This is a genomic window from Mycobacterium sp. NGS63, assembly GCF_059812295.1.
In genome coordinates this window covers 554447-663803 of record NZ_JCALCJ010000003.1, presented here as the reverse complement: position 1 = coordinate 663803, position 109357 = coordinate 554447, and the positions used below count along the sequence as shown (strand labels likewise).

Annotated in this window: 117 protein-coding genes and 1 riboswitch (2 of these 118 cut by a window edge); of the genes, 56 read left to right on the top strand and 61 right to left on the bottom strand. The window is 66.9% G+C overall.

The features are described 5' to 3' along the window. A protein-coding gene (locus tag AC5Y4Z_RS10240) for a citrate synthase 2 (protein ID WP_499963195.1) crosses the window boundary here: on the top strand, positions 1–824 show its 3' portion. The gene continues 298 nt to the left of window position 1, outside the view; only the last 824 of its 1122 coding nucleotides appear in the window; its start codon lies off the left edge, out of view; its stop codon occupies positions 822–824. A 131-nt stretch (positions 825–955) separates the two neighbouring features. After that, the gene (locus tag AC5Y4Z_RS10235) at positions 956–1414 is read left to right on the top strand and encodes a VOC family protein (RefSeq protein WP_499963193.1); all 459 of its coding nucleotides are present in this window, start codon (positions 956–958) and stop codon (positions 1412–1414) included. Here the strand turns inward: AC5Y4Z_RS10235 and AC5Y4Z_RS10230 are convergent. After that, the gene (locus tag AC5Y4Z_RS10230) at positions 1411–3108 is read right to left on the bottom strand and encodes an FAD-dependent oxidoreductase (protein ID WP_499963191.1); all 1698 of its coding nucleotides are present in this window, start codon (positions 3106–3108) and stop codon (positions 1411–1413) included. The genes AC5Y4Z_RS10235 and AC5Y4Z_RS10230 overlap by 4 nt on opposite strands. Before the next feature lie 16 nt (positions 3109–3124). After that, positions 3125–4150 carry an AurF N-oxygenase family protein gene (locus AC5Y4Z_RS10225; RefSeq protein ID WP_499963189.1) on the bottom strand — a complete coding sequence of 342 codons (1026 nt, stop codon included), beginning with the start codon at positions 4148–4150 and terminating at the stop codon, positions 3125–3127. A 189-nt stretch (positions 4151–4339) separates the two neighbouring features. On the opposite strand from AC5Y4Z_RS10225, the gene serC reads away from it, so the two are divergent. Beyond that, a complete protein-coding gene (gene serC / locus AC5Y4Z_RS10220; protein WP_499963187.1) occupies positions 4340–5458 on the top strand; it encodes a phosphoserine transaminase in 1119 nt (372 codons plus the stop codon). 107 nt (positions 5459–5565) lie between these two features. Continuing rightward, the gene (gene sepH / locus AC5Y4Z_RS10215; protein WP_499963185.1) at positions 5566–6336 is read left to right on the top strand and encodes a septation protein SepH; all 771 of its coding nucleotides are present in this window, start codon (positions 5566–5568) and stop codon (positions 6334–6336) included. Here sepH and AC5Y4Z_RS10210 read toward each other — a convergent pair. Genes AC5Y4Z_RS10210 through AC5Y4Z_RS10200 form a run of 3 tightly spaced genes read right to left on the bottom strand, consistent with a single transcriptional unit; the run spans position 6333 to position 7875 of the window. After that, positions 6333–6617 carry a DUF2537 domain-containing protein gene (locus AC5Y4Z_RS10210; protein WP_499963183.1) on the bottom strand — a complete coding sequence of 95 codons (285 nt, stop codon included), beginning with the start codon at positions 6615–6617 and terminating at the stop codon, positions 6333–6335. The genes sepH and AC5Y4Z_RS10210 overlap by 4 nt on opposite strands. After that, positions 6614–7447, bottom strand: a complete 834-nt coding sequence (locus AC5Y4Z_RS10205; RefSeq protein ID WP_499963180.1) for a TrmH family RNA methyltransferase — start codon at positions 7445–7447, stop codon at positions 6614–6616. Before AC5Y4Z_RS10205 ends, AC5Y4Z_RS10210 begins: the two co-directional genes overlap by 4 nt. Next, the gene (locus tag AC5Y4Z_RS10200; protein WP_499963178.1) at positions 7444–7875 is read right to left on the bottom strand and encodes an Rv0880 family HTH-type transcriptional regulator; all 432 of its coding nucleotides are present in this window, start codon (positions 7873–7875) and stop codon (positions 7444–7446) included. The genes AC5Y4Z_RS10205 and AC5Y4Z_RS10200 overlap by 4 nt, the downstream gene beginning before the upstream one ends. Before the next feature lie 122 nt (positions 7876–7997). Here AC5Y4Z_RS10200 and AC5Y4Z_RS10195 point away from each other — a divergent pair, with 122 nt between their 5' ends. Then, entirely contained in the window at positions 7998–8273 is a 276-nt protein-coding gene (locus tag AC5Y4Z_RS10195) for a DUF2530 domain-containing protein (RefSeq protein WP_499963176.1), read from the top strand. 22 nt (positions 8274–8295) lie between these two features. Further along, complete coding sequence (locus AC5Y4Z_RS10190) at positions 8296–8751, top strand: SRPBCC family protein (RefSeq protein WP_499963172.1); 456 nt, start codon at positions 8296–8298, stop codon at positions 8749–8751. On the opposite strand, the gene AC5Y4Z_RS10185 is transcribed toward AC5Y4Z_RS10190, so the two are convergent. Beyond that, the gene (locus AC5Y4Z_RS10185; RefSeq protein ID WP_499963170.1) at positions 8748–9578 is read right to left on the bottom strand and encodes a DUF3027 domain-containing protein; all 831 of its coding nucleotides are present in this window, start codon (positions 9576–9578) and stop codon (positions 8748–8750) included. The genes AC5Y4Z_RS10190 and AC5Y4Z_RS10185 overlap by 4 nt on opposite strands. Positions 9579–9762: 184 nt before the next feature. On the opposite strand from AC5Y4Z_RS10185, the gene AC5Y4Z_RS10180 reads away from it, so the two are divergent. The 3 genes from AC5Y4Z_RS10180 to AC5Y4Z_RS10170 all read left to right on the top strand — a co-directional run bounded on the left by AC5Y4Z_RS10180 (position 9763) and on the right by AC5Y4Z_RS10170 (position 12931). Further along, positions 9763–11463: an MFS transporter gene (locus AC5Y4Z_RS10180; protein WP_499963168.1), complete on the top strand. Its 1701-nt coding sequence runs from the start codon at positions 9763–9765 to the stop codon at positions 11461–11463. Then, positions 11460–11963 (top strand): DUF2771 domain-containing protein, encoded by a 504-nt coding sequence (locus tag AC5Y4Z_RS10175; protein WP_499963166.1) that lies wholly within the window; start codon positions 11460–11462, stop codon positions 11961–11963. Before AC5Y4Z_RS10180 ends, AC5Y4Z_RS10175 begins: the two co-directional genes overlap by 4 nt. Positions 11964–12064: 101 nt before the next feature. Then, the gene (locus tag AC5Y4Z_RS10170) at positions 12065–12931 is read left to right on the top strand and encodes an endonuclease domain-containing protein (protein WP_499963164.1); all 867 of its coding nucleotides are present in this window, start codon (positions 12065–12067) and stop codon (positions 12929–12931) included. Positions 12932–13003: 72 nt separating this feature from the next. On the opposite strand, the gene AC5Y4Z_RS10165 is transcribed toward AC5Y4Z_RS10170, so the two are convergent. From AC5Y4Z_RS10165 to AC5Y4Z_RS10155, 3 genes are all read right to left on the bottom strand, one after another. Beyond that, complete coding sequence (locus AC5Y4Z_RS10165) at positions 13004–13999, bottom strand: glutathione S-transferase family protein (protein ID WP_499963162.1); 996 nt, start codon at positions 13997–13999, stop codon at positions 13004–13006. A gap of 14 nt (positions 14000–14013) precedes the next feature. Beyond that, positions 14014–15942 (bottom strand): acyl-CoA dehydrogenase family protein, encoded by a 1929-nt coding sequence (locus AC5Y4Z_RS10160; protein WP_499963160.1) that lies wholly within the window; start codon positions 15940–15942, stop codon positions 14014–14016. 114 nt (positions 15943–16056) lie between these two features. Next, entirely contained in the window at positions 16057–16464 is a 408-nt protein-coding gene (locus tag AC5Y4Z_RS10155) for a cold-shock protein (RefSeq protein WP_499963158.1), read from the bottom strand. 150 nt (positions 16465–16614) lie between these two features. Between AC5Y4Z_RS10155 and AC5Y4Z_RS10150 the strand changes: the two genes are divergently transcribed. From AC5Y4Z_RS10150 to AC5Y4Z_RS10135, 4 genes are all read left to right on the top strand, one after another. After that, entirely contained in the window at positions 16615–17019 is a 405-nt protein-coding gene (locus tag AC5Y4Z_RS10150) for a YccF domain-containing protein (RefSeq protein WP_499963156.1), read from the top strand. Next, on the top strand, positions 17016–18104 hold the full coding sequence (moaA, locus tag AC5Y4Z_RS10145; protein ID WP_499963153.1) for a GTP 3',8-cyclase MoaA: 1089 nt from the start codon (positions 17016–17018) through the stop codon (positions 18102–18104). Before AC5Y4Z_RS10150 ends, moaA begins: the two co-directional genes overlap by 4 nt. Before the next feature lie 4 nt (positions 18105–18108). After that, on the top strand, positions 18109–18387 hold the full coding sequence (locus AC5Y4Z_RS10140; RefSeq protein WP_499963151.1) for a MoaD/ThiS family protein: 279 nt from the start codon (positions 18109–18111) through the stop codon (positions 18385–18387). Positions 18388–18591: 204 nt separating this feature from the next. Continuing rightward, positions 18592–18804, top strand: a riboswitch (cyclic di-AMP (ydaO/yuaA leader). A 13-nt stretch (positions 18805–18817) separates the two neighbouring features. Further along, a complete protein-coding gene (locus tag AC5Y4Z_RS10135; protein ID WP_499963149.1) occupies positions 18818–19630 on the top strand; it encodes a transglycosylase family protein in 813 nt (270 codons plus the stop codon). A 13-nt stretch (positions 19631–19643) separates the two neighbouring features. Here the strand turns inward: AC5Y4Z_RS10135 and AC5Y4Z_RS10130 are convergent, their stop codons facing one another. The 4 genes from AC5Y4Z_RS10130 to AC5Y4Z_RS10115 are packed head-to-tail and all read right to left on the bottom strand — an operon-like array spanning position 19644 to position 21285. Continuing rightward, the gene (locus tag AC5Y4Z_RS10130) at positions 19644–20069 is read right to left on the bottom strand and encodes a molybdenum cofactor biosynthesis protein MoaE (protein ID WP_499963147.1); all 426 of its coding nucleotides are present in this window, start codon (positions 20067–20069) and stop codon (positions 19644–19646) included. Continuing rightward, positions 20066–20548, bottom strand: a complete 483-nt coding sequence (locus tag AC5Y4Z_RS10125; protein WP_499963145.1) for a MogA/MoaB family molybdenum cofactor biosynthesis protein — start codon at positions 20546–20548, stop codon at positions 20066–20068. The genes AC5Y4Z_RS10130 and AC5Y4Z_RS10125 overlap by 4 nt, the downstream gene beginning before the upstream one ends. Beyond that, entirely contained in the window at positions 20545–21075 is a 531-nt protein-coding gene (moaC, locus tag AC5Y4Z_RS10120; RefSeq protein WP_499963143.1) for a cyclic pyranopterin monophosphate synthase MoaC, read from the bottom strand. The genes AC5Y4Z_RS10125 and moaC overlap by 4 nt, the downstream gene beginning before the upstream one ends. A gap of 9 nt (positions 21076–21084) precedes the next feature. Continuing rightward, positions 21085–21285, bottom strand: a complete 201-nt coding sequence (locus AC5Y4Z_RS10115) for a hypothetical protein (RefSeq protein ID WP_174320979.1) — start codon at positions 21283–21285, stop codon at positions 21085–21087. Positions 21286–21379: 94 nt separating this feature from the next. On the opposite strand from AC5Y4Z_RS10115, the gene AC5Y4Z_RS10110 reads away from it, so the two are divergent. Both AC5Y4Z_RS10110 and AC5Y4Z_RS10105 read left to right on the top strand, forming a co-directional pair. Then, complete coding sequence (locus AC5Y4Z_RS10110) at positions 21380–23632, top strand: helicase-associated domain-containing protein (protein WP_499963141.1); 2253 nt, start codon at positions 21380–21382, stop codon at positions 23630–23632. 151 nt (positions 23633–23783) lie between these two features. Next, positions 23784–25433 carry a DNA repair helicase XPB gene (locus tag AC5Y4Z_RS10105; protein ID WP_499963138.1) on the top strand — a complete coding sequence of 550 codons (1650 nt, stop codon included), beginning with the start codon at positions 23784–23786 and terminating at the stop codon, positions 25431–25433. 39 nt (positions 25434–25472) lie between these two features. On the opposite strand, the gene AC5Y4Z_RS10100 is transcribed toward AC5Y4Z_RS10105, so the two are convergent. The 3 genes from AC5Y4Z_RS10100 to AC5Y4Z_RS10090 all read right to left on the bottom strand — a co-directional run bounded on the left by AC5Y4Z_RS10100 (position 25473) and on the right by AC5Y4Z_RS10090 (position 28156). Next, a complete protein-coding gene (locus AC5Y4Z_RS10100) occupies positions 25473–26378 on the bottom strand; it encodes a type IV toxin-antitoxin system AbiEi family antitoxin (protein ID WP_499963135.1) in 906 nt (301 codons plus the stop codon). 150 nt (positions 26379–26528) lie between these two features. Beyond that, positions 26529–27674, bottom strand: coding sequence for a thiolase family protein (locus AC5Y4Z_RS10095; RefSeq protein ID WP_499963133.1), 1146 nt, complete (start codon positions 27672–27674; stop codon positions 26529–26531). 68 nt (positions 27675–27742) lie between these two features. Further along, positions 27743–28156 carry a Zn-ribbon domain-containing OB-fold protein gene (locus AC5Y4Z_RS10090; protein ID WP_499963131.1) on the bottom strand — a complete coding sequence of 138 codons (414 nt, stop codon included), beginning with the start codon at positions 28154–28156 and terminating at the stop codon, positions 27743–27745. A 178-nt stretch (positions 28157–28334) separates the two neighbouring features. Here AC5Y4Z_RS10090 and AC5Y4Z_RS10085 point away from each other — a divergent pair, with 178 nt between their 5' ends. Further along, complete coding sequence (locus tag AC5Y4Z_RS10085; protein WP_499963129.1) at positions 28335–28628, top strand: putative quinol monooxygenase; 294 nt, start codon at positions 28335–28337, stop codon at positions 28626–28628. Here AC5Y4Z_RS10085 and AC5Y4Z_RS10080 read toward each other — a convergent pair. Both AC5Y4Z_RS10080 and AC5Y4Z_RS10075 read right to left on the bottom strand, forming a co-directional pair. Next, the gene (locus tag AC5Y4Z_RS10080; protein ID WP_499963126.1) at positions 28625–29608 is read right to left on the bottom strand and encodes an LLM class F420-dependent oxidoreductase; all 984 of its coding nucleotides are present in this window, start codon (positions 29606–29608) and stop codon (positions 28625–28627) included. The genes AC5Y4Z_RS10085 and AC5Y4Z_RS10080 overlap by 4 nt on opposite strands. Positions 29609–29619: 11 nt before the next feature. Further along, a complete protein-coding gene (locus tag AC5Y4Z_RS10075) occupies positions 29620–30186 on the bottom strand; it encodes a TetR/AcrR family transcriptional regulator (protein ID WP_499963124.1) in 567 nt (188 codons plus the stop codon). An 80-nt stretch (positions 30187–30266) separates the two neighbouring features. On the opposite strand from AC5Y4Z_RS10075, the gene AC5Y4Z_RS10070 reads away from it, so the two are divergent. Genes AC5Y4Z_RS10070 through AC5Y4Z_RS10060 form a run of 3 tightly spaced genes read left to right on the top strand, consistent with a single transcriptional unit; the run spans position 30267 to position 32996 of the window. Then, positions 30267–31475 (top strand): FAD-dependent monooxygenase, encoded by a 1209-nt coding sequence (locus AC5Y4Z_RS10070; protein ID WP_499963122.1) that lies wholly within the window; start codon positions 30267–30269, stop codon positions 31473–31475. Between the two features lie 34 nt (positions 31476–31509). Continuing rightward, a complete protein-coding gene (locus AC5Y4Z_RS10065) occupies positions 31510–32373 on the top strand; it encodes an LLM class F420-dependent oxidoreductase (RefSeq protein WP_499963120.1) in 864 nt (287 codons plus the stop codon). 23 nt (positions 32374–32396) lie between these two features. Then, positions 32397–32996, top strand: a complete 600-nt coding sequence (locus AC5Y4Z_RS10060) for a class I SAM-dependent methyltransferase (RefSeq protein ID WP_499963118.1) — start codon at positions 32397–32399, stop codon at positions 32994–32996. Between the two features lie 67 nt (positions 32997–33063). Here AC5Y4Z_RS10060 and AC5Y4Z_RS10055 read toward each other — a convergent pair whose 3' ends face one another. Continuing rightward, complete coding sequence (locus AC5Y4Z_RS10055) at positions 33064–35208, bottom strand: 3-hydroxyacyl-CoA dehydrogenase NAD-binding domain-containing protein (RefSeq protein ID WP_499963116.1); 2145 nt, start codon at positions 35206–35208, stop codon at positions 33064–33066. A gap of 4 nt (positions 35209–35212) precedes the next feature. Next, positions 35213–36424, bottom strand: coding sequence for an acetyl-CoA C-acetyltransferase (locus tag AC5Y4Z_RS10050; RefSeq protein ID WP_499963114.1), 1212 nt, complete (start codon positions 36422–36424; stop codon positions 35213–35215). Between the two features lie 177 nt (positions 36425–36601). On the opposite strand from AC5Y4Z_RS10050, the gene AC5Y4Z_RS10045 reads away from it, so the two are divergent. Next, a complete protein-coding gene (locus AC5Y4Z_RS10045) occupies positions 36602–37792 on the top strand; it encodes a pyridoxal phosphate-dependent aminotransferase (protein WP_499963112.1) in 1191 nt (396 codons plus the stop codon). Here the strand turns inward: AC5Y4Z_RS10045 and AC5Y4Z_RS10040 are convergent. Genes AC5Y4Z_RS10040 through AC5Y4Z_RS10025 form a run of 4 tightly spaced genes read right to left on the bottom strand, consistent with a single transcriptional unit; the run spans position 37785 to position 40320 of the window. Beyond that, positions 37785–38228 (bottom strand): SRPBCC family protein, encoded by a 444-nt coding sequence (locus AC5Y4Z_RS10040; protein WP_499963110.1) that lies wholly within the window; start codon positions 38226–38228, stop codon positions 37785–37787. The two genes, AC5Y4Z_RS10045 and AC5Y4Z_RS10040, sit on opposite strands and share 8 nt — an antisense overlap. Positions 38229–38277: 49 nt before the next feature. Beyond that, positions 38278–38733, bottom strand: coding sequence for an SRPBCC family protein (locus tag AC5Y4Z_RS10035; RefSeq protein WP_499963108.1), 456 nt, complete (start codon positions 38731–38733; stop codon positions 38278–38280). A 59-nt stretch (positions 38734–38792) separates the two neighbouring features. After that, on the bottom strand, positions 38793–39872 hold the full coding sequence (locus tag AC5Y4Z_RS10030) for a CaiB/BaiF CoA transferase family protein (RefSeq protein ID WP_499963106.1): 1080 nt from the start codon (positions 39870–39872) through the stop codon (positions 38793–38795). A 4-nt stretch (positions 39873–39876) separates the two neighbouring features. Next, on the bottom strand, positions 39877–40320 hold the full coding sequence (locus AC5Y4Z_RS10025; protein ID WP_499963104.1) for an SRPBCC family protein: 444 nt from the start codon (positions 40318–40320) through the stop codon (positions 39877–39879). Positions 40321–40356: 36 nt separating this feature from the next. Here AC5Y4Z_RS10025 and AC5Y4Z_RS10020 point away from each other — a divergent pair, with 36 nt between their 5' ends. After that, the gene (locus AC5Y4Z_RS10020) at positions 40357–42060 is read left to right on the top strand and encodes an alpha-keto acid decarboxylase family protein (protein ID WP_499963345.1); all 1704 of its coding nucleotides are present in this window, start codon (positions 40357–40359) and stop codon (positions 42058–42060) included. Between the two features lie 7 nt (positions 42061–42067). On the opposite strand, the gene AC5Y4Z_RS10015 is transcribed toward AC5Y4Z_RS10020, so the two are convergent. From AC5Y4Z_RS10015 to AC5Y4Z_RS10000, 4 genes are all read right to left on the bottom strand, one after another. Next, the gene (locus tag AC5Y4Z_RS10015; RefSeq protein ID WP_499963102.1) at positions 42068–42691 is read right to left on the bottom strand and encodes a fatty-acid--CoA ligase; all 624 of its coding nucleotides are present in this window, start codon (positions 42689–42691) and stop codon (positions 42068–42070) included. Beyond that, on the bottom strand, positions 42688–44100 hold the full coding sequence (locus AC5Y4Z_RS10010; RefSeq protein WP_499963100.1) for a FadD3 family acyl-CoA ligase: 1413 nt from the start codon (positions 44098–44100) through the stop codon (positions 42688–42690). The genes AC5Y4Z_RS10015 and AC5Y4Z_RS10010 overlap by 4 nt, the downstream gene beginning before the upstream one ends. Before the next feature lie 32 nt (positions 44101–44132). Beyond that, positions 44133–45323 (bottom strand): amidohydrolase family protein, encoded by a 1191-nt coding sequence (locus AC5Y4Z_RS10005; RefSeq protein WP_499963097.1) that lies wholly within the window; start codon positions 45321–45323, stop codon positions 44133–44135. Positions 45324–45421: 98 nt separating this feature from the next. Next, positions 45422–45841, bottom strand: coding sequence for a lipoprotein LpqH (locus tag AC5Y4Z_RS10000; protein WP_499963095.1), 420 nt, complete (start codon positions 45839–45841; stop codon positions 45422–45424). A 108-nt stretch (positions 45842–45949) separates the two neighbouring features. Between AC5Y4Z_RS10000 and AC5Y4Z_RS09995 the strand changes: the two genes are divergently transcribed. Together AC5Y4Z_RS09995 and AC5Y4Z_RS09990 are read left to right on the top strand one after the other, a co-directional pair. Then, positions 45950–46714, top strand: coding sequence for an enoyl-CoA hydratase/isomerase family protein (locus AC5Y4Z_RS09995; protein ID WP_499963093.1), 765 nt, complete (start codon positions 45950–45952; stop codon positions 46712–46714). Further along, positions 46711–47151, top strand: coding sequence for an Rv2576c family protein (locus AC5Y4Z_RS09990; RefSeq protein ID WP_499963091.1), 441 nt, complete (start codon positions 46711–46713; stop codon positions 47149–47151). Before AC5Y4Z_RS09995 ends, AC5Y4Z_RS09990 begins: the two co-directional genes overlap by 4 nt. On the opposite strand, the gene AC5Y4Z_RS09985 is transcribed toward AC5Y4Z_RS09990, so the two are convergent. Further along, on the bottom strand, positions 47067–47777 hold the full coding sequence (locus AC5Y4Z_RS09985; protein ID WP_499963342.1) for a TetR/AcrR family transcriptional regulator: 711 nt from the start codon (positions 47775–47777) through the stop codon (positions 47067–47069). The genes AC5Y4Z_RS09990 and AC5Y4Z_RS09985 overlap by 85 nt on opposite strands. A gap of 195 nt (positions 47778–47972) precedes the next feature. Between AC5Y4Z_RS09985 and AC5Y4Z_RS09980 the strand changes: the two genes are divergently transcribed. Further along, positions 47973–49268: a cytochrome P450 gene (locus AC5Y4Z_RS09980; protein WP_499963089.1), complete on the top strand. Its 1296-nt coding sequence runs from the start codon at positions 47973–47975 to the stop codon at positions 49266–49268. Position 49269: 1 nt separating this feature from the next. On the opposite strand, the gene AC5Y4Z_RS09975 is transcribed toward AC5Y4Z_RS09980, so the two are convergent. Genes AC5Y4Z_RS09975 through AC5Y4Z_RS09960 form a run of 4 tightly spaced genes read right to left on the bottom strand, consistent with a single transcriptional unit; the run spans position 49270 to position 51726 of the window. Further along, positions 49270–49563, bottom strand: a complete 294-nt coding sequence (locus tag AC5Y4Z_RS09975; RefSeq protein ID WP_499963340.1) for a cytochrome C oxidase subunit IV family protein — start codon at positions 49561–49563, stop codon at positions 49270–49272. Continuing rightward, positions 49563–50135 (bottom strand): cytochrome c oxidase subunit 3 family protein, encoded by a 573-nt coding sequence (locus tag AC5Y4Z_RS09970; RefSeq protein ID WP_499963087.1) that lies wholly within the window; start codon positions 50133–50135, stop codon positions 49563–49565. Before AC5Y4Z_RS09970 ends, AC5Y4Z_RS09975 begins: the two co-directional genes overlap by 1 nt. Further along, positions 50132–50944: a hypothetical protein gene (locus AC5Y4Z_RS09965; protein WP_499963085.1), complete on the bottom strand. Its 813-nt coding sequence runs from the start codon at positions 50942–50944 to the stop codon at positions 50132–50134. The genes AC5Y4Z_RS09970 and AC5Y4Z_RS09965 overlap by 4 nt, the downstream gene beginning before the upstream one ends. Beyond that, complete coding sequence (locus AC5Y4Z_RS09960) at positions 50941–51726, bottom strand: hypothetical protein (RefSeq protein WP_499963083.1); 786 nt, start codon at positions 51724–51726, stop codon at positions 50941–50943. Before AC5Y4Z_RS09960 ends, AC5Y4Z_RS09965 begins: the two co-directional genes overlap by 4 nt. A gap of 102 nt (positions 51727–51828) precedes the next feature. Here AC5Y4Z_RS09960 and AC5Y4Z_RS09955 point away from each other — a divergent pair, with 102 nt between their 5' ends. Then, on the top strand, positions 51829–52431 hold the full coding sequence (locus tag AC5Y4Z_RS09955) for a TetR/AcrR family transcriptional regulator (RefSeq protein ID WP_499963081.1): 603 nt from the start codon (positions 51829–51831) through the stop codon (positions 52429–52431). Positions 52432–52436: 5 nt separating this feature from the next. On the opposite strand, the gene AC5Y4Z_RS09950 is transcribed toward AC5Y4Z_RS09955, so the two are convergent. Together AC5Y4Z_RS09950 and AC5Y4Z_RS09945 are read right to left on the bottom strand one after the other, a co-directional pair. Further along, entirely contained in the window at positions 52437–52826 is a 390-nt protein-coding gene (locus AC5Y4Z_RS09950; RefSeq protein WP_499963338.1) for a hypothetical protein, read from the bottom strand. Between the two features lie 121 nt (positions 52827–52947). Continuing rightward, positions 52948–53208, bottom strand: a complete 261-nt coding sequence (locus tag AC5Y4Z_RS09945; protein WP_499963336.1) for a hypothetical protein — start codon at positions 53206–53208, stop codon at positions 52948–52950. Between the two features lie 349 nt (positions 53209–53557). Here AC5Y4Z_RS09945 and AC5Y4Z_RS09940 point away from each other — a divergent pair, with 349 nt between their 5' ends. The 3 genes from AC5Y4Z_RS09940 (at position 53558) to AC5Y4Z_RS09930 (ending at position 55664) form a co-directional block, all read left to right on the top strand. Then, positions 53558–54373, top strand: coding sequence for an Rv1363c family protein (locus AC5Y4Z_RS09940; RefSeq protein WP_499963078.1), 816 nt, complete (start codon positions 53558–53560; stop codon positions 54371–54373). Next, positions 54370–55011, top strand: a complete 642-nt coding sequence (locus tag AC5Y4Z_RS09935; protein ID WP_499963076.1) for an Rv1363c family protein — start codon at positions 54370–54372, stop codon at positions 55009–55011. The genes AC5Y4Z_RS09940 and AC5Y4Z_RS09935 overlap by 4 nt, the downstream gene beginning before the upstream one ends. 131 nt (positions 55012–55142) lie before the next feature. Beyond that, complete coding sequence (locus AC5Y4Z_RS09930; protein WP_499963074.1) at positions 55143–55664, top strand: Rv2253/PknI dimerization domain-containing protein; 522 nt, start codon at positions 55143–55145, stop codon at positions 55662–55664. 69 nt (positions 55665–55733) lie between these two features. Here the strand turns inward: AC5Y4Z_RS09930 and AC5Y4Z_RS09925 are convergent, their stop codons facing one another. From AC5Y4Z_RS09925 to AC5Y4Z_RS09885, 9 genes are all read right to left on the bottom strand, one after another. Next, on the bottom strand, positions 55734–57503 hold the full coding sequence (locus tag AC5Y4Z_RS09925) for an MCE family protein (protein WP_499963071.1): 1770 nt from the start codon (positions 57501–57503) through the stop codon (positions 55734–55736). Further along, positions 57504–58799: an MCE family protein gene (locus AC5Y4Z_RS09920; RefSeq protein ID WP_499963069.1), complete on the bottom strand. Its 1296-nt coding sequence runs from the start codon at positions 58797–58799 to the stop codon at positions 57504–57506. Beyond that, entirely contained in the window at positions 58796–60208 is a 1413-nt protein-coding gene (locus AC5Y4Z_RS09915) for an MCE family protein (protein WP_499963067.1), read from the bottom strand. Before AC5Y4Z_RS09915 ends, AC5Y4Z_RS09920 begins: the two co-directional genes overlap by 4 nt. A gap of 17 nt (positions 60209–60225) precedes the next feature. Further along, a complete protein-coding gene (locus tag AC5Y4Z_RS09910) occupies positions 60226–61344 on the bottom strand; it encodes an MCE family protein (RefSeq protein ID WP_499963334.1) in 1119 nt (372 codons plus the stop codon). Continuing rightward, positions 61344–62366 (bottom strand): MCE family protein, encoded by a 1023-nt coding sequence (locus AC5Y4Z_RS09905; protein WP_499963065.1) that lies wholly within the window; start codon positions 62364–62366, stop codon positions 61344–61346. Before AC5Y4Z_RS09905 ends, AC5Y4Z_RS09910 begins: the two co-directional genes overlap by 1 nt. Continuing rightward, the gene (locus AC5Y4Z_RS09900) at positions 62363–63541 is read right to left on the bottom strand and encodes an MCE family protein (RefSeq protein ID WP_499963063.1); all 1179 of its coding nucleotides are present in this window, start codon (positions 63539–63541) and stop codon (positions 62363–62365) included. Before AC5Y4Z_RS09900 ends, AC5Y4Z_RS09905 begins: the two co-directional genes overlap by 4 nt. Before the next feature lie 142 nt (positions 63542–63683). Continuing rightward, positions 63684–64529 (bottom strand): MlaE family ABC transporter permease, encoded by an 846-nt coding sequence (locus AC5Y4Z_RS09895; RefSeq protein WP_499963332.1) that lies wholly within the window; start codon positions 64527–64529, stop codon positions 63684–63686. 22 nt (positions 64530–64551) lie between these two features. After that, positions 64552–65367, bottom strand: coding sequence for an MlaE family ABC transporter permease (locus AC5Y4Z_RS09890; protein WP_499963062.1), 816 nt, complete (start codon positions 65365–65367; stop codon positions 64552–64554). A gap of 361 nt (positions 65368–65728) precedes the next feature. Next, positions 65729–66934, bottom strand: a complete 1206-nt coding sequence (locus tag AC5Y4Z_RS09885) for a CaiB/BaiF CoA transferase family protein (protein ID WP_499963059.1) — start codon at positions 66932–66934, stop codon at positions 65729–65731. Between the two features lie 296 nt (positions 66935–67230). On the opposite strand from AC5Y4Z_RS09885, the gene AC5Y4Z_RS09880 reads away from it, so the two are divergent. From AC5Y4Z_RS09880 to AC5Y4Z_RS09850, 7 genes are all read left to right on the top strand, one after another. Further along, positions 67231–67932 carry an SDR family NAD(P)-dependent oxidoreductase gene (locus AC5Y4Z_RS09880; protein WP_499963057.1) on the top strand — a complete coding sequence of 234 codons (702 nt, stop codon included), beginning with the start codon at positions 67231–67233 and terminating at the stop codon, positions 67930–67932. Positions 67933–67947: 15 nt separating this feature from the next. Then, positions 67948–68148: a ferredoxin gene (locus tag AC5Y4Z_RS09875; protein WP_499963055.1), complete on the top strand. Its 201-nt coding sequence runs from the start codon at positions 67948–67950 to the stop codon at positions 68146–68148. Positions 68149–68162: 14 nt separating this feature from the next. After that, entirely contained in the window at positions 68163–69527 is a 1365-nt protein-coding gene (locus tag AC5Y4Z_RS09870) for a cytochrome P450 (protein WP_499963053.1), read from the top strand. 77 nt (positions 69528–69604) lie between these two features. Then, complete coding sequence (locus AC5Y4Z_RS09865) at positions 69605–70048, top strand: hypothetical protein (protein ID WP_499963051.1); 444 nt, start codon at positions 69605–69607, stop codon at positions 70046–70048. A 52-nt stretch (positions 70049–70100) separates the two neighbouring features. Further along, positions 70101–70967 (top strand): Rv1363c family protein, encoded by an 867-nt coding sequence (locus tag AC5Y4Z_RS09860; protein ID WP_499963049.1) that lies wholly within the window; start codon positions 70101–70103, stop codon positions 70965–70967. Then, entirely contained in the window at positions 70964–71536 is a 573-nt protein-coding gene (locus AC5Y4Z_RS09855) for a hypothetical protein (protein ID WP_499963047.1), read from the top strand. The genes AC5Y4Z_RS09860 and AC5Y4Z_RS09855 overlap by 4 nt, the downstream gene beginning before the upstream one ends. A 133-nt stretch (positions 71537–71669) precedes the next feature. After that, complete coding sequence (locus AC5Y4Z_RS09850) at positions 71670–73100, top strand: alpha/beta hydrolase (RefSeq protein ID WP_499963045.1); 1431 nt, start codon at positions 71670–71672, stop codon at positions 73098–73100. A 24-nt stretch (positions 73101–73124) separates the two neighbouring features. Here AC5Y4Z_RS09850 and AC5Y4Z_RS09845 read toward each other — a convergent pair whose 3' ends face one another. The 8 genes from AC5Y4Z_RS09845 to AC5Y4Z_RS09810 all read right to left on the bottom strand — a co-directional run bounded on the left by AC5Y4Z_RS09845 (position 73125) and on the right by AC5Y4Z_RS09810 (position 81733). After that, complete coding sequence (locus tag AC5Y4Z_RS09845; RefSeq protein WP_499963043.1) at positions 73125–74300, bottom strand: acyl-CoA dehydrogenase family protein; 1176 nt, start codon at positions 74298–74300, stop codon at positions 73125–73127. Next, positions 74284–75282: an acyl-CoA dehydrogenase family protein gene (locus AC5Y4Z_RS09840; protein WP_499963041.1), complete on the bottom strand. Its 999-nt coding sequence runs from the start codon at positions 75280–75282 to the stop codon at positions 74284–74286. The genes AC5Y4Z_RS09845 and AC5Y4Z_RS09840 overlap by 17 nt, the downstream gene beginning before the upstream one ends. A gap of 76 nt (positions 75283–75358) precedes the next feature. Next, a complete protein-coding gene (locus tag AC5Y4Z_RS09835; protein ID WP_499963039.1) occupies positions 75359–76012 on the bottom strand; it encodes a nitroreductase family protein in 654 nt (217 codons plus the stop codon). 93 nt (positions 76013–76105) lie between these two features. After that, a complete protein-coding gene (locus AC5Y4Z_RS09830) occupies positions 76106–77254 on the bottom strand; it encodes an acyl-CoA dehydrogenase family protein (protein ID WP_499963037.1) in 1149 nt (382 codons plus the stop codon). Between the two features lie 10 nt (positions 77255–77264). After that, complete coding sequence (locus AC5Y4Z_RS09825) at positions 77265–78020, bottom strand: SDR family NAD(P)-dependent oxidoreductase (RefSeq protein ID WP_499963035.1); 756 nt, start codon at positions 78018–78020, stop codon at positions 77265–77267. A gap of 10 nt (positions 78021–78030) precedes the next feature. Next, on the bottom strand, positions 78031–78948 hold the full coding sequence (locus AC5Y4Z_RS09820; RefSeq protein ID WP_499963033.1) for an SDR family NAD(P)-dependent oxidoreductase: 918 nt from the start codon (positions 78946–78948) through the stop codon (positions 78031–78033). Positions 78949–78951: 3 nt separating this feature from the next. Continuing rightward, positions 78952–80511: an aldehyde dehydrogenase family protein gene (locus AC5Y4Z_RS09815; protein ID WP_499963031.1), complete on the bottom strand. Its 1560-nt coding sequence runs from the start codon at positions 80509–80511 to the stop codon at positions 78952–78954. Further along, positions 80441–81733 (bottom strand): aromatic ring-hydroxylating oxygenase subunit alpha, encoded by a 1293-nt coding sequence (locus tag AC5Y4Z_RS09810; protein WP_499963029.1) that lies wholly within the window; start codon positions 81731–81733, stop codon positions 80441–80443. Before AC5Y4Z_RS09810 ends, AC5Y4Z_RS09815 begins: the two co-directional genes overlap by 71 nt. 155 nt (positions 81734–81888) lie before the next feature. Here AC5Y4Z_RS09810 and AC5Y4Z_RS09805 point away from each other — a divergent pair, with 155 nt between their 5' ends. Beyond that, a complete protein-coding gene (locus AC5Y4Z_RS09805; protein WP_499963027.1) occupies positions 81889–82572 on the top strand; it encodes a hypothetical protein in 684 nt (227 codons plus the stop codon). Here the strand turns inward: AC5Y4Z_RS09805 and AC5Y4Z_RS09800 are convergent. Genes AC5Y4Z_RS09800 through AC5Y4Z_RS09780 form a run of 5 tightly spaced genes read right to left on the bottom strand, consistent with a single transcriptional unit; the run spans position 82462 to position 87297 of the window. After that, complete coding sequence (locus AC5Y4Z_RS09800; RefSeq protein ID WP_499963025.1) at positions 82462–83358, bottom strand: NAD(P)-dependent oxidoreductase; 897 nt, start codon at positions 83356–83358, stop codon at positions 82462–82464. The genes AC5Y4Z_RS09805 and AC5Y4Z_RS09800 overlap by 111 nt on opposite strands. A gap of 6 nt (positions 83359–83364) precedes the next feature. Beyond that, positions 83365–83745: a 4-carboxymuconolactone decarboxylase gene (pcaC, locus tag AC5Y4Z_RS09795; RefSeq protein ID WP_499963023.1), complete on the bottom strand. Its 381-nt coding sequence runs from the start codon at positions 83743–83745 to the stop codon at positions 83365–83367. Positions 83746–83758: 13 nt separating this feature from the next. Next, entirely contained in the window at positions 83759–84565 is an 807-nt protein-coding gene (locus tag AC5Y4Z_RS09790) for a TauD/TfdA dioxygenase family protein (RefSeq protein ID WP_499963021.1), read from the bottom strand. After that, positions 84558–85847, bottom strand: coding sequence for a cytochrome P450 (locus tag AC5Y4Z_RS09785; RefSeq protein WP_499963019.1), 1290 nt, complete (start codon positions 85845–85847; stop codon positions 84558–84560). Before AC5Y4Z_RS09785 ends, AC5Y4Z_RS09790 begins: the two co-directional genes overlap by 8 nt. A 25-nt stretch (positions 85848–85872) precedes the next feature. Next, a complete protein-coding gene (locus tag AC5Y4Z_RS09780; RefSeq protein ID WP_499963018.1) occupies positions 85873–87297 on the bottom strand; it encodes an aldehyde dehydrogenase family protein in 1425 nt (474 codons plus the stop codon). Between the two features lie 266 nt (positions 87298–87563). Here AC5Y4Z_RS09780 and lipY point away from each other — a divergent pair, with 266 nt between their 5' ends. From lipY to AC5Y4Z_RS09755, 5 genes are all read left to right on the top strand, one after another. After that, positions 87564–89198, top strand: a complete 1635-nt coding sequence (lipY, locus tag AC5Y4Z_RS09775) for a triacylglycerol lipase LipY (protein ID WP_499963017.1) — start codon at positions 87564–87566, stop codon at positions 89196–89198. Between the two features lie 65 nt (positions 89199–89263). Next, entirely contained in the window at positions 89264–89893 is a 630-nt protein-coding gene (locus AC5Y4Z_RS09770; protein ID WP_499963015.1) for a TetR/AcrR family transcriptional regulator, read from the top strand. Positions 89894–89899: 6 nt separating this feature from the next. Beyond that, positions 89900–90637: an alpha/beta fold hydrolase gene (locus tag AC5Y4Z_RS09765; RefSeq protein ID WP_499963013.1), complete on the top strand. Its 738-nt coding sequence runs from the start codon at positions 89900–89902 to the stop codon at positions 90635–90637. A gap of 95 nt (positions 90638–90732) precedes the next feature. Further along, positions 90733–91359, top strand: coding sequence for a TetR/AcrR family transcriptional regulator (locus tag AC5Y4Z_RS09760; RefSeq protein WP_499963011.1), 627 nt, complete (start codon positions 90733–90735; stop codon positions 91357–91359). A 78-nt stretch (positions 91360–91437) separates the two neighbouring features. Beyond that, on the top strand, positions 91438–91836 hold the full coding sequence (locus tag AC5Y4Z_RS09755) for a hypothetical protein (protein ID WP_499963009.1): 399 nt from the start codon (positions 91438–91440) through the stop codon (positions 91834–91836). A gap of 13 nt (positions 91837–91849) precedes the next feature. Here AC5Y4Z_RS09755 and AC5Y4Z_RS09750 read toward each other — a convergent pair whose 3' ends face one another. From AC5Y4Z_RS09750 to AC5Y4Z_RS09740, 3 genes are all read right to left on the bottom strand, one after another. Further along, on the bottom strand, positions 91850–92209 hold the full coding sequence (locus AC5Y4Z_RS09750; protein WP_499963330.1) for a DUF732 domain-containing protein: 360 nt from the start codon (positions 92207–92209) through the stop codon (positions 91850–91852). A 13-nt stretch (positions 92210–92222) separates the two neighbouring features. Beyond that, positions 92223–92444, bottom strand: coding sequence for a hypothetical protein (locus tag AC5Y4Z_RS09745; protein ID WP_499963007.1), 222 nt, complete (start codon positions 92442–92444; stop codon positions 92223–92225). A gap of 239 nt (positions 92445–92683) precedes the next feature. Next, entirely contained in the window at positions 92684–93253 is a 570-nt protein-coding gene (locus AC5Y4Z_RS09740) for a redoxin family protein (RefSeq protein WP_499963005.1), read from the bottom strand. 164 nt (positions 93254–93417) lie between these two features. Here AC5Y4Z_RS09740 and AC5Y4Z_RS09735 point away from each other — a divergent pair, with 164 nt between their 5' ends. From AC5Y4Z_RS09735 to AC5Y4Z_RS09700, 8 genes are all read left to right on the top strand, one after another. After that, positions 93418–94641 carry an MCE family protein gene (locus AC5Y4Z_RS09735; protein WP_499963003.1) on the top strand — a complete coding sequence of 408 codons (1224 nt, stop codon included), beginning with the start codon at positions 93418–93420 and terminating at the stop codon, positions 94639–94641. After that, the gene (locus tag AC5Y4Z_RS09730) at positions 94638–95657 is read left to right on the top strand and encodes an MCE family protein (RefSeq protein ID WP_499963001.1); all 1020 of its coding nucleotides are present in this window, start codon (positions 94638–94640) and stop codon (positions 95655–95657) included. The genes AC5Y4Z_RS09735 and AC5Y4Z_RS09730 overlap by 4 nt, the downstream gene beginning before the upstream one ends. After that, positions 95658–96752 (top strand): MCE family protein, encoded by a 1095-nt coding sequence (locus AC5Y4Z_RS09725; protein WP_499962999.1) that lies wholly within the window; start codon positions 95658–95660, stop codon positions 96750–96752. Further along, positions 96749–98020 carry an MCE family protein gene (locus tag AC5Y4Z_RS09720; protein WP_499962998.1) on the top strand — a complete coding sequence of 424 codons (1272 nt, stop codon included), beginning with the start codon at positions 96749–96751 and terminating at the stop codon, positions 98018–98020. The genes AC5Y4Z_RS09725 and AC5Y4Z_RS09720 overlap by 4 nt, the downstream gene beginning before the upstream one ends. A gap of 29 nt (positions 98021–98049) precedes the next feature. Beyond that, entirely contained in the window at positions 98050–99249 is a 1200-nt protein-coding gene (locus AC5Y4Z_RS09715; protein WP_499962997.1) for an MCE family protein, read from the top strand. Next, positions 99249–100901, top strand: a complete 1653-nt coding sequence (locus AC5Y4Z_RS09710) for an MCE family protein (protein ID WP_499962995.1) — start codon at positions 99249–99251, stop codon at positions 100899–100901. Before AC5Y4Z_RS09715 ends, AC5Y4Z_RS09710 begins: the two co-directional genes overlap by 1 nt. 128 nt (positions 100902–101029) lie before the next feature. Then, positions 101030–101767, top strand: coding sequence for an Rv1363c family protein (locus AC5Y4Z_RS09705; RefSeq protein ID WP_499963327.1), 738 nt, complete (start codon positions 101030–101032; stop codon positions 101765–101767). 77 nt (positions 101768–101844) lie between these two features. Further along, positions 101845–102309: a twin-arginine translocation pathway signal gene (locus tag AC5Y4Z_RS09700; RefSeq protein ID WP_499962993.1), complete on the top strand. Its 465-nt coding sequence runs from the start codon at positions 101845–101847 to the stop codon at positions 102307–102309. Here AC5Y4Z_RS09700 and AC5Y4Z_RS09695 read toward each other — a convergent pair. Continuing rightward, positions 102306–102995 (bottom strand): DUF427 domain-containing protein, encoded by a 690-nt coding sequence (locus tag AC5Y4Z_RS09695; RefSeq protein ID WP_499962991.1) that lies wholly within the window; start codon positions 102993–102995, stop codon positions 102306–102308. The genes AC5Y4Z_RS09700 and AC5Y4Z_RS09695 overlap by 4 nt on opposite strands. 124 nt (positions 102996–103119) lie before the next feature. Between AC5Y4Z_RS09695 and AC5Y4Z_RS09690 the strand changes: the two genes are divergently transcribed. From AC5Y4Z_RS09690 to AC5Y4Z_RS09660, 7 genes are all read left to right on the top strand, one after another. Further along, positions 103120–103734, top strand: coding sequence for a TetR family transcriptional regulator (locus tag AC5Y4Z_RS09690; protein WP_499962989.1), 615 nt, complete (start codon positions 103120–103122; stop codon positions 103732–103734). A 175-nt stretch (positions 103735–103909) separates the two neighbouring features. Next, the gene (locus tag AC5Y4Z_RS09685; protein ID WP_499962987.1) at positions 103910–105442 is read left to right on the top strand and encodes a nitric oxide reductase activation protein NorD; all 1533 of its coding nucleotides are present in this window, start codon (positions 103910–103912) and stop codon (positions 105440–105442) included. A 22-nt stretch (positions 105443–105464) separates the two neighbouring features. Beyond that, entirely contained in the window at positions 105465–106253 is a 789-nt protein-coding gene (locus AC5Y4Z_RS09680; protein ID WP_499962985.1) for a CbbQ/NirQ/NorQ/GpvN family protein, read from the top strand. Between the two features lie 159 nt (positions 106254–106412). Beyond that, positions 106413–107153 (top strand): hypothetical protein, encoded by a 741-nt coding sequence (locus AC5Y4Z_RS09675; RefSeq protein ID WP_499962983.1) that lies wholly within the window; start codon positions 106413–106415, stop codon positions 107151–107153. A gap of 11 nt (positions 107154–107164) precedes the next feature. Further along, positions 107165–107629 (top strand): hypothetical protein, encoded by a 465-nt coding sequence (locus AC5Y4Z_RS09670; protein WP_499962981.1) that lies wholly within the window; start codon positions 107165–107167, stop codon positions 107627–107629. Positions 107630–107783: 154 nt separating this feature from the next. Next, positions 107784–109127, top strand: a complete 1344-nt coding sequence (locus AC5Y4Z_RS09665; protein ID WP_499962979.1) for a hypothetical protein — start codon at positions 107784–107786, stop codon at positions 109125–109127. Then, a protein-coding gene (locus AC5Y4Z_RS09660) for an acyl-CoA reductase (RefSeq protein ID WP_499963325.1) crosses the window boundary here: on the top strand, positions 109124–109357 show its beginning. It continues 1167 nt past the right edge of the window; only the first 234 of its 1401 coding nucleotides appear in the window; the start codon lies at positions 109124–109126; the stop codon falls past the right edge of the window. The genes AC5Y4Z_RS09665 and AC5Y4Z_RS09660 overlap by 4 nt, the downstream gene beginning before the upstream one ends.

Sequence of the window (109357 nt, the reverse complement as noted above, 5' to 3'; positions counted from 1 at the left end):
TGCTGGACACCGACGACAGCACCGCCCGCGATCAGCTGGCCCGCGCCTCGGTGATGGCCCTGTCTTATGTCGCCCAGTCGGCGCGCGGCATCTATCAGCCGGCCGTGCCGCAGCGGGTCATCGACGAATGTTCCACCGTCACAGCGCGTTTCATGACCCGCTGGCAGGGCGAGCCGGACCCCAGGCACGTCGAGGCCATCGACGCCTACTGGGTGTCGGCCGCCGAGCACGGCATGAACGCCTCGACGTTCACCGCGCGGGTGATCGCCTCGACCGGCGCGGACGTCGCGGCGTCGCTGTCGGGGGCGATCGGGGCGATGAGTGGGCCGCTGCACGGTGGCGCACCGGCCCGGGTGCTGCCGATGCTCGAGGAGGTCGAGCGCACCGGCGATGCCCGCGGCCTGGTCAAGTCGATCCTGGACCGCGGCGACAAGCTGATGGGCTTCGGCCACCGCGTGTACCGCGCCGAGGACCCGCGGGCGCGCGTGCTGCGCGCGGCCGCCGAACGGCTGGGGGCCCCGCGCCACGAGGTTGCGGTCGCGCTGGAGCAGGCCGCGCTGGCCGAACTGCGCGAGCGCCGCCCGGACCGGGCCATCGAGACCAACGTCGAGTTCTGGGCCGCGGTCATCCTCGACTTCGCCCGCGTCCCGGCCAACATGATGCCGGCCATGTTCACCTGTGGCCGCACCGCGGGCTGGTGCGCGCACATCCTCGAGCAGAAGCGGCTGGGCAAACTGGTCCGCCCGTCGGCGATCTACGTGGGCCCGGGCCCGCGCAGCCCGGAGGCCGTCGAGGGCTGGGATCGGGTCCTCACCAGCGCCTGAGTCGGCATTGCGTTTGGTTGTCGGTGCCCCGCGGTTGACTGGCCCCGCGCGATGACTTTTCGTCGTGCGCGCGGTCAATACCGATGAGCCCGGGCCACGACCGGTCCGGGGCAACCAGCAAGGAGACCAGCATGGCCATCAACGTCGAACCCGCACTGTCCCCGCACCTCGTCGTCGACGACGCCGCCGCCGCGATCGACTTCTACGTCAAGGCCTTTGGGGCCGTCGAGCTGGGCCGGGTGCCCGGGCCCGACGGGAAGTTGATCCACGCCGCGCTGCGCATCAACGGTTTCACCGTGATGCTCAACGACGATTTTCCCGAGACGTGTGGCGGCAAGTCGACGACGCCCAAGTCCCTGGGCGGAACCCCGGTCACCATCCACCTGACGGTCACCGACGTCGACGCCAAGTTCCAGCAGGCGCTCGACGCGGGCGCCACCGTGGTGGGCCCGTTGGCCGACCAGTTCTGGGGAGACCGTTACGGCGTGGTCGCCGACCCGTTCGGCCACCACTGGTCGCTGGGGCAGCCGGTGCGCGAGGTCAGCATGGAGGAGCTCCAGGCCGCGATGGCCGGGCAGACCAGCGGTTAGCCGCGCAGCCGGTCCAGTAGCCGGCGCCGCGGCCGCGGCGCCGGCGGGGCGGCGGCCGCGGCGGCGAGCATGTCTGCGACGTCGGTGAATTTGTTGCGCGGGCGTCCGCCGTGGTCGCCGTGGGCGCCGCGCTCGATTTCGGCGGCGTCGATCGCGCGCCACCCCTCGGAGTCGACGGCATCGGGCTGGCGCGCATGCACCAGGTCGGCCAGCGCGGCCGGCTTGGCCACCGGGTCGGTCAGGCGCCCGGCGTTGAAATCGGCCACCACGGCCTGGACGGTCTCGAACGAGCAGGATTTGTTGGTGCCGATGAATCCCGTCGGGCCACGCTTGATCCATCCCGCGACGTACGCGCCGGGCACCGGCCGGCCGGTGGCGGGGTCGACGACGCGACCGCGCTCGTTGGGGACGACCGCCGCCGACTCGTCGAAGGGCAGGTCGCGAATCGTTTTGCCGCGGTAGCCGATCGACGTCAGCACCAGGCCCGCCTCGAGCCGGTGCGCCTCGCCGGTGCCGGTGACCGAGAACTCCACGCCGGTGGCGCGTCGCTCACCCAAGACGCGCTCGGGGGTGAGCTGGTAAGCGAACCGGACGCGCGGGCGCGACGCCGGCGCCGCTCCGTCGCCCAGCTTGCTCAAGATCTCCAGCTTGGACTTGGTCAGCGAGTCGGACACGTCAGCCAGGTCGCTGACCACGCGCCGGTGGTCAGCGGCGTCGAGCACGACCTCGGATGCGCCGGTGAGCCCGATCAATTCGGGCAGGGTGAACGCCGAATGCGCCGGCCCGCGGCGGGCGGCGATCACCACTTCGCGCACCGCCGAGCGGCGGAACGCCGCGAGCGCATGGTCGGCGATGTCGGTGCGGGCCAGGTCGTCGGGGTCCGCGGTGAGGACCCGGGCCACGTCGAGGGCGACGTTGCCGTTGCCGATGATGACAGCGCGCTCGTGGCTGAGATCGACTGGCAGGTCGGTGAAGTCGGGATGACCGTTGATCCACGCGACCAGCTCGGTGGCGGTTCCGGTGCCCGGCAGGCCCATGCCGTCGATGTCGAGCCGGCGGTCATCCGGGGCGCCCACCGCGTACAGGACGGCGTGATGGTGGGCCAGCAGATCGGCGTGGCTGAGGTGCTTGCCGATCTCGACGTTGAGGTAGAACCGGAAATGGCGATGACGCGAGACCCGGTCGAAAAGCCGGGTCACCCGCTTGGTGTTCTGGTGATCGGGAGCCACCCCGGCGCGCACCAATCCATAAGGCGTGGGCAGCTTCTCGAAGACGTTGACCCGCACCCCGTGTTGGGTCAGCAGTTCGTCGGCAGCGTACATGGCCGCCGGCCCGGACCCGACGATGGCCACCGTCAACGGCCGGCGGCGGAGGCGCACCTCGGCGGCGGGAATCACCGGGGCCAGCTTCGACGTGGGCGGCAGCTTCACGTCGGCGGGCCGCTCCGGATAGAACGACGCGTTGATCTCGACGAACGGCAGCTGCTTGGGATCCAGCCGGGTGTCCGGCGCGATCGCGCCGACCGGGCACGCGCTCACACACGCGCCGCAGTCCACGCAGGCCACGGGATCGATGTAGAGCATCTCCGACGTCGCGAAGCCCGGCTCGTCGGGCGTCGGGTGAATGCAGTTCACCGGGCACGCGAAAACACAGGACCCGTCGTTGCAACACGACTGGGTAATAACGTGCGGCATATGACCCCGAAAAGCCCTACGCGGCCGGAACGGGGGCCAGATGCTGGCGCTGGGGCTCGCTGCGATACCGCGACGGCTTGCCGTTGATCTTGCAGACCCGCCACATCAACCGCGCCGAACGCGTCTCCATCAGGCCGGTGTCGTAAGCCAGCATCCGCACGTCGCCGAACATGTCGCTGAGCCACTTACGCGATTCCGGCGACCGGAAGAACAGCTCCTTCTTCACCTCGCGCGGGATGTCGAACTCCTGCCAGAACGCCTTGGGCGGCACCACAATTGCGCGACACAGCGCCTTCATCGTCAACGGCAGGTACAGCGCGGTCCAGAAGCGCTGCCGCTTGGTCAGTTCCGGCACCCGCTTGCGCAGGAACTCGTGGGCGAACGAGATGTGGCGGGCTTCCTCGGCCACGTGGATGGCCATCACCCGCTCCATGATCGGGTGCAGCGACTTCCCTTCGCGCAGAACGTTTTTCTGCGTGTGGTCGATGGGCTCCTCACCGGCGAGCACGCCGATGAAGAACGCCACCGGCAGTGGGCCGGCAACCAGCGGAACCAGCGGCGAGAGCCACTTGAGCATGCGCGGCATGCCCGGCACATCGGCACCGATGCGGTTGACCATCTCCTGGAACATCATGGTGTGGTTGCATTCTTCGACCGACTCGTGCAGGCAGTACCGGTACTCGGGCGAACCGTTGGGCACCCAGAACGTGTAGTTCATCAGGCCCCGGATCAGGATCGACTCGAAGTGCAAACCCACCTTGGCCACGTTGGCCTGGCGCCACATGCCGATCTTGATCTTGCGTTCCTCGGACTGGGCCTGATACCAGGGATGCCGACCCAGTGGGTCGGTCTGCGGCAGAATCCACCGGGGGTCGTTCTCGGTGACGGCGAATTCCGGTGATTCCCAGTCGATATCGGTGTAGGGATTGAAGTTACGCCGCACCGACCCCTCGGACAGTGTGGCAAGCATGTCGACGTACTCGGCGTCGTCGCGCACCTCCATGTTGCGGCGCCAACGCCGAACCATTCGCGTCCTGGCCATACAAAAGCCCTCCCCAACGAGGTTTACATTTGGATGTGCTATGTCTAGACAGTACCGCAGGTACCGGATATTTTCCAGAGCTGCCCGAGCCACTGTGGCCTGACCGGTGGTCACTCGATCGGTGTGGCGCGGCTCACAGCCCGGCCCGCGGCGTCGGGGCCCCGCGGCCTCCTCACTAGGCTGGTGGATATGGCTGACCAGCTCGAGATTCCCGCCGACATCAAACCCCGCGACGGCCGCTTCGGGTCCGGTCCCTCCAAGGTCCGGCCCGAGCAGCTCAAGGCGCTGACCACCACCGCCGCGCCGTTGTTCGGCACCTCGCACCGCCAAGCGCCCGTCAAGGACCTGGTCGGCCGGGTGCGGTCGGGGGTGACCGAGCTGTTCTCGGTGCCCGACGGTTACGAGGTCATCCTGGGCAACGGCGGCGCGACGGCGTTCTGGGACGCCGCGGCGTTCGGGCTGATCGACAAGCGGTCGCTGCACCTTTCCTATGGCGAGTTCAGCTCCAAGTTCGCCTCCGCGGTCGCCAAGAATCCGTTCGTCGGCGACCCCATCGTCATCAAGTCGGACCCGGGCACGGCCCCCGAGCCGCAGGCCGACCCGTCGGTCGATGCGATCGCGTGGGCGCACAACGAGACGTCGACGGGGGTCGCGGTGCCGATTCGCCGGCCCGCCGACTCGGGTGACGCGCTGGTGCTGATCGACGCGACCTCGGGCGCCGGCGGTCTGCCCGTGGACATCACCCAGACGGACGCGTACTACTTCTCGCCCCAGAAGAACTTCGCCGGCGACGGCGGGTTGTGGCTGGCGATCATGAGCCCGGCCGCGCTGGCCCGCGTCGAGTCGATCGCCGCGTCCGGTCGCTGGGTTCCCGACTTCTTGTCGCTGCCGATCGCGGTGGAGAACAGCGTGAAGAACCAGACCTACAACACCCCGGCGATCGGCACCCTGGCGCTGATGGCCGAGCAGCTGGACTGGCTGCTGGGCAACGGCGGGCTCGACTGGGCGGTCAAGCGCACGGCGGACTCGTCGCAGCGGCTGTACACCTGGGCCCAGGAGCGGCCGTACACCACGCCGTTCGTCGCCGATCCGGCGTTGCGGTCTCAGGTGGTGGGCACGATCGACTTCGCCGACGACGTCAATGCTGCAGTAGTCGCGGCCACCTTACGGGCCAACGGCATCGTCGACACCGAGCCGTACCGCAAGCTGGGGCGCAACCAGCTGCGGGTCGCGATGTTCCCCGCGGTCGAGCCCGAGGACGTCAGCGCCCTCACCCAGTGCGTCGACTGGGTGGTCGAGCGGCTGTAACGGCAAAATCCGCCCGCGTGTCAGCGCGGGTTACCGGCGTTAGCTGCACTAGAGTGCGCACCAGACGGGTCCGTCGCTGAACGGCACGGAGCCTGCGAGGAGAAGCCATGCGGGAACTCAAAGTGGTCGGTCTCGACGACAAGGGCGAATACATCATCTGCGAGGGTGATGACCCCGCAGAGCGGTTCAAGCTGGTGGCCGACGAGCGACTCCGCGCCGCCGTGCGCGCCGAATCGGCACCGCCGGAACAACCGCAGCTCGACATCGAAGTAGTGAACCTGTTGAGCCCGAAGGAAATTCAGGCCCGCATCCGTGCCGGCGCGTCCGTCGAACAGGTCGCCGCGGCCTCCGGCTCCGACGTCGCCCGCATCCGCCGATTCGCCAATCCGGTGTTGCTGGAACGTTTCCGTGCGGCGGAGCTGGCAACGGCCGCGCACCCGGTGCTGGCCGACGGCCCGTCGGTGCTGACCCTGCTGGAGACGGTCAGCGGCGCCCTGGTGGCGCGCGGCCTCGACCACGAGCGGCTCAGCTGGGACGCCTGGCGCAACGAAGACAACCGCTGGACGGTGCAGCTGGCGTGGAAGGCCGGGCGCTCCGACAACGTCGCGCATTTCTGCTTCACCCCGGGCGCCCACGGCGGGACAGTCACCGCGGTCGACGACCCGGCCCACGAGCTGATCGACCCGGACTTCGAGCGTCCGCTGCGGCCGCTCGCGCGGGTGGCCCACCTCGAGTTCGAAGTGGACGCGAAGCCCGAGGCCCCCGCACCGGCGCCCCAGCCGGCGGCCGAGCAGCCGGTGCACACCCGGCGCGGCAAGCCGGTCATTCCGGCCTGGGAGGACGTGCTGCTCGGCGTGCGCTCGAGCGGGCAGCGCTAGTAGTTTCCCGACAGCATCAGCGTCAGCAGCGCCACCCAGGCGCCGGCGACCCCGACGGCGGCACCCAGCACGAACCAGCGCAGCACCAGGGTGCGCCGCCAGCCCCACAGCGTCGGCGCCAGCCCGCCCGCCGCCACGACGTTGAGGCCTACGGCCAGCAGCGGATGCACCCGGATCAGCCCCAGACTGAGCACGACGACGGCGACCCCGATCACCGCGGCGACGAACGCGGAGACCGTCAAACCCGTTGCCCAGGGCCGGGAATCGCGCTCGTCGGTCACGGCGAAAGCCTGACCCGCTCGTAGAACGCCAGCGCCGCCGCGGTCGCGACGTTGAGCGAATCGGTGTCGCGCGACATCGGGATGCGCACCCGCACATCGCTGAGTCGCAGGGTGGGCGCCGTCAACCCGGGACCCTCGGCGCCCACCAGCACCGCGACGCGTTCGTCGGTCAAGCCGGCCATCACCTCGGCCAGCGGGCACGCGTCGCGCCGCGGCGTCATCGCCAGCAGCCGAAAACCGTTGTCCCTCAACAGCTTAAGGTCCCTGGGCCAGCTGGCCGCTCGCGCGTAGGGCACCAGCAGCGCGTGGCCCATGGACACCCGGACGGCGCGGCGGTACAGCGGGTCGGCGCAGCCGCTGCCGAACACCACCGCGTCCACGCCCAGCCCCGCCGCGTTGCGGAAGATCGAGCCCAGGTTCTCGTGGTCGTTCACGCCTTCGAGCACCGCGACCGTGCGGGCGCCGTCGATGACCTCGGCGACGCCGGGTTCCGGCACCCGCCGCGCGGCGGCCAGCACGCCACGATTGAGGTGGAAGCCGACCACCTCGGCCATCACCTCCGCGGTCGCCCGGTAGAACGGCGCGGCCGCCCCGGCCAGATCGTTCTTGAGTTCGGTGAGCCTGCGGTCGGTGCCCAGCAGGGCGTGCGGGGTGAAGCGCGACGCCAGCATGCGCTGTACCACCAGCACGCCTTCGGCGATCACCAGCCCTTTGCCCGTGGGCAGGTCGGGGCGGCGATCGACGCTGTTGAGGTCGCGGAAATCGTCGAGGCGGGGATCGTCGGGATCGGTGACGTCCTGAATGTCCGGAATGCCTGAGCCGTCGCTCACGGGCTTTCGTCGACCAGAGCCAGCATCAGATCGGCGGCCTCGCGCAGGGTGTCGCGTTGGTCGCCGCCCAGGGTCGCCAGCCGCTTGGCCAACCACTCCTGCCGGGCGCGGCGGTTCGCCTTGACCAGCTCGGCGCCCGACTCGGACACCGACACCAGGACCTGCCGGCCGTCGACGGGGTGCGGCGTGCGGTCGACGAGACCCATCTCGGCCAGCGAGGCGATCACCCGGGTCATCGACGGGGGTCGTACGCGCTCCCGAATCGCCAGCGCGCCCGGGGTCATGGCGCCTTCGTTGACGAGGGTTGCCAGGGCCGACAGCTGGGACAGCGACACCGGCGAAGACGGGTTGCGAAACCGCAGTTGGCGGGCCAGCCGCATGACAGCCAGCGACAAGTCGCTGGCCAGCCGGGCGTCGCTGTCAGGCATGGCGCGAGGTTACACGTAACCCCGGAAACGCGGGACCCGAAGCGGCCAACGACACGCTTCGAACCGTTGCCCGCGCTCGGGCGGATGCCGGCGCGCATCGTCACCGCGTTATGTTGATCGCGATGTCTGTCGAACCCGGCCCGAGTCGCGAGGCGCCGCCGCTGCCGCCGGCGCTGCTCGAGGTGTGGCCCGTCGTTGTGGTCGGCTTCGTGGGCTGGGCGATCGCCGTGGCCGTCGCGTTTCTCGTGCCCGCGCTGCAGAGTTGGCGGCCGGTGACGCTGGGCGGACTGGGCGTCGGGCTGGTCGGCACGAGCATCTTCGTGCTGCAGCTCGCCGCCGCCCGTCGCGGCGCCCGCGGGGCGCAGACCGGCCTGGAAAACTACCTCGACCGCGACTGAATTCGCCGACCCGGGAGGAACAATGGCCGCTCCGCTGCTGCAGACGCAAGTCGACATCGACGCACCGGCGTCGAAGGTCTGGGCACTGATCTCGGACTTTCGGCGGATGCCCCAGTGGAGCCCGCAGTGTCGCTGGATGCGGCCCTTCGGCCCGCTGCGCCCGGGCACCCGCACCCTTAACCTCAACCGCCGCAAGCGCATGTTCTGGCCCACCACGTGCACGGTGGTCGAGGTCGTCCCCGAGCGGCGACTCGCGTTCCGGGTCGACGCGAACGGCACCATTTGGAGCTACGAGCTCGAGCCCAACGGCCAGGGCACGCGGCTGATCGAGAGCCGCCACGCCGAGAACGGCGTCAGCGCGGTCTCCAGCCTGACGGTCAACGCCTTCATGGGCGGGACCACGAACTTCGAACGCGAATTGCTCGAGGGCATGAACACCTCGCTGGCACGGATCAAGGCCGCCGCCGAAAGCGGCTAGTCCGCCGAGTCCGGTTCGGCTGGCTCCGGCGGTTCGGGCGCCGGTTTCTCCGCGACGTCGAGCACCCCGTCGTCGTAGGGCTCATACATGGGCGAGCCGGTGCCCGGCGGCGCCGGGGTGTCCGAGTGGGCACCGCAGCCGTACTGGTTGTCGACGACGTGCCCGTCGGCCGACAGCTCGTTACCGCACACCCCGAACATCGCGCCCAGCGATCCGGCCAGCGGCAGGAAAAAACCGCAGTCGCGGCACACGCGCTTGGTCGAACGGGCCATCGCCGATTCGGGGCCGTAGTCGCCGGTGTGCCATCGTTCGGCCGCATCGGCGCGGCCCCAGACGCCCATCACCCAGCGCCGGCCGAAGCCGACCTCGGCGGCGGTCTCGTCGACCTGCGGGTCGCCGCTGGCGGCGTAGCCGGGCACCAATCGGGGGTCGTCGGCCGCGGGCGCCAGCAGGTCCCCGGGGCTCAGGTCCCCCGGCCGCACCCGCTGGTCCCAGGGCACCCATTCGGGCGCCAGCAACGCCGTCGGCCCGGGGACCAGGACGACTTCGCTGATCGTCGCGTGGTCGGCGCCGGGGTAGGCGGCGACGACGGCGGCCCACTGCCAGCCCTGGTAGCCGGGCAGGTGCGCGAGGAACCGGTGGGTGGCGGCGTTGGGGTCCTCCTGGCTGACGCCCAGGTAGTCCCCGACGGCCTCCGCGCCGGCGAACTCCTCGACGGCGGCCCGGGCCAGGTCGGCGGCGCCCGTGAGCACCGCCGCCAACTCCTCGGGCCACTCGGCCACGGTCGTCGCGGCAGCCTCGGTCGACCCGTCGGTGGGTCCGGTCACGCTGTCCCCTCTCTTCGTGGCGATCGCAAGCCCGGCGCTGCCGGGCGCTGCGGGTCGCCACCATCGACCATCGTGGCGATCGCAAGCCGGGCGCCGCGGGTCGCCACCATGGACCAAGTGCGTCTCCAATAGTAGGTTGGCGAGCCACGCCCTGTTGCCTGCCGCCATAAGACAGAATTGATTCGTGTCTGGACGGCGGCGTGATGACCGGGGTCGGGTTGCCTCCAACCCGGGCCGCCGGACGCGCCCGGACGCCAAGGGATCGGCCAGCCAGCACCCCGGCATGGCCAACTACCCGGCCGACGGCCCCGACCGTCGCAGGCCGCGTCCCCGGCCCACCACGCCGAGCGCCAACCGCTATCTCCCCCCGCTGGGCGAGCGCCCGGAGCCGGAGCGCACCCGCGGCGAGCCGCCGCGCGCCACCGCCTCCAGCGAACGCATCACCGTCACCCGCGCCGCGGCGATGCGCAGCCGCGAAATGGGTTCCCGCATGTACTGGATGGTGCAGCGCGCCGCCACCGCCGACGGCGCCGACAAGTCCGGCCTGACGGCGCTGACCTGGCCCACCGTGGCCAACTTCGCGGTCGACTCCGCGATGGCCGTCGCGCTGGCCAACACCTTGTTCTTCGCGGCGGCCAGCGGCGAAAGCAAATCCAAAGTGGCGCTGTACCTGTTGATCACGATCGCGCCGTTCGCGGTGATCGCGCCGCTGATCGGTCCGGCGCTGGACCGGCTGCAGCACGGCCGCCGCGTCGCGCTGGCGCTGTCGTTCGCGTTGCGCACCGCGTTGGCCTTGCTGCTGATCATGAACTACGACGGCGCCACGGGCAGCTTCCCGTCGATGGTGCTCTATCCGTGCGCGCTGGCGATGATGGTGTTCTCCAAGTCGTTCAGCGTGCTGCGCAGCGCGGTGACCCCGCGGGTGATGCCGCCCAGCATCGACCTGGTGCGGGTCAATTCGCGGCTGACGGTGTTCGGCCTGCTGGGCGGCACGATCGCCGGCGGCGCCATCGCCGGCGGCGTCGAGTTCGTGTGCACCCACCTGTTCAAGCTGCCCGGGGCGTTGTTCGTCGTCGTCGCCGTCACGATCGCCGGCGCCTTGCTGTCCATGCGGATCCCGCGCTGGGTCGAGGTGACCGCGGGCGAGGTGCCGGCCACCCTGAGCTACCGACGGGACAGCGGCCAACCGCCGCGAAGCTGGCCCGAAGCGGCCAAAAAGCCCGGCTCCACGATTCGACAACCGTTGGGCCGCAACATCATCACCTCGCTGTGGGGCAATTGCACCATCAAGGTGATGGTCGGCTTCCTGTTCTTGTACCCGGCCTTCGTCGCCAAGGCGCACGACGCCAACGGCTGGGTTCAGCTGGGCATGCTGGGCATGATCGGCGCCGCGGCCGCGATCGGCAACTTCGCCGGCAACTTCACCAGCGCGCGCCTGAAGTTGGGCAGGCCGGCCGTGCTGGTGGTGCGGTGCACGGTGGCGGTGTGCGCCGTCGCGCTGGCGGCGTCGGTGGCGGGCAACCTGCTGGTGGCCGCGATCGCCACCCTGATCACCTCGGGGTCCAGCGCGATCGCCAAGGCCTCGCTGGACGCCTCCCTGCAACACGACCTGCCCGAGGAGTCGCGGGCCTCGGGATTCGGGCGCTCGGAGTCGACGCTGCAGCTGGCGTGGGTACTCGGCGGCGCGCTGGGCGTCCTGGTGTACACGGAGCTGTGGGTGGGCTTCACCGCGGTCACCGCCCTGCTCATCCTCGGCCTGGCCCAGACCCTGGTCAGCTTCCGCGGCGACTCGCTGATCCCCGGCCTCGGCGGCAACCGGCCCGTCATGGTCGAGCAGGAGGGCATGCGCCGCGGCGCCGGCAGGCCGGCGGCGGTGCCGGAGTGAAACGCGGCGTGGTCGCGCTCGTCGCGGCCGTGGTGGCGGTCGCGTGCGTCGCGGCCGGGGTCGGGGCGTGGCTGCTCGTGCGGCGGCCCGGCCCGCAGCGGCCAGAGATCAGCGCCTATTCGCACGGGCACCTGATCCGGGTGGGGCCGTACCAGTACTGCGACGTGCTCAACCTCAACGACTGCCAGACGCCGCAGACGCAGGGCGAGCTGCCGTTCAATGCGCGCTACCCGGTACAACTTTCGGTTCCCGACGCCATCGCGCGCGCGCCCTGGCGGCTGCTGCAGCTGTATGAGGACCCCGCCAGCACCGCCGAAACCATATTCCGGCCGGGCAGCCGGCGCGCGGTCACCATTCCGTCGCTGGACCCGCAGCGCGGGAAGCTGACCGGGATCGTCGTGCAGTTGTTGACGTTGGTGGTCGACGCCAGCCAGCCGAACGACGTCCCGACGGTCCGCCCCTACCCGCATGCCGAATGGTCGGTGCGCCTGACCTCGTGACCTCGCCGCCGAACGTCGAGTTGTTGCGCCGAACGGGTTGATTGTGCACAACAACTCGACGTTGGGCAGAACATGTCGGTCCGGACCGGCACCTTGAGCGCATGGAAATCCTGGACTGGCCATTCAGAGGTACCGACGCCCTTGCCGCCGGGGTTGTCACCCGGCACGGGTTGCGGACCGATTTCGAGATGGTCCATCGCAACGTCTACATCCGCCGCGGCCAGAAGTTGACCCCTGTTACCCGGGCGGTAGCCGCCTGGTTGTGGTCCGGACGGACGGCTACGGCGGCTGGCCTTTCCGCTGCGGCCTTGCACCGGACGGCGTGGATCGACGACTGGCTGCCCGCCGAGCTGAACCGGCCCGGCCGCGACAAAGCGCGCGGCATCATTTTGCACAGCGACATCCTCGAGGACGACGAAACGTGTGTGCGTGACGGGATCCGCATGACCACACCGGCCCGCACGGCGTTCGACCTGGGCAGGCGAAAGGGCTTGACCACCGCGGTGATTCGGCTGGACGCAGTCATGCACGCGACCGATGTGAAGACAGCTGACGTCGAGCTGCTCATCGACCGGCATCGAGGTGCACGCGGGTTGGTTCAGTTGCGACGGGTCTTGCACCTGGCCGACGGGGGCTCGGAATCACCGTATGAGACGCGGACGCGGCTGGTCCTCGTCGGCGCCGAATTGCCACGGCCCGAGACCCAGATCGAGGTGCTCAATGAGTGGGGCGCCGTCATGGCGCGCATCGACATGGGGTGGGAGGAGTGGAAAGTCGGCGTCGAATTCGACGGGGCTCAGCACTGGACCGATCCCCTGCAGCGCACCCGGGACATCGATCGGCTGGCCGACCTCGAAGCTCGGGGCTGGGCGATCATCCGGGTCAGCGCCGACCTGCTGCGATACCGACCCCACGTCGTCGTGGCGCGCGTCCGTCGGGCCTTACAGGCGGCGGGCTGCCCGCTGTGACCCCGTCGAGCGTCGAGTTGTTGCGCCACAACGGGTGTTTGCCCGCAACAACTCGACGTTGGGCGCAAAGGCTCAGCCGACGGGCACCCGCTCGCCCTCAATCGGGGGGCCGGGCGGAGTTCCGTCCCCGAATGGCCTGCCGCCCAACGCTTCCCGTCCGTGCGGTGTCAGCCAGCCGGACAGGTCCGGGCCCTTGGGCACGATGCGCGTCGGGTTGATGTCGGCGTGCACGATGTAGTAGTGCTGCTTGATCTGGACGAAGTCGATGGTGTCGCCGAAGCCCGGCGTCTGGAACAGGTCGCGCGCGTAGGCCCACAGCACCGGCATCTCGGACAGCTTGCTCCGATTGCATTTGAAGTGGCCGTGGTAGACCGGGTCGAAGCGGGCCAGGGTGGTGAACAGTCGCACGTCGGCCTCGGTGATGGTGTCGCCCACCAGGTATCGCCGGCCGGCCAGCCGATCGCTCACCCAATCCAGCGCGGTGAACAGCCGGTCGTACGCCGCTTCGTAGGCCTCCTGCGTGCCGGCGAATCCGCAACGGTACACGCCGTTGTTGATCTCGGTGTAGATCCTCTTGCTCACCTCGTCGATCTCGGCCCGCAGCGGTTCGGGGTACAGCTGCGGGGCGCCGTCGCGGTGGTAGGCGGCCCACTCGGTGGACAGGTCCAGGGTCATCTGCGCGAAATCGTTGGTGACCACCGCGCCGGTCGGCACGTCGACGATCGCCGGGACCGTGATGCCCTTGGGATAGTCCGGGAAGCGCTTGAAGTAGGCGTCCTGCAGCCGTGGGATCTTCAGCACCGGGTCGACGCCGCCGGGGTCGAGGTCGAACGTCCAGCTGCGCTCGTCGTGGGTGGGGCCGCAAAACCCTATGGAGAGAACGCTTTCCAGGCCCAGCAACCGGCGGACGATGATCGCGCGGTTGGCCCACGGGCACGCGCGGGCCACGACGAGGCGATACCGGCCCGGTTCCACGGGATAGCCGTCGCGCCCGTCGGCGGTGATCCGGGTGGCGATGTAGTTGGTGTCGCGGGTGAATTCTCCCGCGCCGGCGACGTAAGTGGCCATGTCCGCACCCGCCCCTACGAGTTCAGGAACCGCCGGGCCAGGTTCGGCTCGGTCGACTCCCCCGGTTCCCAATGCGCGATCCACGGGCCGGTGCCCTCGGACTGGTCGACGATCCCCTCCTCCAGCCAGCTGTAGCGGCCCTCCAGCACGTCGCGGGTCAGCCGGACGTCGACGCTGTCGCTGTTGGCCCACAGCGCCTGGAACAGGCCCTCGACCCGCAGGGTGGCTTGTCGGCAGAACGCGTCGGCCAGTTCGTATGCCTGTCGACCGACGGCCGCGTCGGCGGCCCGCAGACCCTCGGCGCGCACGCATGCCGCCGACATCGCGAACAGCTCGGCGCCGATGTCGACGATGCGTCCCAGGAAGCCTTGTCGCTGTTCGAGTTTGGCCTGCCAGCGCGCCATCCCGTAGAAGGTGTTGCGGGCCAGCTTGCGGGTGGAGCGTTCGACGAACCGCAGGTGCGACGCCAGCTGGCCGAACTCGCTGTACGCCCTGGGCCGCTGGCCTTCCCCGAATACCAACTGCGGCAACCACTTTGCATAGAACCCGCTCGCCCCGACGGCCGCGGCCGCCTTCTGCCGCAAACCCGTGTCCGGCTTGGCCAGGTCACCGGCCGCGGCCAGGTGGGCGTCGACGGCCTCCCGCGCGATGAGCAGCCGCATGATCTCGCTCGACCCCTCGAAGATGCGGTTGATCCGCAGGTCGCGCGCCACCTGCTCGGTGGGCACCGCCCGCTCCCCGCGCGCGGCCAGAGATTCCGCGGTCTCGTAGCCCCGCCCACCGCGGATCTGCAACAGCTCGTCGACGACGACGCAGGCCATCTCGCTGGACCACAGCTTGGCCAGCGCCGCCTCGATCCTGATGTCGTTGCGGCCCTCGTCGGCCATCTGAGCCGACAGCTCGAGCACCGAATCCAGCGCGTATGTGGTGGCGGCGATGAACGAGACCTTGTGCGCCACCGCTTCGTGTTCGGCGAGCGGCTTGCCCCATTGCACCCGTTCACCCGACCACTCGCGGGCGATCTTCAGCGCCCACTTCGCCGATCCGGTCGCGCTGGCGGGGATCGACAGCCGCCCGGCGTTGAGCGTGGTCAGCGCGATCTTGAGGCCATCGCCCTCCCGGCCGACCAGGTTTTCGGCGGGCACCCGCACCCGATGCAGCCTGGTCACGCCGTTCTCGATGCCGCGCAACCCCATGAACTTGTTGCGCCGCTCCACGGTGATCCCGGGCGAATCGGCCTCGACGACGAATGCGCTGATGCCGCCGCGATGCCCCTCGCCCTTGGGCACCCGGGCCATCACCACCAGCAGTTCGGCCACCACGCCGTTGGTGGTCCACAACTTCACGCCCTCGAGCTCGTAGGCGGCGCCGTCCTCGACCGGCGTGGCCGTCGAGGCCAGCCGCGCGGGGTCGGAGCCCACGTCGGGCTCGGTGAGCAAAAACGCCGAGATCGCGCCGGCGGCGCAGCGCGGCAAGAACTTTCGCTTTTGTTCGTCGCTGCCGGCGAGTTTAAGCGGCTCGGGTACGCCGATCGACTGATGGGCCGACAACAGCGCGCCCAGGCTGGGGTGGACCGACGCGACCATCACCAGCGCCCGGTTGTAGGCGACTTGCGACATGCCCAGCCCGCCGTATTCGGTGGGGATCTTCATGCCGAAGCAGCCCAGCTCGGCCAGTCCCTTCACGTATTCCTCGGGAATCAGCGCCTCGCGCTCGATGGCGCTGCCGTCGACGGTGGCGAGGAACTCCCGCAGCCTGTCGAGGAAGGCGCGGGTGCGCGCCTCGTCGGCCTCGGCCGGTTTGGGGAAGGGGTGGATGAGTTCGAGCGGGAAATGACCGAGGAACAGCTCCTTGGCGAATGACGGTTTGTCCCAACCGGTTTCGCGGGATTCCTCGGCGAGAGCCCGCGCTTGCTCCTCGGTGACCTGCGCTTGCTGTGCCATCGCCGCCTCCCTCGCTAACGATTCACATCGAGGCCTTGAATACCCGGTGCCCTAGCCGCATAGTACGGCGAATCGCAGCAAAAATGACCGGTGGTCGGAGACGCGTCCGCGCAGTTAGGAGTCGAGCTCCCGGGCGACCGCCTTGACCACCTCGGATACCCGGCGGGCGGTCTTGCGGTCGGGGTAGCGGCCCTTGCGCAACTCGGGCTGCACGGCGCTCTCCAGCAGCGTGATCATGTCCTCGACCATGCCGTGCAGCTCGTCGGGGCTGTGCTTGTGCTCGGCGGGCACCTCGCGGCGCGTCTTGGCCAGGCTGGGTGGCGGATCGATCAGCTTGAGACTCAACGCCTGCGGACCGCGCCGCCCGGACGCGACGCCGAATTCCACTCGCTGCCCGGACTTGAGCCCCTCGACCCCGGCGGGTAACGCCGACGAGCGGACGTAAACGTCCTCGCCGTCCTCCTGCGACAGGAAGCCGAACCCCTTTTCGGCGTCGTACCACTTAACCTTGCCGGTCGGCACTGGTCTCACCTGCTTGTCTGATGGATCACTAGGATAGGCAACGCAAGAAGCGTCCCGCCTGCGCAGGACGCATGTTGAATCCTGATCCTACTCGGATGCCCGCCCGACGAGCACCCCCGTTACTCGTTACTCGGTATCCTGGGAGAAGATATGCGCCTGATCCTGAACGTAATTTGGCTGGTGTTCGGCGGCCTGTGGATGGCCGCCGGATACCTGCTGGCGGCGCTCGTCAGTTTCCTGCTCATCGTCACCATCCCGTTCGGCTTCGCATCGCTGCGCATCGCCTCGTACGCGCTGTGGCCCTTCGGCCGCACGATCGTCGACAAGCCGACCTCCGGAACCGGTGCCCTGATCGGAAACGTCATCTGGGTGCTGCTGTTTGGGCTGTGGCTGGCGATCGGCCACGTGGTGAGCGCGGCGGCGATGGCGGTCACGATCATCGGCATCCCGCTCGCGCTGGCGAACCTGAAACTGATCCCGGTATCGCTGATGCCGCTGGGCAAGGAGATCGTCCCCGTCGGCTCGTCGACCCGATCCGCGCCGGTGGCCGCATGACACTGACCGCTCTGGGCCTACCGACGGTCCCCGGCCGCTCCGACGGCGCCGGCGCTTCGGAGGCGCCGACGATGCCGACCACGGGGCCGCTGCTGGACACCTACGGCCGGGTCGCCACCGACCTGCGGGTGTCGCTGACCGATCGCTGCAACCTGCGGTGCACCTATTGCATGCCGGCCGAAGGCCTGGACTGGCTGCCGGGCGGGCAACTGCTGCGGCCCGACGAACTCGCCCGGCTGCTGCACATCGCCGTCACCCGCCTCGGGATCACCAGCGTGCGGTTCACCGGGGGTGAGCCCTTGTTGTCCCGGCACCTCGAGGAGGTGGTCGCGGCCGCGGCCGCGCTGCGGCCCCGGCCCGAGATCTCACTGACCACCAACGGCGTCGGGCTGGCGCGACGGGCCGCCCCGCTCGTGGCGGCGGGCCTGGACCGGGTCAACGTGTCGATGGACACCGTGGACAACGAGCACTTCGCGGCCATCACCCGTCGCGACCGGCTCGCCGAAGTAATGGACGGGTTGGTGGCCGCCAAGGAGGCGGGGCTGACCCCGGTCAAGGTCAACGCCGTGCTGGATCCGGCGACCGGCCGCGAGGATGTCGTCGGCCTGTTGCGGTTCTGCCTCGAGCACGGCTATCAGTTGCGGGTCATCGAGCAGATGCCGCTGGACGCTGGGCATGCGTGGCGCCGCGGTGCCGCACTGACGGCCGACGACGTGCTGGCGGCGCTGCGCCCGCACTTCCGGCTGCGGCCCGACCCGGCACCGCGCGGTTCGGCGCCGGCCGAGCTCTGGCTGGTCGACACGGGCCCGGGCACGCCGAGCGGAAAATTCGGTGTCATCGCGTCGGTGTCGCACGCGTTCTGCTCGTCGTGCGATCGCACCCGTCTCACCGCCGACGGCCAGATCCGCAGCTGCCTGTTCTCCACCGAGGAGACCGACCTGCGCGGCCTGCTGCGCGGCGGCGCCGGCGACGACGCGATCGAGGCGGCGTGGCGCGTCGCAATGTGGGGCAAGCCCGCCGGACACGGCATCAACGACCCCAACTTCATCCAGCCCACCCGCCCGATGAGCGCGATCGGTGGTTAGGCCGATGGGTCAGCCCCCCGTCGCAGCGGAGGGAATCCAGGTGACCGTCCGCTACTTCGCCGCCGCGCGCGCCGCCGCCGGAACCGAATCCGAGACGCTGGTGGTGCGTCCCGGCACCACGGTGGCCGAGCTCGTCGAGCGGCTCGGGGTTCAGGGTTCCCGCCTCGCCACGGTGTTGAGCCGATGCTCCTATCTGTGCGACGGGATCGCCGTGCGCGACGAGACCACCGCGTTACGGTCCGGTGACACGATCGATGTTCTTCCGCCCTTCGCCGGCGGCTGAAACTGTGAAATAGCTCACGTAACGAAACGATAACGACACAGTCACGCCCGGATCTCGGGCGCTATGACCTGCGCAAATCCCTAGCGTTCCTGGGCTTTTCGAAGATGACCGGACGCGAAACGCCGGGTTACGCAGGACGTGACGAGACCAACAGAACCCGCTAGCGTCTCCGGAGGTTCGCCAAGCTCCCTATGGCGTTCCTCCCTCACCTAGGCGCCGAGCTCCATCCAGTAGGCGAGGGAAACCGTAACTGGATGGAGACGGGGGACCCACCGGTCCACCGTGATCGGATCGGGGCCGTTCGCGGCCCCTTGGGGTGAAGCCGGCGTCGGCTCCATGCGGAGCGCGGCGGCGGCCGGGTAGCCTCTCCAACCCGAACCCGACAGCTGACCTCGCAGGCGCGTTACGAGAGAGGAACATTTCGGCGCGTATGAGTGGACGGCATCGCAAGCCCACGACTTCCAGCATCAGCGTCGCCAAGATCGCCTTTACGGGGGCGGTTCTTGGTGGCGGCAGCATCGCCCTGGCCGGTCAGGCCGCCGCGGCCACGGACGGCGAATGGGATCAGGTAGCCCGTTGCGAGTCCGGCGGCAATTGGGGCATCAACACCGGCAACGGGTACCACGGCGGCGTGCAGTTCAGCTCGAGCACCTGGGCCTCGCACGGCGGTGGCGAATACGCCCCGTCGGCCGAACTGGCCACCCGGGAACAGCAGATCGCCGTCGCCGAGCGGGTGCTCGCCACCCAGGGCCGCGGCGCCTGGCCCGTGTGTGGCGGTCCGCTGTCGGGCCCCACTCCGCGCGAGGTCCCCGCGCCCGCCCCGGCGGGCATGGACGCCCCGCTGGACGCGCCCTGGCTGAACGGGGGGCCGCTCGCTCCCCCGCCGCCGGCCGACGCGCCGCCGCCGGACGCTCCCCCGCCGCCTCCGCCACCGCCGGCCGACCCCGCACCACCGGTGCTGCTGACGTCCTACGGCCAACCGGCGCCTCCCGCCGACGCGCCGCCGCCGGCGCCGCCCGCGGACGTTCCGCCCCCGGCGGATGTGCCCCCGGCCCCTCCGGCGGACCTGGCGCCCCCGGCTGAGGCCCTGCCGCCCGCTCCCCCGGCCGAGGCCCCGCCGCCCGCGGACCCCGCGCCGCGGCAGGTCTCTAATGTCGGCTACACCCAGCAGCTTTGGGCAGCGATCCAGGGCTCCAACATCCACGGAAACGACGCGCTGGACGCCCTGGCGCAGCCGTCGTAGTACGCCCGGCCTGTTAGGCCGAGCCCACCCATTCTTCGGTTCCGTCGTCGAAGAACTGGTGCTTCCACACCGGTAGCCGCGCCTTGATGGTGTCGACCAGCTTGGCGCACGTGTCGAACGCCGCGCGGCGGTGGTCGGCGGCGACGGCGGCCACCAGCGCCGCCTCCCCGATGTGCAGCGCGCCGACCCGGTGGCTGGCCGCGACGGCGCGCACGCCGTCGGCCTCGTCGGCGACCTCGGCCACCACCTGGGCCAGGACGTCGGCGGCTGACGGGTGCGCGGAATACTCCAGCCGCACCACCCGGCGGCCGGCGTCGTGGTCGCGAATCATGCCGACGAACCCGACGATGGCGCCGGCCGACTGATGGCCCACCAGCTCCTCGTGCTCCGCCAAAACGATCGGCTGTTCGGTCATGGCGGCGCGCAGGACGCGCGTCATCGCTGGTGATCCCCGCCGGCGAGCTGGTCGAGCGCGTGGTCGAGCACGTCGGCGAGCACCCCGAGCCCGTCGCGGACGCCCCCGGGCGAACCCGGCAGATTAATGACCAGCGTCCGGCCGGCCACGCCGCAGACGCCGCGCGACAGCACCGACGTCGGTACCTTCGGCAGCCCGGAGCGGCGGATGGCGTCGGCCAGCCCCGGGATCATGTAGTCCAGCACCGCCACGGTCTGGTCGGGGGTGCCGTCGGTGGGCGAGATGCCGGTGCCACCCGAGGTGAGGATCAGGTCGACCTCGGCGTTCAGCGCGCCACGCAGGGCCTGGCCGACCGCGCCGCCGTCGGCCACCACCTCGGTCTGTACGGGCGAAAACCCGCGCTGCTCAAGCCATTCCGCGATGATCGGCCCGCAGCGGTCCTCGTACACGCCGGTCGACGCGCGGGTCGAGGCGATGATCACTCGTGCGGATCGCGCGCTCATGACCGCTCCCAATCTCCGGTTTTGCCGCCCTGCTTGCGAAGTACCCGAATGTCGTCGATGCGGGCAGCCGGGTCGACGGCTTTGATCATGTCGTAGAGCGTGAGCCCCGCGACGGAAACAGCGGTCAGCGCCTCCATCTCCACGCCGGTGCGGTCGGTGCTGCGCACGGTCGCGGTGATCTCGATATCGGACTCGCCGACGGCGAAGTCGACATCGACCCCGGTGAGCGCGAGTTGATGACACAGCGGGACGAGGTCGCTGGTGCGCTTTGCCGCGAGAATGCCCGCCACCCGCGCGGTGGCCAGCGCGTCGCCCTTGGGCAGGCCCCCGGAGGAGATCAGCGCCACCACCTCCGACGAGGTGCGCAAGGCGCCGGCGGCGACGGCCGTGCGCCGGGTGGCACCCTTGTCCGTAACGTCGACCATGTGGGCCGCGCCTCGCTCATCCAGGTGCGAGAGCGTCCCCGGCCGGGATTGGTGCGACTGGGAAGTCGCAGGCGGCTTGGCTGCCTCTGAGGCCCTAGCCATCCGGACGACCTAGCGGTTGACGACCGTAACCGGGTGGAGATAGGGCAGGTCGGTGGACGGCAGGGGGAACACCAGTTCCCCGAAGGGTGACAACGCACCCGTTCGATCCGTCACCAGTTCGCTCACGGCGTGGTCGTCCGGGTCCGTCGTCGGCCAGCCGTTGTCGACGTACTTGGTCTTGCGCGCCTTGCCTTCAGCAGTGTCAGCCACGCGGTCCATTCTGACAGGTCGCCCGGGCGCACGCGGCGCAAGGCCGCCGTGACCGTGGCCTTTGCGGTCGCCGCCTGCTTTACGCTGGTCAGCGATGACCGACAACACCCCGGATATCCCGCTGGGGTCCTGGCTGGCCGACCTGCCCGACGAGCGGCTGATCCGACTGCTGGAACTCCGGCCGGACCTCGCGCAGCCCCCGCCCGGCAGCATCGCCGCGCTGGCCGCGCGTGCCCAGGCGCGCCAGTCGGTCAAGGCCGCCACCGACGATCTCGACTTCCTGCGGCTGGCGGTGCTCGACGCGCTGCTGGTGCTGCAGGCCGATTCCGCCCCCGTGCCCACCGCCAAGCTGCTCGCGCTCATCGGTGACCGCGCCCCCGAGGCCGGCGTGGTCGGCGCCCTGGACGCCCTCCGGGAGCGCGCCCTGGTCTGGGGCGAGGCCGCGGTCCGGGTGGCCGCCGATGCCGGCACGGCGCTGCCGTGGCATCCCGGACAGGTCACGTTGGAGGACAGCTCCCGCACGGGCGAGGAGATCTCCGCTCTCATCGACGGTCTCGACGACGCGCAGCTCGACGTGCTGGACAAACTGCTCGAGGGCTCGCCGATGGGCCGCACCCGCGACGCCGCGCCCGGCGCGCCGGCGGATCGCCCGGTGCCGCGGTTGCTGGCGATGGGCCTGCTGCGACGCGTCGATGCCGAGACGGTGATCCTGCCCCGCCACGTGGGGCAGGTGCTGCGCGGCGAGGACCCCGGCCCCATGCGCCTGACCGCCCCCGACCCGGTCGTGTCGACCACCACCGCCGCCGATGTCGACGCGGTCGCGGCGGGGGCCGTCATCGATTTGCTTCGCGAGATGGACGTGCTGCTCCAAACCCTTGGCGCCGCACCGGTTTCCGAGCTGCGCAGCGGCGGGCTGGGGATTCGCGACGTCAAGCGCCTGGCGAAGGCGACCGGTGTCGAGGAGCCGCGGCTGGGACTGATCCTCGAGGTCGCCGCCGCGGCCGGATTGATCGCCAGCGGCATGCCCGACCCGCAGCCCGCGTATGGCGAGGGACCGTACTGGGCGCCGACGCAGGCCACCGAGCGGTTCTCCGCGCTGTCCCCCGCCGAGCGCTGGCACCTGCTGGCCGACACCTGGCTCGACCTGCCGGTCCGGCCGGCACTGATCGGCACCCGCAGCCCTGACGCCAAACCGTATGGCGCCCTTACCGATTCGCTGTACTCGACGGCCGCACCGCTGGATCGCCGACTGCTGCTCAACATGCTCGCCGAGCTGCCGCCCGGCGCCGGCGTCGACGCGGTCACGGCCTCCGCGGCGCTGATCTGGCGGCGGCCGCGCTGGGCCAGGCGGCTGCAGCCGCAACCCGTGGCCGACCTGCTGGCCGAAAGCCACGCGCTGGGCCTGGTGGGTCGCGGGGCGATCAGCACGCCGGGGCGGGAGCTGCTGGACCACGCCGGCGACCCGGACACCGCGGTGCAGGCGATGGCACGGGCGATGCCCGCCCCCATCGACCACTTTCTGGTGCAGGCCGACCTGACCGTGGTGGTGCCCGGTCCGCTGGAACGTGACCTCGCCGAGGACCTCGCCACCGTCGCCACCGTCGAATCGGCCGGCACGGCGATGGTGTACCGCATCAGCGAGCAGTCGATCCGCCACGCGCTCGACATCGGCAAGACCCGCGACTGGATGCACGAGCTGTTCGCCAAGCACTCGAAAACCCCGGTGCCGCAAGGCCTCACCTACCTCATCGACGACGTCGCCCGCCGGCACGGCCAACTCCGGATCGGCATGGCGGCGTCGTTCGTGCGCTGTGAGGACCCGGCGCTGCTGGCCCAGGCGGTGGCGGCCGTCGACGAGCTGCAGTTGCGCGCCCTGGCGCCGACGGTGGCGGTGTCGCCGGCACCGATCGCCGAGGTGCTCGTCGCGTTGCGCGGCGCGGGCTTCGCCCCGGCGGCCGAGGATTCCTCCGGTTCCATCGTCGACGTCCGTCCGCGCGGTGCCCGGGTGCCCACCCCGCAGCAGCGCCGGCCATACCGCCCACTGCCGCGGCCGACCAGCGAGACGCTGAACGCCGTCGTGTCCGTGCTGCGCAAGGTGACCTCCGCGCCGTTCGGGAACATCCGCGTCGACCCGGCGGTCACGATGTCGCTGTTGCAGCGCGCGGCCAGGGACCAGGACACGCTGGTGATCGGCTACCTCGACGCCGCGGGCGTAGCCACTCAGCGGGTGGTGTCACCGGTCACGATCCGGGGCGGGCAGCTGGTGGCCTGGGATTCGGCGTCCGGGCGGATGCGTGACTTCGCCATCCACCGCATCACGTCGGTGGTGTCGGCCGAGTCCGGATAATGGGCTCATGCGCGCCGACGACGATGCAGTGGGGGTACTCCCCAACTTCGCGGGGACCCCACCCGCTTGCGGGGGACGCGTAGCGCGATGTGGGGGTACTCCCCAACTTCGCGGGGACCCACCCGCTTGCGGGGGAGAGGAGTGGCGCTAGATGTCCGACGGACCGTTGATCGTGCAGTCCGACAAGACGGTGCTGCTCGAGGTCGATCACGAACTGGCCGGCGCCGCCCGCGCCGCCATCGCGCCGTTCGCCGAGCTGGAACGCGCGCCCGAGCACGTGCACACCTACCGGGTCACGCCGCTGGCGCTGTGGAACGCGCGCGCCGCGGGCCACGACGCCGAGCAGGTCGTCGACGCGCTGGTGTCGTTCTCGCGCTACGCGGTGCCCCAGCCGCTGCTGGTGGACATCGTCGACACGATGGCCCGCTACGGGCGACTGCAGCTGGTCAAACACCCCGCGCACGGCCTGACGCTGGTGAGCCTGGATCGGGCGGTGCTCGAGGAGGTGCTGCGCAACAAGAAGATCGCGCCGATGCTGGGCGCGCGCATCGACGACGACACCGTGGTCGTCCACCCCAGCGAGCGGGGCCGGGTCAAGCAGATGCTGCTCAAGATCGGCTGGCCCGCCGAGGATCTCGCCGGTTATGTCGACGGCGAGGCGCACCCGATCAGCCTGGAGCAGGACGGCTGGCACCTGCGCGACTACCAGCAGCTGGCCGCGGACTCGTTCTGGTCGGGCGGCTCGGGGGTCGTGGTGCTCCCGTGCGGCGCCGGCAAGACGCTGGTCGGCGCGGCCGCGATGGCGAAAGCCGGTGCGACGACGCTGATCCTGGTCACCAACATCGTCGCCGCCCGGCAATGGAAACGCGAGCTGGTCGCGCGCACCTCGCTGACCGAGGACGAGATCGGCGAATACTCCGGCGAGCGCAAGGAGATTCGTCCGGTCACCATCTCGACGTACCAGATGATCACCCGTCGCACCAAGGGCGAATACCGGCACCTGGAGCTGTTCGACAGCCGCGACTGGGGGCTGATCATCTACGACGAGGTGCACCTGCTGCCGGCGCCGGTGTTTCGGATGACCGCAGACCTGCAGTCCAAGCGGCGTCTCGGCCTGACCGCCACGTTGATCCGCGAGGACGGCCGCGAGGGCGACGTGTTCTCCCTGATCGGCCCGAAGCGCTACGACGCGCCGTGGAAGGACATCGAGGCGCAGGGCTGGATCGCGCCGGCGGAGTGCGTCGAGGTGCGCGTCACCATGACCGACAACGAGCGGATGATGTACGCCACCGCCGAACCCGAGGAGCGCTACCGGCTGTGCTCGACGGTGCACACCAAAATCGCTGTGGTCAAGTCGATCCTGGACAAGCACCCCGGCGAGCAGACCCTGGTGATCGGCGCCTACCTCGACCAGCTCGACGAGCTGGGCACCGAACTGGACGCCCCGGTGATCCAGGGGTCCACCCGAACCAAGGAACGCGAAGCGTTGTTCGATGCCTTCCGCCGCGGTGAGGTGTCCACCCTGGTCGTGTCCAAGGTCGCCAACTTCTCCATCGACCTGCCGGAAGCCTCTGTGGCGGTGCAGGTTTCGGGCACATTCGGTTCGCGCCAGGAGGAGGCCCAGCGGCTGGGCCGGTTGCTGCGGCCCAAGTCCGACGGCGGCGGCGCCATCTTCTATTCCGTGGTGGCCCGCGACAGCCTGGACGCCGAGTACGCCGCGCACCGTCAGCGCTTCCTGGCCGAGCAGGGCTACGGCTACATCATCCGCGACGCGGACGACCTACTGGGCCCGGCTATTTAGCGCGAGCTACCATCCAGCGCGAGCAGACGCAAAAGCCCCTCAAAACTGCCGTTTTGAGGGGCTTTTGCGTCTGCTCGCGCCACTCAACAGGTGGGTGTTGATGCGGTCTACCAGGCCGGCCGGATCGCGCCGTATGTCGTCGACGGTCATTGGGATGCTGGTCCAGCCGCATTCCTGCAGCCGGGCGATCTTCAGCCTGTCATGCAGCAGGGCCTCTCGGCTCAGGTGCCACTCGAGGCTGTCGTACTCGGCGACGAGCATCGCGTCCGGCCAGGCGAAGTCGACGCGCCAGACCCTGCCGTAGCGGCCAACGATGCTGTATTGGAGCTCCGGCATGGGCACTCGGTAGTCGATGAACACCAGTCGCGCCTCACTCTCCATCGGCGACTCGGCGAGACTGTTGGCGTGGCCGATCAATTCCCGGACCTTGACGATGCCCCGGCGGCCTCGGTGTTCGCGGATTGCCTCGAGCAATTCGCCTGTCGTACAAGCGCCAAGGTGTAGTGCGGCATCGAGCGTCGCCAAGGCGCGCGGTCGCCGCAACGTCCTCGCGACTTCGATGGCCGTCCATGCGGGTGCCGTCGCAAGTCGCCCTTCCACCCGCCGCAGCGGAGCGCCGATTCGTTGATGCACCATGAGACCCGAGGACGGTCGCATCCGAACACCTGGGTCAAGAATGTGCACCCGGGATGTGGTCTCGGTGTCGAAGCCGTACAACGCCGCGGCGGTACCCATGCAGGCGACAATCGGCTGATCGGCCACCAGATCCAGTGCGGCAAGTTGGCCCAGCACGTCCGGTTGACTCACTGCGTAGACCCCATGGCGTACCCGAATTAGTCTGCCCGCCTTGATGAATCCGGCAAGCTGCTTACGGGTGATCACGGCCAAGAGCGCGGCAGTGGTCGCTAGGCCGCCCTGCGACCGCAGCACGCTTTCGATGTCCACGGCCCGCCACGATGCGCGCCGGTCCCGCAAGACGGTAGTCAGCCGCGTCCGACATGGGGACAAGCGCGCAACTGTGCATGGCTGAGCAGACGCAAAAGCCCCTCAAAACTGCTGTTTTGAGGGGCTTTTGCGTCTGCTCGCGGTAACTACCTACAGCGACAGGATCGTGGCCGACGCGGTGCCGGGCGCCCCGTACACCTGCGCCAGGCCGACGCGCGGGTTGCCGGGCACCTGCCGCTCGCCCGCCTCGCCGCGCAGCTGGCGCACCAGCTCGTGCATCTGCCGCAGGCCCGACGCGCCGATCGGTTCGCCGTTGGCGATCAGCCCGCCGTCGGTGTTGACCGGCATCGAGCCGTGGATCTCGGTGGCGCCGTCGGCCAGCAGCTTCTCCTGCTCCCCGTCGGCGCACAGGCCGGTCTCGGCCATGTGGATGACCTCGTTGCCGGCGTCGGTGTCCTGCAGCTGTGCGACGTCGACGTCCTCCGGCCCGATGCCCGCCGCCTCGTAGGCCGCCTTGGACGCATACACCGTCGGCGAAACGTCCTCGTCCAGTGGGGCGAACGTGGCATGCACCTCGTAGGCGCCGTACGTGCGAGTGCGGATCTCGCACGCCCGCACGTAGACCGGCTTATCGGTGTAGCGGTGCGCGATGTCGGCGCGGCACATCACCACGGCCGCGGCGCCCTCGTCGGGCGCGCAGAACATGTACTGCGTCAGCGGGTAATTGAGCACGTTCGAGTTGAGGATCTCTTCGACCGAGATCTCCTTGCGCCGGAAGGCATTCGGATTCAGCGCACCGTTGCGGAAGTTCTTGTTGGCTACCCGCGCCAATGTCTCCTGGGAGATGTTGTGGTCGTGCAGGTACTTGTTGGCCTTCATCCCGAAGAACTTGGTGGTGACGAACTGCCCGTTCTGCGCGTACCACTGCGGCAGCGCGAGCTTGGCGGGGTCGTCGGTGAACGCGCCCCGCGGGTGCTTGTCCAGCCCGATGGCGATGCCGATGTCGTACTTGCCCAGCCGGATCGTGTCGGCGGTCTGCTGGATGGCGCTGGCGGCGGTGGCGCAGGCGTTGAACACGTTGGTGAACGTGATGCCGGTCAGCCCGACCAGGCGGGTCACCGCGTCGGGGTTGGACACCTCGTGGCTGCCGCCGAAGCCGAACTGGATGTCCTTCCAGTCCACGCCGGCGTCGGTCAGGGCGGCCTGGATGGCCTCGGCCCCCATCTGCATCGCGGTCTTCTCGAACCGGCCGAACGGGTGCAGGCCCACGCCGATGATGGCGACGTCGTTAGTCATCTCAACCTCCTACTTGGGTAGCTGGTGGCGATCCGCTTCACCCGGCTCCGCCGCGCTCGCGATCGCCACTAGACCGGCCGGAAAGCGAATGTCATGACCTCGGCGCCCTCGTCGTCGGTGGTGAGCGGCACCATGGTCAGCTCGACCTCCTGACCGAACCGCAGCTTGGCCGGGTTGTTCTCGGTCAGCCGGCCCTCGACCCGGATGACGTCGTCCAGCTGGACCAGGCCCACGCCGAACGGCACGAAGTCCTTGCCGGCCGGGCCGGCATAGGGGGCGCCCGGCGGGAAGCCCTGGGTGGTCCAGGCCACCAGGGTTCCGCGGCGCGGCAACAGCACCGCGGTCATCTCGCCGCCGCTGCAGCGCGGGCACCACTGCTGCACCGGGAACGTGGTGGCACCGCAGTTGCCGCAGCGACTCCCGATCAGCTGGGGGTTCTCGTCGGGCCAGGTGGAGATTTCGGGGGCGAGTGCCTTCTGCATAGGGGATCCTCCAGCGATCGTCCGCGGTCCGCGACAAAACAACGCGCTCCCTGAAAGGTACAACAGCATTCGACAAAAGTGGAAATCTCGTTCTCGCTGCCCGCGACCCGCCCCTGCGCCCCGCCCGCCGGGTATGTGAGGCTGAGGAGCGACCCCGCCGCCGAGCAAGGAGACCACGATGCCAGTCACGGTGATACTCGAGCTCAGATTCAAACCCGACGAGGTCGCCGCGGGCCGCGAGGTGATGGGCCGCGCGCTGCAGGACACCCGCGCCTTCGACGGAAACCTGCGCACCGACGTGCTCGTCGACGAGGCCGACGAAGCGCACTGGATCATCTACGAACTGTGGGACACCGTCGAACACGACGAGGCCTATCGCGCCTATCGGGCCGGCGAGGGAAAGCTCACGCAGCTGCCTCCCCTGCTGGCCGCGCCTCCCGTCAAGACGCGCTACGCCACCACCGACATCTAGCTCAGTGCCGGAATGACCTCGCGTTCGAACAACTCGATGCCCGAACGGTCATAGGCGGCCTCGGGGAAATAGCAGATCGCGTACTCGCACCCGAGGTCGCGAATCTTGATCAGCCGCTCCACCACCTGCTCGGTCGTGCCCGTTGCCGAGTCCGGTAGGCCGGTCGTCATCGAATCCGCCAGCGTCTCAGGCACATAACCGGCCAGCCGGTCGCGGACCCGCTGCAGCCGGTCTTTGACGTCGGCCTCGGACGGGGCGACGACGGCGGTGAAATTGGCCGAGCGCACGATCGCGCCGAAGTCGGTGCCCACGTCGCGGCAATGCTGTGCCAGCACCTCCGATTTGTGGGCGAAGGCCTCGGGTTCGGGCGTGAAGTTGGTGTACTGCGCGTACTTCGCCGCGATGCGCAAAGTCACCTTTTCCCCGCCGCCGGCGATCCACAGCGGTATGCCGTTGTCCTGCAGCGGCTTCGGGGCGACGATGGCCCCGTCGACCTGGTACTGCTCGCCGGCGAAACTGACTTTGCCGTCGCGCCAGGCGTCGCGCATGATCTGCACGCCTTCGTCCAGCCTCGCCAGCCGCACCTTGGCCGACGGGAACCCGTAACCGTAAGCGCGCCACTCGTGTTCGTACCAGCCTCCGCCGATGCCCATCTGGATCCGGCCGCCGGAGATGATGTCGGCGGTCGCGGCCACCTTGGCCAGGTACACCGGATTGCGGTAGCTCATCGCCGTGCACATCTGGCCCAGCTTGATGCGCGACGTCGTCGCCGCGTAGGCCGCCATCAGCGACCAGGCCTCGTGGGTGGCCTCGCCCGTCGGCATCGGGACCGTGTGGAAGTGGTCGTAGACCCACAGCGAGTCCCACGCGGCGTTGTCGGCGTAGGTGGCCAGGTCGCGCATCACCGCCCAGTGCTTCGCGGGGTCGATGCCGACCAGATCCATTCGCCAGCCCTGCGGAATGAAAAGACCAAAGCGCATAAGAGGGGACTCTAGCCCCGCGCTGACCTGGCCCGCCGTGATTTCACCCCCAGCGCATCGAGCGCGGCGCGCACCGACGTCTCGCGCAGCACGTCGTAAGGGACATCGGGGAACTGCAGGCAGCAGTCCTGCAGCCCGCCGAACGCGAGGACGGCGCGGGCGGACTGCTCGAGGGTGGGCCGCGGGCCGAACACCAGCTTGCCGAGCCGGTCCCGCCACGCCAGCACCTTGTCGATGAGCCCCAGGTCGGCCAGCATCGCGATTTCGGCCAGCACCAGCATCAGGTCGTGGCGGTGGCGATAGTGGAAATCGAAATAGCCCTCGAGCAATTCGCGGGCATTCACCCCGGACCGGCCTTCCTGATCGTCGATGAATTGCTCGCCTTCGTCGATCAACGGCACCAGGATGCTGCGCACCAGTTCCTCCCGCGAGGCGAAGTGGTAGTACAGCGCGGGTTTGGTGATGCCGAGTTTGTCCGCGATGTCCTGCAGGCTGGTGCGCTGCACGCCCTGGTGCAGAAAAAGCTCCCGAGCGGCCTCTTGGATGCGCTGCCGGGTGTCCGACCGGGGACCACTCACGCTCCGAGCGTATCTGACTTACCGATAGGTAAGCGGGATGTTAGGCTTACCGAACGTTAAGTAAGTCCGAGGAGGCCGTCATGCGGATTCTCGTCTCCGGCGCCAGCATCGCCGGGCCCGTACTGGCCTACTGGCTGGCCCGGCACGGCTTCGAGGTCACCGTCGTCGAGCGCGCGCCCGGGCTGCGCAAGACCGGCGGCCACGCCGTCGACCTGTTCCGCCCGGCCATGGAGATCTCGGCGAAGATGGGCGTCTTGCCACGCATCGAGGCGCTCGCCACCGGAACCGACCGCCTGACCATGCATCGCGAGGGCAGGCCGCGGCCCACCGAGATCGACCTCACCAAGCTCGTCGGCATCGCGTCGGACCGCCACGTCGAGATCATGCGCGACGACCTCAGCGAGATCTATTACGACGCCGGCCGCGACGACGTCGAATACGTCTTCGGCGACTCCATCACGGCGATCGACCACGACGGCGAGGTCACGTTCGAACACTCCCCCGCCCGCCGCTTCGACGTCATCGTCGGCGCCGACGGGCTCCACTCCAACGTCCGGCGCCTGACGTTCGGCGAGGAGGCCGGCCTGACCCGGTTCCTCGGCGGCTACCTGGCGGTGGTGTCGGCGCCCGCGACGCTGGCCAAACCCGGCGAGATGATCGGCCACATCGGTGTCGGCCGCCTCGCGGCGATCTACACCGCCGACCATCTGGACGACGCGCGGGCGGTGTTCATGTTCCGCAGCACCGAGGAGTTCGACTACGGCCATCGGGATTCGTTGCGGCAGAAGGAGTTACTGCGCGAGGCCTTCGTGGGCATGCACCCGCAGGTGGACCGCTGGCTCGAGGAGGTCGCCGACACGCCCGCGTTCTATTTCGACGCGATCAGCCAGCTGCGCATGGACCGGTGGTCGCGGCGGCGGGTCACCCTCGTCGGCGACGCCGGGTACTGCCCCGGCCCGGCGGTCGGCGGCAGCACCAGCCTCGCGGTCCTCGGCGCCTACGTGCTGGCCGGGGAGCTGGCCCGGGCCGCCGGGGATCACCTGCGGGCGTTCGCCGCCTACGAGCTGCAGATGCGCGAACCGGTCCACCTGAGCCGGGCGTTTGCGCGTGGCGCCGCCAAGAGCCTCATCCCCGGCTCCCGGGCCGGGGTCTGGGCCCTGACCCGCGGGGTCCGGCTAGTCTCACTGATGCCGGGCTCGCTGTCCCGAGCGCTGGCCAAGCTGAACACCAAGGGCGTGCGCATGCACGACTCGATGCCGGTGCCCGACTACAGCGCAGCCGAGGTTTGACGGCTCAGGCATGCCACGAAAGGAACGATCGCCGATGGAGCTGACCGGAATCGGCATCTGGAGCAGCCAACTGCGCTACGGCGACCCATCCGAAAGCGCCGACGCCGCAGCGGAATTGGACGAGCTGGGCTTCACAGCGCTGTGGATTCCCGACGTGGGCGGGCCGGTGTTCGACGCGGTGGGCCGCCTGCTTGCCGCCACCAAGCGGACCGTGATCGCCACCGGAATCTTGAACCTGTGGATGCACGCCGCCACCGACGTCGCCGGGTCCTACGCCGCGCTGACCGCCGAGCACGGCGAGCGCTTCCTGCTGGGGATCGGGGTCAGCCACGCGCCCCTGATCGACGCCGGGGAACCCGGGCGCTACCGCAAACCGCTGGCGGCGACGGCGTCGTTCCTGGACGGGCTGGATGCCGCGCCGCAACCCGTGCCGGTCGACGCGCGGGTGCTCGCCGCGCTCGGTCCGAAGATGCTGACCCTGTCGGCCACGCGTGCCCGCGGGGCCCACCCTTACCTGGTCACCCCCGAGCACACCGCTTCCGCCCGTTCGACTTTGGGCCAGGGCCCGTTGTTGCTGCCCGAGCAGACCGCGATCCTGACCGACGACGCCGACGAGGCACGCCGCGTCGGAACCGACTGGCTGCGGGCGTATCTGGCGCTGCCGAACTACGCCAATAACCTACTGCGCAGCGGGTTTTCCGAAGACGACCTGGCGCAGGTCAGCGACCGGCTCTTCGACGCGATCATCGCCTGGGGAGACGAGGGGGCGATCATGCGCAGGGTCGACGAACATCGCGCGGCCGGCGCCGACCACGTCTGTGTCCAGGTGCTGACGGCCGACCCGAGGGAATTTCCGCGCGAGCAATGGCGCCGCCTCGCCGCGGCCGTTACGGGATGACCACCGCCGCATAGGGTTAGGGCATGGCCTCCAAACACACCCTCTTCCGGATCTTCTACCGCATCGGCTTCACCCCGTGGGACGGTCACCCGATCGCACAGAACCTGCAGGACCTCGTCGAGGGAACCGGTGACACACCCCCGCTGCCCGCGGGGAGGGCCCTGGACCTGGGCTGCGGCACCGGGGACGCGTCGATCTACCTGGCGCGACACGGCTGGAAGGTCACCGGCGTCGACTTCGTGCCCAAGGCCCTCGACAAGGCCCGCGCCAAGGCGGCCGACCTGGCGGTCGACTTCGTCCAGGCCGACGTCACGCGCCTGACGCAGGCGGGCATCGGCGCCGATTTCTCGCTCATCGTCGACAACGGCTGCCTGCACAACATGAGCGACGGCGACCGCGACGCGTACGTCCGCGAGGTCAGCGCAGTCGCCGCGCGCGACGCACGGCTGCTCGTCGTCGCGTTCCTGCCCGGCGGGCGGCTCGGCGTGCGCGGCGTCGAACCCGCCGAAATGGAACGGCGGTTCACCGCGGGCTGGACGCTGTTGTCCGCCGGCCACGAGGGTGAGCTCGACCGCGAAAAGACCCCGGTGCGCTACTACCTCTTCCAGCGCCGCGCCTCGTAAGCGCGAGCAGACGCAAAAGCCCCCGACACGCCGTGCGTGCGGGGGCTTTTGCGTCTGCTCGCGGTAACTAGGTGAGCGACTTCGGCGGCAGGAAGCGGTCGCCGTACTTGGCGGCCAACTCCTTGGCGCGCGCCACGAAGGCCTCCTTGCCGGTGCCGGCCGGACCCTCGTAGCCGACGATGAACTGCGCGCTGCCGCCGGTCCACGGCGGGAAGCCGATGCCCATGATCGAGCCGATGTTGGCGTCGGCGGTCGACGTCAGCACGCCCTCGTCGAGGCACTTCTGCGTCTCGAGCGCCTCGGCGAACAGCATCCGGTCGATCATGTCCTGCAGCGGCGGCTGCGACGAACCGGACTTGAACGTCTCGCGCAGTCCGGGCCACAGGCCGGTCCGCTTGCCGTCGGGGTATTCGTAGAACCCGGCGCCCTTCAGCCGGCCCGACCGCCCGATCTCGATCATCTTCTCGACGACCGCCTCGGCCGGGTGCGGCTCGTAGGTGCCGCCCGCGTCCTCGACGCCCTTGCGGGTGGCGACGGCGATCTTGTGCATCAGCTCCAGGTTGAGCTCGTCGGACAGCTGCAGCGGCGGCGCCGGGTAACCGGCCTGCGACCCCGCGTGCTCAATGCTGGCCGGCTCCACGCCCTCGCCGAGCATCGCCAGCGCCTCGTTGACGAAGGTGCCGATGACGCGGCTGGTGAAGAACCCGCGGCTGTCGTTGACCACGATCGGGGTCTTGCCGATGGCCAGGGTGTAGTCGAACACGCGGGCCAGCGCCTCGTCGGATGTCTTCTCGCCCTTGATGATTTCGACCAGCGGCATCTTGTCGACCGGCGAGAAGAAGTGAATCCCGATGAAGTCCTCCTGCCGCTTGACGCCGGTCGCCAGCCCGGTGATCGGCAGCGTCGAGGTGTTCGATCCCAGCACCGCGTTGGGCTCGACGATGTCCTCGATCTCCTGGAACACCTGGTGCTTGAGGTCCTGGTTCTCGAACACCGCCTCGATGACGAAGTCGACGCCCTTCAGATCGGCGGGGTCGGCGGTCGGATGAATCCGCGCCAGCAGCGCGTCGCTCTTTTCCTGCGTGGTCTTGCCGCGCTCGAGGGCCTTGGCCTCCAGCTTCTCGGAGTAGCCCTTGCCCTTGGCGGCGGCCTCGGCGCTGACGTCCTTGAGCACCACCTCGTAGCCGGCCTTGGCCGACACGTAGGCGATGCCCGCGCCCATCATGCCGGCCCCGAGCACGCCGATCTTGTTGATCGGGGTCTTGCCGATGCCGTCCGGACGCGATGCGCCGGAGTTGATGGCCTGCAGGTCGAAGAAGAACGCCTGGATCATGTTCTTGGCGACCTGGCCGGTGACCAGCTCGGTGAAGTAGCGGCTCTCGATGCGGCTCGCGGTGTCGAAGTCCACCTGCGCGCCCTCGACCGCGGCGGCCAGGATGGCCCGCGGCGCGGGCATCGGCGCGCCCTTGAGCTGCTTGCGCAGCAGCGACGGGAACGACGGCAGGATGGCCGCGAGCGCCGGCGACGACGGGGTGCCGCCGGGAATCTTGTGGCCCTTGACGTCCCACGGCTGGGTGTGCGCCTCGGGGTTGGCCTTGATCCACGATTTGGCGGCGGGGACCAATTCCTCGACGCTGCCGACGATCTCGTCGACGAGGCCGTTGTCCTTGGCCGCGGCCGGCTTGAAGCGGGTGCCCTGGCTCAGCACGTTGACGAACGCGTTCTGGATGCCCAGCATCCGCACGGTGCGGGTGACGCCGCCGCCGCCGGGCAGCAGGCCCAGGGTGGCCTCGGGCAGCCCGATCTGGACGCCCTTGACGTCGGCGACGATGCGGTGGTGACAGGCCAGCGCGATCTCCAGGCCGCCGCCCAGCGCCGCGCCGTTGATCGCGGCCACCACAGGCTTGCCCAGGGTCTCAAGCGTGCGCAGGTCCCGCTTGACCGCCTCGACGGTGTCGAACGCCTCGCCGGCGTTCTCCGGGCCGAGGTTGATCATGCCCTTCAGGTCACCGCCGGCGAAGAACGTCTTCTTGGCGCTGGTGATCACCACCCCGGTGACCGAGTCCTTTTCGGCGACAAGGCGTTCCACCGCCTTGTTCATGGACTCCTTGTAGTGCTCGTTCATCACGTTGGCCGACCCGGTCGGGTCGTCCAGCGTCAGGGTGACGATGCCGTCGGCGTCTTTGTCCCACTGAATGGTGTTCTCTGCCATGTGCTTAAACCCTCTCGATGATCGTCGCGACGCCCATGCCGCCGCCGATGCACAGCGTGACCACCGCGCGGCGGGCGTTGCGGCGCTCGAGCTCGTCGACCATGGTGCCCAGGATCATGGCGCCGGTGGCGCCCAGCGGGTGGCCCATCGCGATGGCGCCGCCGTTGACGTTGAGCTTCTCGTCGGGGATGTTGAGGTCCTTCTGGAACTTCAGGACGACCGACGCGAACGCCTCGTTCAGCTCGAACAGGTCGATGTCGTCGACGGTCAGCCCGGCCCGGTCGAGCACCTTCTGGGTGGCCGGCGTCGGGCCGGTGAGCATGATGGTCGGGTCGGCGCCGGTGGTCGCGGTGGCGACGATGCGCGCGCGCGGCGTCAGGCCCTGCGAGGCGCCTGCCTTCTCGTTACCGATCAGCACCAGCGCGGCGCCGTCGACGATGCCCGAGCTGTTGCCGCCGGTGTGGACGTGGTTGATCTTCTCGACCCAGTGATACTTCTGCAGCGCCACGTCGTCGAAGCCGGCCATGTCGGCCAGTCCCTGGAAGGCGGGCTTCAGTTTGGCCAGGCCCTCCATGGTGGTGTCGGGCCGCATGTGCTCGTCGTGGTCGAGGATCAGCAGGCCGTTCTGGTCGCGGACCGGCACCACGGACTTGGCGAAGTAACCGCCCGACCACGCCGCGGCCGCCAGCTCCTGCGACCGCAGCGCGTAGGCGTCCACGTCCTCGCGGGAGAAGCCCTCGATGGTCGCGATCAGGTCGGCGCCGATGCCCTGCGGGACGATGTAGGCGTCGTAGGAGGTGGCCGGGTCGGCCATCATCGCACCGCCGTCGGAGCCCATCGGCACGCGGCTCATCGACTCCACCCCACCGGCGAGCACCAGGTCGTCCCAGCCGGAGCGGACCTTCTGCGCGGCGGTGTTCACGGCCTCGAGCCCGGAGGCGCAGAAGCGGTTGAGCTGCACACCGCCGACCGTGTCGGGCATCCCGGCCGCGATCACCGCGGTGCGCGCGATGTCGCCGCCCTGGTCGCCCACGGGCGAAACGCACCCCAATACGACGTCGCTGATCAGGTTCTCGTCCAGGTCGGGGTGGCGCTTGCGCAGCTCCTCGATGAGGCCGACGACCAGGTTCAGCGGCTTGACCTCGGTCAGCGAGCCGTTCTTCTGCTTGCCGCGCGGCGTGCGGATCGCCTCGTAGACGAAGGCTTCTTCGGACATGTCGGCTTCCTCTTCACAAATGGGAGTGTTGGACCGGATAACACCCTAAACCAACCTGTTGGTTGGGAGTAATGGCGCTGGTCCGAACGCCCGAATGTGCGGCCAGCCGCACGCTCGGCGCCGAACGTGCGGCCAGCCGCACGCTCGGTGGGAGCGCCCGCCCTAAGCTCAACCCCCATGACGGTGTCGCGACTGCGGCCGTACGCCACGACGGTGTTCGCCGAGATGTCGGCGCTGGCCGCGCGGATCGGCGCGGTGAACCTCGGCCAGGGCTTTCCCGACGAGGACGGGCCGCCGGCGTTGCTGAAGGCCGCGCAAGACGCCATCGCCGCCGGCGCCAACCAATACCCGCCCGGGACAGGGATCGCGCCGCTGCGCCAGGCCGTCGCCGCCCAGCGCCGCCGGCACTTCGGCATCGAATACGACCCCGACACCGAGGTGCTGGTGACCGTCGGCGCCACCGAAGCCATCGCCGCGGCGGTGATCGGCCTGGTCGAGCCGGGCTCCGAAGTGATCCTCATCGAACCCTTCTACGACTCCTACTCCCCGGTGGTGGCGATGGCCGGCGCGCAGCGGGTCGCGGTGCCGCTGGTCCCCGACGGGCGCGGCTTTGCCCTCGACGCCGACGCCCTGCGCCGCGCGGTCACGCCGAAGACCCGCGCGCTGATCGTCAACACCCCGCACAACCCGACCGGCACGGTGCTCGGCGCGACCGAGCTGGCGGCCATCGCGGAGATCGCGGTGGCCGCCGACCTGTTGGTGATCACCGACGAGGTGTATGAGCACCTGGTGTTCGACGGCCCCGGCGGCAAGAAGCATCTGCCGCTGGCCGGCTTCGACGGCATGGCCGAGCGCACGATCACCATTTCCAGCGCGGCCAAGATGTTCAACTGCACCGGGTGGAAGATCGGATGGGCTTGCGGCCCAGCGCAACTCATCACGGGGCTGCGCGCGGCCAAGCAGTACCTGAGCTACGTCGGCGGCGCGCCGTTTCAGCCCGCCGTGGCCCTCGCGCTGGACACCGAGGATGCCTGGGTGGCCGACCTGCGCCGCTCGTTGCAGTCCCGCCGCGATCGGCTGGCCGCGGGACTGACCGAGATCGGCTTCGCGGTGCACGACAGCGACGGCAGTTATTTCCTGTGCGCCGACCCGCGCCCGCTCGGGTACGACGACAGCACGGCGTTCTGCGCGGCACTGCCGGAGAAGGTCGGGGTGGCGGCGATCCCGATGTCGGCGTTCTGCGACCCCGCGGCGCCCTATCTGGACGTGTGGAATCACTTGGTGCGCTTTACCTTCTGCAAACGCGACGCCACCCTCGACGAGGCGATCAGGCGACTCGGCGCGCTGCGGAACGCGTCCGCTACCTAGCCGAATCCCGCATCACGCGCGTCCGAAGCCCCTCGAGCGCCGCGTGCAGGATCTTCTTGCGAGCCCGGTTGACCCAGAACTCCGGCAGCGGCGCCCACGGCTCGACGGTGATGGCGAACCGCACCCTCGTCCTGTCCTCACCCTCGCGGGTCAGGTTGTACTCGCCGTGCTGGCCGCGCTGCTGGGCCGTCTTGCGCGCGTCCCACACCATCCAGTCGGGGCCCCAGTGGTATTCGAGCAGTTCCGTGTCGTGGATGCCGGTCACCGCGATGGTGACCTTGACGTGGTGCGGCCGGCCGTCGGGATGCTTGTCGATGACTTCGACCCGCTTGTGCACCGACGACCACGACGGCACGGCGTCCATGTCGGCGAGCGCCTCCATGATCGCTTCCGGGGGCGCGTCGATGACGATTTCCGACGATGCTTGTACGGCCACTGCTTCAAAATTAGCAATCGCGGTCGCGCCCGGAACCCCTAAACGCCAACTAGGCCGGCCCGCCCGAATTCGCGCCGCCCACCACGAGGTCGGTCAGCCCCTTCACCGACGCGTTGAGCACCTTCTCGGTCGCCCGCTTGACGACGAAACCCGGGATGGGCCCGGCCGGTTCGACGGTGATGTCGAAACGCACCCGGGTCTGGTCGACGCCCTCGGGTTTGATGTTGTACTCGATGTGCTGGCCGTGCTGCTGCGCGGTCCCCTTGGCGTCGTAGACCACCCAGTCGGGTCCCCAGTGGTATTCCAGGACCTCTTTGTCGACGAGCCCCAGGATCTTGATCGTGGCCCTGACGTGGTGGGGCCGGCCGTCGGGATAGCGGTCGAGGACTTCGACCTGCCTGTGCAGCGGCGACCACGATGACAACAGGCCGACATCTGTCAGCGCCTCCATGACCACTTCTGGCGGCGCGTCGACGACAAACTCTCGTGATGCTTTTACGGCCACTGAGAACAAACTAACCCCAACGGCCTGCGCCCGCGTGGTGTTTCGCCGTATATTCTTAACTACCAGCCGATTTCGGTGAGCGAAGTAGTCGTCGCCGGCGGCGGTCCGACCGGGCCGCCCGGCGTCCGGGAGAAACGCGGCGCCGGGGCGGCCTGCTGGACGCCGTGGGCGGTGATCAACGTCGACCGCGCGTTCAGGTGCTCGTTGGCGGCGGCCTCGGCCCAGGTCAGCACCGGGGTGACGCACGCGTCAGTGCCGGCGAAGATGTCGGTCCACTCCTGGCGGGTCCGGCTGGCGAACCGGGTTGCGAAGACGTCGTACATCGTTGGGTACGAACCGATGTCGAGTTGGCCGGGCACCTCATCGGGTGACAGGCCGAGCCCGCTCAGCAGCGCCGCGAAGAATTGCGGTTCGATGGCGCCGACGGCCATGTACTTGCCGTCGGAGGTCTCGTAGCACCGGTAGAACGGGGCGCCGCCGTCGAGCAGGAACGACTCGCGCTCGTCGCGCAGCGCGCCCGTCGACTTCATCGTCCACATCATCTGGGCGAGCAGGCTGACCCCGTCGACCATCGCGGCGTCCACGACCTGACCCTTGCCCGAGCGCTCGCGTTCGTACAGCGCGACCGCGATCCCCAGCAGCACCAGCATCGAGCCGCCGCCGAAGTCGGCGACCAGGTTCAACGGCGGTATCGGCGGCCGATCCCGGTAGCCCAGCGCCGAGAGCGCGCCGGTCTGCGACAGGTAGTTGATGTCGTGGCCGGCCGTCTGGGCCACCGGCCCGTCCTGCCCCCAGCCGGTCATCCGCGCGAAGATCAGCCGCGGATTGACCGCCGCGCAGTCGTCGGGACCGATGCCGAGCCGCTCGCAGGTGCCGGGCCGGAAGCAGTCGAGCAGCACGTCGGCCTTGGCGGCCAGGTCCAACAGCGCCGCGGGCTGGGCCTTGACGTCCAGGTCGACGATGCGCTTTCCCCGGTGCAGCAGGTCGCGGTCCTCGGGCGGCATCGTGAGGCCGCCCGGACGACGCACCCGCACCACGTCGGCGCCGAGGTCGGCGAGCATCATGCCCGCGTGCGGGCCCGGCCCGATGCCGCCGAGTTCGATCACCCGCACCCCGGCCAGCGGTCCCGCGCCGGTCACCGGGTCAGTTGCCCTTCTTCACCTGCAGCACCCGCTCGCGCAGCGCCTTGGTGGCCGAATCGATCGTCCCCTTGACGGCGCGCTTGAGGACGAAGCCGGGCAGCGGAACGTTGGGGTCGACGGTGATCTCCATCTTGACCAGCGTCGAGTCGCCCTTGGGGACCAGGGTGTACTTGCCGTCCTGGGACTTCTGCTGCCCGGAGCTGACCAACGTCCAGCTCACCTCGTTGCCGCTCCAGGTGTAGGCCACCACCTGTTCGTCGGTGATGCCCGCCGTCCTGACCTTCATCTTGACCTTGCTGGGCCGACCGTCGTCGCCGGTCTCGAGGATCTCGGCGCTTTGGTGGGGGTCCGACCATTCGGGCATCGCTTCGAAGTCGGCGATGACTTCCAAGATCTCCTCGGGACTGGCTTCGATGACGATGTCACGGGATTCTTTGATTGCCATGGCCCGCACGATAGGCGAAGTGCCGTGTCGGCGGGAATGGTTTCGGCCGGGCGTACCGTCGTGTTTGTGACTGATCCCGTCTACACCGTCGGTGACTACCTGCTGGACCGCCTCGCCGAACTCGGCGTCTCCGAGATCTTCGGCGTCCCCGGCGACTACAACCTGGCGTTCTTAGACCACATCGTCGCCCACCCGACCATCCGCTGGGTGGGCAGCGCCAACGAGCTCAACGCCGGCTACGCCGCCGACGGCTACGGGCGGCTGCGCGGAATGTCCGCTGTGGTAACGACATTCGGGGTCGGCGAGCTCTCGGCGGCCAACGCGATCGCGGGCAGCTACGCCGAGCACGTGCCGGTCGTGCACATCGTCGGCGGCCCGTCGAAGGACGCGCAGGGCACCAGGCGCGCGCTGCACCATTCGCTCGGCGACGGTGATTTCGAGCACTTCTTCCGGATCAGCCGCGAAATCACCTGCGCCCAGGCCAATCTCATGCCGGCCACGGCGTGCCGGGAGATCGACCGGGTGCTGTCGGAGGTGCGCGAACACAAGCGGCCCGGCTACATCCTGCTGTCCACCGACGTCGCGCGCTTTCCCACCGAACCGCCGGAGGCGCCGCTGCCGCGCTACAGCGGCGGCACCAGCCCCCGCGCGCTGTCGCTGTTCGTCGACGCCGCCACCGAGCTGATCGGTGAGCACCAGCTGACCGTGCTGGCCGACTTGCTGGTACACCGCCTGCAGGCCGTCAAAGAACTCGAGGCGCTGCTCGCGGCCGACGTGGTACCGCACGCCACGCTGATGTGGGGAAAGAGCCTGCTCGACGAGAGCTCCCCGAACTTTCTGGGGATCTACGCGGGCGCGGCGAGCGCCGATCGGGTGCGCACCGCGATCGAGGAGGCCTCGGTGCTGGTGACGGCGGGGGTGGTGTTCACCGACATGGTCAGCGGCTTCTTCAGCCAGCGAATCGACCCGGCGCGGACGATCGACGTCGGGCAGTACCAAAGCAGCGTGGCCGGCGAGGTTTTCGCGCCGCTGGAGATGGGCGCCGCCCTGGAGGCGCTGGCCACCATCCTGGTCCGGCGGGGGATCACCTCACCGCCGGTGGCGGCGCCGCCCGCCGCGCCGTTGCCCCCGGCCCCAGCGCGCGATCAACCGCTCACCCAGCAGATGGTGTGGGACCGGCTGTGCGTAGCGCTCACGCCCGGCAACGTGGTGCTCGCCGATCAGGGCACGTCGTTTTACGGCATGGCCGATCACCGGCTGCCGCAGGGCGTCACCTTCATCGGCCAACCCCTCTGGGGCTCAATCGGTTACACGCTGCCGGCGGCGGTCGGCGCCGCGGTCGCCCACCCCGACCGCAGGACGGTGCTGCTGATCGGCGACGGCGCCGCGCAGCTGACCGTCCAAGAACTCGGCACCTTCTCCCGCGAGGGACTGTCCCCCGTCATCGTCGTCGTCAACAACGACGGCTACACCGTGGAGCGGGCGATCCACGGAGAAACGGCCCCCTACAACGACATTGCGAGTTGGAAATGGACCGATGTCCCCCACGCGCTGGGGGTGACCGAGCACCTGACGTTCCGGGCGCAGACCTACGGCGAACTCGACGACGCGTTCACCGCCGCCGCCCAGCACCAGGACCGCATGGTGTTCGTCGAGGTGGTGTTGCCGCGGCTGGAGATCCCGCACCTGTTGGGCCAGCTCGTCGGATCCATGTCACCCACCGCTGCCGCCCGCCGCTGAAGCGCCGTTATCCCTCGATGCGCATCATGTCGAAGAACCGGCCGACGAACAGCGGCGGGTAGGCGCCGACGCCGGCGCCCGACATCCACGGCGCCGCGGAGTCGGGGTGGTCGATCCACTGCCGGGCGCCCTCCTCGTCGGGAAACTCCTGCAGGATCAGCACCTCGTGCTCGTCGTCGAAAGCCTGGAAAACCCACGTCTTCCGGATGCCGGCCGCGGTGAACCTGCCCATCGCCGAGCGAACCTCGGCGGTCAGGGTCGCCACGTCGTCGACCGACGCGATCGCCGACACCACGACGCCGGGCGCCCCCGGGACCGGCGGCGGCTGCGGAACGAAGCGGTCGATGATCTCGCCGGCGAAGACGGCCGGGATGTCCTCGACGCCTGCGGCGTCGAACCAGTCGAAGAAGACGCGGGAGCGCAACAACTCCACGATGGGCTCGCGGCTGTGCACCCCGATCATCACCAGCACGCGCCCGTGGTCGTGGGTGGACGTGTACACCAGGACGTGGTGCGCGCCGATATCGGCGAGGGCGGCCTTGTTGCGCTCGAGCAGGGGCCACACCCGGGTGGGATCCGGGACGCGATAATCCGATGCGATCACCATCGAGTGGATGTCGCCTGTGCTCAACGAAGCCGGTCCTTCATCACTTTCCCCGTCGCGTTGAGTGGGAGTGAATCAAGGAACTGTACCGCGCGCGGCACTTTGAAGCCCGCCATGCGGTCACGACACCAGGCGATCAATTCTTCGGCGCTGACGGTGTCTTGGCGGCCGTTGAGCACCACGAAGGCCTTGCCGACCTGCCCGAGCCGCTCGTCGGGAACACCGATGACCGCCGCCTGCGCGACGGCGGGGTGGTTCATCAGGAAGCCCTCGATCTCGGCGGGATACGCGTTGAATCCGCCGACGATGAACATGTCCTTCTTGCGGCCGACGATGCGCAGGCGGCCCGCGTCGTCGAGGTTGCCCAGGTCCCCGGTGTGCAGCCAGCCGTCGGCATCGATCGCCTCGGCGGTCCCGGCGGGATCGTCGAGATAACCCTGCATGACGCCGTACCCGCGGGCGAGCACCTCGCCGTCGCCGGCGATGCGCACCTCGACGCCCTCGCAGGGCAGGCCCGCGGTGGTGGCGACGTCCTCGAAGGAGTCGCCGGGCCGGGACAGGGTCACGTTGCCGGCCTCGGTGAGCCCGTAGCCGGTCATCAGCGTCTGGAACGGCAATTCACCGTGGATGCGACGGACCAGTTCGACGGGGATGTCGGCGGCGCCGGTCACCCCCGCGCGCAACGTCGACAGCTTGGTTTTGTCGGCGACGGTCAGCAGCGAGTGGTACAGCGTCGGTGGGCCGGGCAGCATCGTGATGCGTTCCCGCCCAATGAGATCCACCACCGCGTCGACGTCGAATACCGCGACCGGCAGCATCGTCGCGCCGCGCAGAAACGACGTGATGAGTCCCGCCTTCAGGCCGAAGGTGTGGAAGTACGGGTTGATCTGCAGGTAGCGGTCGCCCTCGCGCAGATCGGCGAGCGTCGCCCATTCCTCGTACATCCGCAGGGTCTGCCGGTGGTTCATCATCGCGCCCTTCGGGCGGCCGGTCGTGCCCGAGGTGAAGATGATGTCCGAGACGTCGGTGCCGCTCATCGCCCGCTCGAACGGGGAACCGCTGGAAAGGAAGTCGGACTTCAGGTCGATCACCGGGACGCCGGCGGGCGCGACGTAATCTTGGCCGAGAAATCCCTTCTGCACCAGCACGGCCTTGGCCCCGCTGCGCGTGATGACGTCGCCGGCTTCCTGCGTCTTGAACCGGGTGTTGACCGGCACCAGCACGCCGCCCGCGGTGAGCAATCCGAACGCCGCGATGATCCACTCGGCCGAGTTGGGCGCCCAGATCGCGACGCGTTCGCCCTTGCCGATGCCGAGTTCGGCGAAAGCCCCTGCGGCACGGCGTATCCGGTGCACCAGTTCGGCGAAGGTGAGGCGCAGCGGACCGTCGACGACCGCCTCCGCGTCGCCGAAGCGGTCCGCCGCGCTCAAGACCATCTCGGGGATGGTCTCCCACCGCGGGCTATATGTCACACCGTGACGAGTCGACCGAGGTTGCCGCCCATGATCTTTGCCTGGTCCTCGACGGACAGGTGCGACAGCGCGTTGACGTAGTAGGTCGGCTCCGCCAGCCCCTCGGGGTGCGGCCAGTCCGAGCCGTACAACACCTGGTCCACGCCGACGAGGTTGACCAGGTCGTCGATGCCGTCCTCGAAGAACGGGCTCACATGGATGCGGCTCTTGACCATCTCCACCGGGTCGCTCGGGAACACTTCCGGGGCCTTGCGGAAGACCTCGGCCAGGCCGTCCAGCAGCGGGGTCATCCACTTCGACCCGGCCTCGACGATCGCGACCTTCAGCTTGGGGTGACGGTAGAGCGCGCCGTGGATCACCCACGAGCCCACCGCATCCTGGATCGGCCGCCACTCGTTGAGGATGCCCATCGCATTGGTCTGGAACGGCAGCATCTCCTGTTCGGCACCGTCCCATTCCGAGGTGTACCGGGAGTAGCCGCTGTCGCTGGAGTGCATGCCGACCAGGACGTCGTGCTCGACGACCCGCTCCCAGAACGGGTCGAACTCGGGCACCGCGAACGACCGCGGACCGCGGAAGCCGGGGACGGGAGCCGGACGGATCAAAATCGCGCGAGCACCGCGCTTGACGGCCCATTCCAGCTCCTCGATCGCCTTCTCGACGATCGGCAGGGTGATGACCGGGGTGGTGAAGATCCGGTTCTGGTAGTTGAAGCCCCAGACCTCGTCCAGCCACTCGTTCAGCGCGTGGATCAGGACGTGGACCGCGACCGGGTCGTCGCGCAGTCGTTCCTCGAGCAGGCTGGCCAGCGTCGGGAACATCAGGGTGCGGTCCAGACCCAGCTCGTTCATCTTCTCCAGGCGCGGGCCGGGCTCGAAGAACGCCGGGATCGCGCGCATCGGCTCACCGAACAGCTCGCGCTTGGACTTGCCGTCCGGGTTGCCGTACTTGAAGTACTCCTCCCACGCGCCCGGCCGGGCGACGACCTCGAAGGTCGGGTTGGGAATGTAGTTGCTGATGTGGCCGCGGATCGCGATCTTGGTGCGCCCGTTGATCTGCACGTACTGAACGAAGTCCTTGTACTCCTTGGGCAGGAACTTGGTCAGCGCCTCCGGCGGCTCGTAGAGGTGGTTATCCGCATCAAAGATTGGAAACGGGACGTCTTCCCGGTGTGACAACTGGCCCATGAGATCCTCCTTCGCGATTTGTGAGAATACTATTCTCTACGGGTGCCTAACCGCAACGTGGCCCGGCTCAGCCCGGTTCGGAGCCCGGTTCGGAGCCGTCAGCACGTAACGACGATCTTGAACGTGGCGCTCGCCGGTTCACCTGGCTTGTCGGTCTGGTAGCCGCTGGCGGTGCCGCTGACGGTGAATTTGTCACCGGTCATGCTCATGTCGGCGTTGGGACCGTCACCCCGGGAGTACATACCGGTGAACCCACCGACGTTCCGGATGTGCACAGACTGGGCGATCGCTGGTTGCGCATTCTCGTCGACGACGACGTTTGCCCCGGAGAAATTGCTGCCGATGTCAATCGTCCGAGTCCACTCCAGCTGACCGCACTTGACGATGTGAAAGCTTTTCTCGTTACCGTTCACGGTGACCGATGCCGTGCTGGCGAGTTGGGCCGGCGGCCGCGACGTGCATGCGCCGAGCAGGGCCACGGCGAGCGCCGCGGCGGCGGCCACCATTCGACTCCGCACCGAGTCACCTCCATCCCGCCGGCGGCATCACCCGGCCTGCAGCGATGATGTTATTCTCGCGAAAAGAGAATGCCAATATCCGGGTTCTTGTCGAGGAGCGCTACGCACATGGTGGACCTAGAGTTCGACGGTCTCGTTGCGGGGCTGGCGGTCCTCACCATCGATCGCCCCCACGCTCGCAACGCCATCGCGCCGGACACCATGGACCAGCTGGAGAAAGCGCTCGATGCGGCGGCGGGCGCCGAAGCGCTGGTGATCAAGGGGGCCGGAGATCGCGCTTTCGTATCCGGCGGTGACCTCAAGGAGTTGAGCGCGCTGCGGACCGAGGAGGACGCCGCGGCGATGGCACGGCGGATGCGGTCCATCTGCGACCAACTGGCAGATTTCCCCGCCCCCGTCATCGCCGCACTCAACGGCCACGCGTTCGGCGGCGGCGCCGAAGTCGCCGTCGCCGCCGACATCAGGGTGGCGGCCGACGACATCAAAATCGCCTTCAACCAAGTGCAACTGGAGATCATGCCGGCCTGGGGCGGCGCCGAGCGACTGGCCGCGCTGGTCGGAAAGAGCAGGGCGCTGCTGCTGGCCGGTTCGGGAACCGCCCTCAGCGCGTTTGAAGCCGAGCGGATCGGCTTGGTGGACCGGGTGTTGCCTCGCGACGTCTTCGACTCGCCGGACGACGGATGGCGAGCTGTCGCGAGGTCGCTGGCCCGCCGCCCGGCGACCGAGATAAAGCGCGTAATCCGCGGAGTTTCCCCTGATGAGGCGATAGCATCCTTTGCACGGCTGTGGGTGGCCGACCCGCACTGGCAGGCCGCAGAACGTGTGATGAACCGCAACACCAAGCCGCGCCCGGCGGCCGGAGGAGCGTCATGACGATGAATATCAAGGCAGTGACAGGCGCCGGATCGATTGTGTCGTTGGTTTCGTTGCTAACAGCATCGGGCGTACTGGTGGGCAGCGGACGGGCACATGCCGATGACCCGGTCATGCATCACGTCAAGTACACGGTCACGGCGCAGAATCCGATCTACACCGATATCTATTACCTGGATCATGAGCCGGCAAAGTTCGCGGATTACAGCCACAACCCCTACTCGTTCACGCCGCACGTCGACGTCGACCTCGGGCCGGGCAAGGCGTGGACGTACGAGCTGGACCTGTCAAAACCCGACGTGTATGCGATGGTCGTGGCGAGCACGGGTACGGAACCCGGGGCGCCGAACCTTCATTGCGACTTGGCGGTGGACGGGACCGTCGTCGTATCCAAGGACGGACCCAAAGGCGTGCTTTGCTCGCTGCGAACCTGGTGAACCACCCACGCCTCCGGTATGTCCGCGACGGGCTTCGGCTCGCCTTCCAGGCGGCGCAGGTAGGTTTCGACCAGCTCCAGGGTTTCGGCGTGACCGCCGGAGATGCCGACCGCCCGCTCGAGCACCAAAAATCGGGACAGGCTGGTCATCAGGACCGTCCAGACCACCGGCGGCACGTCCTCGCGCCCCACGCCGTAGCGCTGCAGCGCGGCGGTCATCGCATCGCGTTGTTCCGCGCGGAAACGTTCGGCGTAGTAAGCGATTTCGGCCCGCATCTCCTTGCGGTGATTGGCCAGCGCCATGAATTCCATCGAGATTCGGGTGAACCCAGGATCGGTGCCGAATCGCCACAGCGCCCACAGCGGCTGCTCCGATTGCAGCGCCTGCGCCTGCACCTGCAGGCCCTCTTCGGCGCGGCGGCGGAAGACCTCGAGGAACAGCTCGTCCATGGTGCGGAAGTAGTAGTGCACGAGTTGAGGCTTCAGACCCGCGCGCCCGGCGAGCCGGCGCGACGTCACCGCGGCGTAGCCCTCCTCGAGCATCAGCTGCTCGGCCGCGTCGAGCAGCAGGCCGCGATTCTTCGCGTCGGGCGCCCCGATCCTGCGAGCCACGGAAGCCGGTGCCATGGCTTCACCCCATCCTCTCTGCGCAGCCGTGCCGACCACACGGATCGTATCGTGGCACGGCCTCGCGGCCTTGACCACGACATTACCGCCATGCTAAGCAGGTGCTCAGCACATTTTCTCGATCGCGAGATCGGGCGGCGATAACGCTTGCCGCCGAACACCACCGGTAAACCCAGCCCAGGGAGACGCAATCCGATGAGCGACTACGCCTCGATCGACTTCTTCACCGATCAGTCTCTGGTCCCCGATCCGCATCCGTATTTCGACTACCTGCGCAGCCAAAACCCGGTGCTGCGCCTGCCGCACTACGGCGTCGTCGCGATCACCGGCTACGAGGAGGCCACCGAGGTCTACAAGGACCCCGACACGTTCTCGAACATCGTCGCGCTGGGCGGGCCGTTCCCCCCGCTGCCGTTTGCGCCCGAGGGCGACGACATCAGCCCACAGATCGACGCGCACCGCAGTTCGTTTCCGATGTTCGAGCACATGGTCACCATGGATCCACCGGACCACACGCGCGCCCGATCCGTGCTGTCCAAGCTGCTGACCCCGAGCCGGCTGAAGCAGAACGAGGAGTTCATGTGGCGCCTCGCCGACCGCCAGCTCGACGAGTTCCTGGAAAACGGTGAGTGCGAGTTCATCGCCGAATACTCCAAACCCTTTGCCACGCTGGTGATTGCCGACCTGCTCGGCGTCCCCGAGGAAGACCACACGCAGTTCCGCACCGTCTTGGGCGCCGACCGTCCCGGCGCGCGGGTGGGAGCACTGGACCACGAGTCGGTCGGCATCAACCCGCTGGAGTGGCTCGACGAGAAGTTCTGCGCCTACATCGAAGACCGGCGCCGCGAGCCGCGCAACGACGTGCTGACCTCCTTGGCGAGCGCGAAGTACCCGGACGGGTCGACGCCCCCGGTCATCGAGGTGGTGCGCTCGGCGACGTTCCTGTTCGCCGCCGGGCAGGAGACCACCGCCAAGCTGCTCAGCGCAGCCCTGCAGGTCATCGGCGACCGGCCCGACATCCAGCAGCAGCTGCGTGACGACCGCAGCCTGATCCCGAACTTCATCGAAGAATCGCTGCGCATGGAGAGCCCGGTCAAGAGCGACTCGCGGCTGGCCCGCAAGGCCGCCCGCATCGGCGGCGTCGACATCCCCGCCGGCACCGTGGTGATGATCTTGCCCGGGGCCGCCAACCGCGACCCGCGCCGCTTCGAGAACCCGCACCAGTTCGACATCAACCGCAAGAACGTGCGCGAGCACATGGCCTTCGCCCGCGGCGTGCACTCCTGCCCCGGAGGACCGCTCGCCCGCGTCGAAGGCCGTGTCTCGATCGAGCGGCTCCTGGATCGGATGTCGCACATCGAGATTGACGAGGGCCACCACGGCCCCAGCGCCGAGCGGCACTACAACTACGAGCCGACGTACATCTTGCGGGGTCTCAGCGAACTGCATCTGACGTTCACGACCGCCGACTCCGTCGCGCCGGTGGGGTGAATCAGATCGTCATCCCGACGAAGTAGCAGCCGAGCAGGGCGGCGGCCATGATCACCACCCAGGCATCGGTAAGGCGGCACAGCAGGGCGGGGGCCTGCCGGACCTCCATAAATTCGCGAAAAATGATGCGCACCTTGATCAGTGCGATCACGATGACGCTCGACGTGACGATCGCGTCCGATCTCAGCAACCCGGAATGGTCCTGTGCCGAGTGGTCGATCCATAGATAGCCGAGCGTGAGCGAGGCCAGGATCACCCACACCACCAGCAGCCGTTTGTTGAATTTGATGGCGATCACCTCACCACGTAGAGCAACGCAAAGATGAGCACCCACAAGAAATCGACGGTGTGCCAATAGGTGGCGCACGTTTCCACCAGCTCCTGCGAACGGCGCGCCGGGCTGCGCAGTTGGTAGACGACCACACCGAGGGCGACGAAGCCGATCAGCAGGTGGACGAAATGGATCCCGGTGAGAAAGATGTAGTAGCCGAAGAAGTCGTTGCTTTCCAGGCCATTTCCCATGTGCACCAACCGGGCCCACTCAAACACCTTGAAGAACAGGAAGAGCGCGGCGAAGGCGGCCGTGATGTACACATCGCGCAGCGCCGCCTGGTAGGCGCCGGCCCGGGCCGACTGCACGCACCGCGCCACCGACCACGAGCTCAGCAGCAGGACGAGGGTGTTGAGAACCCCGACGCGCAGATCCAGCTGCGCCTGCGAGTGCAGGAAGAGCTCGGGGCTGCGGGCGCGGTAGAACAGGTAGAAGCCGAAATATGCGGTGAATATCAGCGTCTCGAACAGCACGAAGGCCCACATGTCCGGCTGGCCGGGTACGGCGCGACTTTTCCGATCGGTGAGGTCCGTCATTGGGCGGCCGCCTCTTTGCGGGTCAGGGGCAGCGGCCCGGTGCCGAAGTCTTCGCGACGGATCATCTGGAACAGCATGACGATGAAAGTGACTTGGTAGACGCCGAACACGACCATGTCCAGCCACCAGGCGATCTGACCGTTCCACGCCCACACGCCGCGCCGGAAGATCCAGCACGGTGACACGACGACCTCGGTCAACGCGTTGCACAGGTTGAGGTAGCCGAACCATTTGGGAAAGACCCGATTCTTGTCGAGCAGAATCGCGACCATCCAGATCAGCGAGCCGATCAGGAAAACCCCCATGGTGCCGTCGAAGGACAGGAAGGCGAAGTCGTACAGCCAACCAATCGCTTCGGGGTTTCGCTGCGGTCGCAGCGTGCCGACGATCAGCGCGATACAGAGCAGCAGCATTCCGGGAACCGCGCTGAGCGAGTAGATGATCAGATACGAATAGCCGAACGCGGGGCTGACGGACATGCGTCGCATCGAATACGCGATCAGGGCGTTGTTGATCGCGATCATGCCGCTGATGGCGAAAATGACGCCGAAGCCAAAGGGAATCCCGAGGTGGCGTTCGGAGAACCAGTGGACCTGCGTCGCCAGGTCCCAGGTGGGCTGCGGCGGCGGCTGCACCTGCGCCACGATGAAGAACATCGGGAAGAAAATGTTGTAGAACACGACGAGTGTCCACCACGCCAACCAGAGCTCGCGCTTGGGGTTGTGCCGCAGATGCCAGGCGACGCGCCGATGCAGGGGTCCGGGCGGCGGCGTCGCCGGGGAGGTCGGCGGTGTGATCACCGCGCTCATGCGCCCACCAGTTCTTCGCCGCGCCTGCGGTTCTCGGCGCGCTCGCGATAGACGGCCTGCCCCAAGACGACGCCCATCACGACTATCCAGACCGCGATGGCAACGTTTTTCACCCAGAAGGACAAGAACCCGTCCCACGCCAGCGGCCCGGTCAATGACACGCCGACGAAGGCAGCCGGCACCAGCGCGGCCGCCACCACCAGGTTGAAGTGGGCCACCCAGCGGGAGAACACCGGGCGTGGCTGGTCGTCGAAATAGATTGCCAGGGAGAGAATTACGCTCTGCCCGATCAGGAACGGGACCAGGATGGTGAAGGTCATCCAGCCGAAATCGTTGAGCAACTGTGTCAGCTCGGGGCTGCGTTCCGGACGGAAGGCGGCAAGCAGCCAGCAGACGTTGGCGACGAGAAAGAGCGTCGGGCCGCCGGCCACGCAACCCAGCATCGCGTAGGAGAAGATCGGCGTCCGATGCGCCATGCGGCGGATCTGCAGCACGATCAGCGCCAGGATCGGGACGAGGCACACGCCGAACCAGTTGAACACGATCATGCTGTACCGGATCTCCGGCAGGTGGGCCGGATCGCGATAGAACGCGGCAACTTGATCTGCCGGCATCGTGGGTGACATCGGCGGATTGAAGGGGGGAAACAGGAAGAAGGAGGCGATCCACAGGAGCAGCGCCACCGGCAACGTCCAGAGCAGGATCAGCTCGCCATTCGTCCGCCGCGGCGCGGTTCGCGCGGATCGGCGACCGCCCGCATCGCTGCTGCCGGCGTTGGACATCCGTACTCCTTCCCCGTGCCAAGTCGCCGCCCCAAACTCGGCTAGTGAGCGAAGCTAGCCGATCGGCTAGCCACGGTCAATACCGTCGTCTAGTCTCGGTGCGTGGGAACAGCGCGGCAGCCGGTCACCGGTAGGCAATTCTGGCTGATCCAGCACAGCGCGGCCCAGACGCGGGTACTCGATGCCGCGTTGGAGTTGTTCGCCACACACGGTGTCAGCGGTACGTCGCTACAGATGATCGCCGCCTCAATCGGTGTAACGAAAGCCGCTGTCTACCACCAATTCCGGACCAAAGAGCAGATCGTCATCGCCGTGACCGAACGCGAACTGGGCCGACTCGAAGCGGCGCTCGAGGAGGCCGAGGCATACGGCGACGGGCCTCAGGCACGAGATGCCTTGTTGGTCCGCGTGATTGAGATGGCCGTTCGCGACCGCCGGCTGGTGCGCACGCTGCAATTCGATCCCGTCGTCGTCCGATTGCTGGCCGAGCACAAGCCGTTCCAACTATTCATGGACCGTCTGTACCGGGTGCTGCTGAGCGATGCGGGTCTGGACGGGCGGATCGAGGCCGCCATGTTCTCCGGCGCACTCAGCACCGCGGTGATGCATCCGCTGGTTGCTGACATCGACGACGACACGTTGCTCGACCGGGTGACCGATTTGAGCCGGCGCCTGCTCGGCCTGCCTCGGCCAGGCCATGACTGACTCGCTTACGTGTCGGCGCGGATCCAGGTCAATACGCCGTCGTGGGCAAAACAGATCAGGAACAGGCCATCGGGCGCCTGCGCGACGTAGTTCTGGTAGTTCTGGCAGTTGGCGCCTTCGTCCTTGACTCCCGCCATTGGGGGTGACCGGAACCAGCGCGGCTGGTATCTCCTCGGGGAGCCGCAGAACATCAGCCGTCCGGGCTGCGAGGCGGGGGGAACGAAGCTGTCGTCGACACCGAACGCGTAGTAGGTGGTGTTGTCACACGGCTGGCCTAAAACCTGGTGCGGCATGATGCCGGGGGTGCAGGCGGGATAGTCGCAAACCGTCGGCCCGGCAAAGGATGGCGGCGCTGCTAGCACACCGGCGCCGAGCAACGCGGCAATCAGGGCCACGATCGATCGCACCCAATTACTCTGCCATATCGGGTAAGAAAATTCTCCTGGTTGGAGAAGGCGAATGTGGCTCAGTTTGAACTTCCCCGCCATGCGCAGCCCGCTCCATCCCACGCCCGCGTCAATGCCCGTCCCCGCGCGGCTGGTTGGCCAAATAACACTGCACCCGGGTAGCGGCATCGTGCGGCGGGACTCCCATCTCCACTAGCCGCTGAATTATTTGGGCGGCCGGCACAGCACCATCGAAATCCGTCCGGATCACGTGAACGCTCGGGAACCAAACATCTGCGCTTACCCCCGGCGGCGGCGGCTTCGTGTCGCCGCCTACGCAACGAACGTAGCCATCGATGCCGGTGTCCGCGTGTGCAGACGATGCCCCCATCAGAACGACCGGGGCGATCACCAGGACGGCGATGGCCGTGCCGACGGAACGGCGTCGATAGCCGCCGCGAATTACTCGGCGGCCGCCGCTGAGATCAAGGATCTGCATGGTGGTCTTCTCCCAAAATGTCAGGTAGCCACGTCGCACGTTGATCGCTTAACGCTACTCGAGTTCGCACTGGGCCACTACCGAGAAGTTCGTTGAAAGCAAAAACGATGTTCCAGCCAAATCAGCCAAAAGCCGGCTTTCACCCATCCACTGGCGAGCGACCATTTCCGCATGTAGGAGCCACGAAGGCAGCCTCCCGATCGGACCGTCGAGCCCACGCCGAGTGATAAGCTCCTTCTCCGTGCACGATCCGGAAAGCCCCGACGCCGACCATGGCGACGACCGGGCGGACGTGACCGATCTTGACGGACCACAGTCGCGCTCGGGGGTGCGCGCCGGCGCTGTGGCGCCGGTACCGGAAGTGGACGCAGAAGACGAAGTGGCCAAGGCCGAAGCGCGCGCGGAGGCGGCCCGGGCGCGCCTGGAAAGGCTGCGCGAGGCGGCCGAAACCGGGGACGCGGACGACGGCACCGCTTCCCGAGATGCCGAGCGGCGCCCCGCGAAGCGGGCCCGGCTACGACCACGGTTGCCGCGGCGTCCCAAGCGGCTGCGACGCCCGGGGTGGCTCCGGCGTCCGGGGCGGAAAACGATAGCTGCCGGCGTCGGCAGCGTGCTCGTCTGCGCGTGTATCGCCGCGTGCGGTTACATGCTGTGGCAGCACCACATCGCGGTGCATAAACGTCAGCTCGCCGCGGAGTTCACCACTGCCGCCCGGCAAGGAGTCACGGCGCTGATGTCGATTGACCCCGATCATGCCAAGGAGAGCGTTCAGCGCATGATCGATGCCTCGACCGGCGACCAAAAGAACCTGCTGTCGGCGATGTCGGTGTTCTTGGTCAAGAAGGCCGAGGAGTCGAAGGTCGGCACCAAGGTCACCGTGGAAGGCATCGCCGTCGAGTCGGTGAGCGACGATTCGGGGGTCGTGCTCGTGGCGGCCAAAACCGACCCCATTGGGCCGGATAACGCCAAACCGCCGCCGGCCTTGTTTCGGCTCAGCGTCAACATTGCCCGCGACGGCGGCCAACTCAAGATGTCGAAAGTTGATTTCCTGTCATGACTGTCGAGCGTGGCTCGTCGCTGGACGGCACCGAAGATGCGCTTGACGGCGTCGAGACTCCGGCTGTCGACGAGGGCGGGGGGCCACCCACCGGGGAGGAGTCGGCACGCTCGAGCCGGCCGGCGGCGATCCGGCGCCGGGCCCGCCGCTGTTTGGCGAGGTGGCGTTCGATGGTCGCGCCGACGTTGGTCGCTGCCGCCGTGGTCGTCACCGCCGGTGTGTACTTCATGCTGTACCGCCCGGATCAGCAGGTCGGCGACGCGGCGGCGCACCGGGCGATCCAGGCGGCGTCAGAGGGTGCGACGGCGGTCTTGTCGTATTCCTACGACCATTTGAACCGCGATTTCGACAACGCGAAATCACACCTCACCGGCGAATTTCTCGCCTATTACGGCAAATTCACCGACGATGTCGTCGCGCCGACGGCGCAGCAGGGACAACTGACGACGACCGCCAAGGTGGTCCGGGCCGCGGTTTCGGAATTGCATCCCGATTCGGCCGTCGTGCTGGTTTTCGTCGACCAGACCACGGCGAGCGTGAAAAAGAAAGATCCCGAGAAGACCCGGAGCAGCGTCCTGGTCACGCTGGCAAAGGTCAATGGTTCCTGGCTGATCGCGAAATTCGACCCGGCCGCATGAGTGCGGCAGATATTGTCCCAACCGTTTTCTGGTGAGCCGAAGCGGTGTAACGTCGTCGCTCAAGGACGCCGGAACCGACGGCGAAAAGGTGCCATAGGCACTGTCGGATTACGCGCTTCGAGGAGCACCTGATGCGTTCAGTCAAAACCCTCACCACCGCAACGCTGTTGGCGGCCACTGCATTCGCCGGTTTGGGCACGGCATCCACGGCCCAGGCAATAACCAAGGAAGACGTCGCCCTCAACGGGACTTTCCGCGCCACGTCCATCGGCGATTACGCCATGACCAACGATCAGTACCACGGCGAGCCGACGGTCTACCAAATATGGACCATCAGCTCGTCGTGCGTCTCAACCCAGGAATGCCATGGCACCGTGACCAGCGACCAGGGTTGGAGCGCACCTCTCTATATGAATGACGGGGAGATGTGGAAGGTGAAACGCGAAGTGCCGAACTGGGAACGGTGCGAGGACGGTACCGCGTTCAGCGGAGAGCAGACTCTGCTTTTCTACCCGGTGAACGACAATGGTGGGTATCAACTCGGGTCGCGGACCTTCGCCGGTAAGGACAAGACAGTCGGCCCAACCGGTGCCTGCGGCCAAAACCAGTGGCTCGATATCGCGATGCCGTTGCGTCTGGACCAGCTCTCCTGACCCGGCAGTCGTAAGCCTCTCGTAGCGTCATTGCCCGCCCGCTCGGGCCGCTTTGGTCCCAGCACGGATTCAGGTGGGCAGCATGTCCTTCCACGTCTTGGGCGCTTCCGGGGCAACGAGATCCGACTGCTGATACAACTTCCCGTCCGGACCGACATAACGACCGGTGCGCGGATCGTATTTCGCCACCGCGACCGACGGCGCGGGCTGAGAAGCGTTGGCCCCGAACGAGCTTGGCGCAGCCTGAGGCTGTCCACCATCGACCTGATCCGGCGGCGCGGGAGCGGCAGGTGGCGGCGGCGGCGGTGCGGGGAGTTCCCCCGCCGCGGGGACGTCGAGTGGCGCAAAAGCCGGGATATCAGCCGACATCGGCGACATCGGCGCCAGGCGCGGTCCCGAGGAAGGCACGGGGGGAACAGCGGCCCCGAGGGTGCCCGGTGGGGGATTTTCTCCCCGGGGCCCCACCGGTGCGCCGCGCGGCACCGCTCCCGGCGGCAGCGGCGTTCCCTCGAGCGGGCCGAAGATTCTGTCGTTGGCGGTGATCCGGTCATCGGGCGGGACGCCCTGGGCCAGCAGATTCGGATCCAGTGGATAGGGACCGAGGGTGTGCTGGCGCATCGCCAACGGCATAAACGGCTTGTCGCTGTTGCAGATTTCCACGGTAGGCGCACGCTTACCCGGGTGGCCCATGCACGGATAGTTGCGGGCACCGCGAACCGACATGGGTGAATCCTGCGGGAGTTTGCAATACAACCCGTCCGGTGTGTCGATGTCGCTGAGGTCGTCCGGGGATCGCCACGTGTTGGGCGGCATGAAGCCGACCGTGCAAATGGGCGGATCGTCGACCGTCGCCGCGAAGTCGCCGTAAGCCCTTCCGTCGGGATGGTTTTCACTCGCAGCGGCCTGCTCGATAGCAACCCCCGACGGCAGCAACACCAGCAGCTGCTCGAGCGAAGGATGGTAGGTGACGCCGATCTGCCCGATGGTGGTCAGGTTGGCAAGCAACACCGGCAGCGTCGGTTTGACTTGTTCGAGAAGCCGGGATGCTTCGTTGGCAGCGTCAGGACCGTTCTGCAGGATGGTGCGCCAGTGGGAATCGTTGTTCACCAACACATCCGAGATGCCGGCGAAGCTGCGTGCCCACGTTCTGATCGAATCGGTGGTGCGCGCCTGGGTATCCAGCAGCGGCCCGGTGTCTTCGGTGAGGGCTTTGGTGCGATCGACCACGCCGTTGGCGTCGTGGGACAGCGTCTTCGAGGAATCGATCAGCGACCCCAGGTCGTAGCCGGTGCCGTTGAAGCCCTGGAACGACTCGTCGAGCAACTGCCCGAGTTTGGTCTTCGGGATGCTTTGGACCAGGGCGTTGACCTGCTCGAGCATCGGCCCCACCGGTTGTGGAATCTTCGTGTCGCCCACGTGGATGGTGTCGCCGTTCTGCAAGTAAGGGGGCGAATCGGTTCTGGGCCGCAAGTCCACGTACTGCTCACCCACCGCGGAGACACTGAGCACAAACGCGCCGCACTGATCGGGAGGGCCCGGGCGCTCTGGACAGGCTTTCAGGTCTTTGGGGATCTTCGGTGAACTGCTAAGCCGCAGCGTCGCTTTGGCGCCCGTCGGCGTCAAACCCACCGAGGTGACCTTGCCGATCTGGACCCCACGGTAGGTCACGTTGGAAAACTGGTACAGGCCGCCGGTGGCCGGCAGTTCCAGCGTCACCGTCATCCGGCCGATGCCCAACAGCGTCGGTGCCTGGATATAGAAGAGGACCATCGCGATCACGCCGATGGTTCCGACGACCGTGAAAATCGCCAGCTGGATACGAACGAAGCGCGTCAGCATCTATCCACCCGCTCCCGTCGGTGGCGCCTCGTCCGACGGCGGCGTTTGACCAAGACCCGCGTCAGGCACCGGAGCCGCGGCGGGTGGTGGTCCGGGCAGTGGAGCCGCGGCCGGCGGAGGCCCGGGCAGGGGAGCCGCACCCGGCGGCGGCCCGGGCAGCGGCAGCGCATTGGGATCGACCCACGGTGGCCGCAGGGGGTTATGCAACGGATCGAGCGTGTAATTCATGCGGTACGGGTCCCCGGGCACCGGTGGCACGGGCATGTCCAGCTGGCCCCAGTGGGTCCCCAAGAACAGTCCCTTCTTGAGCCGTGGAATCGTGATGTCGAAATCGAAATGCAGGTTGAAGTAGTCGCCGCGGACCGCTCGGTCGACGAAGTTCTGGGTGAACGGGAACACGAAGCCCGCCGCAATCGCCGCGCCGAAGTCCGGGCCGACGTCGGCGAGCGCCCTGATGGTCGGCTCCAGGTTTTTGAGATTCTTGACCAGGTCGGCCTGGGCGTCGTTGACCAGCCTGTTGGCGGTGTTGCTGAAGACGCGAAGGTGGTCCAGGGCGGCCGTCAGGCGTGGTCGCTCCTTGACCAGCACGTCGAGCGCCGGAGGAATCTTCTGCAACGCCTGGGTGATCACGTCGCGTTGGTCCGCGAATGTGCCGGCAAGGCGGTTCAGCGCCTGGATGGAGTCGACGATGTTGTTCCGCTGCTCGTCCAACGTTCCGACGAACGTGTCGAGGCGGGTGAGCAGGTCACGTATGGCGCCCTCGCGCCCGGACAGGGCGGCGGAGAAATTGTGGATGATTTCTCCGATCTGTCCCAGTCCCCCGCCGTTGACGACCGCGCCCAGCGACGACAGCGTCTGCTCGGTCGACGGGTAGGCCGATGACCGACTGAGCGGAATGGTGGCGCCCGGCTGCAGCCGTCCGCTGCCCTGCTGTCCGGGCGGCGTGTTGAGCTCCACATGCATCGAGCCCAGCAGGCTGGTCTGACCGACGGCGGCCACGACGTTGGCCGGCACGACGACGTCGCGCTTGACCGAGATTTCGACGTCGGCGTGCCAGCCTTGCACCCGCATCGTGCCGACACTGCCGACGACGACGTCGTCGATCATCACCGGCGAATTCGACTCCATCGTACCGACATTCGGGAGCTCGACGTGGTAGATGTTTGCCCCCGGCCCGCGTCCGACCGCACCCGGCAGCGGCAGTGAATTCAGCCCGTGGAATGCGCACCCCGTCGACGTCAGCACCACGCAACAACCGACGGCGAACACCCGCCGTGCCACTACCGGGGCGATCACTGTTGTGGCCCATCGGCGGGGAGCAGCATGTCCGACAAGTTCGACGCTGGCGGCGGCGGTGGCGGCGCAGGTGTCGACGGAGGGGGCGGCAGCGGCATCGCGGCCCCCGGTATCCGCCCCAGGGGCACCGACCCCGGCGGTCCCACCGGATCGCCCGGCAGGCCGGTGTACGCCGAAATCGCCGGCGGGATTTCGGGTGCTGCGGGTTTCGGGCCCTCGCCACCGGGCGCCAGGCGCGGTTCGGTGTAGAGGATCTTGGACGGGTCTACCGACTTGGCGAGGAGTGGGTTGAGGGGAATGGGCGAGTTGTTGAAGTTGAGCAGGCGCAGCCCGGGACCGAGGAACAGGGAGCACAGCTTGCCCGTTTCGACCGCGGTGACGTTCTCGATGGCGCCGATTTGGTTGCAGCCCGGTATGGAGACCAGAATCTGGCCGCCCCATGTCGGATTCGCCATATTCATGAGCCCGAACCCTCCCACGATGGTTCCGGTGTCGGCGTTGTAGTCGTTGAAGAAGTTGCCGAACGCGTTCGGCGCCGCGTGCAGGATGTTTTCCAGGGCCATGTGGTGATCGACCAGGTTCTGCGTGACATCGGCCAACCTGGCAATCTGCTCGCTGGTCTGGTTGCGAGTCCCGGCGATGAATCGCTGCACCTCACCGACCGCCGTCGACAGGTCGGTCAGCGCCGCGTCCAGGTCGGATTTGCTGTCATTGACCACGCTGGTGAGCGTGGCCAGGCGGTCGTTGAACTGCACGAGCTGGACATCACTGTCGCGCAACGCACCGACGAAGGTCTGCAAGTTTTTGATGATGTCGACGATGTTGCCGCTGCCGTTGGCGAGGATGCGTCCCACCCCTGACAGTTGACTGAGCGTTTGCCGCAGCTTGTCGCCGTTGCCGTCGAGCGCGTTGGCGGCGCTGTCGATGAAGCGGCCCACCGACGTGCCCGACACCCCGCTCTTGGGTCCCAAATCCGTTGCCAGCCGCATCAACTGGGTTTTGACCTCGTCCCACTCGACCGGCACCGCGGTGCGTTCGACCGGGATAACTGCCCCGTCCTGCATGACCGGCCCACTATCGCGATACGCCGGTGTGAGCTGGACGTAACGGGCGGCCACCAGATTCGAGGCGACGATGATTGCCTTCGCGTCCGCCGGAATGGGCACGTCGCGGTCGACCTCGAGGATCATCTTGGCCTGTGCGCCCTGCGGCTGAATGGATTTGATGTTGCCGACCTTGACACCCGATACCCGCACCTCGTCATGGGGGTAGATCGCGGTCGCGGTGGTGAAAAAGGCGGTGATCCTTCGCGGGCCGAAGAAGGTATTGCGGACCACCACGGCGGCGCCGGCAACGATGAGCCCGACGAGCACGACCGCCGCGATGGCCACCAGCCGGCCGCGCGGCATCCGGGAGAGCCGGGAGGTCACTGCGATCCTCCGACCCTGCCGCCCAACGTGCAGCCAGGGCACATCGGGATCTCGTTGTACGGCCAGGGGGTCAGCGCCCGAGGCACCGGCGATGGGAAGCCGGGACCGCGCGCCGTGTCGAAGGTGCGGAATCCCCAGAGGTAGTCGAACAACTCCTGGAAGAGTTGCGGGACAAGGAAGTTCGGGACGAACGCCGAGTAGGCGTACATGCTGGAGATGGCCTCACCGACCGTGATCTGGAACTTGGCGAGACCCGGCAGCGCCTTGCCGATGTTGTCGCGGTTCTTCTCCAGCACCGCCGTCACCCGGTTCAGCCGCTCCAGCGTCGGTGCCAATGTGCTTTCGTTGTCGTGCACCAACGCCGTCAGCTGCTTGGCCACCGTCGACGTGTTGGCCAGCAGGTCCACGATCTCTTGTCGCCGGGCCACCAAAACTTGGAGCAGATAATCGGAGTTGAGGATGAGCTTGTTGACCTGCTGGCTGCGTTCGGAAAGTACGCCGGTGACGTCGCCGGCACTTTTGAAGAGGTCGCCCAGGTTCTTGTTACGACTGTTGAGGGTGCGTGACAGCCGGGTGATCGCGTCGAAGGCCGGCCCCATCTGGGGCGCGATCTGGTCGAGCGTCGCCGCCAGCGTGTCCAACGACTGATTCAGCGCGGCGGTGTTGGTACCGGCCGTGTCCGAGGTGAAGTCGCTGACCGCTTCGGTCAACGAATACGGCGAGGACGTGCGCGAGACGGGAATGAGAGTCATCGGGTGCATCGTGCCGCTGCCGGCGGACTCGATTGTCAGCATCCGCTCGCCCAGCAAGGTGCCGGTGCGGATGTGCGCGGACGTCTCCGACCCGAGCAGGATGTTGCCCTTCATCGCGAACGTCACCAGAGCATCGCCGTGGCGCAGCTTCACGTCCGACACCGTGCCGACCTTCATCCCCGACACAACGACGGGGTTGCCCACCGCAAGGCCGCCGGCTTCGGTGAACAGCGCCTGGTATCTGACCATCGTCGCCCACGAGACGAACCGCTCGGGCGACAGACCCACCAGGATGACCATCACCGCCAGGAAGGCGCCGATGAGTCCGGCCTTGACGAGCCCAGCTCCGCGATACTTGAGCATCAGGGTTCCGTGCACCTTCCCGCGTCTGACCTAAAGATATTGGCGCGCACGGTCTTGCCCTGAAGGTCGGTACCGCGAATCCCGAACTGGCAGAGGTAGTACGGGACGGTGGCGCCGTTCACGCCGAGCCGGACCAGCTTGCGGTAGTTTAGTGGCGCCTTGGCGATTGCGGTGTCGAGGCGGTCCCTGTCGCCATCGAGGACCGGCGCCAGCCGATTCAGCTGAGCTATGGTGCCGGACAGCGGCGGGCGGGCCTGGGCAAGCAGATCCGCCAGCGAGGCGGTCCCCTTGTCCAGGGCGTCAATGGCGGACCCGATCGTGTCGCGGTCATCCGACAGCCCGCTGACAAGACGCTCGAGGCGATCGATCGCGCCGGAGAACTTGGTGCCGTCCTTGGAAACCGTGCCGATCACGGTGTTGAGGTTGTCGATCAGTTGCTGCACGGTGCGATCGTTGTCCGCCAAGGCATTCGAAAACGACGTCGTCTTGGTGAACAGCGAATCGATAGTGCCGCCTTGGCCCTGGAACACCTGCAACAATCCCGAGGTCAGTGCGTTGACATCGCGCGCATTCAGGCCCTGGGTAACGGGTTTGAGCCCGCCGAGCAGCAGATCGAGGTCAAGCGCGGGCGCGGTGCGGTTGACGGGAATCTGGCCGCCGGCCGCTAGTTGCTTGGGCGAGCCCGGGCCTTCGAGGAGTTCGAGGTAGCGATCGCCTACCAGGTTGAGGTAGCGGACCGCTGCCCTGGTGCCTTCGGTGAGGACGACGTTGCGGTCGGCGTCGAATTTCACCACAACCTTCTTGTCCGGCTGCAGCGAAACGCTATTGACGGTGCCCACCCGGATCCCGGCGACCCGCACCGACTGCCCCGTCTTGAGACGCGACACGTCGGTGAACACCGCCGAATACTCATTCGTCGAACCCGTCCGGTACTCCCCGAAGATGAAGAACAGGGAGGCGGTCAGCATCGCCATCACGACCGCGAAGATGCCGAACTTGATCAGCGTTGCGCGCGTCCTCATCCCTGCTGTCCGATCTGGGCGGGGTTGCGTGGCGGGCCGGCGATCGGGCCGTACAACAGCTGCTTGAGGACGTCAAAGTTGAGCAGCACCTGCGGGTTTCCATACCCCACCGGGTCGGCGCCGGTATCGGCAACCAGTTGCGGCGGGTTCGTGTTGAACGGCAGCCGATAACCATCGCGATCGTTTACCTTCTGCAAACCCACGCACCGCGGGCCGCCCGTCGCCGCAACCTTGGGCAGGTTCGTCGGATACCGGTAGCGTTCGGCACCCCAGGTGAGACTCGCCGAGATGTTGATGCTCGGCTCCGACAACGGCGCACCGTGCGAGAGGCCGACCAACCCGCCCAGACCGCAGGTGAGCGCCGGGCCGTACTCGTTGGTGAGATCGGTGGTCGGCACCAGCAGATGCATCACGTTCGTCAAAGGTTGGCGGTTCGTCGACAACACCTCGTTGCCGATGTCGGCCAAGCCGATCGCGCTGATCAACAACGCATCCAGGTTGTGCTGCTCGTCGACAATCGTCTTGCTGATGCGGGTTGCGTTAGAGGCGGTCCTCACCAGGTCCGGTGCCGCGTCGGCGTAGGCGTTGGACACCGCCGGCAAGACCGCGAAGTCATGACGGAATGCGGGAAGGCTCGGCTCCAGCCTGGCCAGAAACGAATCCAGATCGCTCAGGGCTTGGCCGAGCTGGGGGCCCCGCCCACTGAACGCCTGTGCCAGCGCACCCAGTGACTCGTTGAGCTTCGGCGGGTCGATGTGGGACAGCACGGACACCAATTGCTGGAACACCGTGTTGATTTCGACCATGACGTGCTGGCCCTGCAGCTGCTGGCCGGCGCGTAGCCGCTGCGCCGAGGGCTGGTCGGGTGGCACCAGCTCGACGGACTTCGCGCCGAAGACCGTCGATGACGCGATGTCGACGAGCACGTTGCTGGGAATGAAGCGCAGCTGCGACGGGTCCATCGCCAGGTGGATGGCCGCTCGGCCGTCGGGCAGCGGATCGATCGAGGAGACCCTGCCCACCTGCACGCCGCGCATCTTCACCTTGGCGTCCGGATTCATGACCAGCCCGGCGCGCTGCGCGTAAACGGTGACGGGGACGCTCTGGGTGAACGACCCCTGGAACAGGCCCACGGCGACAAAGAAGATGATGCCGATCAGGACTATGGTCCCCAACCCGGCCAGCGGGCGTGCGTAGGACTGCGCGCCGAAATGGCGCCCGGGTGACGCCGCGACAGGCCGTGCAGCGCTGGTGGTTTCGGAGCGGTGAATTGGGCCCGGCCCCAGATTGCGCGTCACTGTCCTTTCACCACCCTCCCTAGCCCGACAGGTTGAAGTTGCCGTTGGTGCCGTAGATGGACAGCGAGACGAGCAGCGTTACCGACACGACCACGATCAACGAGGTTCGCACCGCGTTGCCGGTCGCGACGCCGACACCGGCCGGTCCGCCCGAAGCAAAGTAACCGAAATAGGTGTGGATCAACAAGATCGTGATGGCCATCAGGACGGCCTGCAAGAACGACCACAACAAGTCGATCGGATTGAGGAACGTCGTGAAGTAGTGCTGGTACAGGCCGCTCGATTGGCCGAAGAGGACCACCGTCGTGAATTGGCTGGCCATGAACGACAGGATGACGGCGATGGAATACAGCGGCGTGATCGCCATCATCCCGGCCGCGATCCTGGTGCTGACCAGATACGAAATCGGCCGGATGGCCATGGATTCCAGCGCATCGATCTCTTCGTTGATCCGCATGGCACCCAGCTGCGCGGTCACGCCGGCGCCGAAGGTCGCCGCCAGGCCGATTCCCGCGACGATCGGCGCCGCGATCCGAACATTGATGAAAGCGGCCAAAAATCCGGTCAGCGCCTCGATGCCGATATTGCCCAGCGAGCTGTAGCCCTGCACCGCGAGCGTGCCGCCCGCGGCGAGTGTCAAAAAGCCGACGATGCACAGCGTGCCGCCGATCATGGCCAAAGTCCCTGCGCCCATGCTGATCTCGGCGATCAGCCGGATGACTTCCCGCCGGTAGTGGCGCACCGCGAAGGGAACCCCGGCCAGCGCCTTGCCGTAGAACAACGTGTGATCGCCGATTCGGCTCAGAGCACCGACCGGCTTGTCGAGCTGTCGCGTCAGCCGCGGGTAAGTCGCGCGTAGCGTAATCACGGTCTGCCCTTACACCTCCTCAGTGGCCCTTGGAAGACATCCGGATGCCGATGGCTGTGACAACCACGTTCACGACGAACAGCGACATGAAGGCGTACACGACCGTCTCATTGACGGCGTTGCCGACTGCCTTGGCGCCGCCGGACACCGTCAGCCCCCGGTAGCACGCGACCAGTCCGGCGATCAGGCCGAAAAGCGCTGCCTTGACGCACGAAATGATCACCTCGGGCACGCCGGTCAGCAGGGTGATGCCCGCGGCAAAGGCCCCAGGGTTGACGTCTTGGACGAACACCGAGAAGACGTAGCCGCCCACAATGCCGATGATGACGACCAGGCTGTTCAGCAACAACGCGACCAGGCCCGAGGCCAGCATGCGCGGGGTCACCAGGCGCTGCACCGGATTGATGCCCAGCACCTCCATCGCGTCGATCTCCTCGCGGATCGTCCGCGAACCCAGGTCCGCGCACATCGCCGTGGAACCCGCACCGGCCACGATCAACACCGTGACGATCGGGCCGACCTGGGTCACCGCACCGAATGCGGCGCCCGCGCCGGACAGATCCGCGGCGCCTAATTCACGCAGCAGGATGTTGAGTGTGAAGCTCACCAGGACGGTGAACGGAATAGCAACCAGCAGCGTGGGCGCCAGCGCCACCCTCGAAATAAACCACGACTGATCCAGGAACTCGCGCCATTGGAAGGGACGGTGGAACACGAATTTGATCGCGTCGAACGACATCGCGAACAATCCCCCGACCGCCTGCATGGGCTTGGCACCTCGCCCCAACGAGAGGCCGCCCGTCCATCGCTCCGGGCCGGCTCGCTTAATCGCCATCGATCTCAGCCCTCCCAACATTTTTCAGACCGGTAGTCTTGTTTTTCCGCACCGGGCGTTGGGGATTGGGCTGGACCGACGGGAAGGAACGGCTGGTGCCGGCGGCGAAATGCGTAGCGGCCAGCCACGTTCCGGCAGCTACCTCCGGCGTGACAACCGCTACCATCCTCACGCCAGTCCTCCGCTCCGTCGCGTGAGTCGGCGCTCCAAAACGAGGGGCCCCAGGTCTTGAAGCGTCCGGCGATTATGACTCATGCCGCGCCCACGCGGAACGAAAAATGCACAACCGTTATGGGAAGACTCGTCGGGTGCACGACGAGATTCGGTTCGGGCATTCCACACGGCTCGGCCCTTCTAGCGCTCAAGTGACGGCGCCGGCCGTCTTGAGTTCGATGATGCGGTCCCAATCGAGTCCGATTTCCATCAGGATCTCGTCGGTCTGCTCGGCGAACCCGGGCGCCGGGCCGGTGTGCGGCGCGCTGACATCGAACTGAACCGGGTTGGCAACCAGGTCGAGTTCGCCTGCGCGAACAAGGTACTCGTTGGCGCGGATCTGCGCGTCGTCGACGGCCTGCAACGTGTCTTGGACGGGCGCCCACGGCCCGGCGAGCGTGGCAAACCGTTCGCTCCACTCGGCAAGCGTGCGGGTTGCGATCACCTTGGTCAAGATCTCGACCGCCTCCGCGGTGTTGGCGGCGATCGTCTCGACCGTGGCGAAGCGGGGATCGTCGGCCAGCTCGGGCAGGTCGACGTGCCGGCACACGTCGGCCCAGAACTTGGTGGGCTGCATCATCACGAAGGAGATGTAGCGGCCGTCGGACGTGGTGTACAGCCCGACCAACGGATTGTTCGGCGCTCCGTGCACCCCGGGCGGCGGCGATTCCAGCCGCTGACCCAGATGCTTGGTCAGCGCGACCGTATGGCCCATCGACCACAGCCCGCTGCCGAGCAGCGAGACGTCGACGACCGACGGTTCGCCGGTGCGTTCGCGCTTGAGCAGCGCCGCGGCAATGCCGCCGGCGAGGTTGGTGCCCGAGATGGTGTCGCCATACGCCGGCCCGGGCGGCGCGATCATGCCGGGCATTCCGGCCGGGGTGATGGTCGCCGCGGTGCCGGCCCGGCACCAGAACGCGGTCATGTCGTAGCCGCCCTTTTCCGACTCGGCGCCGCGCGGGCCGAGCGCGCTGCCGCGGGCGTAGACGATGTTCGGGTTGACCGTACGGATGTCGTCGACGTCGATGCCGAACTTCTTCCGATGAGCGGGAAGGAAGCTGGTGAGAAAGACGTCGGCGCGGCGGGCCAGCTCGTAGAGCACTTCCCTGCCCTCGGGCACCGACATGTCCAGCCCGATGCTGCGCTTGCCCCGGTTGGCGTGTTCGATGTTGGGGTTCGGGTCGCCCTCGACGCGCAGCATGCCGGTCTGCCGGAGTCCGCGCTGGGGGTCGCCGGTCACGGCGTGCTCGACCTTGACCACGTCGGCGCCCCATTCGGCCAGCACCGCGCCCGCCGACGGGACGAAGCCGTACATGGCGACTTCCAGGACACGTATGCCCTCGAGCGGCCTCATGCCTGTCCTCCCCCTGATGTGGTGCCCGTCACGATAACTTCATTCTCCTCACCGGCGAATCTTACATTCGCCTCTCGATAATTCAAGAAAGTCTCAGGAATCGAGACGGCCCGTCTACCAGCGGCGTTACCGCCCCATCGGCGCCATGGGGCCCCTCTCCGCGCAGGCTGAAAGCGGTTTCTCGACGATGTTGCACGGGCGTTCGTGACGAGAGTAGGGTTCTCATAATTGCAAGGGAGATTCTTTGTGACTGAGATGGACCCGTTTGGATACGACTCCAGCCTGGTGTCGGAAACGTGAAGACCGCGGTTGTCACCGGTGGCGGATCCGGCATCGGTCGAGCGGTCGCGCAGCGCCTGCGCGCCGACGGACTTGACGTCGCCACCATCGACCTGAGGCCGTCGGAAGCAGATTTCGCTTTTACGGCCGACGTCACCGACCGAGCGCAGGTGGACGCCGCGCTCTCAGCGATCCGCGCCCGGCTGGGGCCGGTGACGGTTCTGGTCAACGCCGCCGGCCTGGATGGCTTCAAGCGCTTCAACAACATCGCCTTCGACGACTGGCAGCGGGTGATCGACGTCAACCTGCACGGCGTCTTCCACATGATTCAGGCGGTGCTGCCCGACATGGTCGAGGCCGGGTGGGGACGGATCGTCAACATCTCGTCGTCGAGCACGCATTCCGGCGCGCCCTACATGAGCCACTACGTGGCGGCCAAGTCCGCGGTCAACGGCCTCACCAAGTCGCTGGCGCTCGAATACGGGCCCAGCGGCATCACCGTCAATGCCGTGCCGCCGGGGTTCATCGACACCCCGATGCTGCGCGCCGCCGAGAACAAGGGGTTCCTCGGCGACATCGAGGAGACCATCGCCCGGACCCCAGTGCGCCGGATCGGCAAGCCGGAAGACATCGCAGCGGCCTGCGCCTTCCTGGTCTCCGAGGAGGCCGGTTACATCACCGGTCAGATACTGGGCGTCAACGGCGGGCGAAACACTTAGTAATAAGGAGGCACCGTGAAGGTCTGGGTTGATCCCGAACGTTGTCAGGGGCACACCCTCTGCTCGATGATCGCTCCGGAATCTTTTCAGCTCAGCGACATCGACGGCAGTTCGTCGGCGATTGACGAGGTGGTGCCGGCCGATCGGGAGGACCAGGTTCGCGAGGCCGCGCAGTCGTGCCCAGAGCAGGCCATCATGATCACCGACGAAAGCTAAAGGGAGACAGCGCCTTGAGCGTCGACGACGTCGTCAGCGACAGCGACCGCAAGCAAAACCGGTATCACTTCGATCGGCACTCGGCCGAGTACCGCTCGCAGTTCAAGGCCATCACCGAAGAGATGCACGCCCGCTGCCCGATGGCCTGGACGGACACCTATGGCGGCCACTGGGTGGCGGCCGGTAGCCACGAGGTCTTCGAGCTGGCGCGCTGCCCCGCCGTCTCCAACGACCACGACATCCACGGCGAACGCCGTGGCTACAAAGGCATTTCGATACCCACGGCCAGCCGCGTCAGCGCGGTTCGCGGCGGCATCCTGGAAATGGACGACCCCGAGCACCGCACCTACCGGACCGTGCTCAACCCGTACTTGTCCCCCGCCGCGATCAAGCGCTGGGAGCCCTTCATCGACGACGTGACGCGCGCCTGCCTCGACGAGAAAATCGAGGGCGGCACCATCGACTTCGTCGACGACCTGGCCAACATCGTGCCCGCCGTCTTCACCCTGGCCATGCTGGGCATCCCGCTGAAGAAGTGGAACATGTACAGCGAGCCGGTGCACGCCGCGGTCTACACGCCCGAGCACTCCCCCGACATCGAGCGGGTCACCGCGATGCACCGGGAGATGGGGCTCGACATGGTCAACAACATGATCGAGATCCGCGCAAACCCGCGACCCGGGATCGTCAACGGTCTTCTCGAGATGCGCATCGACGGCGAGCCCGCGCCGGAGCTGGAAATCCTCGGAAACCTCGGACTGGTCATCGGCGGTGGCTTCGACACCACGACCGCCCTGACCGCCCATTCGTTGGAATGGCTGTCGGAGCACCCGGAGCAACGGCAGCTGCTCAGCGACGAGCGCAAAACCCTGCTCGACCCCGCGACCGAGGAGTTCCTGCGCTTTTTCACCCCGGCGCCCGGGGACGGCAGGACCTTCGCCGACGACACCGAACTCGACGGCACCCGGTTCAAAGAGGGCGAGCGCCTGTGGATTTCCTGGGCGATGGCCAACCGCGACCCGGCGGTGTTCCACGACCCCGACGAGATCATCCTCGACCGTAAGGGCAACCGGCACTTCAGCTTCGGGTTGGGGGTTCACCGGTGCATCGGGTCGAATGTGGCGCGCACCGTGTTCAAATCCATGCTCACTGCGGTGCTCGACCGGATGCCCGACTACCGGTGCGATCCCGAGGGGACCGTCCACTACGAGACGATCGGCGTCATCCAGGGCATGCGCAAGCTGCCGGCCACCTTCACGCCCGGGCGCAAGGTCGGCGCCGGCCTGGACGAGACGCTGGAGAAGCTGCAGCGCATCTGCGACGAACAAGAACTCGCCAGGCCGATCACCGAACGCAAGGAAGCCGCGGTCATCGACTGAGCCGCTCACGAATTTTTCGAGTAGCCCTGTTCAGCGTGACCCCGTCCTAATATTTTGAGGCAAACGCGTGTACTGAGATGGGAGACGCTCCGGTGAAGACTTTCGCAGTGAGCCTCGCGCTCGCCACAGCCGCGCTGACCGTCACGCCGACCGCCCACGCGGACATGGTGTTAGGCAACTACCGGTTGGACACAAACCGGGATCCCGGCCACACCTGGTTTTGGGCCATCAACCCGTGCGTGCCTACAGGGCCGGGGTGCCTGACCATCCAAGGGGTTCCGACACCCAACGGGCAAGCGGCGCCCTTTAAGGCAAACGCACATTTGTCCAACGGCCGCTACACCATGGCCGTCGATGTGCCCGACGGTGTGCGCTGCGTGGTCCAGTTCTTTCCCTCGCACGACGTTTACTCGTGGGATGAGGCGTCGCTGACGGGTCAGGTCGACTCGACGTTCAACACGGGCTGCGGAGGCGGGCCGGGGGGCACCAACAGTTACCCGTTCTCGCTCATGCGATGGTAACCGCGTGACACGTGGAGTCAGTCGATCATGGAAGTGACGGGCGACGAGCGCGATGGGTGAGGCCAAGGAACCGCCGCAGGATTCGGCCACCTCGAAAGCCGACACGCTGGCTTTGATCGCGGAAGCCGAGGCGGAAGCCGCCGAGGCCGAGGCACTGGCGGCTGCGGCGCGTGCGCGCGCCCGTGCCGCCCGGCTCCGGCGCGAAGCGCAGGCCCAGGCCGAGACCGAGACCGAGGCCGAAGCTGAGACGGCTGAAGTCACGGAACAAAGCCCCGAGCCCGACGACGACGTAACCGACACCGCCGAAGCGGAGGCCGACGACGAGGACGTCGTCGACACCGTCGACGCGGAGACCGAGGAAGAAGCCTCCGACGAAACCGCCGATGACGCGGAATCGGAATCCAAGCCGGCCCGGTCCCGGCGACGCGTGCGGTTGCCGTCGTTGTCCGTGGCATGGAAGGCGGCCGTCATCGTCCTGATCTGCGCATTCGTCGGGGCCAGCGGATACATGGTGTGGCAGGACCATCAAGCCACCGAGCGCAACCAGCGCGCCGCGAACTTCATCGCGGGCGCCAAGCAAGGCGTCGTCAACATGTTCTCCCTGGACTTCAACAAGGCCAAGGAGGACGTCCAGCGGGTGATCGACAGCTCGACGGGCCAGTTCCGGGACGACTTGCAGCAGCGCGCGAAAGACTTCACGACCGTCGTCGAGCAGTCCAAAGTGGTCAGCCAAGGAACCGTGAATGCGGCGGCCGTGCAATCGATGGACGCGAATTCCGCGTTGGTACTCGTCGCGGCGTCGTCGCGGATCACCAACGCGGCCGGCGCCAAAGACGAACCACGCGGTTGGCGGCTCAAGGTGACAGTCACCAACGAGGGTGGGCAATACAAGATGTCCAAACTGGAGTTCGTGCCATGAGCGAGGACAACCACAGCATCGACGCCGCCGACGACTCGCCCACACGAACGGAACCCAGTGCAGGGGGCGAGCCACGCGCGCGGCGCAGGGTGAAGCCCGTTCCGGTGATTCTGATTGTGCTGCTGCTGATTTCCGGTGGCGCGGCGACGTGGCTGTACCTCGAGAGATACCGACCCGTTAAAGAAACCGACGCCGGCGTCGCGAGCGCGGTCATCAATGCGGCGTCCGACGGAACGGTCGCGTTGTTGTCCTACTCGCCCGATTCACTCGACAAAGACTTCGCCGCGGCCAAGACACACCTGTCCGGTGATTTTCTGAACAACTACAACCAGTTCACCGAGCAGATCGTGACTCCGGCAGCCAAACAACGGTCGCTGAAGACGAGCGCCCGGGTGGTGGCGGCCGCGGTTCGGGAGTTGCATCCGAGTTCGGCCGTCGTGCTGGTGTTGGTCGATCAGAGCACCACCAGCAAGGACAACCCGGACCCCGCGATGGCGTCCAGCAGCGTGCTGGTGAGTTTGACCCGGGTCAGCGGCAGCTGGCTGATCACCAAATTCGACCCTGTCTAGAAGCCACGGGACAGCCGCGTGAAACCGGCACGCGGTCGTCGGCTTCGTCGTTGAGAATCTCCCAAGGATTCGCCGAGGTCGCCAGCTAATCCTTCTCTCACTGGATCGCCAGCAGCTGAGAGGAGGAACCGCCATGCTGAGTCACCACATCTCCCTGATCCACGGCTGGCTGCCCCTGACGGTGGAGGTCGTCGCCGCGATCGCGCTGGGCCTGGCCATCGGGTGGCGATCGCGCCGCTGGCGCCTGCTGTGGCTGCCTCTCGCCGCCGTCGTGGGAGGCGTGGCGGCGGGCGGGGCGCACTGGGTCACGACCGCCGCGACTTCGGGCACCGAACCGGCGCCGCGCGCGCTGTATGTCTGGATCGCGCTGCTCGGTACGGCCGCGGCCGTCCTGATCTTGGGCTGGCGCGGTGCGCGCTGGTGGCGGCGGGCGGTATCGGTTCTGGCCGTGCCGCTGTGTCTGCTCTGCTCGCTGCTGGTGTTCAACCAATGGGTCGGCTACTTCCAGACCGTGCAGAGCACCTGGGACCAGCTCACCTCCCGTCCGCTGCCCGGCCAGACCGACAGGGCGACCGTCGTCGCGATGGCGGCGAAGGGCGCCAAGCCGCCCCGCGGCAGCCTGGTGCCGGTGCTGATCCCCGCCGATGCATCGCATTTCCAGCACCGCGAGGAGCTCGTGTACCTGCCACCGGCCTGGTTTGCGAGCCATCCGCCGCCGCAGCTGCCGACGGTGATGATGATCGGCGGCATGCTCAATACGCCCGCCGACTGGGTGCGCGCCGGGAATGCGATGGCCACCGTCGACGCCTTCGCGGCCGCGCATGACGGCAACGCGCCGGTGCTCGTGTTCGTCGACCCGGGCGGCTCGTTCGACAACGACACGGAATGCGTCAACGGAAGCCGCGGCAGGGCAGCCGACCATCTGACGAAAGACGTTGTACCCTACATGATCTCGAATTTCGGGGTCAGCCCCGACCCGTCCCACTGGGGCGTCGCGGGCTTTTCGATGGGCGGGACGTGCTCCGTGAGCCTGACCGTCATGCATCCGACGCTGTTCAGCGCTTTTGTCGACATCGAGGGCGACTTGGGCCCCAACACGGGAAGCAAGGCGGAAACCGTCGCCAGCTTGTTCGGCGGTGACGCCGAGGCGTGGGCGGCATTCGACCCGACGACCGTGATCAGCCGGCACGGCCGCTACTCCGGCGTGTCCGGTTGGTTCGCGATCACATCGGGCGGCTCGCCGGCACCGCGTCACGACGTCACGGCTGTCGATACCGCGGCGATCGACCGTGCCCGCCACGGGGCCGCCGCCAACCCGGGCAACCAGACCGCGGCAGCGTCTTCGCTGTGCGCGCTCGGACGGGCGAACGGCATCGACTGCGCGGTGGTCGCCCATCCGGGAAAACACGACTGGCCGACCGCTGGCACAGTCTTCGCCACGGCCCTGCCCTGGCTGGCCGGCCAGTTGGGAACTCCGGGCGTGGCCCGGATTCCATTGCCCGCCACGGCGTCTGAGCCCGCGCACCCGGACGGCACCGAGGTCGCCATCCACGACCGGCGTTAGCGCTTCGGCACGGGGCCAGACGGGCTAGCCGCGCGGCAGACCGAGCACGCGCTGGGCGATGATGTTGCGCTGGATCTCCGAGGTGCCGCCGGCGATGGTGCCGGAAAAGCTTCGGGCGTAACGCTCGAACCAGCTGGCGAAGTAGTGGTCGAGGTTCATGTGTGCGTACGGACCGGTCTGGCCGGGGTGGACGAGCCCGTCGGATCCCGCGGCCGTCAGCGCAAGGTCCATCCCCCGCAGCTCGGCTTCGGAGCCGAGCAGCTTGAGCACCGAGATCGCGGCCACGTCGTCTTCGCCGCGCGAGGCGCGCGCCAGCGCCGCCGAACCCAGCAACCGCAGCGCCTGTCTGTCCATGATCGTGCTGGCGTACTGATCGCGTTCGACCTCGGTGCCGGGACGAAAGTCGTCGATCATGTTCTCGAGGCGATCGGCGAAGCCCAGCCACATCATGGTGCGTTCGTGGCCCAGCGAGCCGTTGGCCACCCGCCAACCCTGGTCGAGCTCACCGACCAGGTTCTCCGCCGGCACCCGCACGTCGGTGAAGAACACCTCGTTGAAGTCCAGGTCGTCGGCGCCGCAGATCGACGGGAACGGCCGGCGCACCAGGCCCGGAGTGTCGGTGGGGATGATCAGCGCGCTGATTCCCTTGTGTTTCGGGGCATCCGGGTTGGTTCGGACGAAGGTCAGCAAGACGTCGGCGTCGTGGGCGCCCGAGGTCCACACCTTCTGCCCGTTGACCACGAAGTGGTCGCCGTCCAGCACCGCGCGGGTGCGCAGCGACGCCAGGTCGGAGCCGGCGCTGGGTTCGCTCATCCCGAGTGAGGCGGTGATCTCGGCGCGCAGGATCGGCACCGCCCAGCGCCGCTTCTGTTCGTCGCTGCCGAACGACAACAGCGACGCGCCAACGATATTCACGCCCTGCGGGTTGAAGCTGTGGTAGATCCGGCGGCGGCTGAGTTCCTCGAGGTAGACGAACTGCTGGATGACGGTCGCGTTGCGGCCGCCGTATTCCGGAGGCTGGGCGGGCAGCAGCCAGCCGTTGTCGAACAGCAGCCGCTGCCAGCGACGCGCCCAGGCCGGCATGTGGGAGACCGAGCGCGGCCGCTCCAGGGTTTCGCTTGCGTCAGGCAGGTTTTCGTCGAGGAATGCCGCAAACTCCGCCCGAAACGCCTCGACGTCCGCGTCAAAAGTCAGCTGCACGGTACTCCTCCGCGATCCGCGCCCGGTGCTCCGCGGCGCCACCGAGCATGAGCTCGCCCGCCTTGGCCCGCTTGAGCGCGAACTGCAGGTCGTTCTCCCAGGTGAATCCCATCGCGCCGTGCAGTTGCAAGCCGTGCCGGAATACGACCGACTGGCACTCCCCCGCCGACGCCTTGGCCATCGCGGCCGCCAGCCGCCGCCGCGGATCGTCGGCGGCGATCGTCAGCGCGGCGAAGTAGGCCAGCGCGCGGGCACGCTCCACCGCCACGTGCATGTCGGCGGCCTTGTGCTGGACGGCCTGGAACGAGCCGATCGGGACGCCGAATTGCTGGCGGCTTTTGACGTGCTCGAGCACCAGGTCGAGGATGCGTTGGCAGGCCCCGACCATGGTGATGGCCATGCCCGTCAGCGCCATGTGGTGCGCGCGCTCGGCGTCGACGGCCAGCCGCGCGCTGTCGGGCAACCGGACGTCGGCGAAGGACAGGTCCGCGACGTGCAGGACGGGGTCGAACACGGCCGAGCGGCGGGCCGACACCTGGTTGGCGGCGACGACGAACACGCCGGCGTCGGTCGACACGGCCAGCCGGTCGACGCGGTCGCCGTCGAGGACATGGCGTGCCGTGCCGTGCAGCACCCAGCCGTCCGCGTCGCGGTGCGCCGACACCCCGGTGTGCACGGCGGTGCCCGACTCGTGCGGGTCGAACCGGTCGGCGGCCAGCGGCGCGAACTGGCTCATCGTCGCCAGGAACGGGGTGGGGTCGGTCGCGCGCCCCAGCTCCTCGAGCACGATGGCGAGCTCCACGGCGCTGTCCGGATCGTTGAGCTCCGTCCAGCCCTGATCCACATAGGACTTCCATAACGGGCTGGGGTCGACGCCGTCCTCGGCCACGCTGCGCACCAGCGAGGGCGGGCACTGCTTGGCGACGGCGTCGCGAACGGTCTGCTGCCACAGCCGCTGATCAGCATCGAACTCCAACAGCATCCGGGCCGCCTCCTGTCGTCACCGCCACCGCGAGAATAGCATTCTCCATCGCGGAAGTAATAATCTCGAAAAGCGGTTATGGGGTACCCGAGACCAGGCCGTGGGCCGGCTGGTCCCAGCGGTCGAGGTTGACGAACTCGGCCAGCGGCCGGCGGCGCAGCGGCCCGTGGTTGCCTTTGGGCCATCCGACAACGACGTGGCCGGCGACCATCCAGTCGTCGGGCACGCCCACGGCCTCGCGCAGCGGCCGCTCGCCGCCGTAGGAGGCCCAGCTGGTGAGGCAGGCCCCCAGCCCCTGGGCGCGCGCGGCCAGCAGGAAGTTCTGCATCGCCGGAAAGATCGACCCGCCCAGCAACAGCTCGGAGGCCGTCGGGTAGTGCTGCTGCGCGAACAGCACCGACGTGAATTCGCCCGCGCGGTCGTGCAATTCGTAGGTCGCGCGGTAGGTGCGGGCGCGGCGGCTGTCGTCGTCGGCGGCGGGCCGGCTCATCCCGTACACCGGCTCGATCACCTCCAGCGCGTGCGCCGCGGCCCTGGCCACGACGGCCCGCTGCTCGGGGGATCGCAGCACGACGAATCGCCAGCCCTGCGCGTTGGCGCCCGAGGGGGCCCAGCGGGCCGCCTCGAGGCAGCGCGCCAGGGTCGCGTCGTCGACGGGCTGGTCGGTGAAGCGCCGGATCGTCCGCGCGGTCGACATCACTTCCCAGACGTCGCTGGTTGCTTGCGTCATCGCTTCTCCCTCTCCGATCCTCGGCCCGCACGGCTCACTGCAACCTAACGCGACGCCGCCGGAGGCACGCGGGCCTGAGCGGCACAGGTCGCGTCAGATTCCGCCCCGGGCGATCAGCTGCGCGGCGATCACGTTGCGCTGGATTTCGTTGGTGCCCTCGCCGACGATCATCAGCGGCGCGTCGCGGAAGTAGCGTTCGACGTCGTACTCGGTGGAGTAGCCGTAGCCGCCATGGATGCGCACGGCGTTCAGCGCGATCTCCATCGCCACCTCCGAGGCGAACAGCTTGGCCATGCCGGCCTCCATGTCGGCGCGCTGGCCGCTGTCGTAGCGCTCGGCGGCATACCGGGTGAGCTGACGCGCGGCGGTGAGCTTGGTCGCCATGTCGGCCAGGTAGTTGCCGACGGACTGGTGTTTCCAGATCGGCCGGCCAAAGCTCTGCCGGTCCTGGGCATAACGCAGCGCGTCCTCCAGCGCGGCCGCCGCCACCCCGAGCGCCCGCGAGGCAACCTGAATGCGGCCGATCTCAAGGCCTTTCATCATCTGCGCGAATCCGTGACCGGGCGATCCGCCCAGTATCGCCGATGCGGACACCCGGTAGCCGTCGAACCTCAGCTCGCACGACTCGACGCCTTTGTACCCGAGCTTGGGCAGGTCTCGCGACACCGTGAGACCTCGGCCGTGTTCGACCAGCACGATGGAGATTCCCGTGTGGCGCGGCGTCGCGGCCGGGTCGGTCTTGCACAGCAGGGCGATGAGCCCGGCGCGGCGAGCGTTGCTGATCCACGTCTTCGACCCGTCGATGACCAGTGTGTCGCCGTCGCGCACCGCGGTGGTCGTCATGTTCTGTAGATCCGAGCCGCCGCCGGGCTCGGTCAGCGCCATCGTCGCGCGCACCTGGCCGGTCGCCATCACCGGCAGATACTTGCACTTCTGCCCTTCGGTCCCGAACGCCGTGAGCAATTTCGCGACGACGGAGTGGCCGCCCATCGCACCGGCGAGACTCATCCATCCCCGCGAGAGCTCCTGCGTCACTTCGACATAGCAGGGCGTCGACACCGGCACGCCGCCGTACTCCTCGGGAATTGCCAGCCCATAGATGCCGATGCGCTTCATCTGGTCAATCCACGCCGTCGGGTATTCGTTGGCGTGCTCGACTTCGCGCACGGCGGGCCTCACCTCGCGGTCGACGAACGCGCGCACCGTGTCGACGAGCATGGCCTCTTCGTCGTTCAGGTTCATCGGCCGATGGTCATCCCGCCGACCAGCCGGCGTCGACCGGCATGATCGCGCCGTTGATGAACGAGGCGGCGTCGGAGGCCAGAAACACTGCCGCCTCGGCGATTTGCTCGGGCAGCGCCACGTGCTGGTTCAGCGCGATCACCGGGCGCAGGCGCTCGACGCCCTTTTCGTCGAAGCCCGCCACGCTGCCGGCCGCGTTGCTGAACACCGGCCCGGGCACGATCGCGTTGCAGCGGATGCCGTCGTTCGCGTAAGCCCAAGCGACACTACGGGTCAGGCCGACGACGCCGTGTTTGGACGCGGTGTACGGTGCACCGGCCGCTCCGCCACGGATGCCGGCCTCCGAAGCGGTGTTGACGATCGCGCCGGAGCCGCGCTCGAGCATCTGCGGGAGCACCGCGCGGGTCACCAGGAACGTCCCCGTCAGGTTGACCCGCAGCACGCGTTCCCACTCGGCGATCGAGGTATCCGCCGGTAGGGACATCTTGTCCAGGATTCCCGCGTTGTTGCACAGCACATCAATCCGGCCGAGCGAGTCGATCGCCCGCCGCACAAGGTCGTCAACGGACGATTCTTCGGAGATATCGACCGCGAAGGCGGTTGCCGCCTCGCCTATTTCGCTCGCCGTCAGCTGCGCACCCTCGAGGTTGACGTCGGCGACGGCGACGCGCGCGCCGACCATCGCGAATGCGGCCGCCATCGCCTTGCCGATGCCCGAGCCGGCGCCGGTGACCAGGGCGACCCGACCCGTGAACCCGTTGCTCACGTCGTTCCTCTCAGATGGGGTAGGAGATGGCTGTCAATTCCTCGGAGACTGCCCACAGCCGGCGCTGTAGTCGCTCGTCGTGCGACAGGCCCGACGACTTCACCAGCCGCGGGTGGCCGCGGAGTTCGCCGATGCCGCCGGGACCGTAGTAGTCGCCGCCATGCGATGTCGGATCGGTGGCGGCCCGCAGGATGGGCAGGGCGCCCATCCCGGCGCTCTGGAACAGCAGCGGACCAATGACCCTGAACCCCAAGCCAATCCAGCCAGAGGAGTGTCGAGAAAGCTGGGTTCTCGAGCTGCCCGGGTGGGCGGCCACGGCAATGGTGGCGCGACCCTTGGCGGCCAGCCGGCGCTGCAGTTCGTAGCTGAACAACAAGTTGGCCAACTTCGATGCGCCGTAGGCCATGACGGGGTCGTAACCGCGGTGGGAATGCAGATCGTCAAAGTTGATCCCCGCACGTACGCGGTGCGCCAGGCTGCTGACCGTCACCACACGCGAGCCCGCCACGCTCAGCATGCTCTCGAGCAACAGGCCGGTCAGTGTGAAGTGCCCGAGGTGATTGGTGCCGAATTGCAGTTCGAAGCCATCTTTGGTGCAGCGTTCCGGGGTGAACATCACGCCGGCGTTGTTGATCAGCAGGTGGATCCGTCGATGCGCCACCCTGAGCGCAGCAGCGGCGGCGTGCACGGAGTCCAGCGACGACAAATCCAATTGTTGCACTGCGAGATCGGCGTGCGGGACTTTCGCCCTGATGCGGCATGCGGCCCGGCGACCCTTGTCGATATCACGAACCGCCAGCACGACATGAGCGCCGCACTCGGCGAGCACGGCCGCGGTCTGGAAACCGATGCCGGTGTTCGCACCGGTGATCACGGCGACCCGGCCGCGCTGCCCGGGCACATCGACGGCGCTCCACTTGTGGCCCATCGATTATCCGATCACGGTCGCGAACGTCCTGCGTTCCAAGAACTCCTCTAGTCCCGCGACACCCATTTCCCTGCCGACACCCGACTGCTTGAAACCGCCGAATGGGCTGTCGGGCTGGAAGTAGTTGCCGCCGTTGATCGAGAACGATCCCGTTTTGATTCGCCGCGCGAGCGCGACTGCGCGGTCCTGGTCGCCACTGAACACAGCGCCGGCCAAGCCGTAGATCGAATTGTTGGCGATGCGCACGGCGTCGTCGTCATCGTCGAACGCAATGACCGCCAGGACGGGGCCGAACACCTCTTCCTGCGCGATCTCGCTATCGGCGGACACGTTGGTCAAGAGTGTCGGCGTGTAGAAGAAGCCGGGGCCCGCGCGGGTGCCGCCGGTGACCAGGGTGGCGCCGGCCTCGACGGCGCGTTGCACCATGGCGTCGACCTTGTCGCGCTGCCCCTCACTGATGAGCGGACCCATGTAGGTCTTGCGATTCGACGGGTCGCCGTAGCGCACCTTGGCGAAGTTCGCGGCGATCAACTCGACGATCTGGTCGTGGTGCGCGCGCGGGACCAAAAGCCGTGACGTCAGCGCGCAACCCTGGCCCGCGTGGGTGACGATCGAGAACGCCGCGAACTGGGCAGCGGAGACGAAATCCGCGTCGTCGAGCATGATCACGGCCGACTTCCCGCCCAGTTCGAGAAAGACGCGTTTGACGGTCTGGCTCGCCGCGGCCATGACGTGCCTACCGACGGGTGTGGAACCGGTGAAAGTGACAAGGTCGACGTCCGGGTGCATCGCCAGTTCCCGGCCCACGACAACATCGGATGAGCTCAACACGTTCACCACGCCGGGCGGGATATCGGTGTGGTTGGCGATGATCTCGCCGAGCGCGAGGGTGATCAACGGCGTATCCGGTGCGCCCTTCAGGATCACGGTGCAGCCGGCAGCCAGCGCCGGCGCCAGCTTCGCCAGCGCGAGCTGGTTGGGATAGTTGTAGGCGATGATCGCAGCGACAACGCCCGCCGGCTCCCGCTCTACCCAGCGGTGGTGCAAAACACCCCTAATCTCCTTGCTGCCAAGGTCTTCGGTGAACGAATAGTCCCCCAGCACATCGCGGTAGTACTCGACGATTTCGATCGGGCCTTCCAGCTGGGGCCCGTGCGTCAGCGTGCGGGTGGCTCCTACTTCGGCGATTGTGAGCTCGCGCAGGTTCTCGAGGTGGTCGAGCAACGCTTGGTGCAGTTGTCCGAGGCAGCGGATGCGCAGTTCGACGTCGCGGGCCCAGGGGGTCGTGTCGAATGCGCGGCGCGCCGCCGCGATCGCCGCGTGCGCCTCCGGTAGGCCCGCGTCAGGTGCGTGGCCGATTGCGGTGGCAGTGGCGGGATTGGTGGAAACGAAGGCGCGGTCGGTGTCGATCAACTTCCCGTCGACGAGCATTCGGCGGTTGACGTTGAGCTCACGAGCGCCGGACGCCGAGCCATCAGTTGCTGACATAATTTCAGAGGGCAGTCCGGGCGCCCGACACGGTGGCGGCGTTTTCACGGTATGACCTGACGTAATCGCCGGCATTCTTGTGCAACGCCCGTAGCAGGATCTCCTGGTCGTTGAGCGGGAACTCAGCCACCGCGCGCGACGCGAGCATGGTCTGCGTGGCCTCCAGGGTGTTGGCGTCCTGCAAAGCGAATTCCTTGAACGTCGCGGCGGCCAGCTCGTGACCCATCCTCTCACGCGCGGTCCTCGGCGGGACGAAATACATTGTCCCCTCGAAGATGTGGGTGTCAACCGCCGTCGGCCAGTAGTGATACGTCAGGTACCAGCCGGGTGCCCAGAACAACAGCATGAAATTCGGGAAGAAATGGAATGAGTCAATTCCCCAGATCTTGCTGCCGCTCGGGTTGATGCCGGCAGGGAGCGGGTCGAGCCCCTCGATGGCGGGGCGATCCCAGTTTCCGAACAGTCCGCTGCGAAGCTCCCGGTCCATCGGCTTGACCATGCTCAGATCCTTGGGGGGAGACTGGCCGCCGGCACACGACACCATCCCGTGCGGGTGAGCGATCTCGTAGTGCAACGCCTCGAAGCCGTGCTGGGCGATCTTGCGTGCCTCCTCGGAGGTGTACTGCTTGTTGTGCAGAATCGGGGCATGGTAGAACTCGGCGAAGGCGTCGATGAACAGCTTCCAATTACTTCCGATGACTGATCGGAACTGATAGACCTCGGTCATCTCGTGAAACGGATAGCCCTCAATGCCTTTGGCGAGCGTCCCCAGGTAGTCGCGGAGGGGCTCCGCATCGGGATCGAGGTTGACGAAGATGAACCCTTCCCACACCTCGCATCGCAGGGACTTCAGCCCGTAGCGGCTCTTGTCCAGGTCGAAGAACTCCTCTTCCTGCTGAACGAACGTCAGATCGCCCTCGAGGTTGTAACGCCAGGCGTGATATTTGCAGGTGAATTGACGGCAGCTACCTGAGGTCTCCTCGTTGGGATAGTCGTTCCACACCAGCTTGTTGCCCCGGTGGCGGCAGATGTTGTGGAAGGCACGGATTTCCCCGTCGCCGCCCTTGACTACGACGACCGAGGTCTTGGCGACGGCGAGCTCTTTCGTGAAGTAGCTGCCCGTACGGGGTAGCCGTTCGACCCGACCTACGTTGAGCCAGGTGCGTTTGAAGATCGCGTCCCGTTCGGCCTCGAAGAAATCCGGATCGATCGAGTCGGCGTAGTCGATCGGACCGGTTCCCAGCTCCGGGTAACGCATCGTCCAGCTGCCCTCGGCGGGCTTCGCGAAATAGCGCATCCTCTACCTCCTGTGCGGCGCCTCACCGAGGACCGACGAAACGTCTTTCCGGGGCTTGCAATGACACCGTTCCGTGTACTTATAATTACACGTGACTGTATATTTTTGTCAACCAGCCACCGGCGTTGCTCGCGAGGCGGCAGAACGGAGACCTCATGTCCGGGCTCACCATCGACGACAACGACGCCGGCGCCCTTTCATGGCTTCGGCCGCCGGGACGCGACATCACCGGTCAGTGCGTCGTTCTTTCCGACAGCGCGATTGGTGTGGTGCGCGCCGTCGGCGGCTGGCTCTTCGATCAGCGTGTGGCGGGGTGGAGGACCACCGTAGCCGGCACTGACCACGTTGACGACCGCGCACTGCGCATCCTGGGTGCCGCGGTGATCGAGCTCGACCCCGCGCTTGCGGCGGAGGGCCACCACGGACATCCGCACACGCTCGTGGTGTGCGCCAATCTGTTTCGGCACGACACGCGCGTTCGGCAAGCAGTCTTGAAGACGATCGACAACGGACGTACTCACGTCATGATGTGGGCCGACGGCCCGCCTTGCGAGATCCGGGGAGCTGCGCGGCCGGTGGAACATCGGCTCACCGTCGCTGCCCGGGCCTTCAAGAAGGAGGCGCTCGCCGCCGCCAGGGCTTCCTCGAGCTCCGTCGGATGCGCAGAGACCCTCTTCGCCCTCGGCGCGGGCGTGCCGATCGGACAACTTTCGGCTCGCGAGGACGACCTACCCCCGTTCGGCCGATCCCACGACGATGCCGGCGGCGCGCTCAATCGGCTTGATCGCGGCGGTGAAGTCGGAGTCGGGTCCCAGCTCGCGAATTGCGTTCTCCCATAGCCGTCCAACGGCCTCGGCGACTTCCTTGGAGACCTCCAGAGCCTCGGCCTCTTCAAGATAGAGCCGAACATCCTTGACCATCAACCCGGTCGCGAACCCGAAGTCGAACGTGCGCGGCAGGATCGAGCGCGGAAACTTGTCGCGACTGGCGTTGGTGCCGCCCGAACCGGCATTGAGGACGTCGATCATCACCTGGGGGTCCAGTCCCGCCTTGACGCCCATCACCACGGCTTCACACGTCGCGATGAGGCCGGTGGCCGCGAGCATGTTGTTGACGAGCTTCATCGTCTGCGCCGACCCCGGTTGGTCGCCGACATAGAAGGGCCTGCCGATCGACTCCAACACCGGCGAGAGCGCGTCGAACTCGTTGCGCGGACCCGACACCATCAGCGCAAGGGTGCCTTTCTCGGCGCCAGCAACCCCCCCGCTGACCGGGCTGTCGATCGCAACGATGCCGCGTTGGGCAAGGCGGTCGTGAACCTGCCGTGCCGTTCTACTGCCGATGGTGGAAAAGTCCACGAAGCGCTTGACCAGCGCGCCCTCGATGACACCGCCTGCACCGGTAGCGACGTCGAGGGACGCCTGCAGCGACGGCAAACTCGCCATAACGGTCTCGGCGCGATCCGCGACATCCCTGGGGGAGGATGCCGGCTGGGCGCCGAGTTCGACGAGATGGTCAACGGCCTCCGGCCGGCTGTCGAATGCGACAATTTCATGGCTCGCCTCGACGAGGCGGCGCGCCATCGGAAAACCCATGTGGCCCAAGCCGATAAATCCGATCCGCATGATGCTTCAGCCCTGATCCAGCTCCGCGAAGACCTCGCGGGCTATCCGGAAGCTGTCGACGGCGGCCGGCATTCCGGCGTAGATGGCCACGTGCATGAATATCTCGCGGATTTCGTCGCGGGTGACGCCGTTGGTCAACGCCGCCCGCAGGTGGGTGCGCAGTTCTTGCGGTCGATTGAGCACCGCGATCAGGGACAGGGTGAGCATGCTCCGCGTCTTGAGCGGCAGCTCCTCGCGCCCCCACACGGCTCCCCAGCAGTACTCGGTGAGAAGGTCCTGGAACGGCCGGGTGAAATCGTCGGCTCCCTTGACGGCTTTGTCGACGTACTCCCGGCCCAGCACCTTGGTCCGCATCTGCAGGCCCTTGTCGAAAGTATCTTGGCTCAACTGATTCTCCTCGTTACGACCAGGGCTCGTCGCCGGCGATGGTGGTGCGGTGCAGCGTACGTTCTGAGGAGGCATCGTAGGGCAGCGCGCGGTGCAGGATCCCCGTGTTGTCCCATATTACGAGGTCGCCGACCTGCCAATCGTGGGTGTAACAGAACCGTTCCTGGGTCGTCCAGGCCAGCAATTCGTCCAACAACGCGCGGCTCTCGGCCGGCTGCATGCCCACGATGTGGTCTGCGGTCGCCCCGATCGCCAGCGAGCAGCGATTATCGCGGCGCTTCCAGACCAGCGAGCTCTCGTGAGTCGGAAGCGTGCGCCAAGAGGCGAGTTCCGTGTCGCTTGGATCGGGGACCTGCAGCCGCTGTGCGGCCTCGAAGCTGTGCACGACGCGTAGCTGTTCATAGAGCTTGCGCTCGTGCTCGGACATGTTTTCGCACACCGCATACGTATTCGCGAATTCGGTGCCTCCGCCGACCATCGCCACGTGCCGGGCGGTAAGCATGGTCGCTTTGGCCGGCACATCGTTGGTGGTGTCGTCGATGTGCCAGTTGAAGGTGCCCCGGAGGTACTCGGCCGCACGGTTCTTGGACGGGTCGAGGCTGACCTTGAATATCTCCTGTCCACCCGGTGCGAGCACGGTCCCGAGCTTGCGGGAGAACGTCAATTGCTGTTCGTCGTCGAGGTGATGTCCGCGGAGCAGCAGCACGCCACGCCATTTCAGCGCCTCCAGGCAGCGGGCGATCACCGCGTCGTCAAGCAGATTCTCGACACCCCTGACCTCGACGCCCAGGGATGGGCTCAGGGCGACCGTCTCAACCATGTAGCGCGCCTGGGTGGGTGATTGGATCGAACTCGAGGTGCAGCTCGGTAAGGCCGCGAAGCTGATATGTCGGCTCATATTCATAGCGGCGGTCACCTGCCGGTCCGTGTTCGGCTTCGCTGATCCTGATGTCGTCCGCGCGGCCCAGGAAGGTCTCGATGGTGATCCTGGCTTCGGCCCGCGCCAGGGGAGCTCCGGGACAGGTGTGGATGCCACGGCCGAAGGCGATATGCTCACGCGCGTTGCGCCGCTCGATCTGAAACTCGTTGGGATTGTCGAACCGCCGGGGATCGCGGTTCGCGGCGCCGGGCAGCAGCAGCACGGTGGCGCCGGCGGGCACGGAGACATCCGCCAGGGTTGTGGACCTGCGCACCAGGCGGAAGTCGCTCTTGACCGGGCTCTCCGTGCGCAGCGTCTCCTCGATGAACAGCGGCACGCGGCTGGCATCCTCGCGCAGCAGCCGCTGCAGGTCAGGCTCCTCCGCAATTATCCGGGCCGCGGCGGACAACAGTTTGGTGGTGGTCTCCTGGCCGGCGGCAAAGAGAAACGTCGCAAGGCGCACCACGTCGATGACGTCCGGGGTCGAACCGTCGGGATACTTGGCCTCGGCCAACAGCGTTAGCACGTCACCGCGCGGCTCGCTTCGCCGTTCTTCGATGTAGGAGGTGAACTGGTTGTCGAGGAACTCGAGCGGATTGTGCGACAACTTCGGGTCATCCTCGATCGCGCCGACGCTGGCCGCCGCCAGCCGGGACCGGAACGCCCTGTGGTCCTCGTCCGGAACGCCAAGCAGGTCGGCGATGACGAGGGTGGCGAACGGCTTGGCGTAGTCCTGCAGAAATTCGCACCTTCCGCTGCCGATGAACTCGTCGAATTGGCGATCGGCGAGCCGCCACATGAACTCCTCGTTCTCCTTGAGCCGCTTGGGAGTAATCAACCTGCTCAGCAGGCCCCGTGCCCGCGTGTGTTGCGGCGGGTCAAACGTGACCATGTGCTCACTCAGCGGGATCTGATCGCGGTACTGCTCGATCAACCCCGCGATGTCGTCGCCTTCCGGCTCAAACGGCAGCCCAGCGAGTGGTCCGATCACCGAGGTGCACGACGAAAACACATCGGCATCGCGATATACCGAGAGCGCCTCCTCATACCCCGTCACGGTGACCACGCCGCTGCGGTCATTTTGGTGCACCGGGCATTTGGAGCGCAGGTGATCGAAATACGGGTAGGGATCGGCGACCAGGGTCTGATCGGAGAAGTAATCGACAGAATCGAAATCGGTCATCCGATGCTCCTCTGCTTCCGCATCATCAGAGTTGCACCACAACGGTTTTCGTAGCAGTGAACGTGTCGAGCGCCTCGTAGCCCTTTTCGCGGCCGTATCCAGACTTCTTGAAGCCACCGAACGGCAACTCCACTCCCCCGCCGGCACCGTAAGTATTGACATAAACCTGTCCCGCCTCGACTTCGGCGGCCAGCCGGTGCGCGCGCGAAAGGTCGGCGGTCCACACCGCGCCGAGCAGCCCGTACGGGGTGCCGTTGGCCAGGCTCACCGCCTCCTCCTCGTCGCAGAACTTGTTGACGGTCAACACGGGTCCGAAGACTTCTTCTTGAGCGATTTCGGAGGCGGGGTCGACGTCGTCGATCAACGTCGGCGCAAAGTACGACCCGTCGGCCAATCCGGCGTGCGACGGTGTGTCACCGCCGCAGACGACCTCGCCCTTGGTGTTGGCCGACACCATCGCCTGAACTCGGCGCTGCTGCTTTCGGGAAATCAGTGGCCCGAGTTCTTTGTCCTCGACACCGGGACCGATCGACACGCGCCGAAAGCGCTCGGCGACCAGGCCGACCAACTCGTCGTGGACGCTTTCCTGAACCAGCAACCGCGAGCCGGCCGAACAGGTTTGGCCCGCGTTCTGCAGTATCGCCTTTGCGACGAACTCGGTCGCGCGCGCCAGGTCGGCATCGGCGAAGACGATCTGGGCCGACTTGCCGCCGAGTTCGAGAAGTACGGGGACGACCCGCTCCGCGGCGGCATGCCCGACGACCGAGCCGATCTCGGTGGAACCGACGAACCCGATGTGGTCCACCCCGGGATGGGCCGACAGGGCCGCCCCGACCTCCGCACCGATGCCGGTCACCACATTGAACACGCCCGCGGGCAAGCCCGCCTCGAACGCCAGCTCCGCGATGGCGACTGCGGTCCGCGGCGTTTCATTCGCCGGTTTGGCAACCGCGCAATTGCCCGTCGCGACCGCCGGTGCGATCCCCCTGGACAGCAACTGCATCGGATAATTCCAGGCGACGATGTGGCCGGTGACGCCCAGCGGCTCGCGTCGGGTGTACACGTGCAGATCGGTCGACAACGGAATGGCGTGGCCGTAGTAGCTGTCGATCGCATGGCCGTAGAAACGAAAGTACCGCGCCGATACCAGCGCGTCGTTGCGCGCCTGGGACAGCGGCTTCCCGGAGTCCTGGCTTTCCAGGAGCGCAAGGCGTTCCTGGTCGCGCTCGATCAGGTCTGCGATGCGGGTGAGCACCTTCGCACGCTCACCCGGCGCGGTCGCACGCCACGACTTCGACGCCCGCTTCGCCGCGGCGACGGCGCGGTCGACCTCATCGTCGCCGGCGCGCGCCACCGCTCCGAGCGACCGGCCCGATGACGGGTCGATGTTGTCATAGACCTCCGCCGAGGCGACCGACTGGCCGTCGATAAATGACTGTGTGACCGGCACTTTGAGCTCCTTCGACCTGTCGCTTGGGTACCACGGCCGCCGTGTCGCCGATGCCCTCCCGGGTGAGGTAGCTCATCTCGTGGGACATCAGAAGTACCCGGGCCGTCAACCGGTTCCCGGTACACCTACAAGTACACATCCACGTATATTTTTGTCAAGTTGAGGGGTAAATATACTTTCGCGTGTATATTAACGAACGGTGGACGGTTGAGCGGATCCACGCTGCGGCAATGGGGTGCTGCGGGGCTCATCGACAAGGAGCACTCGTGAACTTTTTGGTATCACCGCCCGAGGTGAATTCGGTGCTGTTGCTCGACGGGCCGGGGCCGGCGCCGATGCTGGAGGCGGCGGCGGCCTGGGACGGGGTCGGCGCGGAGTTGAGTTCGGCGGCCAACGCGTTCGTTTCGGTGACGTCGGATTTGGCCGGGCAGGCCTGGCAGGGCCCGGCGTCGGCGTCGATGACGAGCGCGGCCGCCCGCTATGTCGACTGGCTGGGGGGCGCGGCCGCTCAGGCCGAGCAGTCGGCCGCGCAGGCCCGCGCGGCGGCCACCGCGTATGAGGCGGCGCTGGCCACGATCGTGGATCCGGCGTTGATCTCGGCCAACCGCGGGCAGTTCGTGTCGCTGGTGCTGTCGAACCCGTTCGGCCAGAACGCGCCGGCGATCGCGGCCGCCGAGGCCGCCTACGAGCAGATGTGGGCCCAGGACGTCGCCGCGATGGGCGGGTATCACGCCAGCGCGTCGGCCACCGTCGCGCAGCTGGGGAACTGGGAGCAGGCGCTGCAAAACCTGGCGGGGCTTCCCAGCGGATTCGCCACGGCCCTCGGCAACGGTTTTGCCCTGGCCCAGCGGGAGATCCAGCAGGCACCAACCGTTTTGGCCACGGGGATCACCGGAGCGGCCAACACCGTCGTCACCAGCATCTTCGGATCACCTGCGGCTCCGCCATTCGGGGCGACACAGACCGGTACTTTCACCGGCACACCGTCGCTGGTCACCAGGGTCGAAGAGGCCGCGCTGTGGCAGGTGAAAAATGTCTTCGGCTTTTTCGGGTTGGACCTCACGACTTCGCTTGGGTCGGTGACCGTCAACAACCCGTTGTTGTCGCTCTTGCTGGCGCCGGTTGGCGGTAATACCCCACCGCAATTTTTGACATTGCTACTGCGAGAGACGGTCCAGCAGACAACCTTTGACGGGATGCAGGTGGTGCAGATCACGCCGGCGAATCCGTCCGGCCACGACGTGGTCGCCATTCACGGCGGCGGCTTCGTCAGTCCGCCGTCGATCTTCCACTGGCTCTACTACACCGTGATGGCCTACCAGACCGGCGCGACCATCGAAGTGCCGATCTACCCGCTCGTCGAGCAGGGCGGCACCGCCGGCACGGTGGTACCCGCAGTGGCCGGCCTCATCTCGTTGGAAATCGCGCAACACGGGGCGTCCAATGTCAGCGTGATCGGTGACTCCGCCGGCGGCAACCTTGCATTGGCGTCCGTCGAATATCTGGTGGCCAACAATGAGCCCGTACCGGCGTCAATGGTTCTGCTGTCGCCCTGGCTGAACGCGGGGCTGACGAACCCGAATATTGGCCTTGTCCAGGATCCCCTGCTCAATGTCGGGCCCGGGCAACAGGTCGGCAAGATGTGGGCGGGCAACCTGCCCGTGAGCAACTACATGGTGAGTCCGTTGAACGGGTCACTCCAGGGGCTTCCGAAGACGTATGTCTACTCGGGCAACCTGGATTCACTCGCACCCGACGTGCTCGTCCTTCAGCAAGAGGCCGCCTCGGCTGGGGCTCCGATCAGCTTCGTGCTGGGCAACGGCCAAATTCACGACTGGGTCCTGCTGACTCCGGATGGTCTCCAATACTGGCCGCAGATCGACCAGGAACTCGGTATCTAGAGACTGCGATTCCATCTCCTGGCGTCGCCGGGACGGTTAAGTATACGAACTTGTATAATTCGGCGATGGCGACCACGCGGCGAGGGCGACCGACGCAGGCCGAAGCCGAGGAACTGCACGAGCAATTGCGCAAAGCCGCCGCGACCACCTTCGTCAAGTACGGCTACAACGGCACGACCATGGAGGCGATCGCCCGGGCGGCGGGCATAACGAGGCGGACGTTGTACGCCCGCTATCCGGACAAGCGCGCGGTATTCGTCGACGTCATCCCCTGGGCGCTGACGCTGAGGACCGCGCGCGACGGCCATTCCGTGCCAGACAACGACGACCTCCACGCAGCGCTCACCGCGATCGCGCGCGGTGCACTGGCCCGCGCGCTCGAGCCCGACACGCTGGGCCTCACCCGGATTGCGATGAACGAATCGCCGCGGTTCCCGGAGTTCGCCCTGAGTGCGCAGACGATGGCATGGTCGGCGCGGCAGCGGGAGGTGATGGAGCTGCTGCGCCGCCATCAGGAGGCGGGAGACATTCACGTCGAGGACTACGAGGTGAGCACCGGGCAGTTCCTCGCGATGATCGAGTTGCTGCCGCAACGGCTGGCCGATTTCGGAATCTTCCGGACCCAAGAGGAGGAAGAGCGTCACCTGTGTCACGCGGTGAACCTCTTCCTTCGCGGCGTGCTGAGGCGCGGCTGACCGCCGATGACGCTGCCCAACCTCGTCCTGGTGCACGGCGGTGCACACTCCGCGAGCTGTTGGGACCTGGTTGTTGCCCAGCTGGCGAAGGACGCCCCGGAGTTGCGCGTACTGGCGGTCGACCTGCCGGGCCGGGCCGGTAAGCCCGCGGACCTGTCCGCCGTTCGCATCACCGATTGGGTGGACTCCGTCGTCGCCGATGTCGATGACGCAGGTTTTGGCGACGTGGTGGTCGTGGGGCATTCGTTGGCCGGTATCACCGTGCCCGGCGTGGTCGCCAAGCTCGGCGCGCGGCGAGTCCGGGAAGCGGTCTTTGTTGCGGCATTCGTTCCACCACAAGGTAACTCGGTCGCCGACGCCCTTCGTGGTCCGCTGGTCCCGTTGGCGCGTGCGGCCGGCCGGATCCAGCGTTCTTTCCCCATGCCCGGTGCTGCGGCGCGTCTTGCCTTCTGCAACGGGATGACCCGCGACCAGCGCAGGTTCGCGATGTCCCGGCTGTGCCTGGAGTCCGCGAACATCATCCTCGAGCCGGTCGATCGCAGCGGCATGCCCGATGAGGTGCCGCGCACGTGGATCATGACGCTGGCCGACCGCGCGCTATCGGTCCGCCAGCAGCAGGCGTGCATTAGGTCGCTTGGTGGCGTGCTAGCGCTCATCTGCGTTGACAGCTGTCATGACGTGATGATCCGCGACCCGAAATGGCTTGCCCGAGTGTTGATAGAGCGCTGCCGGCTCCGTTCCTGAAGCGCCTCGGTGTAGCGCGCGCCCACGCGGCGGCGCGCTCTCGTCCCACCACCCAATCACGGTCACTTAGTAGACCTGGCCGTACACTTTGCACGATGACGACAGCGCGGCGCGGGCGACCGACACGAGTGGAAGCCACACAACTCAAGGAGCGGCTGCGCGAAGGAGCAGTGTCGGCGTTCCTCGAATACGGCTACGACGGCGCGACCATGGAGGCCATCGCCCGGGCGGCCGGCATCACCAAGCGCACGCTGTACGCCCGTTATCCCGACAAGCGGGCGGTGTTCCTCGACGTCATTCCCTGGGCGTTCAGCCGCGCCGTCGACCGCGACTTGAGGCGTAAGACCAACGACGACGACCTTGAAGCCGCGCTGACCGAGATCGGGCGCGGCGCGGTCAAACGCGCGCTCGACCCCGACACCAGGCGGCTGCACCGGGTCGTGATGAACGAAACCGGCCGCTTTCCGGAATTCGCGGTCAGCGCCGAAACGCTCGGGTGGTCGCGCCGGCAGCGACAGGTCATGGACCTGCTTCGGCACCACCAGGACAAGGGCGCCATTGAGGTCGATGACATCGAGTTGGCAGCCGAGCACTTCCTCGCGATGGTCGAAGCCTTACCCGCGCGCTTGGCGGATTTCGGTGTGTACCGCAGCAAGAGACAGGAGGAGCGACACCTCAAGCTCGCGGTGAAGCTGTTTCTCCACGGCGTCCTGACGCGGTGAAGGGCGCGCGGCGCCTACGAAATGTTTAAATACACCACATCGTTTACTTAGACGGGGCGTCCCGGCTAAGCTGCCCCCATGCGAGCCATCTTGTGCGCGGCGATCGCGCTGGGGGTGACCGCCCTGGCGCCGGCTCGCGCAGCGGCCGAACCAAGTCACTGCGACGATCCCGGTTGCATTCCGGGCATCGACAGGGTGGTCCAACTCGGGTCGAATTGCGACAACATCATCTACTACGTTTTCGCCACCACCGATTGGGGACGGGTGGTGTTCTGCGACTCGGCCCGCGGCGGGGCACCGAGGTACTTCCGCGCCCTGCCACTCGCCGGCATCAGGCAATACGACACCACCTGTACGCAGCCCTACAACCAAATGGCCCAAGCCCCAGACGGATTGTTCCTGCTGTGCGGAATGCACCTGAACCCCGATGGCAGCGCCGACAGCCGCTGGATCCGCGGCGACAACTGGGACAACTAATCCGCCGGGACGCTCAGCTACCGGGAAGTTGTCCCGGTTGTAAACGGGCCTCCGGCGGGATCTTCGTCGGGTAGTAGCCCTGGCAGAACGATCCGGTCGCCAAGGCGATGAAATAGCGGGTGTTGCGTTGTGACCATTGCTTCGACATGGCTAGCGACGCAACCTCGTCAGGGTAGGAGACGCCGGCCGCCCAGTCGTTGCAGACACCATGACCGACGTCGACGATGTATTGCTCGCCGTACGGCCAATACCACTTCTGGTGGGTCTTGTAGAGCTCGTTGAGAAAGTAGTCTTCGTTGTCGGCCGAAGCCGTCGGCGCCAGCGCGAGCGACATCACGAGCGCCACGAACGCGGTTCGCCCGGAGAGCCCCATCACCTTTCGCGTCCTAGCCGTCGCCCTCGCCCGCCTTCACCAGCCGGATCGGCGCACGGTCAACGGTCACCGGGCCACCACATTGATCGGAGCGAATGGTCTCGACCGTGCCGACCAGCGTCGCAGCATCCCACGACCAGTTCTGGTTCACCGGCTGGTCGCTGCCGTTGGCCACACAGTCGGCCGGATCGGGCGCATACGAAGACTTGTTCCAATGAGCGACGTATACCGCCATCGTCCAACGGCCAGCACCCGGCCTGGCGTATCCAGTCCACCCGTCGGAGCTGTGGACGCTCGCGAGACACGCGGGACTGCAGGACGATTCGACCTTCCACGTGGAACGCGCACCTTTCATGACCACCGTATAGGTGCCGGTTAAACCATCCTCAGCGTGAGCCGCAGACGCCGCAGCGACGACGCCGAGGGCGAACGGTATCGAGACCAGCGCGGCGCCAAGGCCGTTGAACCGCCTCGTCATGGCGCCGGCGGCCCAGGCGGAGCGGTCAGCGCGATGACCCGATCCGCCAGCTCTTGTTCGGATATCGGCCCGGTGACGTTGTTGACCAGATCGCCCGTCCCGTCTGGGCGAAGAAATGCCCATGCCGGGGGCCATGGCACGAAGAACGACTGCCAGATCATCCCGTTGGCATCGGTCAGATTGGTGAACTTCAGGTTGTTGTCGGCCACGAAACGCCGCATCGACATCGCATCCCAGCGTCCCGCGACGCCGACAAACGTCACCTCCGGATGGACGGCGGCGACCCGGCTCAGGACCGGAGCCTCCGCGGCGCAGACGCCGCAATACGGTGCGGGCGTCCAGAACCACAGCACGGCGGGCTTCCCGATGAGGCTGCGGCCGTCGAAAAGGGCCCCGTCCAACTCGGTGCCGTAGAAGCGCAGGCGTTGGTTGTCACCCACGAGCGGTTTGACATCAGCGGACGCCGCGGGTGCGGTGGCCAGTAGCGTGCCGGCGAGCACGAGACACGCGGCGAGAAGTCGACTGGCGTGAACCAATCGACTGCTGCCCCCAGGGCCCGTCGGCATGCGGAGTCCCCAATCGCTGCGCCGGTATGAAAGCATACCTAGAAGTACACATTGTCGTATATATTGTCAACCGTCAGGCCCCGTGGCGGCCCCGCAAGCACTCCGCTTAAACAATTATACTTTGCCGTATACTTTTGACTCGAAATGCCGTAGCCTGAAGCGCCATGACGGACGTCGCACCGCCCCGCCGCCACGCGGCGGCGCTGAGCCCCGACGTGGTGCGCCCGCTCGTGGGTCTGCTATCCATCTTGTTCGCCGTGGGCATCGTGGCGATCGCCGCGACCATGTTCAGTGGCGGCTTCTCGCCCGGGGTGCCGGTGACGGTGGTGGCGAGCCGCGCCGGCCTGGTGATGAACCCGGACGCCAAAGTGAAGATGCTCGGCGTCGAAGTCGGCAAGGTCGAGTCGATCGAGGAGCGCCCGGCTGGGCAAGCGGCGCTTCACCTTTCGATGTACCCGTCCCAGATTCACAAGATCCCGGCCAACGTCGTGGTCGACATCGCGTCCACCACCGTCTTCGGTGCCAAATTCGTGCAGTTGCTGCCGCCCAGAGACCCTTCGCCGCAGAGCATGCACGCCGGACAGGTGCTCGACGGCGAACACGTCACCGTCGAGATCAACACGGTGTTCCAGCAAGTGGTTTCGGTGCTGTCACAGATCGAGCCCACCAAGCTGAATGAAACCCTCGGCGCGCTATCGCGAGCGCTGAGCGGGCGCGGCAACAAATTCGGCCAGGGGCTGGCCGACCTCGATGCGGCCCTGGCGAAGGTGAATCCGGAATTGCCGGCTCTGTCGCACGACTTGGCGGTCGCACCGGATGTGGTCAGGGTGTACGCCCAGACCTCTCCGGAGCTTTTGAAGACTCTCGAGAACACTTCCCGGCTGAGTCAGACCGTGGTGGCCGAGCAACAGAACTTCGACGCGCTGTTGGTGAGCCTGATCGGGCTGTCGGATGTGGGCAAGCCATTCGTGGACGACAACCGGGCACCGCTGACCGACGCCATGCATCTCCTGGTGCCCACGACCCGCTTGACCGACGACTACAACCCGGCGCTGACGTGCGCCCTCATCGGTTTCGCCGACCTCGGCAGCGTCAACGCCCTCAATAGCGCGGGTGTTCTCCAATCGGTCAACTTCGTGTGGGGACACGAACGGTACAGGTACCCACAGGATCTGCCCAAGGTCGCCGCGAAAGGGGGACCACGCTGCGAGGTGCTCCCCGTCAAATATCAGACCCACCCGAAGTACGTGGTCACCGACACCGGCGTCAACCCGTGGAAGTACGGAAACCAGGGTTTGATGTGGAACAGCGACCTGATCAAACAGTGGCTGTTCGGCCCGATCGACGGCCCGCCCCGTAACAGCGCCCAGATCGGCCAACCGGGATGAGCGTCCTGCGGACAGCCGGTGCCAAGTTCGTGGTCTTCGCGGTCGTCATGATCATCCTCACCGGCTTTCTGTTCCTGGTGTTCGCGGACCCACGCACCGGCCCGGCGACGGGCTACTCGGCCGTTTTCGACAATGTCTCGGACCTGCGTCCGGGAAATACGGTGCGGGTGGCCGGTGTTCGGGTCGGCACGGTGTCGGACGTCAGCCTCGGCGACGACCACCGCGTCACCGTCGCGTTCAACGTCGCGAACAACGTGCATCTCACGGCCGGCACCCGGGTGGCGGTCAAGTATCTCAACCTGGTCGGCGATCGCTATCTTGCTCTCCTCGACGGCCCGGGATCCACGCGACTGCTGCCCGCGGGCTCGGTGATTCCGCTCGACCGCACCGCGCCCGCACTCGATCTCGACCTACTGCTCAGTGGGTTGAAACCCGTCATCCGGGGACTGAACGCGCGGCAGGTCAACGAGCTGTCATCGTCGCTGCTGCAGATCATGCAGGGCCAAGAGGGCACGCTGAATTCGCTGCTGTCCAAAACGTCGTCGTTCACATCAGCGCTCGCGGACAACAACCAAGTGGTAGAGCAGCTCATCGACAACCTGAAGGTGGTGCTGTCCACGCTGTCGAAGGACGGAGACAAGTTCTCGAACACAATCGATCACGTCGAGCGTCTCGTCACGGAATTGGACCAGCAGCGAGACACGATCGGCACCGCGATCGATTCGTTGTCCAATGGCACCGCCACGATTGCCGACTTGCTGAATCAGGCCCGGGCTCCCCTCGCCGGGACCATCCGCGAGCTGAGCCGGCTGGCTCCCAACCTCGACAAGGAAAAGGACCGCCTCGACTACGCCCTGACTAGGGCGCCGGAGAACTTCCGCAAGCTGGCGCGGGTGGGCTCCTATGGCAACTGGATCCAGTATTACCTGTGCGATGCGACGCTGCGGGTCAACGACCCGCAGGGCCGGGTGCTGGTACTGCCGATCATTCACCAGAATTCCGGCAGGTGTCAGTAGATGCTCAAATACCGTGGCGCACGCCTTATCCGGGCCGGCTTCATCGGGGTTGTCCTGGCCGTTCTCGTCGTCTTGGTCGGCCTGTCCCCGCAGCAGTTGGTGACGCTGGCGACAACCGCCCGATACCAGGCGGTGTTCGCCGAAGCCGGCGGCCTGGCCGAAGGCAATGCCGTGATGATATCCGGTGTCAAAGTCGGCACGGTGAACAAGATTTCGCTTCACGACGGTGACGTGGTCGTGGACTTCAATGTCGAGGGAAAGGTTGCGCTGGGATCGCAGAGCACCGCCCACATCAAGACGAGAACGTTGCTGGGCCAGCGGGCACTCGTGCTGGACTCGGGCGGGGACAGGCCGTTGCGGCCCGGCAGCGTGATCCCGCTGTCGCGCACTTCGTCGCCGTACTCGTTAACGGATGCGGTCAACGAACTGACCTCCAATACCGCCGCCATCGACACAGATCAACTGAACCGGTCGCTCGACACGCTGTCGACGACGCTCGACCGCATCGGCCCTCAGTTGGGTCCGGCGTTCGACGGATTGACACGCCTGTCGCGATCCCTCAACAGCCGCAACGAATCACTGCGCGACCTGTTCAACTCGGCGGCCGATGTCACCAAGGTCTTGTCGCAACGCAGTGAACAGGTGAACACGTTGCTACTCAACGGCAACACGCTGCTGCAGGTGCTTGTCGAGCGACGCCAGGCGATCGTGAATCTCCTCGCCAACACGTCCTCGGTGGCGAAACAGTTGTCGGGCCTGGTCGCCGACAACGAGGCCCAACTGGCTCCCACGCTCGACCGGCTGAACTCGGTCACCGCGATGCTGGAGAAGAACCGCGACAACATCGGGAAAGCCATCCCGGGCTTGACGAAATACACCCAGATCTTGGGCGAAACGATATCGGGCGGAAGCTACTACAACGCCTTCATCGCCAACCTCACCCAGGGACCATTCATCCAACCGCTGATCAATTCGTTGTTCAATCAGCAGCCGCGTTCCCTCTTCCCCGTCCCGAACTGCGGGGACGACGGCGACTGCTACAGCCGCAAAGAAGAGATGAAACCCAACAGCCTCGAGCCGCAGGCGCCGCGATGATCTCTCGCCGAGCTCTTGGTCGACTGGTCGTCGCCGTATTGGCGCTGTCACTGGTGGGCGCCGGAATCTTCATCGCCCACCAGCGGCTGTTCGGGCCGCGCACGTTCACCGCCGTCTTCCAAAGCGCCACCGCGATCTACGCGGGCGACGACGTACGAGTCGCGGGGGTCAAGGTAGGAACGGTAACTTCCATTGAACCGGGACCCGGCAACGTCCGGCTGTCGATGAAAGTGACTCGCGCTGTGTCGATTCCGGCCGACGCAAAGGCCGTGATCGTCGCGCAGAATCTGGTGGCCGCGAGGTATGTGCAGCTCACACCGGTCTATCGCAAGGGCGGCGGACGCACGATGGCCGACGGAGCGGTCATTCCGCTGGAGCGAACCGCCGTGCCGGTCGAATGGGACGAGGTCAAGCAGCAATTGAACCGCCTGGCGACCGAACTCGGCCCCGGCCACGGGGAGCAGACCGGGTCGGGCGGGCGGTTCATCGAGGCCGCGGCGAATGCGCTCAGCGGCAACGGCGACAAACTGCGCCAATCGCTGCATGAACTATCCGGCGTGGGAAGGGTTCTGGCGGACAGCAGCGGCAACATCGTCGAAATCGTCAAGGGTTTACAGAAGTTCGTCACCGCCGTGCGCGACAGCGACGAACAGATCGTTCAGTTTGAAAACAGGCTGGCCACGTTGTCGAGCGTGCTGGACGGCAGCAAGTCCGATCTGGACGCCGCCTTGAAGAACCTGTCCGTCGCCGTGGGCGAGGTTCAGCGGTTCATCGCCGAAACACGGGACAAGACCAGCGAGCAGGTGCAGCGGCTGGCCGACGTCACACAGAATCTGGTCGATCATAAGAAAGACGTCGAACAACTGCTGCATATCTTCCCCAGCAGCCTGGCGAACTTCTACAACGTCTACGACCCCGTCTCGGGAACTTTCGGAGGGGTGTTTGTAATGAACAACTTCGCGAACCCCATCCAATTCATCTGCGCGGCGATGGCGGCGGCCACCCCTGGTAACCCGGCGGACGGAGTAAAGAAGTGCGCCGAGTACCTCGGACCGATCCTGCGGATCTTGAACCCCGCGACCATCGTCAACCTCAACTACCTTCCGATTCCGCTGAACCCGATACTCGGCCCGGTGCCCGCACCGCAGGATCTGATCTATTCGGAACCCAAACTCGATCCGCGGCAAATCGTGCAGCCACCTCCGGGCCCACCGCCCCCCGCCACCGTGCCGGACCTGCTGCTGCCGGCAGGGAGTCCCTCACCATGACGACCCGTCGCGCCCTGCGCTTCTTGTCCGTGGCCATCGTGTGCGTAACGGCTCTGTCCGGCTGCGCCTGGCACGGCGTCAACTCGTTGCCCCTGCCCGGGGCGCCCGGCCGGGTACCGGACGCGGCGACCTATCACGTAGAGATCGTCGATGTCGGTTCCCTGGAATCGAACTCCCCGGTGATGATCAACGACGTCGTGGTCGGCAGCGTGGGCGAAATGACGGTGCAGAATTGGCACGCCGACGTCGCGGTCCTCATCAAGCCGGGCATCGTCGTGCCCGGCAATGCCGTGGCAACGGTTGGCCAGACGAGCCTGCTCGGCTCGAGCCACCTGGCGTTGGACCCGCCCGCCGGAGTTGCGCCGAGCGGTCGCCTTGCGCCCGGCGCGGTTGTCCCCCTGAGCAGTTCGTCGACCTACCCGTCGACGGAACAAACGCTGGCCTCGTTGTCCGTGGTCGTCAACGGCGGCGGTCTCGGCCAGATCGGCGACGTCATCGCCAACTTCAACGAGGCGTTCGACGGCCGCCAGGGCGCCATTCGCGACCTGATCAGTCAGCTGGACACTTTCCTGGGCACTTTCGACCGTCAGCGCGACGACGTCATATCGCTCCTTTACGAGTTCAACAAGTTGGCCGCCACCATCTCCGGCCAACGCGACGTCGTCACCAGGGCGCTGCAACAGGTGCCTCCGGCGCTGGAAGTGCTGCTGCGAGAACGGCCCAGGCTCACGACAGCACTGGACAAGCTGCACGCGTTCAGTGATGCCGCCGCCGGGGCCATTCACGACGTCAAAGCCGACCTGGTCGAGAACCTTCGTCACCTGGAACCCACGGTGCGGGCGCTCGCTGACGTCGGCGTCGACATCGACAAAGCCATCGCCTTCACGACGGTTTTCCCGTACGGGCAGGGCTGTATCGACCGCTGTGTCAAGGGCGACTACATCAACTTGTCCACCACCCTCGACTTCACCCTTCCCCGGCTCAAGCGCGAGATATTAATGGGCACCCGTTGGGGCAATCCGAACATGCAGATCCAAGCGGCGGTGGGCGACCCGGGTTATGCGGAGCAGACCAACAACCCTCTCGCGGTGGGTGTCACAGCTCCGGCGGCTCCGGCCACCGAGGCCGCGCCACCGGCGGCACCTGAGCCTCCGCAAGCTCCCGCGCCCGCGGTGGCCGAACCGGGCGCACCGCTCTGGCTGGCCCCGCTGGATCAGGGAGGCCATTGATGCTGAGCCGCTTGGTCAAAACTCAATTGGTCATCTTCTCGATCGCCTCGCTCGTCGGGCTCACGCTGATGGCCTTCGACTACATCCAGGTGCAGTCCTTCCTGGGCATCGGCCGCATGAACGTCACCCTCGACCTGCCGGCCACGGGCGGCCTCTACCGCTTTGGCCGGGTCACCTACCGCGGCGTCGACATAGGCAAGGTCACGAACATCGACCTGACACACGTCGGGACCAAAAACGCGGTAGTCGCCACGCTCTCGATCGACGAGTCGAAAAAGATTCCCGCCGACCTGGAGGCACACGTCCGGAGCGTCTCCGCGGTGGGGGAAATGTATGTGGACCTGTCCCCCCGGTCGGACTCCCCGCCGTATCTCCACAACGGCTCGGTGATCGACGCGCGCAACGCGTCCATTCCGCAACCGGTGGGCCCCATGCTCGACCACCTCAGTGCGCTGGTGGGCAGCATCCCCAAGGACAAGCTGCACCAACTGCTTGACGAATCGTCCAGGGGGCTGGGCGGCGCCGGCTACGACCTGCAATCCCTGCTGGACTCGACGTCCAAGCTCGGTGGCGCGGCCAACCAGGTCAAGGACCAGACGAACGCTTTGACGCGGGACACCGCCCCGCTCCTGGACACCCAGGCCCAGAGCACCGAGGCGATCCGCACCTGGACGCGCGGCCTTGCGTCGGTGACCGGGCAACTGGTCGCCGACGACCCGCAGTTCCGTTCCGTGCTGGACAAGGGTCCCGGCTTCGCGCGCGAGACAGCGCGGCAACTCGAGCAGCTCAAGCTGACCCTGCCGGTGCTGCTGGCCAACCTGACGACACTGGGCCAACTCGCCGTCACCTACAACGCGGGTTTGGAACAATTGCTGGTACTGGCTCCGCCGCTGGTTTCCGCCGTCGAATCAGCCCAACCCAACAGGAACGCATCAGGGCTCGGGCTGGGCAGCTTCCGCCTGTCAGGCATCTCGGACCCTCCGCCCTGCACGGTTGGCTTCCTGCCGCCTTCTTCCTGGCGGCCCGCTTACGACACCACCACGATCGATACGCCGAACGACATCTATTGCAAGCTCCCGCAAGACTCTCCGGTCGCGGTGCGCGGCCTCAGGAACTTCCCGTGCGCGACAAAACCCGGCAAGCGCGCACCAACGGCCGAACTCTGCAATAGCGACCAGGAATACGAACCCGTCGCCCAACGACAACCGATCATCGGTCCGTATCCGCGTGACCCGAATCTGGAGGCGCAGGGGGTTCCACCGGACTCTCGATGGTTCCCCGACCAGGGCTTGTACGCCCTGCCCGGACAGGGGCCGCCCGCGCCGCCCGGCCCGGTGCCGGCAACTCCGCCGATGACGCTACTGGTGCCGCCGCCCGCGTCCAATGCCGTTCTGCCGCCGGGCCTTCCACGAGAAGGCGACCCGCCAAACACCGGCCCCGAGACGCCGCCGGATTCGCACGGTCCGGCGCCCGCCGCCCCGAGCTCGTCCCACGGCGGCGCCGCAGCCAAACCGTCCGTTGGTGTGGCGCAATACGATCCGCGCACCGGTGAATACGTCACCCCGGACGGAGGGTTGTACCGCCAATCGGATTTGGTGCCCTCGGCCGTCCCTCGGACCTGGAAAGACCTGATTTTGGCGCCGACCGCATGACCGAGATGCGGGGCGCCCAGAAAAGACGGGAGCGGCGCATGGCCCCCCTGGCGAACGCCGACGGCTCGGGCGGGAACGCATCCTCGACTCTCGCCCAGGCGCAACCCACCACCGGGGACGCCCAGGCGATGGTCGAGCTCGCCGAAGCGGAGGTGGCCGAAGCAGAAGCCCGGCTGGCCGCGGCCAGCGCGCGCGCCCGGGCCATCCGGCTGCGCCGGCAGGCAGACCTCATCGAGGATCTCGAACCGCACGATGCCACGACGGAAGACGAGACCGGTGCCGTGCCGGCCGGGCCAGAAGCCCCTGCGGCAGAGCAAGACTCGGGCGGCGAACCCGAAGCGGCGCCCTCGAAGTGGCGCCGATACCGGCCGAACATCCGACGTCCCCGATGGTCCGCTTGCGTCAAGGGCCTCGCCGTCATCGTGGTGATAAGCGCGGTTTCGACCAGTGGATACATCGCTTGGCAACATCGAAAACTCTCCCAGCAAGCCCGGCACGAGGCGGAGTTCGTTGCCGCCGCGCGGCAAGGCGTGGTCACGATGACGTCGCTGGACTTCAACAAGGCAAAAGACGATGTCCAGCGCATCATCGAAAGCGCCACCGGCGAATTCAAAGACGACTTCCAGAAGAAGGCCGACGACTTCATCAACGTGGTGCAACAGTCAAAGGTGGTCACCAAGGGCACCGTCCATGCGGCTGCGGTCGAGTCGATGACTGACGATTCCGCGATGGTACTCGTGGCTGCGACGTCAGAGGTCACCAATGCGGCCGGCGCCAAGAGCGAACCGCGTGCGTGGCGCCTGAACGTCACTGTCACGCGCGACGGCGGGCAGCTCAAGTTATCGAAAGTCGAGTTCGTACCATGAGCTCCTCGACACACCGCCTGCGACGCCTGACGCGCGCTGTCCTAAGACGCCCACCGCGGCGAGTCTCGGTCGCGGCCTTGGCGCTGTCGGTGGTGGCGTCGGTTGGAATGCTGGCGACGCTGTTCTACCTCGAGTACCGACCGGACAGGCAGACCGGCGCCGAGACCAAACAGTCGGTGCTCGCGGACGCCAAGGCCGGCACAATTGGCCTGTTGTCCTATTCACCCGAAACTTTCGACCGGGACTTTACGGCCGCCAAAGCACTGTTGACCGGTGACTTCTTGACCTACTATGCGCAGTTCGGTGAGCGGGTCCTGCGCCCCGCCGCCACCCAGAAGGGTGTCAAGACATCCGCGGTCGTGCCGCGAGCCGCAGTATGCGAACTTCGCCCGACTTCTGCGGTTGTGCTCGAGTACATCGACCAGACCACGACGACCAAAGAGAAGCCGGAGCCGACGGTGGCGGCGAGCAGCGTGCTGGTCAGGCTCGCGAAAGTCGATGGCAAATGGTTGATTTCGTCGTTCGATCCCACGCCCGTCTAGCGCTGGCCGCCGGCGTAGGGTAGGTCGGCCACCATCGTGCACGCGCCCACCTCGAAGCTGAGGTGCCGCGCGATGGGCAGGCTCTCCGGTGGCGGATCCTGGTAGCTCCATGCGACATCTTCGATCACCGCATCACCGATCGCCGCCGACCAGTAGGTAGCGACGCCCTTGTAGTTGCAATAGCTCGAAGTCGTGGATTGCCGCAACAGGTCGGTGCGGACATGCGTGGGGTCCACGTAAAGCCGAGGCTCCAGCGTGGTCTCGAAGACGATCACGGTGTCGTCGGTGTCCACCAGCGTCACGCCGGCGACATCCACGCGCAACGCGCGCCTCGTGCGGTGGCAGTCGACGCGGTGATACGGGTTGGGCGGGTAGTGGACCAGTTGACGTCCCTCTTCGAACCAGGCGTCGACGGCTCTCCACGGGACGACAACGTAACCCGGCGCGGCCGGCTCGGGCTTGTGGGGCAGGTCGCCGACCTCGTCAGCGAGAAACGCGTATCGGTGGATGCGATCGGGGCGGTGCACCATCACCGCCCGCTCGGTGTCGATCACGGTGCGGCCGTCCCGCACCGCCCGAATGCGGCGCGGATGCGGCTCGACGTACACCGCCCCGGCCGGCAGGGGCTCGGAGAACCAACCCGCGGGGCTCGCGCCGAGCGGCCCCCGCGGCGTCGTCAATGCCATGGCCTGTTCCCATCCGTAGTCCCTGCCGAAGCGTCACCGAAAGTATACGAATACGTAGAGCGCCTGGGCGCTCATTGAAAAATCTCATTGACATTTGTCAGTGAATAGGCTGACAATACTGGCGATGACCGCCGAAGTGAACGACAAGCCGCGGGGACGCGAGGCGCAACGGCTCGAGACGCGCCAGCGCGTGTACGCCGCGGCGATAGCCGAGTTCAAGCGCTCGGGTGTCGCCGACGCCGACATCGGGGAGATCGTCTCCAGCGCCGGCGTGGCGCGTGGCACGTTCTACTTCCACTTCCCGACGAAGGAGCACGTGCTCGACGAAGTCGAGCGCAATCTGGTCAAGCGCCTCGCCGCGGACCTCGCTCGAGCCCTCGAGTCGCCGCACGACCTGTGGTCCATCCTGACCGAGGTGGTCCGACTGGTCGTCGCGGCCGAGGCGCGGCTGGGGCCGCGGCTATTCAGAGACGTTCTCGCTCTGCATTTTTCGCAGACCCGCCCCCAGGGCTGGGGCAAGTCGACCGATCATCCCCTGGTGGCGCTGGTCGCGGAGGACATCGGGCGGGCACAAGCAGGGGGCGTGGTTCATCCCGACGTCGACGCCGTCCACAGCGCCCTGTTCTTTCTCCTCGGCCTGTATTCGCTGCTGGTCACGAACCACGAGCCCAAGCCCGCTCGCACCCGACTGCTGAACGCCTTTCTGGCGAGCACCCGTCGCGGCCTGGAACGTCAATGACGCCGTTAAGTGGCGACCGACCGAATTGGAGGCACAACCATGTGGCAGGACATCGTTCGCATTGGTCTCGGATGGGGCGCGGCCGCCGGTCTGGTGTGGTTTTGGTACTGGCTGATGGGAAGCATCGGCACCTTCTAATGGCACTCGGCCGTCGCCGTCGCGAGCGGCAATCGTGATGGTCGCGACCACCACGGCGCCGGCGCTCGTTGTCGAGCGCTCGTGCGCGCTCGTGGCTGTCGCTCTCTCTCAGGGCCGCCGGCGGGGCGCCCGCCTGGTGTCCGGCGAGCGGCGAACATTCGGCATGAACGACGGCCGGACCGTGATCGAGGTTCCTTACCCCGCGCTTGCATCGGATTGGACTCGTCGCACCCTGACGTGTGGCGTGGCCCTGCAGTGCGCGCCGTCGAAGGACCTGCTCAATGGCTACGCCCTGCACGAGCTCACCCCACGAGAGCTCCGGGCGCTGGCGCTCGTCGAAGGCCGCGCCGCGCTGGGTTGGGTCTCCGAGCACTGGCCGGGGTTGCTGCCGGAACTGCGACGGCACCTTGGTGACCTCAATCCCCTCGGCGAGGATCTCGACGGCGCGGCGATGCTCGAAATGGCCATCGAGTTGGCGAGGTCACGCGAACAGTTGGGCCGCTATCCGCTGCTGGGTCGGCTGACTCCGTCGACGCCGCGAGGTCTCGGTCTTTCGGCGCGCGCTCTGCGCATGCGCGGCAGGATGCCATGGAGTTCGAAGAAGGCGTTCACCAGGATCGGCTATTCGATACCCGTCGCGGGCGAGGGCGGTGTGCGCAACCCCAACCTGCCTCCGCCGAGCCGGCCCGAGGACGAAGAGATCGAGATCCGTTCCGACCATCGTGTCGGCATTCCATACCCGGAGTGGAACGCTTGGACGCAAAGCTTCCTGCCGGCCCACGTGGCCGTCCTCGAGAGCAAGCACCCGTTGCGCTCCAACACGTTTCGGCCCGTGGCGCCCGGAGTCCGGCGTTGGTTCGAGGAACACACGCATCGGGTGATGACGAACGGATTGGAAGACGGGTCGTGCGTGGACATCGATCGCTACGTCGACTATCACATCGACAGGATCTGCGGTCATACCTCCGAACCGCGCGTATTCCGCGATCTACTGCCCGGGTTCCGCGACGTGACCACCGCGCTGCTGCTCGACGGTAGCTCGTCGCTCGGAGTTCACCAGGGCCGGGTATTTCGCCTCGAATTGGCTTGTGCGGATGCGCTATCGCGGGCGATGAAGCTTGCTCGCGAGCGTCACGGGGTGTTCGTGTTCAGCGGGAATACCCGGCACCGAGTCGACGTGCAGTGTCTGAAGGATTTCGACGAGCCCCACTTCGCCGTCCCCAGCGCGGCGGGCCTGGCGACCGGTGGCTACACCAGACTCGGCGCACCGTTGCGGCACCTGACGAATCGGCTGCTGGGCCAGCCGTCAGAACGACGGCTGCTGATCGTGATCGGCGACGGCCTGATGTCGGACGAGGGCTACGAGGGGCGGTACGCATGGGCCGACGTGGCGCATGCGGTTGAGGAGGCCGAAGAGGCCGGTGTCGCAATCTACTACATCGGACTCGGCCCGACCCGGGTGGATCCGCTGCCAGAGGTGTTCGGGCCGCGCCGGTCGACGCGGATCAGGCACGTCGACGAGCTGCCCAATGTCTTGGCCCATGTCCATCGCGAACTTGTCGCGGCGTAGGTCCCCGATGTCCAGGAGTGAGATGAGAGCCGCTTTCTACCAGGCGCAGGGTAACGAGGTAGCGCTGTTCGAGCGGGCATCCGCCAGACGGCTGCCGGTCATGCTGACGGGCCCAACCGGTTGCGGCAAAACGCGATTCGTGGAGTATATGGGCGAGTTGCTTGGCCGCCCGGTCGTCACCATCAGCTGCCACGACGACCTGACCAGTTCGGATCTGGTCGGCCGGTTCCTGGTTTCGGGCGGCGACGTCATCTGGAACGACGGCCCCCTGACCCGCGCCGTCAAGGCCGGCGCGATCTGTTACCTCGATGAGGTGGTCGAAGCCCGTCATGACTCGCTGGCGATCCTGCACTCGCTCACCGATCATCGGCGCGCACTCTATCTCGATCGTGCGGATGAGGTTGTCGAGGCGCCGGATTCGTTCATGGTGGTGTGCTCCTACAACCCGGCCTACCGCAGCTCGCTGAAGGAGCTGAAGCCTTCGTTCCGCCAGCGATTCGTCACCATTGCGATGGACTATCTGCCGCCGGATCGCGAGGCAGAGGTATTGGTCAGCGAGGCGGGGATCAGCTCGGCGGTCGCCGCACGGCTTGTCAAGTGCGCGAACGGTATTCGTGATGCCGATGACGTGTTCCATTTCGAGCCGCCATCCACCCGCGTTCTGGTCACGGCCGCACAACTGATCGCGGCGGGTGCAGACGAAGTCGAGGCCGTCGACGCATGCGTTTTGACACCGCTGTCCACCGATGGCGCTGTCACCGACGGCCTGCGGGAAGCGGCCGCCGCCATTCTGGTTCCTACCACGGCGTAAATCGCTTATCACCTACGAGAGGAGCGGATTGATGAATCAGGCACAGCGAAAGCGGCGGCGGGCGTTGATGGTCTTCCAGATCGTCATCTACGGCTACCTGGCGCTGCAGTTCGGCATCCAGATGTATATGTACGCGACCCGGAACTGGTAGGACACACCATGAATCTGCCATTGATCAATCGCCGTTCTGGCAACGGCAAGACCGGGGCCGTCCCGACCGGCGACTGCGGGCTCACCACCCTCGACGATCAGCACGAGGAAAGCCGCAAGGCGCAATGGGGCGCGGACAAGTGGCTCATCGCGGGAACACTTCTGATGGGCACCAATGCGGCCGGCATCTTCGGTCTGCCGCTCTTCCTGTGGGGACTGCGCAAGCTGCGGCTGGCAACCAAGGCCGGGCTGTCGGTTCGACCTATCATGGTCACCCTGATCGGCTACCTGGTCATCCTGGATGCCGGACTCAACCTGCAGGGCTGGATTCTCGACCTGGTGGGCAACCACACTCTGGTCTACCGAGTGCTCTACACGGCGTGGGGAAACGCCTTCGACATGGGCTACTTCTGGCACTACAACCAGTTGTGGATCGGCGGTGCGAGCGCGCCCGGCGAAAAGAGCTGGGAAGTCGCATTGGTTCTCGTCGTATTCCCCATGCGGATCGCCGCCTCCATCGCCTTCCTGAAGATGAAGCGGTGGGGCTACCAATGGCTGCTGGTGACCTGCTGGTTCGGCGTGGTGATTTGGGTGGGCTATGTCATGAATATGACGGTCTTCGCCGACCTGCGTTATACCGGAACGGTTTTCCCGGTTATCGGATGGTGGATCTACGACATCATGTACATCACGCCGTTCTTGGCCATCCCCTATCTACACACCGTCAACCGCGAAATATTCGCGGACTAAGGAGCACTGGAATGACCAAGTCGAGCACCGAGGATCTCTCGTCGGCACCTGGCGAGTCGGCCGAGGACCTTCCCCTGGGCACCACGCAAGAAACTGCACGCCTTCACAAGTGGCTTAAACGCGGCATCCTGGTCTGCCTGGTCGGCCTTGTTCTCGAAGGCGCGTTCACCTTGCCGTTCCTCGCGATCTGGTACGGCTACCCCACCCTGGGATTCCGCGACATCTGCAGCGAGCTCATGAAGGTGCGATACAGCAACGAGTCGCTCGAGTGTCAGTATCCCTACCCGTTCCCCGGTCCCCCGTGGGGAGGGGCGCCAGAAGCGGCGGGTGTCGACACCGCCAAAGACCAGTGGGGAGTTCAGCCCAAGCCGCTGTACCCGAGGCTCGGCTTCCGGGAGCTGGTCAGGATCCACGACGAGCGGATCGCCCGCCAGCACGCCGCGCAACAACAGGGTGTCCCGACGCCCCATCCATAACCGGCAATGCGGCCGCCGCGGCACAACCAGACCCTTCCTTTCTCGGCCGCGGCGGTCGCATCACCTCATTGCCTGAGCAAAAATATACTTATATGTTTACTTTGTGGTGTGCTGTGCACGGCGCACCGCGGCATCCACGAAACAGGAGAAGACGATGGCATCAGCGGTTGAGCGCCTGATGGATCTCATGGGGCAGGAAGATTGCTACGACGTCGCGCCCGCGGATCTGTTGCCGCTGCAGATCGAGGCGGCGAACGAACGACTGGCCGCCCAGATCGACAAGATCGGCCTGCTGCGGAACCGGGCCGAGACGAGCGACGTGAGTCAGATCGAGGAGCCGGCCGACCTCGTCCCGTTGCTATTCGCGCACACCGCGTACAAGAGCTACTCGGAAAGCTGGCTGACCGAGGGCCAGTGGGACCGCATGGGCAGGTGGCTCAACACCGTATCGACGCGCCCGGTCGACAACGTCAACGTCGACGGTGTCGACACCCTCGATGGCTGGATCAAACAGCTCGAGAGCATCGGCCACTACCTGTCGTGCTCCAGCGGGACCACCGGCAAGCCGGCGATGCTCAGCGGCACCGAAGGCGACATCGACTTCTCGGCCAGGGCCAACGCCGCGGGGATCGTCTGGGCGCTCGGCCTCAAACCGAGCAGCGAACGGAAATTCTTCGGTATCGGACCACAATTTGCGGCCCCGCGCGAGAATGCCATCCGAGACTCGATGATCGCGGCGATCGCCCCTGACGTGGAACCGTTCCAATTCGGGTCGGAACCCATCACCGTGGGCGCGATGGTGGAAATGATTGTGCTGCGACGCAAGATCGCCGACGGCACGGCGAGGCCCTCGGAACTAACCGCGTTCGAACAGCTCGCGACGAAGCGCGCGGCGGAGATGGCCGACTCGTCGGAGAAGTCCGTCGACGCGCTGATCGAAGCGCGCACGCGCCCGATCATGATCAGCGGCATGTTCGGGCAGCTGTACCCGATCGCCGAGGCGGTTCGGGCGAAAGGCTTCAGCGGCACGGCCTTTCACCCCGAAAACACGATGTTTGTCGCCGGCGGCCTGAAGGGAGCGGTGCTGCCGGAGAACTATCGCGAATACATCCTCGAAACGTTCAACGTCACCGAGGAGCGCATGTACCACATGTACAGCATGCGCGAGCTCAATTCGACCTTCCCCCTGTGCAGCGCCGAGCGCTACCACATCTCACCATGGGTGATCATGCTGCCACTAGACGTCAGCGGCGAGAATCTGCTTGATGCTGACGGCGGTGACATCGAGGCACGGGCCGCATTCATGGACCTGTCGATCGAAGGCCGATGGGGCGGCATCATCAGCGGCGACAAGATCAGCGTCAGCCTCGCCCGGTGCGCTTGCGGGCACCAGGGGCCCACGGTAGCGCGGGAGATCATGCGCTTCGCCGACCTGCCCGACGGAGACAAGATCTCCTGCGCCGGCAGCATCGACGCCTACGTGCGGGGTGTGTCGTGACGGCGCCTGGGGCGCAGCCCCTTTCGGCGCCGCACTTCGTTCAGGGCAGTCTCGTAACAGGTGATGCAGTTCGTCACCGGTCCCGTGATCTCGGCGCGGACTTCACCACTCCCGCGATCGACCTCGACGCCATCGTGATGCCGCGTTCGCAGCTGCCGCCGCTGCTGGACGTCAAGACTTCCGAGATCATCGATTTCTTGGTCGAGGTAGGTGAGCGGCTTCATCTCGAG

What these genes read in the sequence shown, in the direction of transcription:
- AC5Y4Z_RS09705 (WP_499963327.1), top strand. Translation starts at nt 101,030, where the DNA reads ATGGTCGAGCTCGCCGAAGCGGAGGTGGCCGAAGCAGAAGCCCGGCTG.
- sepH (WP_499963185.1), top strand. Translation starts at nt 5,566, where the DNA reads ATGCGGGAACTCAAAGTGGTCGGTCTCGACGACAAGGGCGAATACATC.
- AC5Y4Z_RS09675 (WP_499962983.1), top strand. Translation starts at nt 106,413, where the DNA reads ATGAATCTGCCATTGATCAATCGCCGTTCTGGCAACGGCAAGACCGGG.
- serC (WP_499963187.1), top strand. Translation starts at nt 4,340, where the DNA reads ATGGCTGACCAGCTCGAGATTCCCGCCGACATCAAACCCCGCGACGGC.
- AC5Y4Z_RS09805 (WP_499963027.1), top strand. Translation starts at nt 81,889, where the DNA reads ATGTCCGGGCTCACCATCGACGACAACGACGCCGGCGCCCTTTCATGG.
- moaA (WP_499963153.1), top strand. Translation starts at nt 17,016, where the DNA reads ATGACACTGACCGCTCTGGGCCTACCGACGGTCCCCGGCCGCTCCGAC.
- AC5Y4Z_RS10065 (WP_499963120.1), top strand. Translation starts at nt 31,510, where the DNA reads ATGGAGCTGACCGGAATCGGCATCTGGAGCAGCCAACTGCGCTACGGC.
- AC5Y4Z_RS10200 (WP_499963178.1), bottom strand. Translation starts at nt 7,875, where the DNA reads ATGCCTGACAGCGACGCCCGGCTGGCCAGCGACTTGTCGCTGGCTGTC.
- AC5Y4Z_RS10050 (WP_499963114.1), bottom strand. Translation starts at nt 36,424, where the DNA reads ATGTCCGAAGAAGCCTTCGTCTACGAGGCGATCCGCACGCCGCGCGGC.
- AC5Y4Z_RS09765 (WP_499963013.1), top strand. Translation starts at nt 89,900, where the DNA reads ATGACGCTGCCCAACCTCGTCCTGGTGCACGGCGGTGCACACTCCGCG.
- AC5Y4Z_RS09980 (WP_499963089.1), top strand. Translation starts at nt 47,973, where the DNA reads ATGAGCGACTACGCCTCGATCGACTTCTTCACCGATCAGTCTCTGGTC.
- AC5Y4Z_RS10105 (WP_499963138.1), top strand. Translation starts at nt 23,784, where the DNA reads ATGTCCGACGGACCGTTGATCGTGCAGTCCGACAAGACGGTGCTGCTC.
- AC5Y4Z_RS09835 (WP_499963039.1), bottom strand. Translation starts at nt 76,012, where the DNA reads ATGACGCAAGCAACCAGCGACGTCTGGGAAGTGATGTCGACCGCGCGG.
- AC5Y4Z_RS10090 (WP_499963131.1), bottom strand. Translation starts at nt 28,156, where the DNA reads ATGCAGAAGGCACTCGCCCCCGAAATCTCCACCTGGCCCGACGAGAAC.
- AC5Y4Z_RS10085 (WP_499963129.1), top strand. Translation starts at nt 28,335, where the DNA reads ATGCCAGTCACGGTGATACTCGAGCTCAGATTCAAACCCGACGAGGTC.
- AC5Y4Z_RS10235 (WP_499963193.1), top strand. Translation starts at nt 956, where the DNA reads ATGGCCATCAACGTCGAACCCGCACTGTCCCCGCACCTCGTCGTCGAC.
- AC5Y4Z_RS09840 (WP_499963041.1), bottom strand. Translation starts at nt 75,282, where the DNA reads ATGCTGTTGGAGTTCGATGCTGATCAGCGGCTGTGGCAGCAGACCGTT.
- AC5Y4Z_RS10130 (WP_499963147.1), bottom strand. Translation starts at nt 20,069, where the DNA reads ATGACGCGCGTCCTGCGCGCCGCCATGACCGAACAGCCGATCGTTTTG.
- AC5Y4Z_RS09930 (WP_499963074.1), top strand. Translation starts at nt 55,143, where the DNA reads ATGCGTTCAGTCAAAACCCTCACCACCGCAACGCTGTTGGCGGCCACT.
- AC5Y4Z_RS09770 (WP_499963015.1), top strand. Translation starts at nt 89,264, where the DNA reads ATGGCGACCACGCGGCGAGGGCGACCGACGCAGGCCGAAGCCGAGGAA.
- AC5Y4Z_RS09665 (WP_499962979.1), top strand. Translation starts at nt 107,784, where the DNA reads ATGGCATCAGCGGTTGAGCGCCTGATGGATCTCATGGGGCAGGAAGAT.
- AC5Y4Z_RS10020 (WP_499963345.1), top strand. Translation starts at nt 40,357, where the DNA reads ATGGTTTCGGCCGGGCGTACCGTCGTGTTTGTGACTGATCCCGTCTAC.
- AC5Y4Z_RS09730 (WP_499963001.1), top strand. Translation starts at nt 94,638, where the DNA reads ATGAGCGTCCTGCGGACAGCCGGTGCCAAGTTCGTGGTCTTCGCGGTC.
- AC5Y4Z_RS09800 (WP_499963025.1), bottom strand. Translation starts at nt 83,358, where the DNA reads ATGCGGATCGGATTTATCGGCTTGGGCCACATGGGTTTTCCGATGGCG.
- AC5Y4Z_RS09925 (WP_499963071.1), bottom strand. Translation starts at nt 57,503, where the DNA reads ATGCTGACGCGCTTCGTTCGTATCCAGCTGGCGATTTTCACGGTCGTC.
- AC5Y4Z_RS09910 (WP_499963334.1), bottom strand. Translation starts at nt 61,344, where the DNA reads ATGCTCAAGTATCGCGGAGCTGGGCTCGTCAAGGCCGGACTCATCGGC.
- AC5Y4Z_RS10010 (WP_499963100.1), bottom strand. Translation starts at nt 44,100, where the DNA reads ATGGTCTTGAGCGCGGCGGACCGCTTCGGCGACGCGGAGGCGGTCGTC.
- AC5Y4Z_RS10025 (WP_499963104.1), bottom strand. Translation starts at nt 40,320, where the DNA reads ATGGCAATCAAAGAATCCCGTGACATCGTCATCGAAGCCAGTCCCGAG.
- AC5Y4Z_RS09740 (WP_499963005.1), bottom strand. Translation starts at nt 93,253, where the DNA reads ATGCCGACGGGCCCTGGGGGCAGCAGTCGATTGGTTCACGCCAGTCGA.
- AC5Y4Z_RS10140 (WP_499963151.1), top strand. Translation starts at nt 18,109, where the DNA reads ATGGGTCAGCCCCCCGTCGCAGCGGAGGGAATCCAGGTGACCGTCCGC.
- AC5Y4Z_RS09680 (WP_499962985.1), top strand. Translation starts at nt 105,465, where the DNA reads ATGAGAGCCGCTTTCTACCAGGCGCAGGGTAACGAGGTAGCGCTGTTC.
- AC5Y4Z_RS09850 (WP_499963045.1), top strand. Translation starts at nt 71,670, where the DNA reads ATGCTGAGTCACCACATCTCCCTGATCCACGGCTGGCTGCCCCTGACG.
- AC5Y4Z_RS10195 (WP_499963176.1), top strand. Translation starts at nt 7,998, where the DNA reads ATGTCTGTCGAACCCGGCCCGAGTCGCGAGGCGCCGCCGCTGCCGCCG.
- AC5Y4Z_RS09670 (WP_499962981.1), top strand. Translation starts at nt 107,165, where the DNA reads ATGACCAAGTCGAGCACCGAGGATCTCTCGTCGGCACCTGGCGAGTCG.
- AC5Y4Z_RS09735 (WP_499963003.1), top strand. Translation starts at nt 93,418, where the DNA reads ATGACGGACGTCGCACCGCCCCGCCGCCACGCGGCGGCGCTGAGCCCC.
- AC5Y4Z_RS10135 (WP_499963149.1), top strand. Translation starts at nt 18,818, where the DNA reads ATGAGTGGACGGCATCGCAAGCCCACGACTTCCAGCATCAGCGTCGCC.
- AC5Y4Z_RS09815 (WP_499963031.1), bottom strand. Translation starts at nt 80,511, where the DNA reads ATGCCGGCGATTACGTCAGGTCATACCGTGAAAACGCCGCCACCGTGT.
- AC5Y4Z_RS09915 (WP_499963067.1), bottom strand. Translation starts at nt 60,208, where the DNA reads ATGCCGCGCGGCCGGCTGGTGGCCATCGCGGCGGTCGTGCTCGTCGGG.
- AC5Y4Z_RS09960 (WP_499963083.1), bottom strand. Translation starts at nt 51,726, where the DNA reads ATGTCCAACGCCGGCAGCAGCGATGCGGGCGGTCGCCGATCCGCGCGA.
- AC5Y4Z_RS10160 (WP_499963160.1), bottom strand. Translation starts at nt 15,942, where the DNA reads ATGGCACAGCAAGCGCAGGTCACCGAGGAGCAAGCGCGGGCTCTCGCC.
- AC5Y4Z_RS10150 (WP_499963156.1), top strand. Translation starts at nt 16,615, where the DNA reads ATGCGCCTGATCCTGAACGTAATTTGGCTGGTGTTCGGCGGCCTGTGG.
- AC5Y4Z_RS09990 (WP_499963091.1), top strand. Translation starts at nt 46,711, where the DNA reads ATGACGATGAATATCAAGGCAGTGACAGGCGCCGGATCGATTGTGTCG.
- AC5Y4Z_RS09860 (WP_499963049.1), top strand. Translation starts at nt 70,101, where the DNA reads ATGGGTGAGGCCAAGGAACCGCCGCAGGATTCGGCCACCTCGAAAGCC.
- AC5Y4Z_RS10080 (WP_499963126.1), bottom strand. Translation starts at nt 29,608, where the DNA reads ATGCGCTTTGGTCTTTTCATTCCGCAGGGCTGGCGAATGGATCTGGTC.
- AC5Y4Z_RS10170 (WP_499963164.1), top strand. Translation starts at nt 12,065, where the DNA reads ATGGAAATCCTGGACTGGCCATTCAGAGGTACCGACGCCCTTGCCGCC.
- AC5Y4Z_RS09905 (WP_499963065.1), bottom strand. Translation starts at nt 62,366, where the DNA reads ATGAGGACGCGCGCAACGCTGATCAAGTTCGGCATCTTCGCGGTCGTG.
- AC5Y4Z_RS10095 (WP_499963133.1), bottom strand. Translation starts at nt 27,674, where the DNA reads ATGACTAACGACGTCGCCATCATCGGCGTGGGCCTGCACCCGTTCGGC.
- AC5Y4Z_RS09725 (WP_499962999.1), top strand. Translation starts at nt 95,658, where the DNA reads ATGCTCAAATACCGTGGCGCACGCCTTATCCGGGCCGGCTTCATCGGG.
- AC5Y4Z_RS09685 (WP_499962987.1), top strand. Translation starts at nt 103,910, where the DNA reads ATGGTCGCGACCACCACGGCGCCGGCGCTCGTTGTCGAGCGCTCGTGC.
- AC5Y4Z_RS09865 (WP_499963051.1), top strand. Translation starts at nt 69,605, where the DNA reads ATGGGAGACGCTCCGGTGAAGACTTTCGCAGTGAGCCTCGCGCTCGCC.
- AC5Y4Z_RS09755 (WP_499963009.1), top strand. Translation starts at nt 91,438, where the DNA reads ATGCGAGCCATCTTGTGCGCGGCGATCGCGCTGGGGGTGACCGCCCTG.
- AC5Y4Z_RS09745 (WP_499963007.1), bottom strand. Translation starts at nt 92,444, where the DNA reads ATGGCGGTATACGTCGCTCATTGGAACAAGTCTTCGTATGCGCCCGAT.
- AC5Y4Z_RS09945 (WP_499963336.1), bottom strand. Translation starts at nt 53,208, where the DNA reads ATGGGGGCATCGTCTGCACACGCGGACACCGGCATCGATGGCTACGTT.
- AC5Y4Z_RS10055 (WP_499963116.1), bottom strand. Translation starts at nt 35,208, where the DNA reads ATGGCAGAGAACACCATTCAGTGGGACAAAGACGCCGACGGCATCGTC.
- AC5Y4Z_RS10060 (WP_499963118.1), top strand. Translation starts at nt 32,397, where the DNA reads ATGGCCTCCAAACACACCCTCTTCCGGATCTTCTACCGCATCGGCTTC.
- moaC (WP_499963143.1), bottom strand. Translation starts at nt 21,075, where the DNA reads ATGGCTAGGGCCTCAGAGGCAGCCAAGCCGCCTGCGACTTCCCAGTCG.
- AC5Y4Z_RS09690 (WP_499962989.1), top strand. Translation starts at nt 103,120, where the DNA reads ATGACCGCCGAAGTGAACGACAAGCCGCGGGGACGCGAGGCGCAACGG.
- AC5Y4Z_RS09720 (WP_499962998.1), top strand. Translation starts at nt 96,749, where the DNA reads ATGATCTCTCGCCGAGCTCTTGGTCGACTGGTCGTCGCCGTATTGGCG.
- AC5Y4Z_RS10190 (WP_499963172.1), top strand. Translation starts at nt 8,296, where the DNA reads ATGGCCGCTCCGCTGCTGCAGACGCAAGTCGACATCGACGCACCGGCG.
- AC5Y4Z_RS10230 (WP_499963191.1), bottom strand. Translation starts at nt 3,108, where the DNA reads ATGCCGCACGTTATTACCCAGTCGTGTTGCAACGACGGGTCCTGTGTT.
- AC5Y4Z_RS09760 (WP_499963011.1), top strand. Translation starts at nt 90,733, where the DNA reads ATGACGACAGCGCGGCGCGGGCGACCGACACGAGTGGAAGCCACACAA.
- AC5Y4Z_RS10005 (WP_499963097.1), bottom strand. Translation starts at nt 45,323, where the DNA reads ATGGGCCAGTTGTCACACCGGGAAGACGTCCCGTTTCCAATCTTTGAT.
- AC5Y4Z_RS09810 (WP_499963029.1), bottom strand. Translation starts at nt 81,733, where the DNA reads ATGCGCTATTTCGCGAAGCCCGCCGAGGGCAGCTGGACGATGCGTTAC.
- AC5Y4Z_RS09890 (WP_499963062.1), bottom strand. Translation starts at nt 65,367, where the DNA reads ATGGCGATTAAGCGAGCCGGCCCGGAGCGATGGACGGGCGGCCTCTCG.
- AC5Y4Z_RS09830 (WP_499963037.1), bottom strand. Translation starts at nt 77,254, where the DNA reads ATGAACCTGAACGACGAAGAGGCCATGCTCGTCGACACGGTGCGCGCG.
- AC5Y4Z_RS09965 (WP_499963085.1), bottom strand. Translation starts at nt 50,944, where the DNA reads ATGAGCGCGGTGATCACACCGCCGACCTCCCCGGCGACGCCGCCGCCC.
- AC5Y4Z_RS10165 (WP_499963162.1), bottom strand. Translation starts at nt 13,999, where the DNA reads ATGGCCACTTACGTCGCCGGCGCGGGAGAATTCACCCGCGACACCAAC.
- AC5Y4Z_RS09750 (WP_499963330.1), bottom strand. Translation starts at nt 92,209, where the DNA reads ATGGGGCTCTCCGGGCGAACCGCGTTCGTGGCGCTCGTGATGTCGCTC.
- AC5Y4Z_RS09710 (WP_499962995.1), top strand. Translation starts at nt 99,249, where the DNA reads ATGCTGAGCCGCTTGGTCAAAACTCAATTGGTCATCTTCTCGATCGCC.
- AC5Y4Z_RS09785 (WP_499963019.1), bottom strand. Translation starts at nt 85,847, where the DNA reads ATGACCGATTTCGATTCTGTCGATTACTTCTCCGATCAGACCCTGGTC.
- AC5Y4Z_RS09695 (WP_499962991.1), bottom strand. Translation starts at nt 102,995, where the DNA reads ATGGCATTGACGACGCCGCGGGGGCCGCTCGGCGCGAGCCCCGCGGGT.
- AC5Y4Z_RS10125 (WP_499963145.1), bottom strand. Translation starts at nt 20,548, where the DNA reads ATGAGCGCGCGATCCGCACGAGTGATCATCGCCTCGACCCGCGCGTCG.
- AC5Y4Z_RS09985 (WP_499963342.1), bottom strand. Translation starts at nt 47,777, where the DNA reads ATGGCACCGGCTTCCGTGGCTCGCAGGATCGGGGCGCCCGACGCGAAG.
- AC5Y4Z_RS09970 (WP_499963087.1), bottom strand. Translation starts at nt 50,135, where the DNA reads ATGACGGACCTCACCGATCGGAAAAGTCGCGCCGTACCCGGCCAGCCG.
- AC5Y4Z_RS09995 (WP_499963093.1), top strand. Translation starts at nt 45,950, where the DNA reads ATGGTGGACCTAGAGTTCGACGGTCTCGTTGCGGGGCTGGCGGTCCTC.
- AC5Y4Z_RS10045 (WP_499963112.1), top strand. Translation starts at nt 36,602, where the DNA reads ATGACGGTGTCGCGACTGCGGCCGTACGCCACGACGGTGTTCGCCGAG.
- AC5Y4Z_RS10110 (WP_499963141.1), top strand. Translation starts at nt 21,380, where the DNA reads ATGACCGACAACACCCCGGATATCCCGCTGGGGTCCTGGCTGGCCGAC.
- AC5Y4Z_RS09820 (WP_499963033.1), bottom strand. Translation starts at nt 78,948, where the DNA reads ATGGGCCACAAGTGGAGCGCCGTCGATGTGCCCGGGCAGCGCGGCCGG.
- AC5Y4Z_RS09935 (WP_499963076.1), top strand. Translation starts at nt 54,370, where the DNA reads ATGACTGTCGAGCGTGGCTCGTCGCTGGACGGCACCGAAGATGCGCTT.
- AC5Y4Z_RS09855 (WP_499963047.1), top strand. Translation starts at nt 70,964, where the DNA reads ATGAGCGAGGACAACCACAGCATCGACGCCGCCGACGACTCGCCCACA.
- AC5Y4Z_RS09885 (WP_499963059.1), bottom strand. Translation starts at nt 66,934, where the DNA reads ATGAGGCCGCTCGAGGGCATACGTGTCCTGGAAGTCGCCATGTACGGC.
- AC5Y4Z_RS09790 (WP_499963021.1), bottom strand. Translation starts at nt 84,565, where the DNA reads ATGGTTGAGACGGTCGCCCTGAGCCCATCCCTGGGCGTCGAGGTCAGG.
- AC5Y4Z_RS10225 (WP_499963189.1), bottom strand. Translation starts at nt 4,150, where the DNA reads ATGGCCAGGACGCGAATGGTTCGGCGTTGGCGCCGCAACATGGAGGTG.
- AC5Y4Z_RS10070 (WP_499963122.1), top strand. Translation starts at nt 30,267, where the DNA reads ATGCGGATTCTCGTCTCCGGCGCCAGCATCGCCGGGCCCGTACTGGCC.